At 71.4% G+C, this 115343-nt stretch carries 89 protein-coding genes and 4 pseudogenes (2 of these 93 only partly in view); 72 read left to right on the top strand and 21 right to left on the bottom strand.

All coding sequences use genetic code 11. From position 1 onward, the window contains the following. Window positions 1-2453: the 3' portion of a [protein-PII] uridylyltransferase gene (locus tag ACSYGN_RS11360; protein WP_460394487.1), read on the top strand. The gene continues 1 nt to the left of window position 1, outside the view; 2453 of the gene's 2454 nt are visible here — the last part of the coding sequence; only part of the start codon is in view: it crosses the left edge, with 2 bases visible at window positions 1-2; its stop codon occupies window positions 2451-2453. A gap of 220 nt (window positions 2454-2673) precedes the next feature. Continuing rightward, entirely contained in the window at window positions 2674-4224 is a 1551-nt protein-coding gene (gene ffh, locus ACSYGN_RS11355; RefSeq protein WP_460394485.1) for a signal recognition particle protein, read from the top strand. Between the two features lie 245 nt (window positions 4225-4469). Here ffh and ACSYGN_RS11350 read toward each other — a convergent pair whose 3' ends face one another. Beyond that, a complete protein-coding gene (locus tag ACSYGN_RS11350; RefSeq protein ID WP_460394483.1) occupies window positions 4470-5327 on the bottom strand; it encodes a methyltransferase domain-containing protein in 858 nt (285 codons plus the stop codon). A gap of 509 nt (window positions 5328-5836) precedes the next feature. On the opposite strand from ACSYGN_RS11350, the gene ACSYGN_RS11345 reads away from it, so the two are divergent. From ACSYGN_RS11345 to ACSYGN_RS11265, 17 genes and pseudogenes are all read left to right on the top strand, one after another. Beyond that, window positions 5837-6433 carry a hypothetical protein gene (locus ACSYGN_RS11345; RefSeq protein ID WP_460394481.1) on the top strand — a complete coding sequence of 199 codons (597 nt, stop codon included), beginning with the start codon at window positions 5837-5839 and terminating at the stop codon, window positions 6431-6433. Window positions 6434-6847: 414 nt separating this feature from the next. Further along, window positions 6848-7276 carry a 30S ribosomal protein S16 gene (gene rpsP / locus ACSYGN_RS11340; RefSeq protein WP_460394479.1) on the top strand — a complete coding sequence of 143 codons (429 nt, stop codon included), beginning with the start codon at window positions 6848-6850 and terminating at the stop codon, window positions 7274-7276. A gap of 2 nt (window positions 7277-7278) precedes the next feature. Further along, on the top strand, window positions 7279-7518 hold the full coding sequence (locus ACSYGN_RS11335) for an RNA-binding protein (protein ID WP_033526925.1): 240 nt from the start codon (window positions 7279-7281) through the stop codon (window positions 7516-7518). A gap of 89 nt (window positions 7519-7607) precedes the next feature. Next, the gene (gene rimM / locus ACSYGN_RS11330) at window positions 7608-8291 is read left to right on the top strand and encodes a ribosome maturation factor RimM (RefSeq protein ID WP_460394477.1); all 684 of its coding nucleotides are present in this window, start codon (window positions 7608-7610) and stop codon (window positions 8289-8291) included. Beyond that, window positions 8291-9124 carry a tRNA (guanosine(37)-N1)-methyltransferase TrmD gene (gene trmD / locus ACSYGN_RS11325; RefSeq protein WP_460394475.1) on the top strand — a complete coding sequence of 278 codons (834 nt, stop codon included), beginning with the start codon at window positions 8291-8293 and terminating at the stop codon, window positions 9122-9124. The genes rimM and trmD overlap by 1 nt, the downstream gene beginning before the upstream one ends. 137 nt (window positions 9125-9261) lie before the next feature. Beyond that, on the top strand, window positions 9262-9612 hold the full coding sequence (gene rplS, locus ACSYGN_RS11320) for a 50S ribosomal protein L19 (RefSeq protein WP_351248863.1): 351 nt from the start codon (window positions 9262-9264) through the stop codon (window positions 9610-9612). 45 nt (window positions 9613-9657) lie between these two features. Beyond that, window positions 9658-10413 (top strand): signal peptidase I, encoded by a 756-nt coding sequence (gene lepB / locus ACSYGN_RS11315; RefSeq protein WP_460394472.1) that lies wholly within the window; start codon window positions 9658-9660, stop codon window positions 10411-10413. Next, the gene (lepB, locus tag ACSYGN_RS11310) at window positions 10406-11512 is read left to right on the top strand and encodes a signal peptidase I (RefSeq protein ID WP_460394470.1); all 1107 of its coding nucleotides are present in this window, start codon (window positions 10406-10408) and stop codon (window positions 11510-11512) included. The genes lepB (ACSYGN_RS11315) and lepB (ACSYGN_RS11310) overlap by 8 nt, the downstream gene beginning before the upstream one ends. After that, entirely contained in the window at window positions 11403-12467 is a 1065-nt protein-coding gene (gene lepB, locus ACSYGN_RS11305; RefSeq protein WP_460394468.1) for a signal peptidase I, read from the top strand. The genes lepB (ACSYGN_RS11310) and lepB (ACSYGN_RS11305) overlap by 110 nt, the downstream gene beginning before the upstream one ends. A 172-nt stretch (window positions 12468-12639) precedes the next feature. Further along, a complete protein-coding gene (gene lepB / locus ACSYGN_RS11300) occupies window positions 12640-13425 on the top strand; it encodes a signal peptidase I (RefSeq protein WP_460394466.1) in 786 nt (261 codons plus the stop codon). Beyond that, window positions 13415-13943 (top strand): annotated as a pseudogene (locus ACSYGN_RS11295) (NUDIX hydrolase). The gene lepB (ACSYGN_RS11300) and the pseudogene ACSYGN_RS11295 overlap by 11 nt, the downstream one beginning before the upstream one ends. Window positions 13944-14046: 103 nt before the next feature. Beyond that, complete coding sequence (locus ACSYGN_RS11290; protein WP_008737534.1) at window positions 14047-14355, top strand: DUF2469 domain-containing protein; 309 nt, start codon at window positions 14047-14049, stop codon at window positions 14353-14355. A gap of 142 nt (window positions 14356-14497) precedes the next feature. Continuing rightward, window positions 14498-14869 (top strand): YraN family protein, encoded by a 372-nt coding sequence (locus ACSYGN_RS11285; RefSeq protein WP_460394463.1) that lies wholly within the window; start codon window positions 14498-14500, stop codon window positions 14867-14869. A 1-nt stretch (window position 14870) separates the two neighbouring features. Then, a complete protein-coding gene (locus ACSYGN_RS11280; RefSeq protein WP_460394461.1) occupies window positions 14871-16493 on the top strand; it encodes a YifB family Mg chelatase-like AAA ATPase in 1623 nt (540 codons plus the stop codon). Between the two features lie 254 nt (window positions 16494-16747). Then, on the top strand, window positions 16748-17929 hold the full coding sequence (dprA, locus tag ACSYGN_RS11275) for a DNA-processing protein DprA (protein ID WP_460394459.1): 1182 nt from the start codon (window positions 16748-16750) through the stop codon (window positions 17927-17929). Window positions 17930-18165: 236 nt separating this feature from the next. Continuing rightward, complete coding sequence (gene whiG, locus ACSYGN_RS11270) at window positions 18166-19008, top strand: RNA polymerase sigma factor WhiG (RefSeq protein WP_460394457.1); 843 nt, start codon at window positions 18166-18168, stop codon at window positions 19006-19008. 74 nt (window positions 19009-19082) lie between these two features. Then, window positions 19083-19646: a TetR/AcrR family transcriptional regulator gene (locus ACSYGN_RS11265; protein ID WP_460403382.1), complete on the top strand. Its 564-nt coding sequence runs from the start codon at window positions 19083-19085 to the stop codon at window positions 19644-19646. A gap of 76 nt (window positions 19647-19722) precedes the next feature. Here ACSYGN_RS11265 and ACSYGN_RS11260 read toward each other — a convergent pair whose 3' ends face one another. Beyond that, a complete protein-coding gene (locus ACSYGN_RS11260) occupies window positions 19723-20280 on the bottom strand; it encodes a murein hydrolase activator EnvC family protein (protein WP_460394455.1) in 558 nt (185 codons plus the stop codon). Window positions 20281-20563: 283 nt separating this feature from the next. On the opposite strand from ACSYGN_RS11260, the gene rpsB reads away from it, so the two are divergent. From rpsB to ACSYGN_RS11210, 10 genes are all read left to right on the top strand, one after another. After that, the gene (gene rpsB / locus ACSYGN_RS11255) at window positions 20564-21490 is read left to right on the top strand and encodes a 30S ribosomal protein S2 (RefSeq protein ID WP_460394453.1); all 927 of its coding nucleotides are present in this window, start codon (window positions 20564-20566) and stop codon (window positions 21488-21490) included. Between the two features lie 148 nt (window positions 21491-21638). Continuing rightward, the gene (gene tsf / locus ACSYGN_RS11250) at window positions 21639-22484 is read left to right on the top strand and encodes a translation elongation factor Ts (protein WP_460394451.1); all 846 of its coding nucleotides are present in this window, start codon (window positions 21639-21641) and stop codon (window positions 22482-22484) included. Between the two features lie 190 nt (window positions 22485-22674). Further along, the gene (gene pyrH, locus ACSYGN_RS11245; protein ID WP_460394449.1) at window positions 22675-23433 is read left to right on the top strand and encodes a UMP kinase; all 759 of its coding nucleotides are present in this window, start codon (window positions 22675-22677) and stop codon (window positions 23431-23433) included. A 142-nt stretch (window positions 23434-23575) separates the two neighbouring features. Beyond that, entirely contained in the window at window positions 23576-24133 is a 558-nt protein-coding gene (frr, locus tag ACSYGN_RS11240; protein WP_460394447.1) for a ribosome recycling factor, read from the top strand. Further along, window positions 24133-25248: a phosphatidate cytidylyltransferase gene (locus ACSYGN_RS11235; RefSeq protein ID WP_460394445.1), complete on the top strand. Its 1116-nt coding sequence runs from the start codon at window positions 24133-24135 to the stop codon at window positions 25246-25248. The genes frr and ACSYGN_RS11235 overlap by 1 nt, the downstream gene beginning before the upstream one ends. Before the next feature lie 327 nt (window positions 25249-25575). Further along, window positions 25576-26025, top strand: coding sequence for an SRPBCC family protein (locus ACSYGN_RS11230; protein ID WP_460394443.1), 450 nt, complete (start codon window positions 25576-25578; stop codon window positions 26023-26025). A gap of 147 nt (window positions 26026-26172) precedes the next feature. Continuing rightward, window positions 26173-27276 carry a dual-specificity RNA methyltransferase RlmN gene (rlmN, locus tag ACSYGN_RS11225; RefSeq protein WP_460394441.1) on the top strand — a complete coding sequence of 368 codons (1104 nt, stop codon included), beginning with the start codon at window positions 26173-26175 and terminating at the stop codon, window positions 27274-27276. A gap of 329 nt (window positions 27277-27605) precedes the next feature. Beyond that, window positions 27606-28697 carry a thiamine ABC transporter substrate-binding protein gene (locus tag ACSYGN_RS11220; protein ID WP_460394439.1) on the top strand — a complete coding sequence of 364 codons (1092 nt, stop codon included), beginning with the start codon at window positions 27606-27608 and terminating at the stop codon, window positions 28695-28697. A 74-nt stretch (window positions 28698-28771) separates the two neighbouring features. Then, the gene (locus tag ACSYGN_RS11215; RefSeq protein ID WP_460403380.1) at window positions 28772-30373 is read left to right on the top strand and encodes an ABC transporter permease; all 1602 of its coding nucleotides are present in this window, start codon (window positions 28772-28774) and stop codon (window positions 30371-30373) included. After that, window positions 30373-31395, top strand: a complete 1023-nt coding sequence (locus ACSYGN_RS11210; RefSeq protein ID WP_460394437.1) for an ABC transporter ATP-binding protein — start codon at window positions 30373-30375, stop codon at window positions 31393-31395. The genes ACSYGN_RS11215 and ACSYGN_RS11210 overlap by 1 nt, the downstream gene beginning before the upstream one ends. Before the next feature lie 92 nt (window positions 31396-31487). On the opposite strand, the gene ACSYGN_RS11205 is transcribed toward ACSYGN_RS11210, so the two are convergent. The 7 genes from ACSYGN_RS11205 to ACSYGN_RS11175 all read right to left on the bottom strand — a co-directional run bounded on the left by ACSYGN_RS11205 (window position 31488) and on the right by ACSYGN_RS11175 (window position 38446). Then, a complete protein-coding gene (locus tag ACSYGN_RS11205) occupies window positions 31488-32195 on the bottom strand; it encodes an LAETG motif-containing sortase-dependent surface protein (protein WP_460394435.1) in 708 nt (235 codons plus the stop codon). A gap of 193 nt (window positions 32196-32388) precedes the next feature. Next, window positions 32389-33519: an LOG family protein gene (locus ACSYGN_RS11200; RefSeq protein WP_460394433.1), complete on the bottom strand. Its 1131-nt coding sequence runs from the start codon at window positions 33517-33519 to the stop codon at window positions 32389-32391. Window positions 33520-33571: 52 nt separating this feature from the next. Next, window positions 33572-33979 (bottom strand): VOC family protein, encoded by a 408-nt coding sequence (locus ACSYGN_RS11195; RefSeq protein ID WP_460394431.1) that lies wholly within the window; start codon window positions 33977-33979, stop codon window positions 33572-33574. 162 nt (window positions 33980-34141) lie between these two features. Beyond that, complete coding sequence (locus tag ACSYGN_RS11190) at window positions 34142-35551, bottom strand: hypothetical protein (protein ID WP_460394429.1); 1410 nt, start codon at window positions 35549-35551, stop codon at window positions 34142-34144. Further along, on the bottom strand, window positions 35533-36273 hold the full coding sequence (locus ACSYGN_RS11185) for an ABC transporter ATP-binding protein (RefSeq protein WP_460394427.1): 741 nt from the start codon (window positions 36271-36273) through the stop codon (window positions 35533-35535). Before ACSYGN_RS11185 ends, ACSYGN_RS11190 begins: the two co-directional genes overlap by 19 nt. A 278-nt stretch (window positions 36274-36551) precedes the next feature. Further along, window positions 36552-37916, bottom strand: coding sequence for an aspartate aminotransferase family protein (locus ACSYGN_RS11180; protein ID WP_460403379.1), 1365 nt, complete (start codon window positions 37914-37916; stop codon window positions 36552-36554). Window positions 37917-37930: 14 nt separating this feature from the next. Next, window positions 37931-38446, bottom strand: a complete 516-nt coding sequence (locus tag ACSYGN_RS11175) for an Lrp/AsnC family transcriptional regulator (protein ID WP_460394425.1) — start codon at window positions 38444-38446, stop codon at window positions 37931-37933. Between the two features lie 243 nt (window positions 38447-38689). On the opposite strand from ACSYGN_RS11175, the gene ACSYGN_RS11170 reads away from it, so the two are divergent. The 8 genes from ACSYGN_RS11170 (at window position 38690) to ACSYGN_RS11135 (ending at window position 50293) form a co-directional block, all read left to right on the top strand. Then, complete coding sequence (locus ACSYGN_RS11170; RefSeq protein WP_460394423.1) at window positions 38690-40138, top strand: gamma-aminobutyraldehyde dehydrogenase; 1449 nt, start codon at window positions 38690-38692, stop codon at window positions 40136-40138. Window positions 40139-40436: 298 nt separating this feature from the next. Then, window positions 40437-41630, top strand: coding sequence for a polyamine ABC transporter substrate-binding protein (locus ACSYGN_RS11165; RefSeq protein ID WP_460394421.1), 1194 nt, complete (start codon window positions 40437-40439; stop codon window positions 41628-41630). A 268-nt stretch (window positions 41631-41898) separates the two neighbouring features. Continuing rightward, window positions 41899-44487 carry a glycosyltransferase gene (locus ACSYGN_RS11160; RefSeq protein ID WP_460394419.1) on the top strand — a complete coding sequence of 863 codons (2589 nt, stop codon included), beginning with the start codon at window positions 41899-41901 and terminating at the stop codon, window positions 44485-44487. After that, window positions 44487-46151 carry an ArnT family glycosyltransferase gene (locus tag ACSYGN_RS11155; protein WP_460394417.1) on the top strand — a complete coding sequence of 555 codons (1665 nt, stop codon included), beginning with the start codon at window positions 44487-44489 and terminating at the stop codon, window positions 46149-46151. The genes ACSYGN_RS11160 and ACSYGN_RS11155 overlap by 1 nt, the downstream gene beginning before the upstream one ends. Then, the gene (locus ACSYGN_RS11150; RefSeq protein WP_460394415.1) at window positions 46148-47539 is read left to right on the top strand and encodes an alkaline phosphatase family protein; all 1392 of its coding nucleotides are present in this window, start codon (window positions 46148-46150) and stop codon (window positions 47537-47539) included. The genes ACSYGN_RS11155 and ACSYGN_RS11150 overlap by 4 nt, the downstream gene beginning before the upstream one ends. Then, window positions 47536-47880 carry a hypothetical protein gene (locus tag ACSYGN_RS11145; RefSeq protein WP_460394413.1) on the top strand — a complete coding sequence of 115 codons (345 nt, stop codon included), beginning with the start codon at window positions 47536-47538 and terminating at the stop codon, window positions 47878-47880. Before ACSYGN_RS11150 ends, ACSYGN_RS11145 begins: the two co-directional genes overlap by 4 nt. Then, complete coding sequence (locus ACSYGN_RS11140) at window positions 47877-49187, top strand: hypothetical protein (protein ID WP_460394411.1); 1311 nt, start codon at window positions 47877-47879, stop codon at window positions 49185-49187. Before ACSYGN_RS11145 ends, ACSYGN_RS11140 begins: the two co-directional genes overlap by 4 nt. After that, window positions 49184-50293 (top strand): glycoside hydrolase family 71/99 protein, encoded by a 1110-nt coding sequence (locus ACSYGN_RS11135; protein WP_460394409.1) that lies wholly within the window; start codon window positions 49184-49186, stop codon window positions 50291-50293. Before ACSYGN_RS11140 ends, ACSYGN_RS11135 begins: the two co-directional genes overlap by 4 nt. Before the next feature lie 21 nt (window positions 50294-50314). Here ACSYGN_RS11135 and ACSYGN_RS11130 read toward each other — a convergent pair whose 3' ends face one another. The 3 genes and pseudogenes from ACSYGN_RS11130 to ACSYGN_RS11120 form a co-directional block, all read right to left on the bottom strand. Further along, window positions 50315-52087: a purple acid phosphatase family protein gene (locus ACSYGN_RS11130; protein WP_460394407.1), complete on the bottom strand. Its 1773-nt coding sequence runs from the start codon at window positions 52085-52087 to the stop codon at window positions 50315-50317. Between the two features lie 204 nt (window positions 52088-52291). Then, window positions 52292-53005: a glycerophosphodiester phosphodiesterase gene (locus ACSYGN_RS11125; RefSeq protein WP_460394405.1), complete on the bottom strand. Its 714-nt coding sequence runs from the start codon at window positions 53003-53005 to the stop codon at window positions 52292-52294. Between the two features lie 37 nt (window positions 53006-53042). Then, window positions 53043-54186, bottom strand: a pseudogene (locus ACSYGN_RS11120) (adenosine deaminase). A gap of 717 nt (window positions 54187-54903) precedes the next feature. Between ACSYGN_RS11120 and ACSYGN_RS11115 the strand changes: the two are divergent. Then, window positions 54904-55401 (top strand): DUF4190 domain-containing protein, encoded by a 498-nt coding sequence (locus ACSYGN_RS11115; RefSeq protein ID WP_460394403.1) that lies wholly within the window; start codon window positions 54904-54906, stop codon window positions 55399-55401. 269 nt (window positions 55402-55670) lie between these two features. Here the strand turns inward: ACSYGN_RS11115 and ACSYGN_RS11110 are convergent, their stop codons facing one another. Beyond that, entirely contained in the window at window positions 55671-56225 is a 555-nt protein-coding gene (locus tag ACSYGN_RS11110; protein WP_460394401.1) for an NADAR family protein, read from the bottom strand. Between the two features lie 209 nt (window positions 56226-56434). Here ACSYGN_RS11110 and ACSYGN_RS11105 point away from each other — a divergent pair, with 209 nt between their 5' ends. From ACSYGN_RS11105 to ACSYGN_RS11070, 8 genes and pseudogenes are all read left to right on the top strand, one after another. Continuing rightward, entirely contained in the window at window positions 56435-58006 is a 1572-nt protein-coding gene (locus ACSYGN_RS11105) for a gamma-aminobutyraldehyde dehydrogenase (RefSeq protein ID WP_460394399.1), read from the top strand. A 58-nt stretch (window positions 58007-58064) separates the two neighbouring features. Further along, the gene (locus ACSYGN_RS11100) at window positions 58065-59312 is read left to right on the top strand and encodes a polyamine ABC transporter substrate-binding protein (protein ID WP_460394397.1); all 1248 of its coding nucleotides are present in this window, start codon (window positions 58065-58067) and stop codon (window positions 59310-59312) included. A gap of 4 nt (window positions 59313-59316) precedes the next feature. Next, window positions 59317-60465, top strand: a complete 1149-nt coding sequence (locus ACSYGN_RS11095; RefSeq protein WP_460394395.1) for an ABC transporter ATP-binding protein — start codon at window positions 59317-59319, stop codon at window positions 60463-60465. Further along, complete coding sequence (locus tag ACSYGN_RS11090; RefSeq protein ID WP_460394393.1) at window positions 60465-61394, top strand: ABC transporter permease; 930 nt, start codon at window positions 60465-60467, stop codon at window positions 61392-61394. The genes ACSYGN_RS11095 and ACSYGN_RS11090 overlap by 1 nt, the downstream gene beginning before the upstream one ends. Continuing rightward, window positions 61395-62195, top strand: a complete 801-nt coding sequence (locus ACSYGN_RS11085) for an ABC transporter permease (protein WP_460394391.1) — start codon at window positions 61395-61397, stop codon at window positions 62193-62195. 170 nt (window positions 62196-62365) lie between these two features. Beyond that, window positions 62366-63796, top strand: coding sequence for an NAD(P)/FAD-dependent oxidoreductase (locus ACSYGN_RS11080; protein WP_460394389.1), 1431 nt, complete (start codon window positions 62366-62368; stop codon window positions 63794-63796). 235 nt (window positions 63797-64031) lie between these two features. Beyond that, window positions 64032-64481 (top strand): annotated as a pseudogene (locus ACSYGN_RS11075) (bifunctional DNA primase/polymerase); the annotation flags it as partial. Window positions 64482-64697: 216 nt separating this feature from the next. Further along, the gene (locus ACSYGN_RS11070) at window positions 64698-66515 is read left to right on the top strand and encodes a chitinase (RefSeq protein ID WP_460394387.1); all 1818 of its coding nucleotides are present in this window, start codon (window positions 64698-64700) and stop codon (window positions 66513-66515) included. A gap of 100 nt (window positions 66516-66615) precedes the next feature. Here ACSYGN_RS11070 and ACSYGN_RS11065 read toward each other — a convergent pair whose 3' ends face one another. Together ACSYGN_RS11065 and gabT are read right to left on the bottom strand one after the other, a co-directional pair. Continuing rightward, window positions 66616-67299 (bottom strand): phosphatase PAP2 family protein, encoded by a 684-nt coding sequence (locus tag ACSYGN_RS11065; RefSeq protein ID WP_460394385.1) that lies wholly within the window; start codon window positions 67297-67299, stop codon window positions 66616-66618. 543 nt (window positions 67300-67842) lie between these two features. Beyond that, on the bottom strand, window positions 67843-69177 hold the full coding sequence (gene gabT, locus ACSYGN_RS11060; protein ID WP_460394383.1) for a 4-aminobutyrate--2-oxoglutarate transaminase: 1335 nt from the start codon (window positions 69175-69177) through the stop codon (window positions 67843-67845). A 380-nt stretch (window positions 69178-69557) separates the two neighbouring features. On the opposite strand from gabT, the gene ACSYGN_RS11055 reads away from it, so the two are divergent. The 3 genes from ACSYGN_RS11055 to ACSYGN_RS11045 all read left to right on the top strand — a co-directional run bounded on the left by ACSYGN_RS11055 (window position 69558) and on the right by ACSYGN_RS11045 (window position 75918). Further along, the gene (locus ACSYGN_RS11055) at window positions 69558-72134 is read left to right on the top strand and encodes an ATP/GTP-binding protein (protein ID WP_460394381.1); all 2577 of its coding nucleotides are present in this window, start codon (window positions 69558-69560) and stop codon (window positions 72132-72134) included. Window positions 72135-72497: 363 nt separating this feature from the next. Next, entirely contained in the window at window positions 72498-74105 is a 1608-nt protein-coding gene (locus ACSYGN_RS11050; RefSeq protein ID WP_460394379.1) for a PucR family transcriptional regulator, read from the top strand. A gap of 349 nt (window positions 74106-74454) precedes the next feature. Continuing rightward, on the top strand, window positions 74455-75918 hold the full coding sequence (locus ACSYGN_RS11045; protein WP_460394377.1) for an aldehyde dehydrogenase family protein: 1464 nt from the start codon (window positions 74455-74457) through the stop codon (window positions 75916-75918). 102 nt (window positions 75919-76020) lie between these two features. Here the strand turns inward: ACSYGN_RS11045 and ACSYGN_RS11040 are convergent, their stop codons facing one another. Next, a complete protein-coding gene (locus ACSYGN_RS11040) occupies window positions 76021-78966 on the bottom strand; it encodes a glycoside hydrolase family 3 C-terminal domain-containing protein (protein WP_460394375.1) in 2946 nt (981 codons plus the stop codon). Between the two features lie 469 nt (window positions 78967-79435). On the opposite strand from ACSYGN_RS11040, the gene ACSYGN_RS11035 reads away from it, so the two are divergent. From ACSYGN_RS11035 to ACSYGN_RS11005, 7 genes are all read left to right on the top strand, one after another. Further along, the gene (locus ACSYGN_RS11035; protein ID WP_460394373.1) at window positions 79436-81130 is read left to right on the top strand and encodes an extracellular solute-binding protein; all 1695 of its coding nucleotides are present in this window, start codon (window positions 79436-79438) and stop codon (window positions 81128-81130) included. Between the two features lie 31 nt (window positions 81131-81161). Continuing rightward, window positions 81162-82208, top strand: coding sequence for an ABC transporter permease (locus ACSYGN_RS11030; protein WP_460394371.1), 1047 nt, complete (start codon window positions 81162-81164; stop codon window positions 82206-82208). Then, entirely contained in the window at window positions 82205-83164 is a 960-nt protein-coding gene (locus tag ACSYGN_RS11025; protein WP_460394369.1) for a carbohydrate ABC transporter permease, read from the top strand. Before ACSYGN_RS11030 ends, ACSYGN_RS11025 begins: the two co-directional genes overlap by 4 nt. A 543-nt stretch (window positions 83165-83707) precedes the next feature. After that, window positions 83708-85948 carry a 1,4-beta-glucanase gene (locus ACSYGN_RS11020; RefSeq protein WP_460394367.1) on the top strand — a complete coding sequence of 747 codons (2241 nt, stop codon included), beginning with the start codon at window positions 83708-83710 and terminating at the stop codon, window positions 85946-85948. Further along, entirely contained in the window at window positions 85948-87915 is a 1968-nt protein-coding gene (locus ACSYGN_RS11015; protein WP_460394365.1) for a beta-galactosidase, read from the top strand. Before ACSYGN_RS11020 ends, ACSYGN_RS11015 begins: the two co-directional genes overlap by 1 nt. Continuing rightward, complete coding sequence (locus ACSYGN_RS11010) at window positions 87912-90176, top strand: glycosyl hydrolase family 95 catalytic domain-containing protein (RefSeq protein WP_460394363.1); 2265 nt, start codon at window positions 87912-87914, stop codon at window positions 90174-90176. Before ACSYGN_RS11015 ends, ACSYGN_RS11010 begins: the two co-directional genes overlap by 4 nt. A gap of 34 nt (window positions 90177-90210) precedes the next feature. Beyond that, window positions 90211-90924, top strand: a complete 714-nt coding sequence (locus tag ACSYGN_RS11005) for a glycoside hydrolase family 12 protein (protein WP_460394361.1) — start codon at window positions 90211-90213, stop codon at window positions 90922-90924. 224 nt (window positions 90925-91148) lie between these two features. On the opposite strand, the gene ACSYGN_RS11000 is transcribed toward ACSYGN_RS11005, so the two are convergent. Continuing rightward, window positions 91149-92165 (bottom strand): LacI family DNA-binding transcriptional regulator, encoded by a 1017-nt coding sequence (locus ACSYGN_RS11000; protein ID WP_460394359.1) that lies wholly within the window; start codon window positions 92163-92165, stop codon window positions 91149-91151. A 282-nt stretch (window positions 92166-92447) separates the two neighbouring features. Here ACSYGN_RS11000 and ACSYGN_RS10995 point away from each other — a divergent pair, with 282 nt between their 5' ends. Beyond that, the gene (locus tag ACSYGN_RS10995; protein ID WP_460394357.1) at window positions 92448-93281 is read left to right on the top strand and encodes a GH12 family glycosyl hydrolase domain-containing protein; all 834 of its coding nucleotides are present in this window, start codon (window positions 92448-92450) and stop codon (window positions 93279-93281) included. A 186-nt stretch (window positions 93282-93467) separates the two neighbouring features. Next, window positions 93468-95411, top strand: a complete 1944-nt coding sequence (locus ACSYGN_RS10990) for an acyl-CoA dehydrogenase family protein (protein WP_460403377.1) — start codon at window positions 93468-93470, stop codon at window positions 95409-95411. A 2-nt stretch (window positions 95412-95413) separates the two neighbouring features. Here ACSYGN_RS10990 and ACSYGN_RS10985 read toward each other — a convergent pair whose 3' ends face one another. Next, window positions 95414-95863 carry a lamin tail domain-containing protein gene (locus tag ACSYGN_RS10985; protein ID WP_460394355.1) on the bottom strand — a complete coding sequence of 150 codons (450 nt, stop codon included), beginning with the start codon at window positions 95861-95863 and terminating at the stop codon, window positions 95414-95416. A gap of 185 nt (window positions 95864-96048) precedes the next feature. Between ACSYGN_RS10985 and dxr the strand changes: the two genes are divergently transcribed. The 6 genes from dxr to ACSYGN_RS10955 all read left to right on the top strand — a co-directional run bounded on the left by dxr (window position 96049) and on the right by ACSYGN_RS10955 (window position 103791). Continuing rightward, entirely contained in the window at window positions 96049-97317 is a 1269-nt protein-coding gene (dxr, locus tag ACSYGN_RS10980) for a 1-deoxy-D-xylulose-5-phosphate reductoisomerase (protein WP_460394353.1), read from the top strand. 8 nt (window positions 97318-97325) lie between these two features. Continuing rightward, window positions 97326-98618: a M50 family metallopeptidase gene (locus ACSYGN_RS10975; protein WP_460403375.1), complete on the top strand. Its 1293-nt coding sequence runs from the start codon at window positions 97326-97328 to the stop codon at window positions 98616-98618. A gap of 182 nt (window positions 98619-98800) precedes the next feature. Further along, window positions 98801-99958, top strand: coding sequence for a flavodoxin-dependent (E)-4-hydroxy-3-methylbut-2-enyl-diphosphate synthase (gene ispG / locus ACSYGN_RS10970; RefSeq protein WP_460394351.1), 1158 nt, complete (start codon window positions 98801-98803; stop codon window positions 99956-99958). Between the two features lie 402 nt (window positions 99959-100360). Next, the gene (locus ACSYGN_RS10965; RefSeq protein WP_460394349.1) at window positions 100361-101209 is read left to right on the top strand and encodes a GNAT family N-acetyltransferase; all 849 of its coding nucleotides are present in this window, start codon (window positions 100361-100363) and stop codon (window positions 101207-101209) included. A 100-nt stretch (window positions 101210-101309) separates the two neighbouring features. After that, window positions 101310-101840: a GNAT family N-acetyltransferase gene (locus ACSYGN_RS10960; protein ID WP_460394347.1), complete on the top strand. Its 531-nt coding sequence runs from the start codon at window positions 101310-101312 to the stop codon at window positions 101838-101840. A gap of 247 nt (window positions 101841-102087) precedes the next feature. After that, window positions 102088-103791 carry a proline--tRNA ligase gene (locus tag ACSYGN_RS10955; protein ID WP_460394345.1) on the top strand — a complete coding sequence of 568 codons (1704 nt, stop codon included), beginning with the start codon at window positions 102088-102090 and terminating at the stop codon, window positions 103789-103791. A gap of 595 nt (window positions 103792-104386) precedes the next feature. Here ACSYGN_RS10955 and ACSYGN_RS10950 read toward each other — a convergent pair. The 3 genes from ACSYGN_RS10950 to ACSYGN_RS10940 form a co-directional block, all read right to left on the bottom strand. Beyond that, window positions 104387-105286 (bottom strand): aminoglycoside phosphotransferase family protein, encoded by a 900-nt coding sequence (locus tag ACSYGN_RS10950; RefSeq protein ID WP_460394343.1) that lies wholly within the window; start codon window positions 105284-105286, stop codon window positions 104387-104389. Between the two features lie 111 nt (window positions 105287-105397). Next, window positions 105398-105886, bottom strand: a complete 489-nt coding sequence (locus ACSYGN_RS10945) for a ferritin-like domain-containing protein (RefSeq protein WP_460394341.1) — start codon at window positions 105884-105886, stop codon at window positions 105398-105400. Continuing rightward, window positions 105883-106491, bottom strand: coding sequence for a hypothetical protein (locus ACSYGN_RS10940; protein WP_460394339.1), 609 nt, complete (start codon window positions 106489-106491; stop codon window positions 105883-105885). Before ACSYGN_RS10940 ends, ACSYGN_RS10945 begins: the two co-directional genes overlap by 4 nt. Window positions 106492-106695: 204 nt before the next feature. On the opposite strand from ACSYGN_RS10940, the gene rimP reads away from it, so the two are divergent. From rimP to ACSYGN_RS10900, 8 genes and pseudogenes are all read left to right on the top strand, one after another. Beyond that, window positions 106696-107178: a ribosome maturation factor RimP gene (rimP, locus tag ACSYGN_RS10935; RefSeq protein ID WP_460394337.1), complete on the top strand. Its 483-nt coding sequence runs from the start codon at window positions 106696-106698 to the stop codon at window positions 107176-107178. 18 nt (window positions 107179-107196) lie between these two features. After that, window positions 107197-108195 (top strand): transcription termination factor NusA, encoded by a 999-nt coding sequence (gene nusA, locus ACSYGN_RS10930; protein ID WP_460394335.1) that lies wholly within the window; start codon window positions 107197-107199, stop codon window positions 108193-108195. A 127-nt stretch (window positions 108196-108322) separates the two neighbouring features. Then, the gene (locus ACSYGN_RS10925) at window positions 108323-108619 is read left to right on the top strand and encodes a YlxR family protein (protein ID WP_460394333.1); all 297 of its coding nucleotides are present in this window, start codon (window positions 108323-108325) and stop codon (window positions 108617-108619) included. A 152-nt stretch (window positions 108620-108771) separates the two neighbouring features. Continuing rightward, window positions 108772-111873 carry a translation initiation factor IF-2 gene (gene infB / locus ACSYGN_RS10920; protein ID WP_460394331.1) on the top strand — a complete coding sequence of 1034 codons (3102 nt, stop codon included), beginning with the start codon at window positions 108772-108774 and terminating at the stop codon, window positions 111871-111873. 218 nt (window positions 111874-112091) lie between these two features. Next, a complete protein-coding gene (locus ACSYGN_RS10915) occupies window positions 112092-112388 on the top strand; it encodes a DUF503 domain-containing protein (protein WP_460394329.1) in 297 nt (98 codons plus the stop codon). Window positions 112389-112564: 176 nt separating this feature from the next. Continuing rightward, window positions 112565-113011, top strand: coding sequence for a 30S ribosome-binding factor RbfA (gene rbfA / locus ACSYGN_RS10910; RefSeq protein ID WP_460394327.1), 447 nt, complete (start codon window positions 112565-112567; stop codon window positions 113009-113011). Further along, on the top strand, window positions 113008-113913 hold the full coding sequence (gene truB, locus ACSYGN_RS10905; RefSeq protein ID WP_460394325.1) for a tRNA pseudouridine(55) synthase TruB: 906 nt from the start codon (window positions 113008-113010) through the stop codon (window positions 113911-113913). The genes rbfA and truB overlap by 4 nt, the downstream gene beginning before the upstream one ends. A 438-nt stretch (window positions 113914-114351) precedes the next feature. Beyond that, window positions 114352-115343 (top strand): annotated as a pseudogene (locus ACSYGN_RS10900) (trypsin-like peptidase domain-containing protein); its annotated part runs 699 nt beyond the window's last position; the annotation flags it as partial.

Here is a 115343-nt window from a genome sequence, read left to right as displayed (position 1 = left end):
TGACGGGCACGCACGTGCACAACGAAACAGAGGATTCGGGATCCGGCGGCTACGCGGCGGCCCGGCTGCGCCTCCTCCAGGAGGGGGCGCGGACCGGGCCGCCGCGCCGCACCGCCCTCAGCGAGCTGACCGACGGCTGGCTCACCGGGCTCTTCACCACCGCCGCCCAGGGCCTCAAGGGCGTCAGCCTCGTCGCCGTCGGCGGCTACGGACGCGGCGAACTCTCCCCGCGCAGCGACCTCGACCTCCTCCTGCTGCACGACGGCGGCGACCCCAAGACCATCGCCGCCGTCGCCGACCGCCTCTGGTACCCCGTCTGGGACCTAGGCCTCGCCCTCGACCACTCCGTCCGCACCCCCGCCGAGGCCCGCAGGACCGCCGGCGACGACCTCAAGGTCCAGCTCGGCCTCCTCGACGCCCGCCACCTCGCCGGCGACCTCGGCCTCACCGCCGCACTGCGCACCGCCGTCCTCGCAGACTGGCGCAACCAGGCGCCGAAACGTCTCCCCCAGCTCCAGGAGCTGTGCGCCGAACGCGCCGCACGCCAGGGCGAACTCCAGTACCTCCTCGAACCCGACCTCAAGGAGGCCCGCGGCGGACTGCGCGACGCCACCGCCCTGCGCGCCGTCGCCGCCTCCTGGCTCGCCGACGCCCCCCGCGAAGGCCTCGACGACGCCCGCCGCCGCCTCCTCGACGTACGCGACGCCCTCCATCTGACCACCGGCCGCGCCACCGACCGCCTCGCCCTCCAGGAGCAGGACCAGGTCGCCGCCGAACTCGGCCTCCTCGACGCCGACACCCTGCTCCGCCAGGTCTACGAGGCCGCCCGCGTCATCTCCTACGCCAGCGACGTCACCTGGCGCGAAGTCGGCCGTGTCCTGCGCTCCCGCGCCGTACGGCCCCGGCTGCGCGCCATGCTCGGCGGCGGCAAACCGGTGCCCGACCGCTCCCCGCTCGCCGAGGGCGTCGTCGAACAGGACGGCGAGGTCGTGCTCGCCCGCGCCGCCCGCCCCGACCGCGACCCCGTCCTCCCGCTGCGCGCCGCGGCCGCCGCCGCCCAGGCCGGACTCCCGCTCTCCCTGCACGCCGTACGGCACCTCGCCGGCACCGTGCGCCCGCTGCCCACCCCCTGGCCCGCCGAGGCCCGCGAACAGCTCGTCACCCTGCTCGGCTCCGGCCATCCCACCGTCGAGGTCTGGGAAGCCCTGGAGGCCGAGGGACTGATCACCCGCCTGCTGCCCGACTGGGAGCGGGTCCGCTGCCGCCCCCAGCGCAACGCCGTCCACGTCTGGACCGTCGACCGCCACCTCATCGAGACCGCAGTCCGCGCCTCCGAGTTCACGCGCCGGGTCAGCCGACCCGACCTCCTCCTCGTCGCCGCGCTGCTCCACGACATCGGCAAGGGCTGGCCGGGCGACCACTCCGTGGCCGGCGAGATCATCGCCAAGGACGTCGCCACCCGCATCGGCTTCGACCGCGCCGACGTCGCCGTACTCGCCGTACTCGTACGCCACCACCTGCTGCTCGTCGAGACCGCCACCCGGCGCGACCTGGAGGACCCGGCCACCGTGCGCGCGGTCGCCGACCTCGTCGGCACCCAGAGCACCCTGGAACTGCTGCACGCCCTCACCGAGGCCGACGCCCTCGCCACCGGCCCCGCCGCCTGGTCCTCCTGGCGCGGCTCCCTCGTCGCCGAACTCGTCCGCCGGGTCTCCGCACTGCTCGCCGGCGACGCCCTCGACGAACCCGAGCCCGGCGCGCCCACCGCCGAACAGGAACGGCTCGCCGTCGAGGCCTTCCGCACCGGCGGACCCGTGCTCGCACTGCGCGCCCAGACCGAGCCGCCCACCGACGACGAGCCCACCGGCGCCCCCGAACCGCTCGGCGTGGAGCTGCTGATCGCCGTACCGGACCAGCCGGGCGTGCTGCCCTCGGTGTCCGGCGTCCTCGCCGTGCACCGGCTGACCGTCCGCACCGCCGAACTACGCGCCCTCGACATGCCCGACGGCTTCGGCGACAACGGCTCCGTGCTGCTGCTCGACTGGCGCGTCGCGGCCGAGTACGGCTCCCTGCCACAGGCCGCCCGGCTCCGCGCCGACCTGGTACGGGCCCTGGACGGCTCCCTCGACATCGCCGCCCGCCTCGCCGAACGCGACGCCGCCTACCCGCGCCGCCGGGGCGTCATCGCCCCGCCGCCCCGCGTGAAGGTCGCCCCGGCCGCCTCCCGGCACGCCACGGTGATCGAGGTCCGCGCCCAGGACGCCCCCGGCCTGCTCTTCCGCATCGGCCGCGCCCTGGAGGACGCGGGGGTGCGGGTCCGCAGCGCCCATGTCTCGACCCTGGGCGCCAACGCGGTCGATGCTTTTTACGTGACGATGCCCACGGGCTCACCCCTGCCGGTGCAGGAGGCGGAGGCGGTGGCGCGGAAGCTGGAGGAGACGTTGCGGGCGTGACCTTGGGGTCGTGTCACGCGTTTACCGGGAGTGCTCCCCGCTGGTGCGGGGGTCGTCCGGGCAGGCTTTGCGAGGCCGACATGGACGCCACGTGCTCCCCGCACGCGCGGGGGCGTGTCCCCGCCCGCTGCATACAGCTGGCGGGGACGATTTGCCTGCCGGGCCGGATACTCTGGAGGGCAGCCCCGAAACGACTCCGACCCCGAGGACCGACGCCGCCGTGTTCGATACTCTCTCCGATCGCCTCTCAGCGACTTTCAAGAACCTGCGCGGCAAAGGACGGCTGTCCGAGGCGGACATCGACGCCACGGCCCGTGAGATCCGCATCGCGCTGCTCGAAGCGGACGTGGCGCTGCCCGTCGTGCGCACCTTCATCAAGAACGTGAAGGAGAGGGCCCTCGGGAGCGAGGTCTCCAAGGCCCTCAACCCCGCGCAGCAGGTCCTCAAAATCGTCAATGACGAGTTGGTCACCATCCTCGGCGGTGAGACCCGGCGCCTGCGCTTCGCCAAGCAGCCGCCGACCGTTATTATGCTGGCCGGTCTCCAAGGTGCCGGTAAGACCACGCTCGCGGGCAAGCTGGGCCACTGGCTGAAGGAGCAGGGCCACTCCCCGCTGCTCGTCGCCGCAGACCTCCAGCGCCCCAACGCCGTCAACCAGCTCAGCGTCGTCGCCGAGCGGGCCGGTGTCGCGGTCTACGCGCCCGAGCCGGGCAACGGGGTCGGCGACCCGGTCAAGGTCGCCAAGGACTCCCTCGACTACGCGAAGTCCAAGGTCCACGACATCGTGATCGTTGACACCGCCGGCCGCCTGGGCATCGACCAGGAGATGATGCAGCAGGCGGCGGACATCCGCGATGTGACTCGACCGGACGAGATCCTTTTCGTCGTCGACGCGATGATCGGTCAGGACGCCGTCAACACGGCCGAGGCGTTCCGCGACGGCGTGGGCTTCGACGGTGTGGTGCTGTCCAAGCTCGACGGCGACGCCCGCGGTGGTGCCGCCCTGTCGATCCGGCAGATCACCGGTAAGCCGATCATGTTCGCGTCGAACGGCGAGAAGCTCGACGACTTCGACGCGTTCCACCCGGACCGGATGGCCTCCCGCATCCTCGACATGGGTGACCTGCTCACCCTGATCGAGCAGGCGGAAAAGACGTTCAGCCAGGAAGAGGCCCAGAAGATGGCCTCCAAGCTGGCGTCGAAGAAGGGCCAGGACTTCACCCTGGACGACTTCCTGGCTCAGATGGAGCAGGTCAGGAAAATGGGGTCGATCAGCAAGCTCTTGGGCATGTTGCCGGGCATGGGCCAGATCAAGGACCAGATCAACAACCTCGACGAGCGCGACGTCGACCGCACCGCCGCGATCATCAAGTCGATGACCCCGGCCGAGCGCCAGGAACCGACGATCATCAACGGCTCCCGCCGCGCCCGTATCGCCCGTGGTTCCGGTGTCGAGGTCAGCGCCGTGAAGAATCTGGTCGAACGGTTCTTCGAGGCCCGCAAGATGATGTCCCGGATGGCGCAGGGCGGCGGGATGCCGGGTATGCCGGGGATCCCGGGCATGGGCGGCGGCCCCGGCCGTTCCAAGAAGCAGCCGAAGCAGGCCAAGGGCAAGCAGCGCTCCGGCAACCCGATGAAGCGCAAGCAGCAGGAGCAGGAGGCCGCCGCCCGCCGCGCGGCAGCAGCCCAGGGCGGCAACGCGCTCGGGCTGCCGCAGCAGGGCGGCCAGGACTTCGAACTCCCGGAGGAGTTCAAGAAGTTCATGGGCTGACCAGCCCGCACACGGTTGTATGCCGGGGGCGCCCTCCATACAGGGGGCGCCCCCGTTTCGTACCGACATCCGGCAGTCGACCGCCGTCAGCCCGCGGGCAGTCGTGCCGCTGGGGCGGCACGGGTGGGCGCGGACGGCAACCCGATAGCGCCGGGCTGCGCACCAACAACGCACGACGATGCGCATGGCCGCGCGGCAGCGGTTGCGCCGGATCCCGCGTCGGGTAGCCCGCCGGAGGCTGGAGGCTACGGAACCCGGGCGATGAGATAGCGGAAGACGTTCGGCATCCACACGGTGCCGCCCCGCCGCACGAACGGCTGAAGAGCCTCCGCCAGTTCCTTGCCGACCTGTGTCTGGTCCGCCGCGGCCACGGCCCGGTCGAACAGGCCCGTGGACATCAGGCCGCGTACGGCGCTGTCCGTGTCGGCGTAGCCGAACGGGCACGCCACCCGCCCCGAGCCGTCCGGCCGCAGCCCGGCGCGCTCGGCGACCTCCTCCAGGTCGTCACGCAGGGCGGGCCGCCAGCAGCCCGTGCCGCGCGTCGCCGCCTCCGCCGGCGCGGCGGCCACCCGCAGCACATCGGAGGTGGAGCAGCGCTCCGGCGGTCCCCAGCCGACCACCACCACCGGCGTCCCGCGCTCGGCGAGCGGTGCCGCGGCCGTGAGCTGCGCCTCCAGCCGTTGGGTGTCGCCCGCGCGGCAGCCGACGGGTTCGAAGGCGGTCACCAGGGTGTACGGGGGTGTCTCGGTGTCGGCCGCGCTTCGGGCGGAGCCCTCGACGATCCGGGCGGCCACCCGCGCGCGCGGGCCGCGGGCATCGGACTGGAGGCGGGCCCGCGCGAGGGCGAGCCGTTCGGGGGAGGAATCGACTCCGGTGATCGCGGCTCCTCTGGACGCCCCCATCAGCAGGGCGAGTCCGGAACCGCAGCCGAGGCCCAGCAGCCGGGTTCCGGGGCCCACTTCGAGCCGTTCGTAGACGGCTTCGTAGAGCGGTACGAGCATTCGCTCCTGGATCTCCGACCAGTCACGCGCGCGTGCACACAGGTCCACCCGGGGCGCGGGCCCCGCGTGAGGCAGATGGTGCCGCACGAGCGTAGGTGTCATCAGTAAGCGCCCCAATCTGCCGAAGGTGCACGGGTGTTCCCGTGTCTGGACCCCGTGCTACGCGCTTGCGATCCCCCGTGGGTGTTCCCGTATGCCAGGTAACTCCCCGTCCGACCGGTCGTCCAGGGGTTGCGGAGCCCGGGATGCCGTCCGGCGGGCCAGGTGGCCAGATTTCACATGCCGGTTACCTGGGGCCGTAGCATCAGGCCATGGCGGGGGCACCCGTTCCGGATCGCCGGTGAAGGGCCGGTTCCGGGCGGTGCGGGCGTAAGCGGTAACGTCACCGTCATCACTCGGGCCCCGGCCGCGCCGATACCGCGCGCCGACGCCGCGCCGACATCGGGACTACGTCAGACTACGTACCGGCTTGGTACGAGCTGTGCGGCTTCTCCGCAGATCAGCGCACCCGCCCTCGTCGGGACGCATCAGTGGAAACTGACGGGTACGTGCAAATTATTTGGGATGGCCCGGAATCGGAACACTGAGGCACCCCGGCTCGTTGTCATTACGTGAGCACGACACAGACACCACCTGTTCTCGCCGCAGAGCTGGCAGAGGCGTGGGCCGACATTCAGCGGTACCACCCCGAGCTGCCGGATCTCGCCGCGCCAGAGTCCCTGATCGGGGAGTCGTCGTCCGCGTGCGGTCACGAACTCTCCTTCGAGCGGCTGCTCCATGAGGCAGTCCACGGCATCGCCGCCGCCCGCGGGGTGCGCGACACCTCCCGGGCCGGCCGCTACCACAACCGCCGATTCCTCGCGATCGCCGAGGAGCTGGGCCTGGACCACCCCGAGGAGCCGCATCCGAGCAGCGGCTTCTCGCTGGTCACGCTCAACGCCGAGGCCAAGCGCCGCTACCGCCCGACCATCGAGCGGTTGCAGCGCGCCCTGAAAGCCCACACGGCCGCCACAGCGGCGGACACCACCCGCACCTTCCGAGGCCCTGCCGCCCGGCACGGTTCGTCCGGCGGCGGTGTCCGTGTCAAGGCGGTCTGCGACTGCGGCCGTAACGTCCGAGTGGTCCCGTCGGTCCTGGCCCAGGCCCCGATCGTCTGCGGCGGCTGCGGCAAACCCTTCCGCATCCCCGAGGTGGCAGGCGCGGCGTAAGGCACCAAGGAGCACCGGCATCTCGTGGACGCCGGTCATCACACAACCAAAGACGCACAGGGGTGCCGACGGGCGACGGCCGTCAGTCCGCGGGCAGTCGTGCCGCACGGGGGTCCCCCCTGCTCGAAGAGCTTGGGGGAGGCACGGGTGGGCGCGGACGGCACCCCGAAAGCGCCGGGCTGCGCACCCGACGTACGTGCACCGTGGCGCCGGGTGCCGATCCAGCGCGCCCAGCCGCAGCAAACCCCCAGCCAAAGCAACCCGCAGGGTATGGCACAATGGCTAGCTGTACTCGACAGCCGCACAGGACCCCTCTCTCCTCCGGCTGACGCGTCCATCGGGCCACTCGGGTACCGCAGCCCCACGCGGCCATCCCGCTGTGCCCACCCCGTCAAACCAGGAGAACCCACTCCCGTGGCAGTCAAGATCAAGCTGAAGCGTCTGGGCAAGATCCGTTCGCCTCACTACCGCATCGTCGTCGCCGACTCCCGTACCCGCCGTGACGGCCGGGCCATCGAGGAGATCGGGCTGTACCACCCGGTGCAGAACCCGTCGCGCATCGAGGTCGACGGCGAGCGCGTGGCGTACTGGCTCTCCGTCGGCGCCCAGCCGACCGAGCCCGTGCTCGCCATCCTGAAGAAGACCGGCGACTGGCAGAAGTTCAAGGGCGAGCCCGCCCCGGCTCCGCTGCTGCTGCCGGCCGACAAGGCCGTCCGTCCGACGTTCGAGGCTCTCGGCGGCGACGACGACGGCAAGGGTGAGGCCATCACCCAGAAGAAGAAGGCCGAGAAGAAGGACGAGGCTGCCGCCGAGTCGTCTTCGTCTGAGTCGACCGAGGCCTGAGCATGCTCGAGGAGGCTCTCGAGCACCTCGTGAAGGGCATCGTCGACTACCCCGACGACGTACAGGTGGCCTCGCGCAATCTGCGCCGCGGCAGGGTGCTCGAGGTCCGGGTGCACCCCGACGACCTCGGCAAGGTGATCGGCCGTAACGGCCGTACCGCGCGCGCCCTGCGCACCGTCGTGGGTGCCATCGGCGGTCGCGGAGTCCGTGTCGACCTCGTCGACGTGGACCACGTCCGCTGAGTTTCAATACACAGCAGCACCGGCTCGGGCCGGGGAGGGCCGATCGGCCCTCCCCGGCCCGTGGTCGTGGATGAGGAGAACCGAGCACAGTGCAGTTGGTAGTCGCGCGCATCGGCCGTGCCCATGGCATCAAGGGCGAGGTCACCGTCGAGGTCCGTACCGACGAGCCGGAGCTGCGGCTCGCGCCCGGCGCCGTCCTGTCCACCGATCCCCCCTCGGCAGGGCCGCTCACCATCGAGACCGGCCGGGTGCACAGCGGCCGGCTGCTGCTGCGCTTCGAGGGCGTCGCCGACCGCACCGGCGCCGAGGCCCTGCGCAACACCCTCCTGATCGCCGAGGTCGACCCGGCGGAGCTGCCCGAGGAGGAGGACGAGTACTACGACCATCAGCTCATCGACCTCGATGTGGTGACCGAGGACGGGGCGGAGGTGGGCCGGATCACCGAGATCTCGCATCTGCCCTCCCAGGACCTCTTCATCGTCGAGCGGCCCGACGGCAGCGAGGTGATGATCCCCTTCGTCGGGGAGATCGTCACGGAGATCGACCTGGAGGAGCAGAGGGCCGTCATCGCCCCGCCCCCCGGTCTGATCGACGACCGGGCGGCCCGCGACGAAGTCGCTGATGGGCACAGCGCTTCCGCCCGGGACGAGACCGAACCGGCCGAAGACAAGACCGAACCGGCCGAAGACAAGACCGAAGGCAAGACCGACTCGGCCGGAGACAAGACCGACTCGGCCGGGGACGACACCGCTCCGGCCCGGGACGAGGCGTGATGCGGCTCGACGTCGTCACGATCTTCCCCGAGTACCTGGAGCCCCTGAACGTCTCCCTGGTCGGCAAGGCCCGCGCGCGCGGACAGCTCGACGTACGGGTGCACGACCTGCGGGCGTGGACGTACGACCGGCACAACACGGTCGACGACACGCCGTACGGCGGCGGCCCCGGCATGGTCATGAAGACGGAGCCCTGGGGCGACGCCCTGGACACCGTCCTCACCGACGGCTACGAGGACGGCGCGCACGCGCCCGCGATCATCGTGCCCACCCCGAGCGGCCGGCCCTTCACCCAGGAACTCGCCGTGGAGCTCTCCGAGCGGCCCTGGCTGATCTTCACGCCCGCACGCTACGAGGGCATCGACCGGCGTGTCATGGACGAGTACGCCACCCGGCTGCCGGTCTACGAGGTGTCCATCGGCGACTACGTCCTGGCCGGCGGCGAGGCGGCCGTCCTGGTCGTCACCGAGGCCGTGGCCCGGCTGCTGCCCGGTGTCCTCGGCAATGCCGAGTCGCACCGCGACGACTCCTTCGCGCCCGGCGCCATGGCCAGCCTCCTGGAGGGCCCCGTCTACACCAAGCCGCCGCTCTGGCGCGGCCGGGACATCCCCGAGGTGCTGCTCAGTGGCCACCACGGGAAGATCGCCCGCTGGCGCCGTGACGAGGCGCTGCGCCGCACCGCGGCCAACCGGCCCGATCTCATCGAGCGCTGCGACCCCGCCGGCTTCGACAAGAAGGACCGCGAGATGCTCTCGATCCTGGGCTGGGCTCCCGACCCGGAGGGGGCGCCCTACGGCCGATTTTGGTCCAGGCCAGAGGGCATGGAAGAATAGACCGCTGTTGTGCGCCGTCCGGCGTGCGCCCCTGCCACAGGGGGACACGACGTCCGTCCCGACCCGCGTGCAGTCTCCTTACCGAACACCTAGTTCCCGCTGATGACCTGTGGCATCGGCGAAGAAAGCAGACAGACATGTCTCACCTGCTCGACACCGTCGACTCCGCGTCGCTGCGCAGCGACATCCCGGCCTTCCGTCCGGGTGACACCGTCAACGTCCACGTGCGCGTCATCGAGGGCAACCGCTCCCGTGTGCAGCAGTTCAAGGGCGTGGTGATCCGCCGCCAGGGCTCCGGTGTCCGCGAGACCTTCACGGTCCGCAAGGTCTCGTTCTCCGTCGGCGTCGAGCGCACCTTCCCGGTGCACACCCCGATCGTCGAGAAGATCGAGCTCGTCACCCGTGGTGACGTGCGCCGCGCCAAGCTGTACTACCTGCGCGACCTGCGCGGCAAGGCGGCGAAGATCAAGGAGAAGCGCGACAACTGAGCGCGTCCAGGAGTCCTCGGCGGGGCCGGATAGCATCTGGCTCCGATGGACACCGAAGCAGAGCAGACGGAGCGCGACCGCTCCCCCCGCCCTTCCACCGCCGGGCAGACCCCGGACGGCAAGGGGCCGGAGGGGCGGTCGCGTTCCGCGTTGCTGTCGCGGCTGTGGCTGCGGCTGAGGCCCACCGGTCCGTCGGCGCGGCTCGCCGACTGGCTGCCGGGCGGCCGGATCGTCCTCACCCTCCTCGTCTGCCTGGTTTCGGTGCTGCTCCTGAACACATTCGTGGCTCAGCCTTTCCAGATTCCCAGCGGATCCATGGAGCCGGGATTGAGGATCGGAGACCGCGTTCTCGTAGATAAGTTGGCATACGGTTCCGGTGCCCGGCCGCAGCGCGGCGATGTGATCGTGTTCGACGGGACCGGCTACTTCGGGCACGCGGACTATGTGAAGCGCGTTGTAGGGGTGGGAGGCGACCATGTGGTCTGCTGCGACAAGGAGGGCAGGATCGAGGTGAACGGCCGGCCGGTGGACGAGACGGCGTTCCTCCATCCCGGGGACAGCCCGTCCGAGGTGGACTTCGACGTCGTCGTGCCCCACGGCACGGTCTTCGTCCTCGGGGATCACCGCAGCGACTCCGCCGACTCCCGCGACCATCTGGGCTCGCCGGGCGGCGGCATGATCCCGGTGAGCGCGGTGATCGGCCGCGCCGACTGGATCGTATGGCCGCCGGGCCGTGCCACTCGGCTGGAGCGGCCAGGCGCCTATGCACAAGTGCCCGCCGCGGACGGTGCCCGTGGGTAACCGGGGCAAGCCGCGCCGTCCGACGCCGCCCGCCAGTTCCTTCGGGACGGAGAGTCTGCTGCCCACCGGGGCGCGGCGTTCCTCGGCGGGGAGCGGTCCCACCGGGCGTTCGCGTGCGGAGCGGCGCAGGCTCCAGCGCAAGGTCAAGCGGAAACGCAGGCGCGGCGCGGTCCGTGAGATACCCCTGCTGGTGGGTGTCGCCGTGCTGATCGCCCTGGTGCTGAAGACGTTCCTGGTGCAGGCGTTCGTGATCCCCTCGGGGTCGATGGAGCAGACGATCCAGATCGGTGACCGTGTGCTGGTCGACAAGTTCACCCCGTGGTTCGGCTCCGAGCCCAAGCGGGGCGATGTCGTCGTCTTCCACGACGAGGCCGGCTGGCTGGACGGCGAGCCGACGACCAAGAAGAACGACCCGATCGTCGTCAAGCAGGTGAAGGAAGCACTCACCTTCATCGGTCTGCTGCCTTCCGACAACGAGAAGGATCTCATCAAGCGGGTCATCGGGGTCGGCGGCGACCACGTCAAGTGCTGTGACAGCCAGGGCCGGGTGACCGTCAACGGCGTGCCGTTGACGGAGGGCGATTATCTGTATCCGGGGAACGCGCCGTCTGCGCAGGCGTTCGACATCACCGTCCCCAAGGGGCGGCTGTGGGTGATGGGCGACCACCGCGGAAACTCCGCGGACTCCCGGTACCACCAGGACAAACCGTACAAGGGAACCATCTCCCAGGACTGGGTGGTGGGCCGTGCCATGTGGATCGGCTGGCCCGTCGGCCACTGGACGAGTCTGAACGAACCTAAAACCTTCGCAAGCGTGACGGACTCCGTGTCGGGAACGACCGCGTCCGACCAGCGGTCGCATAGGGTTGCTACGGACGTTTTGAAGGCGACGGTCCAGCTCCCGACCCCTGCGGAACTCCCGCTCGTTATGGGAGTGGTGGGCCTGCACCGTATCTGGGGCAGGCGGCGGCAGAGAGTGAGGAGTTGGCGTGGGGGATGTGGCGGTTGGCGCACGGTCGGGGCACGACGGCGAGGAGGACCGCGGGCACCCTGTGGACGCCGTCCCCGCCGCGGACGGCGTCATGACCTCCGGGAATGACGCCCGGGACACTTCCGGGACCCATGCCCGGGACACCGAGGACGGAGCTGTGACGGACGACCAGACCCCCGACGGGGGCCCCGACCGGGATTTCGGCCCGGACCAGGGGCCGGAGCGTCCGGCGAGGCGGCCCGCGCGGCCGCGGTCGTTCTGGAAGGAACTGCCCCTGCTGATCCTGATCGCGCTGGTGCTGGCGCTGCTGATCAAGACGTTTCTGGTGCAGGCGTTCTCCATCCCGTCCGACTCGATGCAGAACACGCTCCAGCAGGGCGACCGGGTGCTCGTCGACAAGCTCACCCCGTGGTTCGGCTCCAAGCCGGAGCGCGGTGAGGTGGTCGTCTTCCACGACCCGGGTGACTGGCTGAAGGGCGAGCCGACGCCCGAGCCGAACGCCGCGCAGAAGGTCCTCAGCTGGATCGGCCTGATGCCGTCCGCGGAGGAGAAGGACCTGATCAAGCGGGTCATCGGCGTCGGCGGTGACACCGTGGAGTGCAAGGGCACCGGCCCGCTGAAGGTCAACGGCCACGCGCTGAACGAGCAGTCGTACGTGTATCCGGGCAACACCCCGTGCAGCCAGGACACCGAGGGCGGCCAGTTCAAGGTGAAGGTGCCCAAGGGCTACATCTGGGTGATGGGCGACCACCGCCAGAACTCCCGCGACTCGCGCTACAACCAGACCGACAAGCACCACGGCATGGTCCCGGTGAAGGACGTCGTGGGGCGCGCCATCGTGAAGGCGTGGCCGATCACGCGCTGGGGCACCCTGCCGGTCCCGGACACCTTCGACCAGAACGGCATCGGCGACCAGTCCTCGGCCTCGGCCGCCCTGACGGTCGCCCCGGAGGGCCTGGCCCTGGCCGGGGTCGTGCCGGTGGCGCTGTGGCGGCGCCGTCGGACGTCCGGTGCGCGGGCTGAGCGGGAGACCGAGACCCCGGTCTCGTCGTCCGCGTCGTAGACCGTGAGGGACCGCGGGGCCCGGTGAGACCCTCACCGGGCCCCGCGGGCCTGTCGTCAAATTCCCGCCAGCCTCCTTCGGGCGGACGACGGGAATTTGACGACAGGCCCTCGGTTCCGGTCGCCGGAGAGGGGCTGACCGCGGTTGGTACCGACGGGTAGGGTGCGGGTCCATGGGTGGCGAGAGCACGACACAGACGGCCCCGCACGGTGGCGGCACCGGCGCGGTCCCGGCGGGCAGCCGGACCGGTGACCGGCTCTCCGGACTGGTCATCGCACTGGGGCTGGTGATGTTCCTCGGCGGCTTCGTGTGGGGGGCGGTGGTGTACCGGCCGTACACCGTGCCCACCAGTTCGATGTCGCCGACGATCGGGACCGGCGACCGGGTGCTCGCCCAGCACATCGACGGCTCCGAGGTGCGGCGCGGTGATGTGGTCGTCTTCAAGGACACCAGTTGGGTCAAGAACGCGTCGGTGGTCAAGCGGGTCGTCGCGGTCGGCGGGGACACGGTGTCCTGCTGCACCGACGGCAAGCTGACCGTCAACGGCAAGGAGATCGACGAGCCCTATCTGCCCAAGGGCAGCCTGGCCGAGATCACCGGCTTCCCGACGGTCACGGTCCCCAAGGGTCGGCTGTTCCTGCTCGGTGACGAACGCCAGGGCTCGCTGGACTCCACCGCCCATCTCACGGACGCCGCCCGGGGCACCGTCGCGCGCAGCGCCGTGACGGCACGGGTGGACGCCGTGGTGTGGCCCGCCAAGGGCATGCTCAAGCGGCCCACCGGCTTCGAGACCCTCGGAAGCCTCTCCCAGCCGGGCCCGCTGCGCATGATCGTGCTGCTGATCGTGGTGGGCGCCGTGATGATCCTCGGTGGTGCGGCGTACGGCCCCGTCGCCAAGAGGGTGGGCCGTGCCAGGGCCCGCGGTGGAGCCCGTCCGGAGGCCGCCGGTGCCCGCTGAGGTGCCGCTCCCGCGGGAGGAGCCGTACGAGGGCGGGCTGCGCAAGGTGGCCCGGGTGGTGCTGCTCGATCCCGAGGACCGCATCCTGCTGTTGCACGGCCATCAGCCCGACGATCCGGCCGACGACTGGTGGTTCACCCCAGGGCGGCGGTCTGGAGGGCGACGAGACCCGTGAGCAGGCCGCGCTGCGGGAGCTGTTCGAGGAGACCGGGATCACCGAGGTCGAGCTGGGCCCGATGCTGTGGCGGCGGATGTGCTCCTTCCCGTTCGCGGGCCGCCGCTGGGACCAGGACGAGTGGTACTACCTGGCCCGTACGACGCAGACGGCGATCGAGGCGCGGGCCCTGACCGAGCTGGAGCGGCGCAGTGTCGCAGGAGCGCGCTGGTGGACCTGCCGTGAACTGACCCGGGCGCGTGAGACGGTGTATCCGAGCAGACTCGCCGAGCTGCTGCGCACCCTGCTCGCCGAGGGCCTGCCGGCGGGCCCCATGACCCTGGATCCGGAAATCGTCCGGTAACCGCCCCGGCGGACCCCGCATAGGGTGGTGAACCGGAAATCGTCTGTGGGCGCAGGGGACTGGCGCACAATGGTGGGATCGCACGGCTGAAGGGGAACATGCCATGAGCGCCGAGGACCTCGAGAAGTACGAGACCGAGATGGAGCTCAAGCTCTACCGGGAGTACCGAGATGTCGTCGGTCTGTTCAAATATGTGATCGAGACCGAGCGGCGCTTCTATCTCACCAATGACTACGAGATGCAGGTCCACTCGGTGCAGGGCGAGGTGTTCTTCGAGGTGTCCATGGCGGACGCCTGGGTGTGGGACATGTACCGGCCGGCTCGGTTCGTGAAGCAGGTGCGCGTCCTGACGTTCAAGGACGTGAACATCGAGGAGCTGAACAAGACCGACCTGGAGCTGCCGGGCAGCTGATGCGGCGATTGACGCTGCGTCTGCTGCCGTCGGCGGTGTCACTCGTACGGGTGGCGGAGTTGTCCACAACCGGCGGGTAACACACCAAGATCCACTTCTGTCGGCCCGGTGCGGGACGGTCGGTGCCGGAGGTGGTGCCGACATGGACGCACAGCTGGCACGCAGTGCACTCGGCAGGTACGGCGAGGAGCTGGCCGCGCGGCGGCTGGCCGAGGCCGGGATGACGGTCCTGGAGCGCAACTGGCGCTGCGGCAGGACCGGAGAGATCGACATCGTCGCCCGCGACGGCGATGTCCTGGTGGTCTGCGAGGTCAAGACCCGCCGGGGCGGTGGGTACCAGCACCCGATGGCCGCGGTGACCCCGCGGAAGGCGGACCGGCTGCGCGCCCTCGCCGCGCGCTGGATCGAGGAACACGGCGGAGCCCCGCCGGGCGGCGTCCGTATCGACCTGGTCGGCGTCGTGCTGCCTTCGCGCGGCGCGCCCGTGGTCGAGCACGCGCGGGGGGTGGCCTGAGATGGGGTTCGCGCGGACCTGTGCGGTGGCGCTGGTGGGCGTCGAGGGAGTGGTGGTCGAGGTCCAGGCCGACCTGGAGCCCGGTGTCGCCGCGTTCACGCTGGTGGGGCTGCCGGACAAGAGCCTGAGCGAGAGCCGGGACCGGGTGCGGGCGGCGGTGACCAACTCGGGCGGCGAGTGGCCGCAGAAGAAGCTCACGGTGGGGCTCAGCCCGGCGTCGGTGCCGAAGGCCGGCAGCGGGTTCGACCTCGCCATCGCCTGTGCGGTGCTCGGCGCCGCGGAGCGGATCGACCCCCGGGTCCTCACCGACCTGGTGATGATCGGGGAACTCGGTCTCGACGGACGGGTGCGGCCGGTGCGGGGCATCCTGCCCGCGGTGCTGGCGGCGGCCGACGCCGGGTACGAGCAGGTCGTGGTCCCGGAGTGCGCAGCGGCGGAGGCCGCGCTGGTGCCGGGGGTGTCCGTGCTCGGCGTGCGCAGCCTGCGCCAGCTGATCGCCGTCCTGACCGACGAACCGGTGCCCGAGGAGGAGCGGTCCGACGAACAGGGCCGCCCCGATCCGCTGCTCGCCGGACTCCGGGTGCCCGGCAGCGGGGCGGACGCGGCGGCCTCCGGCGCCGCCTGGCTGGACCGGGGGCTCGACCTCGCGGACGTCGTCGGCCAGGTCACCGCCCGCACCGGTGTGGAGGTGGCCGCGGCCGGCGGGCACCATCTGTTCCTCGAAGGTCCGCCCGGCGCGGGCAAGACCATGCTCGCCGAACGGCTGCCCGCCGTACTGCCCCGGCTCACCCGCGAGGAATCCCTGGAGGTCACCGCCGTCCACTCGATCGCCGGACTGCTGCCGCCCGGCAAGCCGTTGATCGACATGCCGCCCTACTGCGCCCCGCACCACTCGGCCACCATGCAGTCCCTCGTCGGCGGCGGCAACGGTGTCGCCCGGCCCGGCGCGGTGGCCCTCGCCCACCGTGGCGTGCTCTTCCTCGACGAGGCGCCCGAGTTCCACAGCCGCACCCTGGACGCCCTTCGCCAGCCGCTGGAGTCCGGGTGCGTGGTCATCGCGCGCAGCGCGGGCGTGGTGCGGTTCCCTGCGCGGTTCCTGATGGTGCTCGCGGCCAATCCGTGCCCCTGCGGCCGCTTCTCGCAGCGCGACACGCTGTGCGAGTGCCCGCCCTCGGCGATCCGCCGCTACCAGGCCCGGCTCTCCGGGCCGCTCCTCGACCGGGTCGATCTGCGCGTCGAGGTCGACCCGGTCACCCGGGCCGAGCTCACCGCGCCCGGTGCGCGGGGCGAGTCCACCGCAACGGTCGCCGACCGGGTCCGTACGGCCAGGGAGCGGGCCGCCGCCCGGCTCGCGGACACCCCGTGGCGCACCAACAGCGAGGTGCCCGGCCGGGAGCTGCGCACCCGCTGGCACACCGTGCCGGGCGCCATGGACGAGGCCGAGCGCAGCCTGGAGCGGGGCGCGCTCACCGCGCGCGGTATCGACCGCGTCCTGCGGGTGGCCTGGACGGTCGCCGACCTAGTAGGCCGACCCCGCCCTGACGCCACCGACGTCGCCCTGGCCCTCCAGTTGCGGACCGGGGTGCCCCGGGGCGTACCGATGGCCATCGGGGCGCTGACATGACCGGGGGCGGGGACGCAGCCAGGGAAGACGGTGTGGACGTGGCCATGGGGGAAGGTGTGACCGGGGGCGCGGACCCGCGAGCGGGGACGGGGGCCCGCGGCGCGGCAGGCGGACGGGGTGCGCCGGGAGGGGGCGATACGGCGCGCGGAGACCACCCGCCGGGGACGGGCGGTGCGACGGGAACGAGGGATACGCCGAGGGCGAGGGAGGCGCCGAGGACGGGTGATGCGTCGAGGGCGAGGGAGGCACCGGGGATGGGTGATGGCTGGGGGACGCCGGGTGAGGGGGGTGGTGCGGACGCCGAGACGCTCGCGCGGGTGTTTCTCAGCCGGGTCGTCGAGCCCGGGGACGAGGTCGCCGGGCGGTGGGTGCGGGAGCGCGGGGCCGGGGAGGTGGTCCGGCGGCTGCGGGAGGGTGGGCCGCCGCTGCCCGGGGTGAGCGGCACACGGTGGGCGGGGTTGCTGGCCAGGGCCGAGCGGGCGCGCCCGGAGGACGACCTCGCCGTGGCCCGGGAGGCGGGCGTGCGGTTCGTGCCGCCCGGCGCCGCGGAGTGGCCGGGGCAGTTGGACGACCTCGGCGACGGGCGGCCGCTGGGGCTGTGGGTGCGCGGGCGGCCCAGTCTGCGGATGTGGGCGCTGCGCTCGGTCGCCGTCGTCGGTGCCCGCGCCTGCACCGAGTACGGCGCGCATGTCGCCACGGCTCTCGCCGCGGGGCTCGCCGAGCACGGGTGGGTCGTGGTGTCCGGCGGCGCGTACGGCGTCGACGGGGCCGCGCACCGGGGCGCGCTGGGCGCGGGCGGGGCGACCGTCGCGGTGCTGGCCTGCGGGATCGACCGGCCCTATCCGCGCGGTCACGCCGAGCTGATCGGCCGGATCGGGCAACAGGGCCTGGTGGTGGGGGAACTGCCGCCCGGTGATCATCCGACGCCGAGCCGGTTCGTCCTGCGCAACCGGGTGATCGCCGCGCTCACCCGGGGCACGGTCGTCGTCGAGGCCGCCTGCCGCAGCGGCTCGCTCGTCACCGCGCGGGCCGCCCGGCGGCTGGGACGGCACATGATAGGGGTACCGGGGCCGGTCACCAGCGCGCTCTCCGCCGGGGTGCACGAACTGCTGCGTGCCGAGGCGGTCCTGGTCACGGACGCGGCCGAGGTCGTCGAACTGGTCGGGGACATGGGCGAACTGGCCCCCGACCGGCGCGGCCCCGTCCTCCCGCGCGACCTGCTGGATCCGGCCGCCCGCCGTGTCCTGGACGCGCTGCCCGGCGGCCGGGAGGCGGAGACCGGCGAGATCGCGCGGGGCGCGCAGACCACGGACGACGACGCGCTCGCGCGGCTGTACGAACTCCGATCACTTGGTTACGTCGAACGACACGGCCGTGGCTGGAAGTTGACACGTGAGGCGGTGATCTCCGCACGGGCGGGCCGGGGGCCGTGCTGACCGAGCGTGTTCGCCCTGTCGGATCGACCGCTGTGGCGTGGGGTTTTTCCGGACCCGGTCTACACGGACGGCGACACAGCGTGACCGTTGTGATTCGACCGGGCACCTCGCGGAATGAATCCGCGCACGGACCCGGTGCCGGTCTTCGCACACCGCGACACTCCAGTCACGCTACGCTCACGAGGATTCCGGCAGACAACCGGCAAATATCGACACTCGACGGCACAAGGCGACGAATGCCCCAGCACACCTCCGGGTCCGACCGGGCGGCGGCCCCCCCAGCCGCCCGCGACGGTGGCAGCGTGCGGCCGCCCGCCCCCTCGACGCTCGACGAGCTGTGGCGGTCGTACAAGGCGACGGGGGACGAGCGGTTGCGGGAGCAGCTGATCCTGCACTACTCACCGCTCGTGAAATATGTGGCGGGCCGGGTGAGCGTCGGCCTGCCGCCCAACGTGGAGCAGGCCGACTTCGTGTCCTCCGGGGTGTTCGGGCTGATCGATGCGATCGAGAAGTTCGACATCGACCGGGAGATCAAGTTCGAGACGTACGCGATCACCCGGATCCGCGGCGCGATGATCGACGAACTGCGCGCCCTGGACTGGATCCCGCGCTCGGTGCGGCAGAAGGCGCGGAACGTGGAGCGGGCCTACGCCACGCTCGAGGCGCGGTTGCGGCGCACCCCGAGCGAGGCCGAGGTGGCCCGTGAGCTGGGCATCGCGGTCGACGAACTGCACGCCGTCTTCAGTCAGTTGTCGCTGGCCAACGTGGTGGCGCTGGAGGAGCTGCTGCATGTGGGCGGCGACGGGGGCGACCGGCTCAGCCTCATGGACACCCTGGAGGACACCGCCGCCGACAACCCGGTCGAGGTCGCCGAGGACCGGGAGCTGCGCCGCTTCCTGGCGCGGGCGATCAACACCCTGCCGGACCGTGAGAAGACCGTCGTCACGCTCTACTACTACGAGGGCCTCACGCTCGCCGAGATCGGCAATGTGCTGGGCGTGACGGAGAGCCGGGTCAGCCAGATCCACACCAAATCGGTGCTCCAGTTGCGAGCGAAGCTGGCAGGGTTCGGCCGGTGAACGGGCGCCACGACTCCCACCAGGGGCGGTTCGGTACGTAGAGTGTCGATGTGCCAAGGATTCGAGCGGCCTCCGTGGCCGAGCACCGGTCGATGCAACGAGCCGCCCTGCTGGACGCGGCCCGCTCCCTGCTGTCCGAGGGCGGAACGGAGGCGCTGACCTTCCCGGCCCTGGCCGAGCGGACGGGTCTCGCGCGCTCGTCCGTCTACGAGTACTTCCGTTCCCGGGCCGCGGTGGTCCAGGAACTCTGCGAGGTCGACTTCCCCGTCTGGGCCGCCGAGGTCGAGGCGGCCATGGAGTCGGCGGAGGCGCCCGAGGCCAAGGTCGAGGCGTACGTCCGCAAACAGCTGGAGCTGGTCGGCGACCGGCGGCACCGTGCCGTCGTCGCGATCTCGCAGAGCGAACTGGACGCCGCCGCCCGCGAGAAGATCCGCAACGCCCACCACGGCCTGGTCACGATGATCGTCCAGGCCCTCGCCGACCTGGGCCACGAAACCCCGCGCCTGGCGGCGATGCTCCTCCAGGGCGTCGTGGACGCCGCGGCCCGCATGGAACTCGGCGACATGGGCCCCATGGGCGCCCCGACAGCCATCAGCGACGCAGCGGTCACGATGGCCCTCCAGGGCATCCGAGCCTGACCCCGGCCGCCCCTGCGCCGGACCTCGCGCCCCCACTCCCGCCAACGCCCCCGCACCGCACCCCCACCCACCCCCCTCAAGGCACCGCCACCCCCGCCACCGGCAGCAGCCTCGACGGCCCCCTGCGCAGCAGGCTCAGTGGGTTCAGATACGTGCTCCCGCGCAGCAGGCCCCAGTGGAGGCAGGACGTGGGGCAATGGGGTGGGGTGGGCGGGGGTTCCGCGGTGCCGATCAGCTCGCCCGGTGTTACTTGGTCGCCCGCTCGGACCGAGGCCTGGACCGGTTCGAATGTGGTGCGCAGGGGTGGGGTGCCGGTGTCTGCCAGGGTCAGGGAGATCACTCCGGTTCCGGCCACCCGGCCCGCGAAGGTCACCCGGGCGGGTGCCGGGGCGCGGATCGGTGTGCCGGGGGCCGCCGAGAGGTCGATGCCGCGGTGGCCGCGGCCGTACGGGGTCGACGGGGGCTGCCAGCCGCGCAGGACCACGGGCCGGCCGGGCACCGGCCAGACGGCGGGGCGCGGCGGGGCGCCCGTACGGGGCGCGGGGGCGGCCAGGGCTGCCGTCGAGGTCAGCAGGGCAGCCGAGAGGAGCAGCAGGGCCGGGGGCGCCAGGAGAGCCGAGTGAGGCGTTCGCATGCGGGACACCGTCCCGTGCTCCCGGTGATCATGGCCGGGACCGTGGACTACTGACTGGTTGTGGACACTGCCGTCAGCCGCCGCTCCGCCGTTCCCGTACACTTCTTCTGGCGACCCGGGCGATCGGGTCGACTTCGCACGCCCCGATACGAAGTGGCCGGTCTTGGTCCGATCCTCCGTATCAGCGCCCCTCGGTCCTTTGTGGCAACGGCGCACGCGGGCGTCAGGCGCGGAATCCGTCCGGAATCCGCGGCACAACCGAGAAACCCAAGGAGATACGGCCATGGCCGTCGTCACGATGCGGGAGCTGCTGGAGAGCGGCGTCCACTTCGGTCACCAGACCCGTCGCTGGAACCCGAAGATGAAGCGCTTCATCTTCACCGAGCGCAACGGCATCTACATCATCGACCTGCTCCAGTCGCTGTCGTACATCGACCGCGCCTACGAGTTCGTCAAGGAGACCGTCGCCCACGGCGGCACGGTCATGTTCGTCGGCACCAAGAAGCAGGCGCAGGAGGCCATCGCCGAGCAGGCCACCCGCGTCGGCATGCCGTATGTCAACCAGCGCTGGCTGGGCGGCATGCTCACCAACTTCTCCACCGTCTACAAGCGTCTGCAGCGCCTCAAGGAGCTTGAGCAGATCGACTTCGAGGACGTCGCGTCCTCCGGTCTGACCAAGAAGGAGCTGCTGGTCCTCTCCCGCGAGAAGGCCAAGCTGGAGAAGACCCTCGGCGGTATCCGCGAGATGCAGAAGGTGCCCAGCGCCGTCTGGATCGTGGACACCAAGAAGGAGCACATCGCGGTCGGCGAGGCCCGGAAGCTCAACATCCCGGTCGTCGCCATCCTCGACACCAACTGCGACCCCGACGAGGTCGACTACAAGATCCCGGGCAACGACGACGCGATCCGCTCCGTCACCCTGCTCACCCGTGTGATCGCCGACGCCGTCGCCGAGGGCCTCATCGCCCGTTCCGGCGTCGCCACCGGTGAGAAGGGCGAGAAGGTCGTGGGCGAGCCGCTCGCCGCGTGGGAGCGTGACCTGCTCGAGGGCGAGAAGAAGGACGAGGCTCCGGCCGCCGAGGCCGCTGCCGAGGCCCCCGCCGCTGAGGCGCCGGCCGCTGAGGCCCCGGTCGAGGCCCCCGCTGCCGAGGCCCCCGCTGCCGAGGCTCCGGTCGCCGAGGCGCCGGCCGCCGAGGGCGAGCAGGCCTGATCCGTCAGGGGGACGGCGGGGGCGGCGACATCCAGTCCGCCCCCGCCGTTCACCCGTAGGTCAGCGGCGGGCCGTCGGCCCCGGATACGCCGGACCGCGGACACCCTGATCTTCGATCTTCCAGACCTCGAGAAAGACTCACAGACTCATGGCGAACTACACCGCCGCCGACGTCAAGAAGCTCCGCGAGCTCACCGGCGCCGGCATGATGGACTGCAAGAAGGCGCTGGACGAGGCCGACGGCAACGTCGAGAAGGCCGTCGAGGCGCTGCGCATCAAGGGCCAGAAGGGCGTCGCCAAGCGCGAGGGCCGCTCCGCCGAGAACGGCGCCGTGGTCTCCATCATCGCCGACGACAACTCCTCCGGCGTGCTGGTCGAGCTGAAGTGCGAGACGGACTTCGTCGCCAAGGGCGACAAGTTCCAGGCCGCGGCCCGCGCCATCGCCGAGCACGTCGTGAAGGCCGCCCCGGCCGACCTCGAGGCGCTGCTCGCCTCCGAGATCGAGCCCGGCAAGACCGTCCAGGCGTTCGTCGACGAGGCCAACGCCAACCTCGGCGAGAAGATCGTCCTGGACCGTTTCGCGCAGTTCACCGACGGCTTCGTCACCGCGTACATGCACCGCACGATGCCCGACCTGCCCCCGCAGATCGGTGTTCTCGTCGAGTTCGACAAGCTGACCGATGAGACTGGTGCTGTCGCCAAGGGCATTGCTCAGCACATTGCCGCCTTCGCGCCGAAGTACCTCTCCAAGGAGGACGTGCCGGCCGACGTCGTCGAGTCCGAGCGCCGGATCGCCGAGGAGACCACGCGCGCCGAGGGCAAGCCCGAGGCCGCCCTCCCCAAGATCGTCGAGGGTCGTCTCAACGGCTTCTTCAAGGACGCGACGCTGCTCGGTCAGCCGTACGCGCTCGACAACAAGAAGTCCGTCCAGAAGGTCCTGGACGAGGCCGGTGTCACCCTGAAGCGCTTCACGCGCATCAAGGTCGGCATCTGAGTCCGTACCGCGAGCGGCGCGCCGTCCCGATAGGGTCGGAGACAGTCGTCCGGGTACGCCGTCACGCGGGCGCGTGACGGACGACAGCAGATCTGACGAGGAGGCCATTGCCGAGGACGGGCAGCGAAAAGCGACCCCACCGGCAATGGCCTTCTTCGTATGTGCACGACGTAAAAGAGGCGGGATCCCCATGACCACCAAGGCCCAGAAGAGCGACGACGGCAAAGTACACGGCCGGTTTCTGCTGAAGCTGTCCGGGGAGGCATTCTCGGGCGGCGGGGGCCTGGGCGTCGATCCCGACGTGGTGCACGCCATCGCCCGCGAGATCGCCGCCGTCGTCCGGGACGGCGCACAGATCGCCGTCGTCATCGGCGGCGGCAACTTCTTCCGCGGCGCCGAGCTCCAGCAGCGCGGCATGGACCGCGCCCGTTCGGACTACATGGGCATGCTCGGCACCGTGATGAACTGCCTCGCCCTCCAGGACTTCCTGGAGAAGGAGGGCATCCAGTCCCGGGTGCAGACCGCCATCACCATGGGCCAGGTCGCCGAGCCGTACATCCCGCTGCGCGCCGTACGCCATCTGGAGAAGGGCCGTGTGGTGATCTTCGGCGCCGGTATGGGCATGCCGTACTTCTCCACCGACACCACCGCCGCCCAGCGCGCCCTGGAGATCGACGCCGAGGCCCTGCTGATGGGCAAGAACGGTGTGGACGGGGTCTACGACTCCGACCCGAAGACCAACCCGGACGCCGTCAAGTTCGACTCCCTCGGCTACGGCGAGGTCATCACCCGTGACCTCAAGGTCGCCGACGCCACCGCCATCACCCTGTGCCGCGACAACAAGCTGCCTATCCTCGTGTTCGAGCTGGTGACGGCCGGGAATATCGCACGGGCCGTCAAGGGTGAGAAGATCGGCACGCTCGTGGGTGACCAGGGCAGCCGGCACTGACCGGTCGGTCACGGGCCGCGGCCGTGGGATGGACAATGTCCTGACGGTCGGGAACCGTGCAGGAAGAAGACGCGACGCAGCCGGCCGCCGCCCCACCGAGGAACCGCAGCCGGGCCTTACTCAAGACACGCAGGAGCAAGTGGTGATCGAAGAGACCCTCCTCGAGGCCGAGGAGAAGATGGAGAAGGCCGTCGTGGTCGCCAAGGAGGACTTCGCCGCGATCCGCACCGGCCGTGCGCACCCGGCGATGTTCAACAAGATCGTGGCCGACTACTACGGTGCGCCGACGCCGATCAACCAGCTGGCCTCGTTCTCCGTGCCGGAGCCGCGCATGGCGGTCGTCACCCCGTTCGACAAGACCGCGCTGCGCAACATCGAGCAGGCGATCCGCGACTCCGACCTGGGCGTCAACCCGAGCAACGACGGCAACATCATCCGGGTGGTGTTCCCCGAGCTCACGGAGGAGCGCCGCCGCGACTACATCAAGGTCGCCAAGCACAAGGCGGAGGAGGCCCGCGTCTCCATCCGCTCCGTGCGCCGCAAGTCCAAGGACGCCATCGACAAGCTGATCAAGGACGGCGAGGTCGGCGAGGACGAGGGCCGCCGCGCTGAGAAGGAGCTCGACGACCTCACGGCGAAGTATGTCGCCCAGGTGGACGAGCTCCTCAAGCACAAGGAATCGGAACTGCTCGAAGTCTGATGAACGACTCTTCCTGGGGGGCGCCGCCACCGGCCGGGTACTGGGGGCCGTCCGCGCCAGGGCCCGCGCAGGGCCCCGTGCACGGACCGGTCCCGGGGGCCGTGCCGGCGGTCCCCGCGTACGATGCGCCTGAGGCGCAGCAGACTCGCCCCATGCCCATCGTGCCCGACGTACCCGCGTACGGCGGAGACCAGGATGCCGGCCGGGGGGCCGTTCGGACGAGCGGCCCCTTGTTCCGAGACGAGCAGAATCCGGAGCCCATGCCCGACGCCCCGCAGCCGGCGCCCGCCCCGCAGAAGAAGAGCGCGGGCCGGGACCTCGGCGCGGCCATAGGCGTCGGCGTCGGTCTCGGCGCCCTGGTCGTCGCGTCCCTGTTCGTCGTCAAGGCGGTCTTCGTCGGCGTCGTCGCCGTCGCCGTCGTGGTCGGCCTGTGGGAGCTGACCAGCAGGCTCCAGGAACGCAAGGAGATCAAGGCGCCCTTGGTGCCGCTCGCGGTCGGCGGCGCCGGGATGGTCGTCGCCGGGTACGCGGGCGGAGCGCAGGGCGCCTGGGTGACGATGGCGTTCACCGCGCTCGCGGTCCTGGTCTGGCGGATGGGACAGCCGCCGGAGGGCTATCTGAAGGATGTGACGGCGGGCGTCTTCGCGGCGTTCTACGTCCCGTTCCTCGCCACGTTCGTCGCCATGATGCTCAAGGCGGACGACGGCCCCTGGCGGGTGCTGACCTTCCTGCTGCTGACCGTCGTCAGCGACACCGGCGCCTACGCCGTCGGCTGGCGCTTCGGCCGGCACAAGCTCGCCCCGCGCATCAGCCCCGGCAAGACCCGCGAGGGTCTGCTCGGCGCCGTGGGGTTCGCCATGGTGGTGGGCGCGCTGTGCATGCAGTTCGTCGTCGACGACGGCGCCTGGTGGCAGGGCCTGCTGCTGGGGCTGGCGGTCGCCGTCAGCGCCACGCTGGGCGACCTCGGCGAGTCGATGATCAAGCGGGACCTGGGCATCAAGGACATGGGCACCCTGCTGCCGGGCCACGGCGGCATCATGGACCGGCTCGACTCGCTGCTGCCGACCGCGCCGGTGGCGTGGCTGCTGATGGTGGCGTTCGTCGGCTCGGCTTGAGACGGGTTTCGGCCTGAGGCGGGTTAGCCCGAGTCGGGCTCTGCCTGAAGGGGGTTCGGGCCGAGTCGGGCTCTGCCTGAAGCGGGCGGCCTGAAGCGGGCTCGGCCCCAGACCGGCTCGGCCCCAGACCGGCCCGGCCCCAGACCGGCCCGGCCCCAGACCGGCCCGGCCCCAGACCGGCCCGGCCCCAGACCGGCCCGGCCCGAGGTGGCGCTCTCCGCCGCGACCGCGACCGACCCTGCCCGCCCCGGGGATGGCCCAAGCGGCGGGCAAGTGGGACGATTCGGGAGTAAGCCCTCAACGGGGACCACCCGAAAGGAGGGCGCCATGTCCGCCTTCCATGACGAGTTCGACCTGGACCGCCGTCCCGAGGACGTCTGGGCCTATGTCATCGAACCCTCCCACCTGCCGGAATGGCAGGCCAGCGCGGTGTCCGCGGAACCGCTCGACGACCGCCCCTTCGGCCTCGGCTCCAAGGTCCGCGTCGTACGGCACGTAGGCCGCCGCACGATCCCGATGACCATGGAGTGCACCGAGTACGAGCCGGGCCACGCCTGGACGGTGCGCGGTATCGACGGCCCGGTCCGGGGAGTGTTCCACGGCGAGGTCGCCCCCCTCGACGACGGCCGCCGTACGCATATGACGATGGACCTCGATTTCGAGGGCCACGGCATCGGCAAGGTGCTGCTCCCGCTGCTGGTCCGCCCCCAGGCCCGCCGTGAGATGCCCCGCAACGAGCAGCTCCTCAAGGACCACCTGAGGCCCACCGCGGCCTGACGGGTGCGGTGACGCGGGTGCGGTGACGGATACCGCACGGGTACAGACAGCACGGGTACAGACAGCACGGCCGCAGCACGGGTGCCGCACGGGCCTCCGGTCGCCGGGCACAGGCCACCGGAGTCGATCTGCGACACTGATAGCACCATGCCCAAGCCCGGAGAAGTCACCCTCATCGTGCCCCGCGGTGCCCGCCCGCCGCGGCATCTCGCCGATCTCACGCCCGCCGAGCGCAAGGAGGCGGTGGCCCAGGCGGGCGAGAAGCCGTTCCGCGCCAAGCAGCTCTCGCAGCACTACTTCGCGCGGTACGCGCACGACCCCGAGGAGTGGACGGACATCCCCGCCGCCTCGCGCGGCAAGTTGCGCGAGGCGCTGTTCCCGGATCTGATGACGGTCGTCCGGCATGTCTCCACCGACCAGGGCACCACACGCAAGACGCTGTGGCGGCTGTTCGACGGCACCCTCGTCGAGTCGGTGCTGATGCGCTACCCGGACCGGGTGACCATGTGCATCAGCTCACAGGCCGGCTGCGGGATGAACTGCCCGTTCTGCGCGACCGGGCAGGCGGGCCTCGACCGCAATCTGTCCGCCGCCGAGATCGTGCACCAGATCGTCGACGGGATGCGCGCCCTGCGGGACGGCGAGGTGCCCGGAGGCCCGGCGCGGCTGAGCAACATCGTCTTCATGGGTATGGGTGAACCGCTGGTCAACTACAACCGGGTGGTGCGGGCCATCCGCGCGCTCACCGACCCCGCGCCGGACGGGCTGGGCCTCTCGCAGCGCGGGATCACCGTCTCGACGGTCGGCCTGGTGCCCGCCATCCGCCGGTTCGCCGACGAGGGCTTCAAGTGCCGGCTGGCGATCTCCCTGCACGCCCCCGACGACGAGCTGCGCGACACCCTCGTCCCGCTGAACACGCACTACTCGGTCCGTGAGGTCCTGGACGCCGGATGGGAGTACGTCGAGAAGTCCGGCCGCCGGCTGTCCATCGAGTACGCCCTGATCCGGGACATCAACGACCAGGCGTGGCGCGGTGACCGGCTCGGCCGCCTCCTCAAGGGCAGGCCCGTGCACGTCAATCTGATCCCGCTCAACCCGACGCCCGGCTCGAAGTGGACCGCGTCGCGGCCCGAGGACGAGAAGGCGTTCGTCGAGGCGATCGCGGCGCACGGGGTTCCGGTGACCGTCCGGGACACCCGCGGCCAGGAGATCGACGGAGCCTGTGGTCAGCTCGCGGCCACCGAGCGGTAGCCTCTGGCAGCCACCGAGCGGTAGCCTCTCGCGGCCACGAGCGGTAACCTCTCGCGGCACCGAGCGGTAATCTTGGGCCGTCGGCACCAGCGGGTGCCGACGTCACATCTCCATATGGCATCACATCTCCATATTCCGACAGGGGAGCGCCACAGCGCTGAGAGTGCGGCACCCGGGCCGCAGACCCTCTGAACCTCGCCCAGGTCATTCTGGGTAGGAAGTTCGGTCATCACTCGAGCTGTTGCGCCCTGCCCGGGCACCGGCGGATCTCCTCCGCGGGCGCCCGGGCAGGGCCGCGTCTCTTCCTGGTCACCCCCAGGAGGAATTCAGTGCAGTACAGAACGTGTGTCGCCGCCGCGACCGGCCTCGGCCTGGTGGCGATCGCCACGCTGTCCGCGTGCGCGTCGTCCGACACGAAGAGTTCCACGAGTTCCACGAGTTCCAAGACCGTGACCCTCGTCAGCCACGACTCATGGGCCGTGTCCAAGAGCGTGCTCAAGGACTTCGAGAAGCAGTCCGGCTACACCGTCAAGGTGCTGGAGAGCGGCGACGCCGGGCAGGCCGTCAACAAGGCGATCCTGACCAAGGACAACCCGCAGGGCGACGTCTTCTTCGGCGTCGACAACACCCTGCTCTCCCGCGCCCTCGACAACAGCCTCTTTCAGCCGTACCAGGCCAAGAACCTCGCCTCGGTCGGCGCCGCCTACCAGCTCGACCAGGCCAAGCACCGCGTCACACCGATCGACTACGGCGACATCTGCGTCAACTACGACAAGGCGTACTTCAGCAAGCACAAGCTGACCCCGCCGCAGTCCTTCGACGACCTGGCCGAGCCGCAGTACAAGAACCTCCTCGTCACCGAGAATGCCTCCACCTCCTCGCCCGGCCTCGGCTTCCTGCTCGCCACCGCCGCCCATTACGGCGACGGAGGCTGGACGGGCTACTGGAAGAAGCTCAAGGCCAACGGCGTCAAGGTGGTCGACGGCTGGGACCAGGCCTACAACCAGGAGTTCTCCGGATCCGCCGGCGGCAAGAAGGCCAAGGGCGACCGGCCGCTCGTCGTGTCGTACGCCTCCTCGCCGCCCGCCGAGGTCGTCTTCGCCGAACCGCGGCCGAAGACCGCGCCGACCGGGGTGTCGTACGGCACCTGCTTCCGGCAGATCGAGTTCGCCGGGCTGCTGAGCAACGCGAAGAACACCGAGGGCGGCAAGGCGTTCATCGACTTCCTGCTGTCCAAGGAGTTCCAGCAGGACATGCCGCTCAACATGTTCGTCTACCCGGTCGTGAGCGGGGCGGCGGTGCCCGCCGAGTTCACGCAGTACGGCCAGGCCGCCAAGGATCCCGAGACCATGACGCCCGGCAAGATCGCCGCCAACCGCGACCAGTGGGTCAAGTCGTGGACGTCACTCGTCCTGAAGTAGCTTCCCGGGCCGCCGAGGAGGGCCGTACGACGCGGCGGCCACGGGCCGGGAGCAGCGCGGCGCGGCTGGGGCTGCTGGTCCTGCCCGTCGCGTTCTTCGGCGTGTTCTTCGCCTACCCCGTCGCCGCGATCACGGCCCGCGGGCTGCACACCGGCGGGTCCTGGCACCTCGGCCGGATCCCGGAGGTCGTCACCGACCCCGGGATCCGGCACGTCCTGTGGTTCACCGTCTGGCAGGCGCTCGCGTCCACCGCGCTGACCCTGCTGATCGCGTTGCCCGCCGCCTATGTCTTCGCGCGCCTGGACTTCCCGGGCAAGCAGGTGCTGCGGGCCGTGGTCACCGTGCCGTTCGTGCTGCCCACGGTCGTCGTCGGTACGGCGTTCCTCGCGCTGGTCGGCCGCGGCGGGCTCCTCGACCAGCTCTGGGGCGTACGGCTCGACACCACCGTGTGGGCGATCCTGCTCGCGCACGTCTTCTTCAACTACGCCGTCGTCGTCCGCACGGTGGGCGGACTGTGGGCGCAACTCGACCCGCGGCAGGAGGAGGCGGCGCGGATGCTCGGCGCCTCGCCGTTCGCCGCGTGGCGGAAGGTCACCCTGCCCGCGCTGGCCCCGGCTGTGGCCGCCGCCGCGCTGATCGTCTTCCTGTTCACCTTCACCTCCTTCGGCGTCGTCCAGATCCTCGGCGGCCCCACGTTCTCGACCCTGGAGGTCGAGATCTACCGGCAGACCTCCGAGATCTTCGACCTGTCCACGGCAGCCGTCCTCACCCTCGTCCAGTTCGCGGCGGTCGGCGCGATCCTCGCCGTGCATGCCCGGACGGTACGGCGCCGGGAGAGCGCGCTGCGGCTGGTGGACGCCTCCGTCACCGCCCGCCGGCCGCGCGGCGCCGGCCAGTGGGCGCTGCTCGCCGGAGTCCTCGCCACCGTCGCCGTGCTGCTGGTGCTGCCGCTCGCCGTCCTGGTCCAGCGGTCCCTCGGCGCGCCGGACTTCGGCTACTACCGTGCCCTCACCCGTGACGACGGCGGGACCTTCCTGGTCGCGCCCATCACCGCGATCGGCACCTCGCTCCAGTACGCCCTCGCCGCCACCGGTATCGCCGTCCTCATCGGCGGCCTCGCCGCCGCGGCCCTGGCCCGGCGCGACGCCGGACGCCTGGTGCGCGGGTTCGACATGCTGCTGATGCTGCCGCTCGGCGTCTCCGCGGTCACCGTCGGCTTCGGCTTCCTGATCGCGCTCGACGAACCGCCGCTGGATCTGCGCTCCTCGTGGATCCTGGTGCCGCTCGCCCAGGCGCTGGTCGGCGTGCCCTTCGTGGTGCGGACCATGCTGCCGGTGCTGCGCGCCGTGGACACCCGGCTGCGGGAGGCGGCGGCGGTGCTCGGGGCGTCGCCGTGGCGGGTGCGGCGGGAGGTCGATCTGCCGATGGTGCGGCGGGCGCTGCTGGTCGCCGCCGGGTTCGCGTTCGCCGTGTCGCTGGGCGAGTTCGGCGCGACCGTGTTCATCGCGCGGCCCGACCGGCCGACCCTCCCGGTGGCGGTGGCCCGGCTGATCGGACGGCCCGGTGATCTCAACTACGGCCAGGCGATGGCCCTCTCGACGATTCTGATGCTGGTGTGCGCGGTGGCGCTGCTCGTCCTGGAGCGCCTGCGCACCGACCGGACGGGGGAGTTCTGATGCTGCTGAGCCTGAAGGGCGCGACGGTACGGTTCGCAGGGCGGCCGGTGCTGGACGCCGTCGACCTCGATGTCGCCGAGCACGAGGTGGTGTGCGTGCTCGGGCCCAGCGGCAGCGGCAAGTCCACGCTGCTGCGAACCGTGGCCGGGCTGCAACCCCTCGACGCCGGGCGGGTGCTGCTCGACGGGCGGGACCAGTCGGGAGTGCCCGCGCACCGGCGCGGGGTCGGGCTGATGTTCCAGGACCACCAGCTCTTCCCGCAGCGCGACGTGGGCGGCAACGTCGCGTTCGGGCTGCGGATGCACGGCGCCTCACGCGGCGGACAGGCTGAGCGGGTCGCCGAGTTGCTGGACATGGTCGGGCTGCCCGGCGCCGCCCGGCGGGCCGTGGCCGCGCTGTCCGGCGGTGAGCAGCAGCGTGTCGCCCTGGCCCGGGCCCTCGCGCCGCAGCCCCGGCTGCTGATGCTGGACGAGCCGCTGGGCCAGCTCGACCGCTCGCTGCGGGACCGGCTGGTCGTCGAACTCCGCGAGTTGTTCGGCCGGTTGGGCACCACCGTGCTGGCCGTGACGCACGACCAGAGCGAGGCGTTCGCGCTGGCCGACCGGGTCGTGGTGATGCGGGACGGGCGGATCGCCCAGTCCGGCACGCCCCTTGAGGTGTGGCAGCGCCCGGCGGACGAGTTCGTGGCCCGCTTCCTCGGCTTCGACAACGTCGTGGCGGCGACCGTCGCCGGTACGGTGGCGGTCACTCCGTGGGGCAAGGTCCCGGTGCCCGAGGACGCCCCGCAGGGCGCCCGCACCCTGCTCGTACGGCCCGCCGGGGTACGGCTCGTGGCGGTCGGCGAGGGCCTGCGCTGCACGGTGACCGCCCGCACCTTCAAGGGCACCCATGTCGCGGTCCGGCTGCGCCCCGAGGACGGCGGCCCGCCCCTGGAGGCGGCCTGCGCGCTGCGGGAGGCGCCGGAGCCCGGGGCGGCGGTCGGCGTGGAGTTCGACGCGTCCGAGGCCGTCGTACTGGACTGACCTGCTCGTGAACCGCGCCCCGTCCGTCAACGCACATGCGGCCCGCCCCCGTTGAAGGGAACGGGCCGCACGCGACCTCGGACTACGGCGTATCAGCGACCGTTGTTCGCACCGCGACGGCGCATGCCGTAGAACACGGCACCGCCGCCGACGATGACCAGGGCGGCCGCGATGCCGGCGATCAGACCGGTGTTGGAGCTCGCACCGGTCTCGGCGAGGTTGGAGTCACCGGCCGCCGGAGAGGGCGCGTTGCTCGCGGTGCCCGCGGGCGCGGTGCTCGAACTCTCGGAGGCGGACGGGGTCGGGGTGTTGGACCCGGCCGGGGTGGAGGCGGACTGCGACGGCGACGCCGAGTCCGACTGGCTGGGAGAGGGGGTCGGGGTGTCCTCGGTCGTGCAGGCCTTGGACGGGGTGGTCAGGTTCGGCTTGATGTCCTGGTCGACGACGTTGCCGGCCTTCACATGGACGCGGTAGACGGCGTTGGGCTGCCAGTCCTCTTCGAAGGTGATGGCGACACCCTCGCGCGAGCCCTTGACGTTCGTCGGCTTGCCGACCTGCTTGGCGTCGGCGCCGTTGTTCTCCAGGAACACGGTGACGACAGCGGGGGTGCCGGAGGCGTCCTTGTCGGTGACGGTGATGACACCCTTGGAGCCGTTGCACGTGGCTTCGGCGGAGAACTCACTGATGTTGCACGCGAGCGCGCTTCCGGCGGCGCTCAGCGCGAGCGCGGCCGAGCCGGCGGCGACACCGAGGATGCGCACGGAGCGTGCGGTGCGGCGGGATATGGAAGTGATGGCCACTGTGCCCTTCACGGGATGCGCAATTGCGGGGGGCTGAGGGGGCGGTGACAGCGACGCCACGGCACGCGCGGGACCTGTCCCTCGGACCCGGGCAGCACTGAGGTTCCACCACCCCCAGGTGACTCACAGGTCTATAAGGACGCCGTAAGGGGTGTCAACGTCAATGTCCGCAAAGGGTGTTGACTTTACCCTCTCATTGCCCGGCGAGACGTTTCAACGCCTCCGGAGCCTCCTCGATCCGGTCGACAAGGGCTATATGGGACTCCATCGCCCGCCCGCGGGCCAGAGCCTGCAACAACGGCCAGGCGGGAAGCCGTTCGGTCCAGTGCGCCCGGTCGACGAGCACCATCGGAGTGGGCTCGCCGCGCGACTCGTAGTAGTTCGGCGTCCCGTTGTCGAAGATCTCCTGTACGGTCCCGGCGGCGCCCGGCAGGAACACCACCCCGGCGTTGGAACGGGCCAACAGGCCGTCCTCGCGGGTGGCGTTGGCGAAGTACTTGGCGATGTGCGAGGCGAACGCGTTCGGCGGCTCATGGCCGTAGAACCAGGTCGGGATACCGACGGACGACTCGCCGTCCGGCCACCGCTTGCGCACGTCGAAGGCGGCGCCCGCCCAATCACTCACCGACGGTGCGAAGTTGGGTGCCGCCGCCAGCAGCGGGAGCGCCTCGTCGAGCGCGGAATCGTCGAACGGGGCAAGGTACGCACCGAGGTTGGCCGCCTCCATGGCGCCGGGGCCGCCTCCGGTGGCCACCGTGTAGCCGGCGCGGGCCAGTTCACGGCCGAGGTGCGCGGCAGCGCCGTACCGCGCCGTCCCGCGCGCCATCGCGTGACCGCCCATCACGCCCACCACCCGTGCCCCGACGAGGAGTTCGTCGAGCGCGTCGGAGACGGCGTCGTCGTGGACGGCACGCAGCATCGACGCGAAGACGTCGCCGTCGGCCTTCGTCCGCTGGAACCAGGCGTACGCGCGGGCGTCCGGTGTCGCCTCGTAGCCGTCCTTGCCGAGCGACTCGAACAGTTCCTCGGGGGTGTAGACGAACCCCCGGTACGGGTCGAAGGGCAGTCCGGGCACCGGCGGGAACACCAGGGCCCCGGCGGACCGCACCCGGGCGGCCGCGTCGGGGTCCATGGGGCAGCCGAGGAACACGGCGCCCTCGGTGTCCAAGGTGAGCAAGTCCGTTGTGCGGCCGGTCAGATCGACGGCCTGCACTCGGTACCGGGCGAGCGTGCCCTCGGCGGCGACGACCTCGTCGAACTCGGCGAGGGACTCTATCTCGCGGTCGTGGGCGGCGCGATGGGGTTGGGCGGGTATCGGAAGCACCCGCCCACTCTAGGTGTCCCCTCTGGGTGTCCCCTCTACGAGGACGGTCGGTTCAGCCCTGTACCGCCGCCGGGTCCATCCACATGATCTCCCAGGTGTGGCCGTCGATGTCGTCGAAGGAACGGCCGTACATGAAGCCGTGGTCCATCGCCTCCGAGGTGGCTGTGCCGCCCGCCGCGATCGCCTTGTCGACCAGCTCGTCGACCTTCTCGCGGCTCTCGGCGCTCAGACACAGCAGGACCTCGCTGGTCCGGGCGGAGTCGGCGATCTCCTTGTCCGTGAAGTCCGAGTAGCGCTGCTTGCTCAGCAGCATCGCGACGATCGTGTCGCTGATCACGACGCAGACGGAGTCGTCGGTGGTGAACTGCGGATTGATCGTGTAGCCGAGCTCGGTGAAGAACTTCTTCGACGCGTCGACGTCGTCGATGGGCAGGTTCACGAAGATCATCTGCTGGTACATGGGGCCTCCCGTGGCATCGTGCCGTTCACCGCCGTGTGGCTTCCGGTGGCTTCCGATGGCGTTCAGCGGTGTTCGGTGGTGTTCGGTGGTCTGTTCGGTGGGTAGACCCGGGGCCGCCGAAGAACTCATCGGCGGTCCGGGAATTCCCGTCGCCGGACGCGCCTACGACGTCAGCGGGAGCGCCGCGAGGGACGCCACGGCCACGGTGAGCGGCCCGAACACGGCGAGCAGCGCACCCGCGCGCAGCAGCGCCGCGCTGCGCAGCAGCGTCGCCGGGGCGCCGAGCCGCAGCAGGGCCGCCATGGTGTCCGCGCGGGCCAGCCTGGCCTCCACGGCGGCGGTCAGCAGCGTCGCGACCGTGCACCCGGTGACGAGCAGCGCGCCCAGGACGGTCAGCGGGCCGAACGCGGGGCCGCCCGGACCGTGCAGCGTGCTCATCGCGTACCCGCCCGCCGTCACCGCGCACACCACGCCCAGCGGACGGCCGATCCGGTGCGCCTCCGCCATCAGGACTCGTCCGCCGAGCAGCCGGAGGGGGCCGGGGCGCACGGCCTGGAGCAGCCGACCGGAGAGATACGTCAGCCCGGGACCGGCCAGGGCCAGCCCCAGCGCGGTCAGCAGCCAGCCGACGAGCACCCCGGCGGGGCCGCCCGCGAGCCCGCCGGGCATGGTCACCCCGCCCGGCGCGGAGGCGCGGCCCGCATAGGACTCCACGGTCAGCCCGGCGGCGGTGACGGCGATCCCCCAGGGCAGTCCACGGGGTGCTTCGTGCGGCGCCGGCTGCGGCGGCGCGGGCGTTGGCACGGCGGGGAGGGCCCCGGCCCAGGCGGGGGGTGCGGGCGCCGGGTCTGCCGCGTCCGCCGAGCCCGCCGCGCTTTCGGGCGAGGGCGAGGACGAGGACGAGGCCGACGGCGACGGCGGGGGCGGGACCGAAGTGCCGGTTCCGGCGCCGTCAACGGCCCCCTCACCGGCCCGGCCCGCGCCCTGCCCCGGCCCGCGCCGCCAGCCGAAACGCCCGTACGACGCTGCCGTACCGCCACCCGCCGGCCTCCGCCGCTTCTCCCGTGGCCGCAGGACCATCGCCACCGCCAGCGACGCCGTCACCGGTGGCAGCGCGAGGAGGGTCACCGCGCCCGGCACCGGAAGGGGCAGGCCTGCCGCGAGGAAGTCGGTGGCGGCCGTGCCGGCGAGCGGCAGGGCGGTGAGGTCGCCGCGCAGCTGGAGGAAGCAGAGCAGGGCGACCGCCGAGCCCAGCGTGCCCGCGAGGGCGGTCGTGGTCGCCGAGACGGCCATCAGCCGCCCCGGGCCCAGCCCGATCGCGGACAGTCCGGGGCGCGGCCGGGTGCCGGGGTCGGTGCGGGCCACCGCGACCGCGAGGTACACGGTGGCGGCCAGCGGCACCGCACACCAGGCGAGCCGCAGCGCCGACGCGCCGGCCGCCTGCGGATGGCCCACCGCGTGGCCGAGCACGCACAGCAGCAGGAAGGCGGTGCCCGCCGACGCCACCGCCACCAGCAGCCGGCGCAGTTGTACGGCGGGCCGCGCGCCGCGGCTCAGACGGAGAGCGAGCACGCGGCCCGGCCCTCCGTCTCGGTGACCGGTGGCAGATGCACGGTCGTCACGCACCGCCCGTCCAGCAGCGGCACCGTGCGGTCGGCGAGCGCCGCGGTCTCCGCGTCGTGGGTGGCGAGCACGACGGTGATGCCGTGCGAGCGGGCCGCCGTGGTGAGCGTGCGCAGCACATGCCCGCGGTCGGCGCGGTGCAGCGGGGCCGTCGGCTCGTCGGCGAACAGCACCGTGGGGGAGGGGGCGAGGGCCCGTGCGATGGAGACGCGCTGGCGCTCGGCCTGCCGCAGTTCGCCGGGGCGTTTGCGGGCCGTGTCACCGACGTCGAGACGGTCCAGCCACTCCTCGGCCGCCGTCCTGGCCCGGCGGCGGCTGGTGCCGCGCAGCATCAGGGGCAGAGCGGTGTTCTCCCAGACGGTCAGCTCGGGCACCAGCACCGGCGCCGGGTCGATCCAGCCGAAGCGGTCGCGGCGCAGCCGTTCCCGGGCGAGCGGGCCCATGGTGTGCACCGGCTTGCTGTTGAACCACACTTCGCCCCGCTGCACCCGCGCGAGCCCCGACAGACAGCGCAGCAGCGTTGTCTTGCCGCTGCCGCGCGGGCCGCCCAGGGCGAGGATCTCGCCCTCGCGGACACCCAGCGAGACACCGCTCAGCGCGGGCGAGCCGTCGGGGTGGGTGAAGTGCAGGGACCGTGTCCAGAGCACGTCGTTGTCCGGCGGGGCCACCATCGCGTACACCTCGGTTCAGATCAGGAATGCCGTACGAAATGCAGTGCGAAATGCCGTGCGAACGCTGTGCGAACGCCGTGTGTGGAAAGCGAAGTCCCCCTTACGGGGGAACGAAGGCAGGGCCGATCGGTCACTGGTGGGCACGCTAGGCAGGCGGCGGCGCCGCACCGGACAGCACGCGGCCCCGGGCCGCCGTTTCTCACTCGAACGGACGGCGCCGGGGCCGGAGTTGTCGCAGGATCAGCCGATCACACCGCGGGCGGTGTGTGCGGCCAGGTTCAGAGCTTCGTCCACGCCTCCGTGAGCGTCGCCCGCAGGATCTGCTCGATCTCGTCGAAGGTCCCCTGGTCGGAGATCAGCGGCGGGGCGAGCTGCACGACCGGGTCGCCGCGGTCGTCGGCACGGCAGTACAGGCCGTTCTCGAAGAGGGCCTTGGAGAGGAAGCCGTAGAGGACGCGCTCGGTCTCCTCCTCGTCGAAGGACTCCTTCGTCGCCTTGTCCTTGACGAGCTCGATGCCGTAGAAGAAGCCGTTGCCGCGGACATCGCCGACGATCGGCAGGTCGTGCAGCTTCTCGAGGGTGGACAGGAACCCGGCCTCGTTGTCGAGGACGTGCTGGTTGATGCCCTCGCGTTCGAAGAGGTCCAGGTTCGCCAGGCCCACGGCCGCGGAGACCGGGTGGCCGCCGAAGGTGTAGCCGTGCAGGAAGGTGTTGCCGCCCTGGTAGAAGGGCTCGGCGAGGCGGTCGGAGACGATGCACGCGCCGATCGGGGAGTAGCCCGAGGTCATGCCCTTGGCGCAGGTGATCATGTCCGGTATGTAGTCGAACTTGTCGCAGGCGAACATGGTGCCGAGGCGGCCGAAGGCGCAGATGACCTCGTCCGAGACGAGCAGCACGTCGTACTTGTCGCAGATCTCGCGCACCCGCCGGAAGTAGCCGGGCGGCGGCGGGAAGCAGCCGCCGGCGTTCTGCACGGGCTCCAGGAAGACCGCGGCGACGGTGTCCGGGCCCTCGAAGAGGATCTGCTGCTCGATCTGGTCGGCGGCCCAGCGGCCGAACGCCTCGGGGTCGTCGCCGTGGATCGGGGCGCGGTAGATGTTGGTGTTGGGGACCTTGTGCGCGCCCGGCACCAGCGGCTCGAAGGGCGCCTTCAGGGCCGGCAGACCGGTGATCGACAGGGCGCCCTGCGGGGTGCCGTGGTAGGCGACCGCGCGGGAGATCACCTTGTACTTGGTCGGCTTGCCGACGAGCTTGAAGTACTGCTTGGCGAGCTTCCAGGCGGTCTCGACGGCCTCGCCGCCGCCCGTGGTGAAGAAGACCTTGTTCAGATCGCCGGGCGCGTGGTGCGCGAGCCGCTCGGCCAGCTCCACGGCCTTGGGGTGGGCGTAGGACCACACCGGGAAGAACGCCAGCTCCTGGGCCTGCTTGAACGCCGTCTCGGCGAGTTCCGTGCGGCCGTGACCGGCCTGGACCACGAACAGACCCGCGAGACCGTCCAGGTAGCGCCTGCCCCGGTCGTCGTAGATGTAGGTGCCCTCGCCGCGGACGATCGTCGGCACAGGGGAGTTCTCGTACGAGGACATGCGGGTGAAGTGCATCCACAGGTGGTCGTACGCGGTTCGGCTGAGGTCCTTCGAGGGCACGGATGAGGTCACGGTTATCGGGTTCCCCACATGTAGGTCTGCTTCTTGAGCTTGAGATAGACGAAGCTCTCGGTGGAGCGCACGCCGGGCAGCGCCCTGATGCGTTTGCTGATGACGTCCAGCAGGTGGTCGTCGTCCTCGCAGACGATCTCGACCAGGACGTCGAACGAGCCCGCGGTCATCACCACGTACTCGACCTCCGGCATGGCGGTCAGCGCGTCGGCCACCGGTTCGAGCTCGCCGTCGACCCTGATCCCGACCATCGCCTGGCGGCGGAAGCCCACGGTGAGCGGGTCCGTCACGGCGACGATCTGCATCACGCCCTGGTCGAGCAGCTTCTGGACGCGCTGGCGCACGGCCGCTTCTGACAGGCCGACGGCCTTGCCGATCGCGGCGTACGGCCGGCGGCCGTCCTCCTGGAGCTGCTCGATGATGGCGAGGGAGACGGCGTCCAGATGGGGGGTGCCGTTCCTGGACTCGCGGGAGTCCCTCGGTTCTGCGCTTCGACTGGCCACGGCCTCACTGTGCACGACCTCTCGACGGTTTCGCAAGGCCGTAGCGATGAAATTCGTTGTTTACGCGGCTGAGACTTGCGGAATCCGTAGTATTGCTCCGATCGAGGGTGTTGAAAACGTGGACCTGACGATTAGGGTGGGTGTCTCAGTGACTGGACGGTCACGCTCGCCGGGACCGGTCAGACCCGCATCCACCCGCAGTGGGAATGCGTGAAGTACCCCGAGGCAACCCCGACCCAACCCGACAGGAGGCCGGCAGTGAGCACCGAGCTGCGTCGTTTGCGCAACCACATCGACGGTGAGTTCCGGGACGCCGCCGACGGACGGACCACCGAGGTGGTCAACCCCGCGACCGGCGAGGCGTACGCGACCGCTCCGCTGTCCGGACCGGCCGACGTGGACGCCGCCATGGCGGCAGCCGCGGCGGCCTTCCCGGGCTGGCGCGACACCACCCCGGCCGAGCGTCAGCGGGCCCTGCTGAAGATCGCCGACGCGTTCGAGGAGCGCGCGGAGGAACTGATCGCCGCCGAGGTGGAGAACACCGGCAAGCCGGTCGGGCTCACCCGCTCCGAGGAGATCCCGCCGATGGTGGACCAGATCCGCTTCTTCGCGGGCGCGGCGCGGATGCTGGAGGGCCGCGCGGCCGGCGAGTACATGGACGGGATGACGTCGATCGTCCGGCGTGAACCGGTCGGCGTCTGCGCGCAGGTCGCGCCGTGGAACTACCCGATGATGATGGCCGTGTGGAAGTTCGCCCCGGCGATCGCGGCGGGCAACACGGTCGTCCTGAAGCCGTCCGACACCACGCCCGCCTCCACCGTCCTGATCGCCGAGATCCTCGGCTCGATCCTGCCCAAGGGCGTCTTCAACGTCATCTGCGGCGACCGCGACACCGGCCGGCTGATGGTCGAGCACCCGACCCCGGCCATGGCCTCCATCACCGGCTCGGTGCGCGCCGGTATGTCGGTCGCCGAGTCCGCCGCCAAGGACGTCAAGCGCGTCCATCTGGAACTGGGCGGCAAGGCGCCAGTCGTCGTCTTCGACGACCTCGACAGCACGGCCATCGCCAAGGCCGTCGAGGACATCTCCGTCGCGGGCTTCTTCAACGCCGGGCAGGACTGTACGGCGGCCACCCGCGTCCTCGTCCACGAGTCCGTCCACGACGAGTTCGTGGCGGCGCTGGCGAAGGCGGCGGCCGAGACGAAGACCGGCCTCCCGGACGACGAGGACGTGCTGTACGGCCCCCTCAACAATCCGAACCAGCTCCAGCAGGTCTCCGGCTTCATCGAGCGGCTCCCTGCCCACGCCAAGGTCGAGACGGGCGGTCACCAGGTCGGCGAGAAGGGCTACTTCTACGCCCCGACCGTTGTCTCCGGCCTCCAGCAGACCGACGAGATCATCCAGCGGGAGGTCTTCGGCCCGGTCATCACCGTCCAGTCCTTCACCGACGAGGACCAGGCCGTCGAGTGGGCCAACGGCGTGGAGTACGCCCTCGCCTCGTCCGTCTGGACCAAGGACCACGGCCGCGCCATGCGCATGTCCAAGAAACTCGACTTCGGCTGCGTCTGGATCAACACCCACATCCCGCTGGTCGCGGAGATGCCGCACGGCGGCTTCAAGAGGTCCGGCTACGGCAAGGACCTGTCGGCGTACGGCTTCGAGGACTACACGCGCATCAAGCACGTGATGACGTCGCTGGAGGGCTGATCTCGGACCCGGTCCGTCATCGCCGGGCGGGCTCAGGAGACGAGCCCGCCCAGTGATCGTCGTGGGTGTCGTGAAATCAGCCCATCCGGCGTTTGAGGAGCGGGGGTACGGGGGCGGAGCCCCCGGGACGGGAAGGGCAGGGGCGGCGGGGGCGAGGAAACCACCCCCCGCACGCGTGGACTTCGCGGCACCGCGGGCGCTTCATGGCGTGACGGGTCGACACGGTGTCGCGCCCCGCCCCCCGCGCTCGACGGGCCGTCCATTGCCCGGTCCCCGGAGGGCCCGGCATCCTTCCCGGATGGCACTCCTCCCGCCCGCCCCCCGGGCCCCCTCCCGCCGTTCGCTGCTGCGCGCCCTCGGCGGCACGGCCGTGCTCGGCGCGCTCGCCGGCTGCGGGGTGCCCGCGGCCTACGTCGCCCCGGGCGACCGCGCCGGCACCGATCTGTCGGCCACCGACAAACGGCTCACCTGGGCGAACTGGCCGCTCTACATCGACACGGACGACGACGACCCGGGCCGCCGCCCCACGCTGGCGGCGTTCGAGAAACGCACCGGCGTCTCCGTCGACTACGTCGAGGAGATCAACGACAACGACGAGTTCTTCGGCAAGATCAGCCCCGCTCTGATGAACCGTCAGCAGACCGGCCGGGACCTGATCGTCGTCAGCGACTGGATGTGCGCGCGGTTCGTACGGCTCGGCTGGGTCGAGGAGATGGACCGCGCCCGCCAGCCGCATGTGACGACGAACCTCGACCCCCTGCTGCGCTCGCCCGCCTTCGACCCGGGCCGCAAGCACACCGTGCCGTGGCAGTCCGGCATCACCGGCATCGCCTACGACCACCACAGACTCGGCCGTGAGATACGGCAGGTGTCGGACCTGTGGGTCGACGACCTCAAGGGCCGGGTCAGCCTGCTCTCCGGTCTGGACGAGGCGTTCGCGCTGCTGATGCAGGGCAACGGCGTGGACGTCACCCGGTGGACGGCCCATGACTTCCACACCGTGTGCGACCAGGTGGAGAGGCAGGTCTCCCGCGGCCAGATCCGCCGCTTCACCGGCAACGACTACACCAAGGACCTGGTCAGCGGAGACGTCCTGGCCTGCCAGGCCTACTCCGGCGACGTCATCCAGCTCCAGGCCGACAACCCCGGCATCCGCTTCGTCGTCCCCGAGGAGGGCGCCGAACTCTGGGCGGACTCCCTGATGATCCCCGACCATGCCCGCCACAAGGCCAACGCCGAGGACCTGATCGACTACTACTACGAACCCGAGGTCGCCGCCGAACTGGCCGCCTGGGTCAACTACGTCTGCCCCGTCCCCGCCGCCCGCGAGGTCCTGGCGAACGCCAAGGACAAGGACACAGCCGCCCTGGCCGACAACCCCCTGATCTTCCCGGACACCACGATGCGCAGCCGCCTCGCGATCGCCCGCGACATCACCTCGACGGAACGCCTGGAGTTCACCAAGCGCTGGAACCGGATCGTGGGGCTGTAACAAGGAGTTCGGGGTCGTCCCGCTGTATGTCGTACGGAAGAAGATCAAGCGGCTGGAGGCACTTACGGCCACTGCGGGGGCCGGGGCGGCGGCTGCCGTCGCGTAGGTCTGACCGGCGGCCCCGGCGTCCTTGGCGGGTTCACCGCATATTCACCATTTGTTAGCGCATTTCTTGACCTCGCACTCGATGCGGGGGAAACTAGCTGGTACGTCGTACGTTTACGCCGTATATGTACGGCCCGCACTCCCGTCTGGAGGCGGTTGAACGATGGATCGCACCCGCACCGACCCTCCGCCCTGCCTGGATCTCAACCGGGCCGTGAGGGAGACCCCGCCCCGTCTCACCGTCGTCGTACCGACCCGCAACGAGAGGGAAGCCGTTCCCCTGCTGCTGCGGGCGCTGGGGCCCGCCTTCGCGGACCTCGGTGCGGAGTTCCTCCTGGTCGACGACAGCGACGACGACACCCCCGCAGTCGCCGCACGGTACGCGGCGGGGTGTCCGGAACCCGTGCGCCTGCTGCATCGGGCGCCCGGGGACCGGGCCGGTGGTCTGTCGGGTGCGGTGCTCGCCGGGGCGCGCCTGGCCCGCGGCAGCTGGGTGCTGGTCATGGACGCCGATCTCCAGCACCCGCCCCGGGCCGCGGCGGCGATCGCCCGGACCGCCCTCGGGCACGACGTGGACATCGTCGTCGGGACACGGCACGCCGGATCAGGCTCCAGCGGCGGGCTCGGCGGCGTGGGACGGGTCGTCGTCTCCACGGGCAGTGCGGTCCTCGCGAAGATGTTCTTCCCGCGCCGGCTGGCCGGGGTCAGCGACCCGATGAGCGGGCTGTTCGCGTTCCGCAAGGACGCCGTCGGCCTGGACCGGCTGGATCCGCTCGGCTTCAAGGTGCTGCTGGAGATCCTGGTCCGCAATCCCGCCGCGCGGGTCGCCGAGGTCGCCTACACCTTCGCGCCGCGTGCCGTGGGCCGCTCCAAGGCGTCCCTCCGCGAAGGGCTCACCTTTCTGCACCATCTGGTGCGGCTGCACCGTTCGTGCCGCCGCGGCGGCGGACAACGCGCCCGGGAATTCCGCCGGTTGCTCGCTTTCGGGTTCGTCGGGCTGACCGGGATCGGCGTCAACACCGCCGCCCTGTGGCTGCTGTTCCACGTGCTGGGCGTGCCGCCCCTGTTCAGTGCGGCGGTGGCCACCCAGGTCTCCACGGCCTGGAACTTCGCCCTCGTCGAAGGCGTCGTCTACCGGGGCGCGGGCAACGGCACCCGTCCCGGCCGAGCCGTCCGCTTCTTCACCCTCAACAACCTTCTGCTGCTCGGACGGCTCCCCGTCCTGGCCCTGCTGATCGGCTGGGGTGCCGGCGTCCTCCCCGCGAACATCCTCACCCTCGTCGGACTGTTTCTGCTGCGCTTCCTGTTCAGCGACCGCGTCATCTACGCCGCCGGCGGCGCCGGTTCCGGCGTACGACGCGACCCGGTGCGCACCCTCGTCGACCCGCAGGCCCTCGCACCCGACCCGGCGTCCACCCCGGCGTCCACGTTCCAGCCCGCGCCTGTCCCGACCTCCACGAACCTGTCCGCGCCCGCTCCGGCCGCGCCCGCTCCGGCCGCGCCCGCTCCGGCCGAGCCCGTGCACCGCCCCCGCCACGCCCACCGCCGCACCCGCTATCTGGCGTACCGTTACGACGTCGCCGGACAGGTCACCATCGGCTCCCAGATCCCGCTGCCCGAGCTGGAGTTCTTCCGCGCCCAGTGGCTGCCGCCGGACTGCGACATCGTCGTACGGGCTGCTGACATCGGCAGCCGCAGGCCGCACCACCGGGCCGCCATGACCGAACTCGCCCGCCCGGCCGACGAACGGCCCACCCGACTGCGCTACGAGGAGCAACTCGGCCGTCTCGGCGCCAACTTCAGCGTCGATCTGGGCGATGCGATCACCGTCGAGGTCAGCCCGCTGCTGGCGCGCTCGCCGCACGTCGTCTACACCAACATCGTCGAGGCGCTGCTGCGCTTCGTGCTGGTGCCGCGCGGCTGGATGCTGCTGCACTCCGCGTGCATCGACCTCGACGGCACCGGTGTGATGCTGTCCGCCCTCACCGACACCGGCAAGACCGCCACGGTCCTCAGACTGCTGCGCGAACACGGCGGCTGCTTCCTCTCCGACGACATGACCCTCGTCGACGCCGCGGGACACGCCCTGTGCTTCCCCAAGCCGCTCACCATCAGCGCCCACACCCTGCGCGCAGTCCACGCCGACGATCTCACCGGCCACGAGTGGACCCGGCTGCGGTGGCAGAGCCGGCTGCACTCCAAGGGCGGCCGCTCGTTCGCCCTGACCCTCGCCCGCCTCAACATCCCCATCATGGCCATCAACGCCGTCACCCAGATCCTGGTGCCGCCGCCCAAGTACGCCGTCGACCGGCTCGTGCCGTGCGCCATCGGCACCGCGACCGTCGTACAGGACCTGTTCGTCATAGAGCGCGGTACGCCCCGGCTCGCCGACATCCCCCACGACGAGGCGGTGGGGCGGCTGCTGGCCAACACCGAGGACGCGTACGGCTTCCCGCCTTTCCGCCAACTGGCGCCCGCCCTCAGCGTCGCCGGGTTCGACCACACCCAACTGCGGCTGAGAGAACGGGAGATCCTGTGCGGCTTCCTCACCGGCGTTCGTGTCAGGGCGCTCGCCTCCGACTGCTTCGGCTGGGCCGACGTGATCCCCCGACTGCTGGCCCGGGACGGTCTGCCGATCCAGGCCACCGGCCAGGTGGACGGCGACCGACGGCCGCACTGGGACTGGCGGTTCGACACCCCGCTCGCCCCGCCGGCCGCCGTCCGCGCGCTGCCCGCCGGAGGCGCCTCATGATGCGGCAGGCCAGAGCACTGCTCACCGGCACGGCCTGCCAGGTCCGCAGCCTGACCGCCCTCACCACAACCCGGCCCGCCCCGCAGGACGCCCACTCCCCGGACGACGCCCACGCCCCACCCCCCGGCCCCCCGGACGGCACCCCCCACCGCCGCCACCGGCTCCCCGCCCGGCTCATCCCCAAGGCCGTCGCCGCGGCCCCCCTCACCGCGATCCTCGCCCTCGCCACGCTGCTGCGCTTCTGGGACCTGAACGCCACCGGCTTCAACAGCGACGAGGCCGTCTACACCGGTACCGCCGCCTCCCTCGCCGGGGACCCCACGCTCCAGCAGTTCTTCCCGGTCTTCCGCGCCCACCCCCTGCTGCTGGCCACCCTCCTGTCCGGCGTCCTCGGCCGCGGCATCGACGACTACTCGGCCCGCGCCGTGACGGCGGCCATCGGGGTGCTGTGCGTGGCCCTCACCTACGGACTGGCCAGACGGCTCTACGGCCCCAGAGCCGCCTCGGCCGCGGCGCTGCTGCTCGCCGTCATGCCGTACCACGTCGTCGTCAGCCGCCAGGTGCTCCTCGACGGGCTGCTGACGCTGTGTGCCACCGGTGCGCTGTACTGCGTGGTCCGGTACGTCGAGAGCGAGCGGGCGGTGTGGCTGGCCGCCGCCGGGGCCGCGCTGGGCGCCACCGTCCTCGCCAAGGAGACCGGTGTGGTGTTCCTCGGCTCGCTGTACGGCTTCTTCGCGTTGACGCGCGGCGTCCCGGTGCGGCCCCGCCCTCTGCTGGGGGGCCTCGCGGCCATGCTCGCCGTGTCCCTCGCGTTCCCGCTGGCGACGGTGGTGTCGGGCCGTCACACGACCGGTCAGAACTATCTGCTCTGGCAGCTGTTCCGGCGCGCCAACCACCACGCCTGGTTCTACGCGTTCACCCTCCCCGGAGCGATCGGCTGGGGCGTGCTCGCCGCAGCGGCGGCCGGGCTGGTGTGGCTGCGGCGCGACGCGACCTGGCGTGAGCCGCTGCTGCTGTGGTGGATCGCCGTACCGCTGGTGTTCTTCACCGTCTGGCCCGTCAAGGGCTACCCCTACCTGCTGCCCCTGACCCCGCCGCTCGCCGTGCTCGGCGGACGCACCGTCGCCGCCGTCGCCCGGCTGCGCCTGCCCCGGCTCGCCCCGGCCGCCGCCCTGCTGGCCGCCCTCGGCCTCGCGGCCTCCCTTGCGGTGCCCGCCGTCCAGCGGATCGATCCCGCGCCCACCGGCACGCAGCTCGCCGGGGCGGGCGGCCTGCCCGGTGGACGGGAAGCCGGACACTGGGTGCGCGACCACGCCCCGCCGGGCGCCCGGCTTCTCGCGGGGGGCCCGTCGCTCGCCAACGTGCTCCAGTTCTACGGCCACCGCCAGGTCTCGGCGCTGTCCGTGACCGGCGGCACACGGCAGCACAACCCGGCGTACGTGCCGGTGCGCAACCCCGACCGCGCACTGCGCGACGGCCGGTTCCAGTACGTCGTATGGGACTCGTACACCGCCGCCCGCTCGCCCTTCTACGGCGACCAGGCCCGCGCACTCGCCGACAAGTACCACGGCATCGCCGTCTACACCGGCGTCGAGCGGGTCCGCTCCGGGAGCGGACATGCGGACCGCGAGACCATCGTGATCTACCGGGTGCGTGCGTCATGACAGCCCCTCACCTGCCCGCCACGAAGGCCCGGCGTCGGCTGCCGACCGCGCCGGCCGCTCTGGCCGCGCTGGCCGCTCTGGCCGCCGCCCTGCTGGTGCTGACGCTGATCCCGGCGACCGCCGCGCACGCGGCCCGGCAGCCGGAGCCCCGGCCCGTCACCCCCATCCGGCACTTCCTCTTCCTCATGCAGGGCGGCCGGACCTTCGACAACTACTTCGGCACCTACCCCGGCGCCGACGGATTCCCGCGCGGCACCTGCCAGCCCCGTTTCACGCAGGACCCCTCCCGGGGGTGCGTGGCACCGTTCGCGCTGCACGGCACCGTGCCGCCCGTGCTGTCGCCGACCCGCACGACCGTCGCCGACCAGCTGAACGGCGGCCGCATGGACGGCTTCGTCTCCGCCTACACCCGGCAGGGCCGCGACGGCGCCACCGCCATGGGCCACTACGACGGCCGCGACCTGCCCTTCAGCTGGGCGGCCGCCCGCACCGGCACCCTCTTCGACCGCTTCTTCTCCGCCACCCCCTACGGCACCGCCACCCAGCGCTCCTACTGGGTGTCCGGTGCTCCCGCACCCGGCGGCGGCGACACCGTGCCGGCCGGCGGCTACGGCAACCGGCCCACCCTCTTCGACCGGCTCCAGAAGGCGGGCGTGAGCTGGAAGTTCTACGTCGAGGGCTACCGGCCTCAGCAGAGCTGGCGCACCCCCGGAGCCACCCAGCCGGTCCGTGTCCCGCTGCTCGGCTACGCCCGTTTCACCGACGACCCCGCTCTGCGCGGCCACATCACCGGCCTCGACCAGTACTACCGGGACCTCGACAACGGCAGCCTGCCGTCCGTCGCGTACCTCGCCACCAACGGCTCCGCCGAACGCTCGGCCCGCTCCGTGCCCGCCGGTCAGAAACTCATCCGCTCCCTGGCCACCCAGCTCATGCTCAGCCGCTACTGGGACAGCTCCGCGCTGCTGTGGAGCTACGACAGCTCCGGCGGCTGGTACGACCACGTCACCCCGCCCCGCGCGGTCGACGGACCCCGCGGCCCGCGCGTCCCCGCGGTGCTGCTCAGCCCCTACGCCAGGCCCGGCCACGTCGACCACACCGTGCTCGACTCCACCAGCGCGCTGCGCTTCGTCGAGGACAACTGGCGGCTGAAGCCGCTCGCCGCACGGGACGCGGCGGCCGCGAGCCTCACCGGCGCGTTCGACTTCCGCCACGGCCCGCGCACCCCGCAGATCCTCCCGGCCGCCCCCCACCGTCACCTCGTGGGCCGGGTCGACTCACCGGCGATCTACGCCGTCTACGGCCCCGCGGCCCTCGCCGCCCTGGCCCTGGCAGCCTTCGCCGCCTTCCGGACCCGCCCCACCACCCGGGAAGGAGCAAGCCGGTGAACCTCCGCCGGTCCCGACGCCTCATCGCCCGCGCACTGCTCGCCGCGGTGCTGACGGTGCCGGTCCGGGCGGTCCTCGTGGCCGCCGCCAGGGTGTGCGGCCTTGCGGGGCGCTACCGCCGTCCGGGAAGGAGCGAGCCGGTGATCTGCCGGTCCTTCCGCTGTTCCGGTCGTCTCGGCCTCCGTCTGCCGTGGAGCGGGGTGCTGCCGGTGTCCGCCCGGGCGGTCCTCCCGGCCGTGGCCGGGCCATGCGGCCCGTGGCGCACTCGGGTCCTGCTTCGGCTCGGGGCCCACCGGCCTGCGGCCCGCAGTCCCGCCGTCCCGGAAGGAGCACCCCGGTGAACCCCCGTCAGTCCCGGCACCAACGCCGTTGCCTCGGCCACCTGCTGTCGCTCCTCGCCGTGCCGCTGGTGCTCGCCGCGTCGGTCCTGGCCCCGACCGCCGCAGCCGCGCGGCCCGCAGGGCCGGACGGTACGACCGGGGAGGCCGCTGCGGCGAGCGCCGTAACCGGGCCGCCCGCCCCCGCAGCCGTCGTGGCGGGGCAGCCCGCCGCGGCGGCTGCTGTAGCCGCGCGGCCCGCGGCGGCGGATGGCGGTTCCGGGCAGCGCCCCTCGTCGGTCTCCGCGCCCGCGTCGCCCGCGTTCTCGCACCGTGCCGCCCACCGTCAGGTCACCGTCGGCTTCCGTACCGTGCCCGCCGTGGCCGGGGTGCGGATCGCGTTCGGCGGGCGGGTGCTGGTCACCGATGCCGCGGGACACGCCAGTTACACCGGCCCTGCGACCACTGCACGGCAGACCCTCGCCCTGCTCGACACCACCGTCGACACCGGGCGGCGCCACTACCGCTTCGCCCGCTGGACCGGGCAGCGCGACCCCGACCAGGCCTACCGCCCCGTCGTGCACGGGCTCTTGCTGCGCGCCGACCACACCGTCACGGCGGCGTTCACCGTGGCCTACCCCGTGACCGCACGCTTCACCGACCAGCACGGCGCCCTCCTCGACCCCGCCCGCATCACGAAGGCCACCGTGAAGAGCTCCACCGGCCGCATCACCGACCTCCCCACCCGCGGCACCACCTGGCTCGACGGCGCCGTCCCCGTCCACCACGGCGGCCGTGTCGAGCTCATGCCCGTCACCTACTCCCTCCAGAGCCTCGTCTACGACGGTGCCCAGCTCGCCGACGCCGGGCGGCAGCGCTTCAACCCCGCCACCGGACGCACCGTCACCCTCGTCGGCCCCTTCCACGACCTGACCGTCACCGCACACGACGCCGTCTTCGGCGGTCACACCGGTCGGCGGGCCGATGTCACAGGACCGGACGGCACCGTGCGCTCCGTACGGTTCGGCCCGCACCACACCGCCGTCCTCACCCATCTGCCGCGCGGCCGCTACCGTGTGGCGGTCCGGGTGCCCGGCGGGGTGGTGGCCGAGCAGGAGTTCCAGCTGTCCCGGTCGCGGACCGTGGACACCGCCGTGATCACCCCGCTCGATCTCTCCTCGGCCGCGGTGTCCCTGCTCGTGATGGCCGGCGGTGTGCTCCTGATCCGGCGGGTGCGCACGGCACAGCGGCATCCGGGCGGGCCGGACGACCCGGCCGCTCCGGGAGCGAGGTCCGGCGACCGTGCCGGGGCCGGGGCAGGCCGGCCGTGAGGCGCGCCCTCACCCTGCTCGCCGCCGTACTGCTGTGCTGCCTGTCCGTCCTCGGCTGTGCCCCGGACCGGCCGCCGCCGGCCGCTCCCAGGGCCGCCGCCCGGCCCGCCGTGCCGCTGCTGGCGTACTACTACCCCTGGTACGACCCTGCCTCCTGGCGGCGCGGCAAGTCCGATCTGCCGCTCCTGGGCCGCTACTCCAGCGCCGACCCGCGCGTCGTACGGCAGCACATCCGGTGGGCGAAGTCCGCAGGCATCGACGGTTTCATCGTCAGCTGGAAGGACACCCCCCGCCTCGACGGCCGGCTCGACCTGCTCATCAGGACCGCCCGCGCCGAGCACTTCAAGCTCGCCATGATCTACCAGGGCCTGGACTTCTCCCGCCGCCCCCTGCCCGTGGACCGTGTCGCCGCTGACTTCCGCGCCTTCCGCGACCACTACGCCCCCGACCCGGTCTTCCTGCGACTGGGCGGCCGCCCCCTCACCCTCTTCAGCGGCACCTGGAAGTACACCCACGACCAGGTCGCCCGCATCACCGCCCCCGTACGCCCCGCGATGCTGGTGCTGGCGACGGAGAAGAACCCGGCGGGCTGCCGGCGGCTCGCCGACGTCACCGACGGCGACGCCTACTACTGGTCGTCCGCGGACCCGTACAGCACCGGTGGTGACGCCCCCGCGAAACTGCGCGCCATGGGCCGCACCGTGCATGCCGACGGGCACTACTGGATAGCGCCGTTCGCCCCCGGCTTCGACGCCCGCCTCGTCGGCGGCACCAGCACGGTGCCGCGCCGCGACGGAGCGACCCTGCGCGCCGAGTACGCGGCCGCCGTCCGCTCCTCGCCCGACGCGCTCGGTCTGATCAGCTGGAACGAGTTCAGCGAGAACTCCCAGGTCGAGCCGAGCAGGACATTCGGCACCCGCTATCTCGACGTGCTGCGCACCCTGCACGGCACCCTTCCCGCGTCCTTGTCGGCCGCGGGCGCCGATTCCAGCGACGGGTCCGCACGGCCCGGTGCGGCGCGGGCGCTGCTCGCCGCGGCCGGGGTGACGGTCCCGGCCGTGGCGGTCGCCTGCGCCGCGGCGTGGCGGCGGCGCAGGCGACCGTAGCCCTGCGGGCTGTGCCGAAGATCAGCAGACGGCCGGCATACTCGACGACGCGGTGTTCCCCGCGAGGTCACGGGCCGCCACACGGTAGAGATGACTGCCCGGGCAGGCGACCGGCCGGTCGGTGTACGTCCGGGTGCCCGGCGTCACGGTCGCCAGGTACTGGCCGTCGCGGTAGACGTCGTACGCCGCCACCGCCTTGTTGTCCGAACTGGCGTTCCAGCTCACCCGCACGGTGTTCTGGCCCTGGCGCCGTGCGCTCAGCCCGCCGGGCGCCGTGGGGGCGGTGGCGTCGGGGCCGAAGTCGTAGGTCTGCTGGTCGAAGACCGTGCCCAGCGAGTCGGTGGGCGCGACGGTGACCTGGTTGCCGTTCACCGTGATCTTCAGGAAGTGGAACACCTGGGAGTCACTGGTCGGGGCGGGCGCCGAACCGCACCGCCTGCCCGAGTTCGAGGAGTACGACCAGCTGATGCCGTAGGCGTCGGTCGAGGAGCAGCCGCGGCCCGCGAAGCCGCTCAGCCTGGCGCCGCCGCCCCCGGTGACGTAGCTGACGACACCGCCGGGCGGGGCGATGTTGCGCTGGTAGATGTGGGCATGGCCGTTGAGGACCAGGCCGACGCCGTTGTCGTGCAGCAACTGTTCCAGGGTGTCGGTGCTGCCCGGGTTGTTCTTCAGATAGTCGTCGTCCGGCTCGGTCGAGTCGTCGGAGCGCAGCGGGAAGTGGAACGCGGCGATCTTGATGCCGCCGGGATGCGCGGCCAGGTCCTGCGCCAGCCACTGGTACTCGGCGGCCGCCGGTGTCCAGTGCGCGTCGTGGTCCACCTCGTACCCGGCGCACCGCGAGCCGCAGGCGCCGCCGGTCGCGTCGCCCGTGTTGGTGTCGGACCAGGAGGCGTCGAGCATGTAGACGCGGACGTTGCCGGTGGAGAAGGCGTAGTACGTCGACGGGTAGCTCGCCGGGGTCGAGCCGTCGATGGAGGGATAGTCCTCCATGACGTACTTGCCGCCCGAGGCCGTGGCGGTCGCCGTCTCCGGCCAGGTGGTCAGGAGCGTCTGGTTGCGGCCGTGGTTGCCGTTGATCGAGAAGTACGGGATGCGCTGCCCGGGCACGGCCCAGTACTGCGGCCCGAAGACGGCGCTGATGTTGACGCCGGTCTGGTTGAGATCGCCGTAGTTGGTGGGGGTGCCGCCGGGGTAGGCCACGTCACCGGTGGTGAGCGCGAAGCGGACGCCGCTGCTCGCCAGCCGGGACAGCAGATTGGCCTGGTTGACGTTGAGGGAGCCGTCGTTGACACCGTGGTTGGTGGTGTCGCCCCAGTCGCCGAACGCGGCGAAGGTGACGGGGCTCGTGCCGCCCTCGGCCTGGAGGGTCCTGAAGTCGGGGGAGGTGTTGGTGCCGAGGAGGTCGGTCTGAGGGGTGGTGCCGGTGTAGATCCGGTAGCAGTACGGGGTGTCGGCGGCGAGCCCGGTCACCGCGACCGAGTTGGTGTACTCCCGCACGCCGTTGATGGTGGTCGGTGAGCCCAGCACGGTGGACTGCACGGTGTTCGCGGTGCAGTTGCCGAGCGGCCCGTACTTGACGATGCCCCGGCTCTGGGTGCTGGTGGCCCAGTTGACGCGGACGCCGCCGGTGGTGAGGTCGGTGAGGTAGGGCGCCCGCGTCAGCTGCGGGTCGGCGCCCGGCAGATCGGCGTGCGCCGAGCCCGGCAGGGCGGCCGCGGCCGCCATCGCGAGGAACGCGGCGGCCGAGGCGCGGGCCAGATGCCGCCTGCGGCGTCTGGCCGTGGGGGCTGTCACGGATGGTTGCATGGGGTTCCCGCCAAGGGTCGAAGTGATCGGTGCTGACAACGACCGGCTCATCGGCGCGCGCCGTACGGGGGCGCGTCGGTGAGGGGTCTTCAGCGCGCGTGCGCGCATGGGATGTCGTTACCGTCACCACGGGGCGGAAGGGGCGGCTTGCCGGGACGACCCGTCCGGGGTTCACCCGACCGGGCCTGCCGGTCAGGCTTCCCGGGGCTCCCGGGGGCCGTCGTGGGTGTCGCGCAGGGTGCACAGGACGTCGATGCGGTTCGTGGTGATCGAGTCGACGCCGAGGTCGATGAGACGGCGCATGGAGCGGCGGGTGTCCGGGGTCCACACGGACAGCAGATATCCGTCCCGGTGGACACGGGCCGCCAGCTCGCGGTCGATCAGGGTGAAGCGGTAGTTGAGCCAGCGCGGCTTCACCGCGGCCAGCAGGGCGGGCCGCGGCGGGGCGAGTGTCGTCCAGGTCAGGGCGATCTCGGCGGCCGGGTCGGCGGCCCGGACCGCCAGCATGGCGGTGGCGTCGGCGCAGTAGTACACGCGGTCCTGCGCGCCGCACGCGCGCACCGCGTCCACGATCCGCCGCGCCGCCCGCGGGTCGCGCATGCCGGGCAGGTCGACCATCACCCGGGTGCCCTCCGTCGCGGCCAGCGCCTCCGCCAGCGGGGGCACCCCGCCCTCCGTGACCCCGCGCACCTCGTCCGCGGACAGTGCGGACAACGGGCGGTCCAGCTCCCACAGCCGCGAAAGCGTCTCGTCGTGCAGCAGCACGGGTACGCCGTCCCGGGTCAGCCGTACGTCGAACTCGACCGCGTCCGCGCCCAGGTCGAGCGCGGCACGCAGCGAGTCGGTGGTGTTCTCACGGAAGCGGTAGGGGGCGCCGCGGTGGGCCACGGCGGTCACGGTCTGCATGGTCACCATTGTGCGGGCAGGGTGAAGGGGGCTGGGCTCAGGAGGCGAGCCAGGCCGTCGTGTACGCGTCGATCTCCGCGGTGATACGGGCCTTTCCGGCATCGTCGAGGAAGGAGGCGCTCACCGCGTTCCTGGCCAGGTCGGCCAGGCCGTGCTCGTCGAGGCCGAGGAGGCGGGCGGCGACGGCGTACTCGCTGTTGAGGTCGGTGCCGAACATCGGCGGGTCGTCGGAGTTGACCGTGACCAGTACCCCGGCGCGGGCGAACTCCCTGATCGGGTGCTCGTCGAGGGTGGCGACCGCGCGGGTGGCGATGTTGGAGGTGGGGCACACCTCCAGGGCGATGCCGTGCTCGGCGAGGTGGGCGAGCAGCTCGGGGTCGCGGGCGGAACTGGTGCCGTGGCCGATGCGCTCGGCGCGCAGCTCGTTGATCGCGTCCCACACCGTCTCCGGGCCGGTCGTCTCACCGGCGTGCGGCACGGACCGCAGGCCCGCGGCGATGGCCCGGTCGAAGTACGGCTTGAACTGCGGCCGGGGCACGCCGATCTCGGGCCCGCCGAGCCCGAACGACACCAGGCCCTCCGGGCGCAGCCGGTCGTCCGTGGCGAGCCGCACGGTCTCCTCGGCCGACTCCAGCCCGGCCTCGCCGGGGATGTCGAAGCACCAGCGCAGCACGGTCCCGAAGTCCGCCTCGGCGGCCTTGCGGGCGTCCTCGATGGCGTCCATGAAGGCCCGCTCGTCGATACCGCGCCGGGTCGAGGAGTACGGCGTGACGGTCAGCTCGGCGTAGCGCACCTGCTGGCGGGCCATGTCGCGGGCCACCTCGTACGTCAGCAGCCGGACGTCCTCCGGGGTGCGGATCACGTCGACGACGGACAGATACACGTCGATGAAGTGGGCGAAGTCCGTGAAGGTGAAGTAGTCGGCGAGGGCCTCGGGGTCGGTGGGCACCTTGGAGTCGGGGTGCCGGGCGGCGAGCTCCGAGACGATCCGGGGGGAGGCGGAGCCGACGTGGTGGACATGCAGCTCGGCCTTGGGCAGGCCCGCGATGAAGGGGTGCAGGTCGCGGCCGGGCGTGGGTGCCTGCTGCGCGGCGCGGTGGTCGGACACGGGTTCCTCCCCGGAACGGCGTTCCCGGCGTAGCCCGCTGGGGCGGGGGAACGCGGATGATCGGCTGATCGATGACTCGGGCATCATCGTAGGCCGGACCTGTGGGGACGTTGTGGTGGGCCTTAACATGGCGGAACGCACGCCAGAGGGAGTCCCCGCAGCCATGCCCACCGACACCCCGCCCGACCCTTCCCCCTGGACCCCGCCCACCACCCCCGAGCCTCCTGCCCCGCTCACGGGCACCTCGGCTGAGGCACCGCTTCCGCCCGCCGGTCCGGGTCCGGCTGTGCCACCCGTCGGCCCGGCCGCCCCGCAGGGCGAAGCTCCGGCCGCCTCCTTCGCGGCGCCGCCCGGCCAAGCCCCGGTGAATCCGTTCGCGCCCCCGCCCGAGGAGACCGCCGCATCGCCGTCCTTCACCGCGCCTTCGGACGGCATCCCGCCCCAGCCGAGCCCGTACGCTCCACCGTTCACGCCGGGAACGGCCCCGGTGTCTCCGTTCGCCGGTCCGAGCCCGATGCCCCCTCCCGGACCGCCGACGCCGCCGCCCGGCCAAGCCCCGGTGAATCCCTTCGCACCCCCGCCGGACGAGACCTTCGCGCCTCCCTTCTCCGCCCCGCCCCTGGCAGGCATCCCACCCCAGCCGGACCGCTTCACCCCGCCGGGAACGGCCCCCGTGCCTCCCTTCGCCGGTCCGGCCCCGATGCCCCCGGCCACGGCACCGCTCCCGTTCGCACCCCCCGGAGGACCGCCCGCACCGCAGCCCGGAGCCCCGGCTCACCCCTTCGTGCCCATGCCCGGCGGAGCCACCGCCCCACCCCCTTTCCCCCGGCCGGGCGGTCCGGGCCTGCCCTTGTACGGGCCCCCGGCCCCGTACAACCCCTTCGCCCCACCGCCCCCCGCCGTCTTCGCGCCCGCCTCCCCCCGCGACGAACCCGTCCCGCCGCCCCCCATCGCCCCCGACGGCCCGGGCCAGGTGCCCTACGGCTACCCGGGCGGCCCCGGTGGATACGGCCATCCCTACGGCAGCTGGCCCGGACTGCAGCCGCCGCCGAGCAACGGGACCGGTACCGCGGGCCTGGTGATCGGCGTGCCCGCAGCGCTCGTCTGGTGGCTGTGGCCGCTGAGCATCCTGCTGGGCGGGGTCGCGGTGACCCTCGGCGCGCTGGGCCGCCAGAAGGCGCGCTGCGGCGAAGCGTCCAACGGCACCCAGGCGCTGGTCGCCGTCGTCCTCGGCGCGGTGGGCATCGTCCTCGGCCTGGTGAGAGTCGCCTACCTGATAGCGACCTAGCGCTCCGCTGGGAGTGCCGCGATGTGCCGTCTGCCGTCTGCCGTCTGCCGTCTGCGGCGCCGTCGTGGCTGGTCGCTCCCCCAAGCTCTCAACTTCGTTCGAGCAGGGAGGTATCACCATCGCGGCGGAGCCGCATGGTGACACAGCCCCGCGCCCCTTCAGGGCGCTGCCGAACCGCAGCGGACTTCGCCCGCCCTGCTTGGTCCGACCGAACGGACCCGGGCGCCCCCCGACCCCATCCCCCGACCCCGGCCCCGCTCACCCGCCCGTCACTCCGCCAGCCGCTCCCGCGCCGCCATCAGGGCGAAGCCCAGCAGGTTCAGCCCCCTCCAGTGCTCCGGGTCCGAGGCGGACTCGTTCGACGCCGACATGCCGATGCCCCAGACGCGGTCCCTCGGGCTGGCCTCGACCAGGACCCGGTCGCCGGTGCCGAGAAGGAACTCGCGCAGATCCGCGTGAGCGGCGAACTTGTGGACGCTGCCCTCCACCACTATCTGGAAGCGCTCCCGCTTCCAGACGGCGTCGTCGAAATCGCGCACCAGGCGGCCGGCCTTCTTCGCCTCCGACGGGTGCGCCGCGGCCAGCACCTGTTTCAGTGCCTCCGGGTCCTCGAACAGCCGGGCCTTGCCCACCATCATCCAGTGCTCGGCCGTCTCATAGGTCACCCCGTCCACGGTGAACGGCGACGGCCACCACTGGCTCAGACAGCTCGCGCCGACCTGGCCGTCGGCCCGCGGGCTGTGCCCCCAGAAGTGCAGATACTTGACGCGTGTCCCGGCGCGGACTTCCCTGACCAGGGCGTCCACAGACTCGATCTTCCCCATGCATGCGAGTGTGGCAGCCGCCACTGACAGTCCGTACCTGCTTTTCGACCTCGCCTCGACACCTGGTCGACAGAATTCGTCGTGTAACCGAAAGGCAACAACGGAATCCCTTGTGGGTGTCCCATTGCTCTGTCAGGATCGGCACTCATATCGAGCTGGAGCTACGCCAGCCGCCCCCGTGTGCAGCGGGGCGACCGGAGGAGAGCGACATGCACAACCCGGGTACTGCCACCCCGGACCGATTCCCCGCACCGGCGCGTTTCGCGGACGGTGCGCAATTCATAGCGGGCCGCCCGGCCAAGGGGACGTCGGGCCGTACGCACACAGTCGTCGACCCGGCCACCGGCGAGGACGTGTACACCTACGAGCTGGCCGGAACCGACGACGTGGACGCCGCGGTCGCCGCCGCCCGCGCCGCGTTCCCGGCGTGGGCCGGGGCCACCCCGGGGGAACGCTCCGACGCGCTGCACCGCTTCGCCGCGGTGCTCGCCGACCGCGCCGAGGAGTTCGCGCGCGCGGAGTCCCTCCAGTGCGGCAAGCCGCTGAAGCTGACCCGTGAGTTCGACGTCCCGGGCACGATCGACAACACCGCCTTCTTCGCGGGCGCCGCCCGGCTCCTCCAGGGGCAGTCGGCGGGCGAGTACTCCGGCGACCACACCTCGTACGTCCGCCGTGAGCCCATCGGTGTCGTCGGCTCCATCGCGCCCTGGAACTACCCGCTCCAGATGGCCGCGTGGAAAATCCTTCCGGCGATCGCCGCGGGGAACACCATCGTCCTCAAGCCCGCCGAACTCACCCCGCTCACCTCCCTCCTGTTCGCCCGCGCGGCGACCGACGCCGGCATCCCCGACGGGGTCGTCAACATCGTCAGCGGGACGGGGCGGGAGGCCGGTGAGCATCTGGTCGGCCACCCGGACGTGGCCATGACCTCCTTCACCGGCTCCACCGCCGTGGGCAGGCGCGTCGCGGAGATCGCGACCGCCACCGTCAAACGGATCCATCTGGAGCTCGGCGGCAAGGCACCGTTCGTCGTGTTCGACGATGCGGACCTCGACGCCGCCGTCAACGGCGCGGTCGCGGGCGCCCTCATCAACACCGGCCAGGACTGCACCGCAGCCACGCGCGCGTACGTACAGCGCCCGCTCTACGAGGCGTTCGTCGAGCGGACCGCAGCGCTGATGGAGACCGTCCGGCTCGGCGACCCCTTCGCGCCCGGCACCGACCTCGGCCCGCTGATCTCGCACGCCCAGCGCGACCGCGTCGCCGCCTTCGTCGACCGGGCCCGCGGATACGCCCGCGTGGTGACCGGCGGCGAGGTCCCGCACGGAGGTCTGCAGGGAGACCCCCTGGGGCATCCGCGGGGAGATCTGAAGAACGGCGCCTACTACCGCCCCACCCTGATCGCCGACGCGCCGCAGGACAGCGAGATCGTCCAGTCCGAGATCTTCGGCCCCGTGCTCGTCGTCCTGCCCTTCGACACCGACGACGAGGGCATCCGCCTCGCCAACGACACCCCGTACGGCCTCGCGGCCTCCGCCTGGAGCCGCGACGTCTACCGGGCGAACCGCGCCACCCGCGAGATCAGGGCGGGCTGCGTCTGGGTCAACGACCACATCCCGATCATCAGCGAGATGCCCCACGGCGGCTACGGCCGGTCCGGCTTCGGCAAGGACATGTCCACGTACTCGTTCGAGGAGTACACCCAGATCAAGCACGTCATGTTCGACAACACGGCGGTGGCCGCCAAGGACTGGCACCGCACCGTTTTCGGGGACCGATAGCAGACCGGAGCCGGCCGCGCGGCCCGCGGCCGCCCCCTCCCGAAAGGGCACCACGCGCATGGAGCTGTACGAGCCCGACCGCCTGACCCCGCCCCAAGTGGCCGCCGTGCGGCGCAGCCTGAGCAACGGCAGGGCGGCACTCACCCGCCGTTCGCTGCTGCGCGCCTCGACGGGCGGAGCGCTCACGCTGGGCGGCCTCGGGGCGCTGAGCGCCTGCGGGATCCCCGCGGCGGGCAGGACCGAGGGCGGCACCTCCGCCGAGGACCGCTCGGCCAAGGAGAAGGTGGTCCACTTCTCCAACTGGACCGAGTACATCGACGTCGACGACAGCGGCAAACACCACCCCACGCTCGAAGCCTTCCGCAAGCGGACCGGTATCTCGGTCAAGTACACCGAGGACATCAACGACAACAACGAGTTCTTCGCCAAGATCAAGCCGGAGCTGACCGCGGGCCAGGACACCGGCCGGGACCTCATCGTCCTCACCGACTGGCTGGCCGCCCGCATGATCCGCCTCGGCTGGGTCCAGAAGCTGGACCCCTCCCATCTGCCGCACGCCTACGCCAACCTGGCCACGCAGTTCCGCGCCCCCGACTGGGACCCGGGCCGCGCCTACTCCTACCCCTGGCAGGGCATCTCCACCGTCATCGCCTTCAACAAGAAGGCCCTGGACGGCGTCGAGGTGAGATCGGTCTCCGACCTCCTCGACAACCCCAAGCTCAAGGGCCGCGTCGGCTTCCTGTCGGAGATGCGCGACAGCATCGGCATGACGATGCTCGACATGGGCAAGGACCCGGGCACGTTCACCGGCGACGACTTCGACGCGGTGATCGCCCGCATCCAGAAGGCCGTCGACAAGGGCCAGATCCGCCGCTTCACCGGCAACGACTACACGTCCGACCTCGCCAAGGGCGACTTCGCGGCCTGTGTCGCCTGGGGCGGCGACATCGTGCAGCTCAAGGCGGACAACCCGGACGTCGACTACATCATCCCCGAGGCCGGCTACATGACCTCGACGGACAACCTGCTCGTCCCCAACAAGGCACGCCACAAGACGAACGCCGAACGGCTCATCGACTTCTACTACGAGCCCGAACAGGCCGCCGCCCTGGCCGCCTACATCAACTATGTGAGCCCCGTCGACGGTGTGAAACCGTATCTCACGAAGATCGACAAGACCGCGGCGGACAATCCGCTGATCATCCCCGACAAGGCCACGGCCGCCCGGTCGCACTCCTTCCGCGCGCTGTCGCAGACGGAGGAGACGGCCTACGAATCGAAGTTCGCGAAGCTCACTGGGGCGTGACGAGATGACGACAGACACCAGCGGCGACGTCCGCCTCTCCAAAATCAGCAAGACCTACGGCAGCTTCACCGCCGTCCACCCCCTCGACCTGACCGTGGCCGAGGGCTCCTTCTTCGCCCTCCTCGGCGCCTCGGGCTGCGGCAAGACGACCACCCTGCGCATGATCGCGGGCCTGGAGGACCCCACCGGCGGCGCCGTGCACCTCGGCGACCAGGAGGTCACCCATCTCCCGCCGTACAAGCGGCCGGTGAACACGGTCTTCCAGTCGTACGCCCTCTTCCCGCACCTCGACATCTTCGAGAACGTCGCCTTCGGACTGCGCCGGCGCGGCATCAAGTCGGTGAAGAAGCAGGTCGAGGAGATGCTCGACCTCGTACAGCTCGGCGAGCAGGCCCGCAAGAAGCCGCACCAGCTCTCCGGCGGCCAGCAGCAGCGCGTCGCCGTGGCCCGCGCCCTGATCAACCACCCCAAGGTGCTGCTGCTCGACGAGCCCCTCGGCGCCCTCGACCTCAAGCTGCGCCGCCAGATGCAACTGGAGCTCAAACGCATCCAGACCGAGGTCGGCATCACCTTCATCCATGTCACGCACGACCAGGAGGAGGCCATGACCATGGCCGACACGGTCGCCGTGATGAACGCGGGCCGTGTCGAGCAGCTCGGCTCCCCGACCGATCTGTACGAGAACCCGCAGACAACCTTCGTCGCGAACTTCCTCGGCACCTCCAATCTCATCGAGGCCGAGATCGACACCAGGAGCGGCGACGACATCGTCCTCAAGGCGGGTGACGGCAAGCTCCTGCTGCCCGGCGCCCGTTGCAGCGCCCCGGCGACGGCCGGGGGCAAGGTGCTGGTCGGGGTGCGCCCCGAGAAGATCACCCTCACGCACGCTGACGACGCGGGCGGGATACCCGAGGGCCGCAACCGCATCACCGGGAAGATCGCCGACTCCAGTTTCATCGGCGTGTCCACGCAGTACGTCGTCGACAGCCCCGTCTGTCCCGACTTCGAGGTGTACGCCCAGAACATCGACCGCGACGCCCGACTGGTGCCCGGCGCCGAGGTCGTCCTGCACTGGAACCCGGCACACACCTTCGGCCTTGATGCGACCCAGGACATCGACGCCGGTGTCGACGTCGAGGAGGACGCCGCCTGATGGCCGCCGTCACCGAGGCGCCGCCCCTGGCGCCCGCCCCCGAGACCGCGCAGAAGCCGCCGCGCAGACGCGGCCGCTGGACGCCGTACCTGCTGCTCCTGCCCGGCATCCTTTGGCTGCTGGTCTTCTTCGCGCTGCCGATGATCTACCAGGCGTCCACCTCCGTGCAGACCGGCTCCCTGGAGCAGGGCTACAAGGTCACCTGGCACTTCGCGACGTACTGGGACGCGCTGACCGCGTACTGGCCGCAGTTCCTGCGCTCGGTGTTCTACGCCGCCGCGGCGACCGTCCTGTGTCTGCTGCTCGGCTATCCGCTGGCGTATCTGATCGCCTTCCGCGCGGGCCGCTGGCGCAATCTGATCATGATCCTGGTGATCGCGCCGTTCTTCACCAGCTTCCTGATCCGCACCCTCGCCTGGAAGACGATCCTCGCGGACAACAGCCCGATCGTGCACCTGCTGGACACCCTGCACATCCTCCAGCTCACCAACTGGCTGGGCTGGACGGCCGGCGACCGTGTCCTCGCCACCCCGCTCGCCGTGGTGACCGGACTGACCTACAACTTCCTGCCGTTCATGATCCTCCCGCTCTACACCTCCCTGGAGCGCATCGACGGACGGCTCCACGAGGCGGCCGGCGATCTGTACGCGAGGCCCTTCACCACGTTCCGGAAGGTCACCTTCCCGCTGTCGATGCCGGGCGTCGTCTCCGGCACGCTGCTGACCTTCATCCCGGCCGCCGGTGACTACGTCAACGCCGAACTGCTCGGCTCCACCGACACCCGCATGGTCGGCAATGTCATCCAGGCCCAGTTCCTGAGAGTCCTCGACTATCCGACGGCCGCCGCCCTCTCCTTCATCCTCATGGCCGCCATCCTCCTGATGGTCACGCTCTACATCCGCAGGTCCGGGACGGAGGATCTGGTCTAAATGGCTTTCCTGAACTGGCTGAAGCGCAATCTGGTCGTCATCGCGGGACTCGCCACACTCGGCTATCTCCTGCTGCCCAATGCCGTCGTCACAGTCTTCTCGTTCAACAAACCCAAGGGCCGTTTCAACTACGACTGGCAGCAGTTCTCCACCGACGCCTGGAAAGACCCCTGCGGTGTCGCCGGAATGTGCGGCTCCCTCTCCCTCAGCCTCCAGATCGCCGTGTGGGCGACCCTCGGCGCGACCGTCCTCGGCACCATGATCGCCTTCGCTCTGGTGCGCTACCGGTTCCGCGCGCGAGGCGCCGTCAACTCGCTGATCTTCCTGCCGATGGCGATGCCCGAGGTCGTCATGGCCGCCTCGCTGCTCACCCTGTTCCTCAACCTGGGTGCGCAGTTGGGCTTCTGGACCATCCTCATCGCGCACATCATGTTCTGCCTGAGCTTCGTCGTGACGGCGGTCAAGGCACGCGTGATGTCGATGGACCCGCGCCTGGAGCAGGCCGCCCAGGACCTCTACGCCGGTCCGGTGCAGACCTTCCTGAGGGTCACCCTGCCGATCGCCGCCCCCGGAATCGCCGCGGGCGCGCTGCTCGCCTTCGCGCTCTCCTTCGACGACTTCATCATCACCAATTTCAACGCGGGCTCCACGGTCACCTTCCCCATGTTCGTCTGGGGTTCGGCACAGCGCGGCACGCCCGTCCAGATCAACGTCATCGGCACCGCCATGTTCGTCGTCGCGGTGCTGCTGGTGCTGGGGTCGATGGTGGTCGGGAACAGGCGGGGCAGGCAGAAGGCGTGAATCTCACCGTCCTTGTAAGCCTTGTAAGCCTTGTAAGCCTTGTAAGCCTTGTAAGCCTTGTAAGCCTTGTAAGCCTTATGGGCCTGATGGGTCTGATGGGCCTGATGGGTCTGATGGGCCTGATGGGCCTTATGGGCCTTGTAGCGAGTTCTTCGTAGGGAGTTGACATCATGGCCCCGAGCGCCATGAGCCGTGCGGACAGCCGATGGATCCGATCTCTCTCCGACGCCCAGCCGGTCCCGTACTGGCTGGACGACCCCGGCAGACCCCGCCCCGAACCCGCCCTCACCGGCACCGAGACCTGCGACCTGCTGGTCGTGGGCGGCGGCTACAGCGGACTGTGGACCGCGCTTATCGCCAAGGAGCGCGATCCCGGGCGGGACGTGGTCCTGCTGGAGGGCCGTGAGGCGGGCTGGGCCGCCTCCGGCCGCAACGGCGGTTTCTGCGCCGCCTCCCTCACCCACGGCGTGGCCAACGGTCTCGCCCGCTGGCCCCACGAGATCCACCGCCTGGAGGAACTGGGCGCCCGCAACCTCGACGAGCTGGAGAAGACGGTCGCCCGCCACTCCCTGGACTGCGACTTCGAGCGCACCGGCGAGATCGACGTCGCCACCGAGACCTACCAGGCACAGGAACTGCGAGACTGGCACCGGGAACTGGACGAGAAGGGCCTCGCCGACGGCATCGAGTTCCTCGACACCGATGCGATGCGCGAGCAGGTGAACTCGCCGACCTTCCAGGCGGGCCTGTACGACCGCCGCGGCGTGGCCATGCTCCACCCGGCCAAGCTCGCCTGGGGCCTGAAGCAGACCTGCCTCCGCCTCGGCGTCCGCTTCTACGAGCACACCCCCGCCCTCTCCCTGCGGCCCTACGGCGCCGGCATGGCCGTACGCACGCCGTACGGCCAGGTCCGCGCGCGGCAGGTCGCACTCGGCACCAATGTCTTCCCCAACCTGGTGAAGCGCGTGCGCTCGTACACCGTCCCGGTCTACGACTACGCCCTGATGACCGAGCCGCTGACGCCCGCCCAGCTTGCGTCGATCGGCTGGCGGGGCCGCCAGGGCCTGGGCGACAGCGCCAACCAGTTCCACTACTTCCGGCTGTCCGCCGACAACCGGATCCTGTGGGGCGGCTACGACGCGATCTACCCGTACGGCGGCCGGGTGCGCCGCGAGTACGACGACCGCCCGGAGACCTACGCCAAACTGGCCGGGCACTTCTTCACCTGCTTCCCCCAGCTGGAGGGCGTCCGCTTCACCCATGCGTGGGGCGGCGCCATCGACACCTGCTCGCGCTTCTCCGCGTTCTTCGGTACCGCCCACCAGGGCAAGGTGGCGTACGCGGCGGGCTACACCGGCCTCGGTGTCGGCGCCACCCGCTTCGGCGCCGACGTCATGCTCGACCTGCTGGCGGGGGAGCGGACCGAGCGCACCGAACTGGAGATGGTGCGCACCAAGCCGCTGCCGTTCCCGCCGGAGCCGTTCGCCTGGACGGGGATCGCGCTGACCAGGTGGTCGCTGGCCCGCGCCGACGCACACGGCGGGCGGCGGAATCTGTGGCTGCGGGCGATGGACCGGCTGGGGCTGGGGTTCGACAGCTGACGTCCGCGCTCGTGCCGTCGGCCCGTGCCTGTGCCCGTACCCGCGCCAGTCATCGGGCCCGTGGGGGTGCCGGTGTCGGTACCGGATGTGGCCGGGTTCACCCGAAACAGGTTGCCGAATCCTCGTAATGCACCGCGAGAACCTCCCTCTCCTTCATGAGGCGATCCGCGTCGACGGACGGTCGGACGTGGTCGTGAGAGCCCACGAGAGACGGGGAGGTCCGGGCATGACGGGCATGACGGGGGCCAGAAGGGCAGCGGAGTGGCTGGCATCGGCCGCTCCGGATCCCGAGGCGTGCCACAGGGCGTGGGAGCGCAATCCGCACGGGTTCGCGGTGCTGCCGGCGGGCAGGGTGTGGGACGTGCTCATGCTGCCGGCGGTGCTGGGTGAGCCCACGCTGGACGTGCTCACCCGGGTCGTCGGCAGGCCCGGACCGGTGCTGGCGGACTTGGGTGCCGGACGGGTGGGGTTCCTGGTGCCGCCGGGCACCGCGGCGCGCTGGGTCGGGACCGGGATCCGTACGGTGGGCGAGGGCACCTGGATCATCGTGCCGTACCCGGGCCGTACGACCGGTGGGATGCGCTGGCTGGTCCAGCCGGACGGCTCGGGCACCCTCACCGACCCGGTGCCGCTGGAGCTGGCGATGCACGAGGCGGCGGCCGCGCGGGCGGTGGAGGAGGGGCGAGGAGGGCCGACGGGGCCGAGAGGGCCGAAGGGGTCGAGAGGGCCGAAGGGGTCGAAGGGGTCGGAGGGACCGGAGGGGGTGATGGGGCCGGAGGGGGTGACGGGCCGAGCGCCGGAAGCTGACGGGACTTGACAACCGGATTGGTCTGGACCAAGTTGTTCGCGCTCCACCCAGCATTTCCCCCACCCTCCAATCCCCCCATGTCCGGAGGAAGTTGTGGATCGCACCAGACCAGTCCTCGCCGCGCTCGCGGCCGCGCTGCTGGCCGTGCCCGGTATCACCGCGCTCTCGTCGACCGCCCGTGCGTCCGACGCGGACCTGGCGAAGAACGGCGGCTTCGAGTCCGGCCTCACGGGCTGGACCTGCACCGCCGGAAACACCGTCAGCACGCCCGTGCACAGCGGCAGTTCGGCGCTCCAGGCCACCCCGTCCGGCAGCGACAACGCGCAGTGCTCCCAGACGGTGACCGTGCAGCCGAACGCGCAGTACACGGTGTCCGGCTGGGTCCGGGGCGCGTACGTCTACCTGGGTGCGAGCGGCACCGGCACCACCGACGTCTCCACCTGGACCCCGTCGGCGGGCGACTGGCAGCAGCTGTCGACGACCTTCCGCACCGGCGCGAGCACGACCAGCGTCACGATCTACACCCACGGCTGGTACGGCACCGGCGCCTACTACGCCGACGACATCTCCCTGGTCGGCCCCGGCGCGGCCACCGGCCAGCCGCCCGCCGCCCCGACCGGCCTCACGACCGGCGCGGTCACCTCGTCCAGCGTCGCCCTGTCATGGTCGGCGGTGTCGGGCGCGACGAGCTACGTGGTGTACCGGGACGGCACCAAGGTCCAGACGGCGAGCGGCACTTCGGCGACCGTGACGGGACTGTCCGCCTCGACGGCGTACAGCTTCCAGGTCACGGCGGTCAACGACGCCGGTGAGTCGGCGAAGTCGGCGACGGTGACGGCGACGACCTCGGCGACCGGCGGCGGTGGAGGCGGTGGCGGTGGCGGTGGTACCGGCACCCTTCCCACCCACGCCCTGGTCGGCTATCTGCACGCCAGCTTCGCCAACGGCGCGGGCTACACCCGTATGGCCGACGTGCCCGACAGTTGGGACGTCATCGACCTCGCCTTCGGCGAGCCGACCTCGGCCACCTCGGGCGACATCCGCTTCAACCGGTGCCCGGCCACCGAGTGCGCGAACGTCGAGAGCGACGCCGACTTCAAGGCGGCGATCAAGGCCAAGCAGGCGGCTGGCAAGAAGGTGCTGATCTCCATCGGCGGCCAGAACGGCCAGGTCCAGCTCACCACCACGGCGGCCCGGGACGCCTTCGTCAGCTCCGTCTCGAAGATCATCGACACCTACGGTCTCGACGGCCTCGACATCGACTTCGAGGGCCACTCGCTGTCGCTGGACGCGAACGACACGGACTTCAAGAACCCGACCACCCCCGTGGTCGTCAACCTGATCTCGGCCCTGAAGACCCTGAAGGCCAAGTACGGCTCCGGCTTCGTGCTGACGATGGCCCCGGAGACCTTCTTCGTGCAGATGGGCTACCAGTACTACGGCACCGGCAAGTGGGGCGGCCAGGACCCGCGCTGCGGCGCCTACCTCCCCGTCATCTACGCCCTGCGCGACGCCCTGACCCTGCTGCACGTCCAGGACTACAACTCCGGTCCGATCATGGGCCTCGACAACCAGTACCACTCCATGGGCGGCGCCGACTTCCACATCGCCATGACCGACATGCTGCTCACCGGCTTCCCGGTCGCGGGCGACGCGAGCAAGATCTTCCCGCCGCTGCGCCCGGACCAGGTGGCGATCGGCATGCCGGCCTCGGTGAACGCGGGCAACGGCTATGTGGCCCCGACGGAGGTCACCAAGACCCTGAACTGCCTGACCAAGAAGACCGACTGCGGTTCCTACTCCACCCACGGCACCTGGTCCGCCCTGCGCGGGCTGATGACCTGGTCGGTCAACTGGGACCACTTCTCGAACTGGGAGTTCCAGAAGAACTTCGACGCGTACTTCGGCTGACGACGAGACGCCCGACAAAGCGCTCCGCTGGAAGTGCCGCGATGTGACGTCTGTCGTCTGCGGCACCGTCGTGGCTGGTCGCGCAGTTCCCCGCGCCCCTTCAGGGCGCTGCCGAACCGCGGCAGACTTCGCCCGACCTGCCAAGACGCCCGACGAGGTCGACGGCGAGGACGAAGGCGATCAGCATCACCACCCCGAGGCACCAACTGGCCACCACGTCCAGTGGCCAGTGGTAGCCGCGGCGCACCAGCCCGTACCCGACCCCCAGATCCACCGTCCCGGCCCCGGCGGCGACTGCCCGCCGGGGCCACACCTTTCTCAGCCACGGAAGGAGCACCAGGGCCGCCGCCCCGTAGGCGACGACCGCCGTAGCCGCGTGCCCGGACGGAAAGTACCCGCTCCCAGGCGGCACGGCAGCCGTCCCACCCCGCCCGACCAGCAGCTTCACCGGCACGACGATCGCCGGTACGACCGCCATGACCACCGCGGCCACCACGGGCGCCACCCACCACACCCCCACCCCGGCCCGCCGCCCCCGCACGGCGACGTACCCGAGCACCACGACGAGCACCGGCACGGCGATCTGCACGCTCCCGAGGTCGGCGAGCAGTTCGGAGAACCGGTCGGGACGCAGCAGCCCCTGGCTGACCCGCTCGTCCACGCCCACCAGCGGCCCGCGGACGACGACCTGCCAGGTGATCAGCCCGAACAGCCCCGCGAGAGCAGCGGCCATAACGAGCGCCGTCCTGCGCGCGGGTACGGGGATGCTGCCGTCCTGTGCCACAGGCGAATCCTGGGGACGGGGCATCGGGTCGACGAACATGGGGACAGCTTGTCAGCTCATGGCTCGGTGCTCCGCCGACCGTCCAGAGCAAGGTTCAGAGTAAGAAGGAGGCCGGCCGCCCCGGAACAGGGGGGGGCGTTCCAGGGCGGCCGTCCGGATCGGGGGGTCGCGCGCCCCGGGGGGTTTGGGGCGGGCGACTGTCCGATCGGTGAGGAGATTCCGGAGCGCGAGGCCCCGGTTGTGTGCGCGAGGGCACGGCCAGGTCGAAGCAGGGGATGCCCCGGCCTGAGATCGCCCACAATCCCCTGTGGGCGGGTGTATCTCTCATCTGCGTAGAACGTACGGCAGAGGGTGTGGCGAAGTCAGGCGGAATCACGTCCCGCCATGCACCCCGCACACGTTCTTCACACCCTCTGACGGTCCCTCTGCGGCCCCTTTGAACCGCCTGTGGGAGGGGTGGGGCGGGTGGTGCTGGAGAGGGATGACTGCCATGTGCCACCTGCGGGTTTGCTGTGACCGGATGGCGTCATGAGGTCTGGTGGATCACAGCGTCGTGAACGCCTGTTCCAGGATGTCCAGGCCCTCGGTCAGGAGGTCGTCGCCGATGACCAGCGGAGGGAGGAAGCGGAGGACGTTGCCGTAGGTGCCGCAGGTGAGGACCAGGAGGCCTTCCGCGTGGCAGGCCCTGGCCAGGGTGGCGGCGGCCTCCGGGTTCGGGTCCTTCGTGGTGCGGTCCTTGACCAGCTCGATCGCGATCATCGCGCCGCGGCCCCGGACGTCGCCGATCACGTCGAACTTCTCGGCCATGGCCGTGAGGCGCGGCTTCATGATCGCCTCGATGTTCTTCGCCCGCGCGTTGAGGTCGAGCTCCTTCATCGTCTCGATCGCGCCCAGCGCGCCCGCGCACGCCACCGGGTTGCCGCCGTAGGTGCCGCCCAGGCCGCCCGCGTGTGCGGCGTCCATGATCTCGGCGCGGCCGGTCACCGCCGACAGCGGGAGGCCGCCTGCGATGCCCTTCGCGGTGGTGATCAGGTCCGGGACGATGCCCTCGTCCTCGCACGCGAACCACTGGCCCGTACGGCAGAAGCCGGACTGGATCTCGTCCGCGACGAACACGATCCCGTTGTCCGACGCGAACTGCCGGATCGCCGGCAGAAAGCCCTTGGCCGGCTCGATGAAGCCGCCCTCGCCCAGCACCGGCTCGATGATGATCGCGGCCACGTTGTCCGCGCCCACCTGCTTGGTGATCTGGTCGATCGCCTGCTTCGCGGCCTCCGGGCCCGCGTTCTCCGGGCCGGTCAGCCAGCGGTAGGCGTAGGCGACCGGGACGCGGTAGACCTCGGGTGCGAAGGGGCCGAAGCCGTGCTTGTACGGCATGTTCTTCGCGGTCAGCGCCATGGTGAGGTTCGTACGGCCGTGGTAGCCGTGGTCGAAGACGACGACCGCCTGGCGCTTGGTGTAGGCGCGGGCGATCTTCACCGCGTTCTCCACCGCCTCCGCGCCCGAGTTGAACAACGCCGACTTCTTGGGGTGGTCGCCCGGGGTGAGCTCGGCCAGCGCCTCGGCCACGGCGACGTAGCTCTCGTACGGCGTGACCATGAAACAGGTGTGCGTGAAGTCCGCGAGCTGCGCGGACGCCCGTCGTACCACCGCCTCGGCGGACGCGCCGACCGAGGTCACCGCGATGCCGGAGGCGAAGTCGATGAGGCGGTTGCCGTCGACGTCCTCGATGATCCCGCCGCCCGCACGGGTGACGAAGACCGGCAGCGTCGAGCCCACGCCCTGCGCCACCGCGGCGGTGCGACGGGCCTGAAGCTCCTGCGACTTCGGGCCGGGGATGGCGGTGACGACGCGGCGCTCCTGCGGAAGAGCGGTCATGGGGGCTCCCTGATGATCTTGCGAAGCGGAGATGCGGAGATGCGGAGATGCGGAGATGCGGAGATGCGGAGTTACGGAGACACGGGGGACGCGGGGGATTCGGGGGATACGAGGATCCGGGGTCCTTCCTTTCTCGCAGGCTAGGGCGGTGGCCACCAGGCTGGGCATGCTCCATGTGGGCGTTGTCGGTGGGCTTCGTTGTCCACCGTGGACATAGGCGGCGGGTGCTTGGGACGCCGTGGCGCACCGGTCATCCACCTGCGGCGTCACCACGGCACACCGACGCCTGGCCGGGCAATCGGTGAACTCCCCTTGCCGGGGCGTTAGATTGGCTCGCTGACGCTGGTGGTGGACGGAGCGGCTGGTCAGGGGGCAACGGCATGGACGGCGACGGGACGCGGGACCCGTGGGGCAAGACGGGTGCGTCGGGCGCGCAGGGGGCACATTCCCATCCTGTGCCGCGTCCTACGCCGCCGCCCGATGAGGCCTCGGGGTATACAGCCCCGGTGAATCCCCCGGCACCTGCGGCTCCGCCTGCTCGGCCTCCTTCTCTGCCTGCTCCGCCTGTTCCGCCGACACCTCCGATGCCGCAGCAACCGCCGATGGCGCCGGTGGTGCCCACCGAGCCAGGTCCGGTGGCTCCCGGCGGGCGGCCCCCCGTCGCCGACTGGCTCGACGCCCCCCGCCCCGCCGCCGGGCCCGGCATCTGGCGGTACCGCTACCGCATGCCCCGGCCGGAGCACGGCAGGCAGCGGCTCTCCCCGGTGACCATCGTCGGCGTCATCGTCCCGCTCGTCGTGGCGCTGCTCCTGTGGTCCCTGTGGCGGCACGGCAGCATCCCCTACCAGTGGGCGCTGCTCAGGCTGTTCACCCCGGGCGACTGGTGGTGGGGCGGCACCAGCTCGCCCAAGGGCAAGGGCGTCGAGGCCGTCACCGTCGCCGACGGAGTGTTCTTCGCGATCCTCGTCGGTGTGATGGGGCGGCTGGGCAGCTGGCCCGAGATCGTCCGGCACGTGGTCACCCGGCGCGAGCAGCCCGCCCGCGCCCTGCTCGCCGCGCTGGGCGCGCTGATCACGCTCAGCTTCGTCTTCCCGGACGCCTTCGGGCTCGGCTGGAACGCCCTGCCCGTCGTCGACCCGCTGTTCTCCCTCGTCGTCCTCCTCACCGGCGGCTACGACGTCTTCACCTCCCGGTTCCTCACCGACGGGCTGTACACGCTCATCACCCTGCTCGTGCTCTGGCCCTTCGGCCGCGTCGGCGGCTGGTGGCCCCTGCTGCGCGGCCGCCTCGCCGCCCGCGACGCCGCGCGGCAGGGCGGTACCGGAGGCCGTACGGCTCCGCCCACCGCCGAGACCCCGCCCACCCAGTGGCCCGAGCTGCGCGCCGCCGCGCAGCACGCGGCCGCCGACCTCCTCGCCGCCGAGGTGCTCGCGGGCCGGATGAACGACGTCGACTGCGCCCGTGTCACCACCGCCTGGACCGGCGCCCGCCACCACGCCCGGCTCGCCCTGTTCACCGAGACCGTGCTCCGGTACGGCGCCGCCGCCTGGACCCACCCCTCCGGCGCCCGCGACCTGCCCGGCCGCGCCGCCCGGCACGATCTGCTCGCCCGCCAGGTCCGTATCGGCCAGTGGGCGCCCGCCGAGCGCACCCCGCTCGCCTACCGCGGTGTCGGCGCCGCCCTCGGCCCCGAGACGCTGGGCACCTCCCTCCTCGTCGTAGGACCGTCCGGGTCCGGCAAGACACGGCACGTCGTCGCGCCCGTCGTCGAGTCCCTCGCCCTGGAGGCGCTCACCGGGCGCTGCGCCGTCATCGCGGTGTGCGCCGCGGGCACCCCGCTCGGCGCGGACGAGGCCTACGACGTGGTGGTGCGCGTCGGCGACCCCCGTTCCGTGCACGACCTCGACCCCTACGCCGACTCCGACGACCCCGACGAGGCCGCCGCCTTCCTCGCGGAGGGCCTCGCCGGAGACCTCGACACCGTCTCCGGCCAGCGCGCCGTCACCGCGCTCGCCCAGTTGCTCGGCCCCTATCGGGCGGCCTACGGCGCCTTCCCCGCGCTGCCCGCGCTGCGCGAACTGCTCGACGGCGGCCCGGCCGCCCTCACCGCCCTGCACGACGCCCTGCACGGCGACCAGCACGCCGTGATGCGCCGCGAACTCGACGCCCGGCTGCGGCAGTCCGGCACCGCTGCCGACCCCGGCCCGGCGCTCGCCGACCGGCTCGCCCTCCTCGACCGGCCGGCCTTCGCCGACTTCTTCGGCGGGAACGGGAACGGGAGCGGGAACGGGAACGGGAGCGGGGACGGCAGTGCGGCCGCCCGGCCGTTCTCCCTGCGCGCCGTCGCCCACCATCCCCTCCGGGTCCGGATCGACCTGCCCGCCCACGGTCACGAGGAGGCCGGCCGGCTGATCACCCGGCTGGTCCTGGCCCAGTTCACCGCCGTCGCCCGGGAGAGCGGGCGCGGGCACTTCGCCTGCCTCGTCCTCGACGACGCCACCGGCGCGGTGACCACCGACTCCGTCCGCCGCATCCAGCGGCTGCGCGCCGAGAACGCGGGTGTGGTGCTGACGCTGCGCACCGTGGGCGACGTACCGGAGGCCCTGCACGGGCCGCTGTACGGCGCGGTGGGCTGCCGTATGGCGCTGTCCGGGGTGACCACCTGGGACGGCAGCCGGTTCGCGCAGGCGTGGGGCACCGAGTGGGTGGAGACCCGGGACGTGGCCCAGCACACCGTGTTCGCCGACCAGCCGATGACCCGGGCCATCCACGCCCTGCGCAAGCTCGTCACCGGCAAGGCGGTCACCACGGAGGCCGTCACCGTTCGCAAGATCGAGCGGGACCGCTGGTCCGCCTCCGAACTCGCCCACGAGGTGCCCCCCGGGCACGCGGTGCTGTCCCTCACCGACGTGACGGGCGAGCACGCCCCGCCGTCGCTGGTGGACCTGCGGGCTTGAGCCGCGGGCACGCCGACCCGGTTTTTCGCCCCCGCCGCCCCTTCCCGTTCCCGTCCCTGGGGGCTGTGCCCCCAGACCCCCCTTGTCGGCCCTGAATCAAGCCCCTCCGGCGTTTGAGGAGCGGGGGTTCGGGGGCGGAGCCCCCGGGACGGGACGGGTAGGGGCGGCGGGGGCGAAAACAGTCCCGCGAACGGCCCTCCGCGGCCCCGGTTCCGGCCGGTCCACGAAGCTGGCGAAACCCGCCCCCCGCCGAGCGCCCGCACCGTACGGTGCGGCAGAATCGGCACAGGCCGTTCGTACGCGGCGGACAAATGATCACCGGGCGGGGCCCTCGACGAGCCGCGCTCTCGAACCGAAGGTGCCATGCCGCCCACCCTCGCCTCCCTGGTCCACCACTCGGCCCTCAAACTGACCGTGCGGGCGGGCGAGGACCGCCTGGACGTGCCCGTCCGCTGGGCGCACGCCAGCGAACTCGCCGACCCCGTGCCGTACATGGAGGGCGGGGAGCTGCTGCTGATCACCGCGCTCAAGCTGGACGCGGAGAACCCGGAGGCCATGCGGCGGTATGTGAAGCGGCTGGTGGACGCCGGAGTGGTGGGGCTCGCCTTCGGCGTCGGGGTCAATTACGACGAGGTCCCCGTGGCGCTGGTCGCCGCCGCCGAGCAGGAGGGTCTGCCGCTGCTGGAGGTGCCGCGCCGTACCCCGTTCCTCGCGATCAGCAAGGCGGTCTCGGCCGCCATCGCCGCCGACCAGTACCGGGCCGTCACGGCGGGCTTCGCCGCCCAGCGCGAGCTCACCAGGCAGGCGCTGATCGCCGGGCCGGAGGGGCTGCTGGCCGCCCTCGCCGCGCAGGTCGACGGCTGGGCCGCGCTCTACGACGCCACCGGCGCCGTCGTCGCCACCGCGCCCGAGTGGGCGGGGCGCCGGGCCGCACGGCTCACCGGCGAGGTGGAACGGCTGCGGGAGCGGCCCGCGCCCGCCTCCGCGGTGGTCGGCGGCCCCGACCACGAGGACCGCGTCGAACTGCACACCCTCGGCACCGGACGCCGCCCGCGCGCCGCGCTCGCCGTCGGCACGGCCGCCGCCCTCGGCACCGCGGACCGCTACGCCGTCCACTCGGCCATCGCCCTGCTCACCCTCACCACCGAGCGGTCCCGCTCCCTGCACGCGGCGGAACAGCGCCTCGGCGCGGCCGTGCTGCGCATGCTGCTCGCCGGGGAGCCCGACCACGCCCGTGCGGTCGCAGGGGACCTGTACGGCGGGCTGCTCGACGCGCCGTTCCGGCTGATCATCGCCGAGCAGACGGCGAAGTCGCGCGGGAGCGTCGAGACCGCCCCGGAACCGGCGGACCCGCTGGGCGTGCTGGCGGAGATCCTGGAGGCGGCAGCCGCCCGCTCCGGCGAGGCGGTGCTGATCGTCCCGGAGGGCGAGCGGCTGGTGGTCCTGGCCTCGGACGGCGGCGCGTCCGCGGCCGCCTGCTCGGACCACGCCTCGGCCCTGGAGGCGGCCCGTACGGCGGAGCCGGACGACCTCACGGGCGAGGAGAGCGACCTGGTCGTGGGCCTGTCCGCGCCCGCGGGCCCCATCGCGGCGGCGGCCGCCTACAAACAGGCCGAACAGGCGCTCTCGGTGGCCCGCCGCCGGGGCCGGGTCTGTGTGGAGCACGAGCAACTGGCCGCGGGGTCGGTCCTGCCGCTCCTCGCGGACGACGCGGTGCGCGCCTTCGCGGACGGCCTGCTGCGCCCCCTGTACGAACACGACGCCACCGGCCGCGGCGACCTGGTGGCCTCCCTGCGCGCCTGGCTCTCCCGGCACGGCCAGTGGGACGCCGCAGCCGCCGACCTGGGCGTCCACCGCCACACCCTCCGCTACCGCATGCGCCGTGTGGAGGAGATCCTGGGCCGCTCCCTCGACGACCCGGACGCCCGGATGGAACTGTGGCTGGCGCTGAAGACGGCGTCGGGGGAGTAGCGAGTATCGCGCCCCCGCCGCCCCTTCCCGTTCCCGTTCCTGGGGGCTGCGCCCCCAGACCCCCAGACGGGCTGAAAATCAGCCCCTCCGGCGTTTGAGGAGCGGGGGTACGGGGGCGGAACCCCCGTGACGGGACGGGACGGGACGGGACGGGACGGGACGGGAAGGGGCGGCGGGGGCGAAAACCGTCCCGCCACGCAGCCCGCCCCGCCCCACCCGTGTTCGACAATCCGCAGCAACCCCACCCCGTAACTGCTACACCCCGGACAAACGCCGCCCAGCCATCCCGCACCTACCGTGGAGCCCGCAGATCACACGCAGCAGCAACGCGGAAGGCCAGGGCTCGGACATGGCACAGGAAGAAACGGCGAAGGCCTACGGCTTCTGGCTCGCCGGCCGGGAGGCCGCCGGTGAGGGCGGCGGCTTCGATGTGACCTCGCCGTGGGACGGGCGGCTGGTCGGACGGGTGAGCGTGCCCAGCGAGGCGCAGATCGAGGAGGCCGTGTCCGCCGCCCACGCCGCGCGGGACGCGTTCGCCGCCACCCCCGCCCACGTCCGCGCCGCCGCCCTCGACCACGTCAGCAGGCGGCTCGCCGAGCGCACCGAGGAGATCGCCCAGCTGATCTCCGCCGAGAACGGCAAGCCGGTCAAGTGGGCCCGCGGCGAGGTCGGCCGGGCTGTGTCGGTGTTCCGGTTCGCCGCCGAGGAGGCCCGGCGGTTCAACGGCGGTGAGGCGCAGCGCCTCGACACCGACGCCGGCGGCCAGGGGCGGCTCGCGCTGGTCCGGCGCTTCCCCAAGGGCGCGGTGCTCGGCATCGCGCCGTTCAACTTCCCGCTCAACCTGTGCGCCCACAAGGTCGCCCCGGCGATCGCCGCCGGTGCGCCGATCGTCCTCAAGCCCGCCCCGGCCACCCCGCTGTCCGCCCTGATCCTCGGCAAGCTGCTCGCGGAGACCGAGCTGCCCGCCGGGTCCTGGAGCATCCTCCCGGTGCCCAACGACCGTATGCCCGCACTGGTCCGGGACGAGCGGCTGCCGGTGATCTCCTTCACGGGCTCCGAGACCGTCGGCTACGCGATCATGGACTCGGTGCCGCGCAAGCACGTCACCCTGGAGCTCGGCGGCAACGGCGCTGCCGTCGTCCTCGGCGACTGGGCGAGTGACGCCGACCTCGACCGGGCCGCGACCCGCATCGCCACCTTCTCCAACTACCAGGGCGGCCAGTCCTGCATCTCCGTGCAGCGCGTGATCGCCGACGCCGCCGTCTACGACCGGCTGCTGCCGCGCATCGTCGCCGCCGTGGAGGCCCAGGTCACCGGCGACCCGTCCGACGCCGCCACCGATGTCGGCCCGCTGGTCAGCGAGGCCGCCGCACAGCGCGTGGAGTCGTGGGTGCAGGAGGCCGTGGACGCCGGGGCGGTGCTGCACACCGGCGGCAAGCGCGACGGCGCCTCCTACGCGCCCACCGTCCTCACCGACGTTCCGGCGAGCGCCACCCTCGCCTGCGAGGAGGTCTTCGGGCCCGTCCTCACGGTGCAGAAGACGGACGGCGAGGCCGCCGCGTTCGCCGCCGTCAACGACTCCAAGTACGGCCTCCAGGCAGGCGTGTTCACCCACGACCTCCAGACCGCCTTCCGCGCCCACCGCGCCCTGGAGGTCGGCGGCGTGGTCATCGGCGACGTACCGTCCTACCGTGCCGACCAGATGCCCTACGGCGGCGCCAAGCGCTCCGGCGTCGGCCGTGAAGGCGTCAGGTACGCGATGGACGACTACACCTACGAGCGGGTGCTGGTCCTGACCGGGCTCGCCCTGTAGGACGGGCCCCAGGACGCCGGAGAGACCCCGAAGGGGCCCGGTGCGGGAGGACCAACTCCCGCACCGGGCCCCTTCCTTGGTTCGCCGGCCTCTTCCGGACCCTCAACCGGAGAAGCCGACGTGCGCGAGCCGCAACGGGCCGCGCAGCCGCAGGCGTACGTCGTGCACACCGGACGCGGGGAGGTCCGCGGTGAGCGTCGTGTATGCGTACGGGCCCGAGGTGGGCGTGTCCAGGGTGAGCACGGCCGTGCGTATCGGCGCCCCGGCCGAGCCGCCGTCCAGCACCAGCTCCAGGGTGCCCTCGCCCGACACCTCCGCGCTCACCCCCGTGACGCCGTCGCCGAAGTCGCAGCAGCGGTAGAGGAGTTCGCCCCCGCTGCCGTCGGCCGCCGTCACCGCGTCCCCGGACACCTTCGCCCGGTCGACGATCGCGACGCCGGACTGCTCGTCGAAGTCGGCGGCTTTCAGGCCCCGTTCGACGACCGGGCGCGGTGCGCCGGGCTCGCCGGGCGCCGTGAGGGTCGTACGGAGGCGGACGTCCTCACTGGACGCGCCGACCAGCAGTTCGTACGGGCCGGGTTCGAGCCGCAGTCCGCCCCGGGCCACGTCCCAGAACTCCAGCTCGGACCACGGCACGTCGAAGGACACCTCGGCCCGTTCGCCCGGCGCCAGCGTGACGCGCCGGTGCGCGAGCAGTTGGCGGCGCGGGCGCGGCACCGACGGTTCCACGGCGCGGACGTAGAGCTGGGCGACCTCGTCGGCGGTCAGATCACCGGTGTTGGTGACTGTGAACGACACCTGAGCCCCGTCGGCACCGCTCCGCACCTCCAGGTCGGCGTAGCCGAAGGACGCGTACGACAGACCGTGGCCGAAGGGGAACAGGGGCGAGCCCTCGAAGTACAGATAGGTCTGGCGGCTGCCGATGATGTCGTAGTCCAGCAGGTCCGGCAGATCGGCGTCGGAGGCGTACCAGGTCTGCGGGAGGCGGCCGGCGGGGGAGACGTCACCGGCGAGCACCCGGGCCAGCGCGGTGCCCGCCGCCTGGCCGCCGTGCGCGGTCCACAGCACGGCGGGCAGCCCCGCCGTGTCGGCCGCATCGATCGCGTACGGGTACGCGGACACCAGCACCAGCACGGTCGCTGGGTTGGCGGCGCGGGCGGCGCGCAGCAGCCGCTCCTGCTGCCCGGGTAGCCGCAGGGTCGTACGGTCCTCGGTCTCGCGGCCGTTGATGTGCGGGTCGTTGCCCGCGACGACGAGCACCACGTCGGCGCCGTCGGCCGCGCGGCGCACCGCGTCCTCACCGCGCTCGACGACGACCGTCTCGAAGACCTCCGGGACGTCGGGGCCGCCGTCGGCGGCAACCTTCACGCCGTCGGCGGCGACCGAGACATGGTGACCCGTTCCCAGATGCCTCAGGAGGTGGCCGCTGCCGTGGGGTTCCAGGCGGAAGGTCTCCTGGACGACCCAGCCGCCGGGCTGGTCGGCCGAGGCGCGCACATAGCCGTCGTCGGCGACGGAGAGGTAACGGCCGTCGGGGGCACGGAGGGTGAGCACGTCCTCGCCCCAGTCGATCAGCGCCAGCTCGGTGCCGTGGGCGTCGGTGGTCAGCGGCGGCAGATCGGTGCGCCCGGTGAGATCGGCCGGGTTCAGCGCGCCCTCGGCGCCGCGCACCCTGTCGGCCGCGTCCTTCGCCTCCGGCACCCTCAGGAAGGCGCCGGAAGCCGTCCTGAGCCGGATACGGTCCACGCCCTCCGCGAACTCGACGTGCTCGGCGCCGAACCGCTCGTACAGCCCCTCCAGCGGAGTGGACCGGTGGATGAGGGTGCCGCTGTACCAGTCCAGCTTGCACTCGTCGGCGAGCAGCCCGACGACGGCGATCCGCGCGTCCGGGGCCAGCGGCAGTGTGCCGTCGTTCTGGAGCAGCACGATCGCCTGCTCGGCCGCCTCCTGTGCCAGGGCCCGGTGCTCCGGGGTGTCGAAGTCCGTGTCATCGGTGTCATCGGCGTCAACGGCGTCAACGGCGTCAACGGCGTCAACGGCGTCAGCGGAGTCAGAGGCGCCAACGGCGTGCGGATCCTGCTCCGGGTCGAACTCGCCGAGCCGGAAACGCACCGAGAGCTGCCGCCGTACCGCCGCGTCCACGTTCGCCTCGGTCAGCAGCCCCGCGTCCAGGGCCCCCTGCACCCGCGCGACGATCTTCGAGCTGTCGGAGTCGTGGTCGGTGAAGCTGTCGACACCGGCAAGGACGGCCGCCGCGGTGGCCTCCTCGTGGGTGTCGAAGTAGTGCTCGGACTGGACCAGATTGGAGGGGGCGCCCGCGTCGGAGCACACCAGCAGGTCCTCGTCGGTCCAGGTGCGCAGCTGCTCGCGCAGATACGGGGAGACGTGGTTGGGGCGGCCGTTGACCAGGTTGTAGGCCGGCATCACCCCGGCGACGGCGCCTGCGGCGACGGTGTCGCGGAAGGCGCGCAGGTCGTACTCGTGCAGCACCCGCGGACGGACCGAGGACGAGGTGACGTCGCGGCCGGTCTCGTTGTTGTGGGCCAGCCAGTGCTTGAGGACCGGCGCCGTACGCCAATAGGTCGGATGGCCGCCGCGCAGACCGCGGGTGTAGGCCGTGGCGATGGCCGAGGTGAGCCTCGGGTCCTCCGAGTAACCCTCCTCGTTGCGTCCCCACAGGGGGTGGCGCAGCAGGTTCACGGTGGGGGACCAGACGTTGAGGCCGACCCGGCTGTCGCGGGCGCGCATCGCGCGGACCTCGTTGGACACCGCCTCCCCGACCCGGCGGACCAGCTCCGGGTTCCAGGTCGCGCCGAGACCGACGGCCTGCGGGAACACGGTCGCCGGGCCCATCCAGGCGACCCCGTGCAGGGCCTCCTGGCCGGTGCGGAAGGCGGCGATGCCGAGGCGCTCGACGGCGGGCGTGAACTGGTGCAGGAACGACACCTTCTCCGCGGGCGTCAGCCTGGCCAGCAGATCGTCGACGCGCTTCGCGAACGGGAGGTGAGGATCACGGAAGGGCGGCGCGGGCGGCGTGGATGGGTTCACCTGGGGTTCCCCTTGTGATGGAGCGACGTGCTGCTTTCGAAGCGCTTCGATGCTGGGCGGACCACAGGTCGGATGTCAAGAGACCGTGTTGCAACAAAAGGGGCCACGCCCGATATTTCAAGCCGTTTGCGGGGTGGGAGGTCCGCTGAGACCTCCGAGCATTTCTTGGTTGCTGCCCTTGTGCACCTCCTGCCCTTCACTTAATCTCACAGCAACATCGAAGCGCTTCGACGATCCTTCGACCGTGGGACCTGCCGCACCCGGACGCGCAGTCCTCCGATCACCCGGGACCGCCGGACGCCTCAGCTCAGCCAGTTCCGCAACGAGTCCAGCCCGTTCCGCAACGAGTCCAGCGCGTTCCGCAACGAGTCCAGCCAGTTCCCCAACAAGCTCAGCCAGTTCCACTACGAGACACCGCAGCCGACGGCCCTCCGCCGGGTGTCCTGGTGCGCCATGAAGGGTTGACGCAATGACGCCGAATGCCGCCCCCGCCTCCTCCTCACCCAGCCGGAGAAGCTTCCTCGCCTCCACGGCGGTCGCCACCGCCGTGGTGGCGGGAGGGATGCCGCTGCTGTCCGCCTGCGGCAGTTCGGACAACGGCTCCAGCGGGGGCTCGTCCTCGGGCAAGGGCACCAACAAGCTGCTGCCGACGTACGTGGCCAGCAACGTGGTGACGCCGGACATCCCCGCCAAGAACGGTTCCGCGATCGGCTTCACCAGCAAGCTCGACCTTGCCACCCTCAAGTCGTCGGTCCCGAAGAAGCTCGGCAAGGGCGGCGAGGTCAGCATCATGTCGCCGTTCTGGGGCTCCCCGCCGAAGAACGACTGTGACTACTACAAGGCCATGAACGCCGCGATCGGCGTCGACGTGCAGTGGAAGAACCAGGACGGCAACACCTACGACCAGAAGCTCGGTGCCGTCCTCGCCTCCAGCGACGTACCGGACATGGTGGTCGTCCCCAGCTGGAACCTGGGCGGCAAGATACCCAGCGCCATCATCGGCAAGTTCGCCGACCTCGGCCCCTACCTCTCCGGCGACAAGATCAAGGACTACCCGAATCTCGCCGCCATCCCCACCGACGCCTGGCGGCGCTGCATCTTCGGCGGCAAGCTGCGCGGCCTGCCGCAGCCTTCCCCGTACGTCACCGGCATCACGCCCCTCTACCGCAGGGACATCTTCGAGAAGAAGGGCTACGAAGTCCCCCGGTCGGCCGACGAGTTCATGGCCCTCGCCAAGGAGATCACCAACGCCAAGGCCAAGCGCTGGGCCTGCCTGGACATGAAGTGGACCGCCTTCCAGGCCTTCGGCGTACTGTCCGGCAGCGAGAAGCCGCTCGGCTGGAACCTCGTCGACGGAAAGCTCGTCAACCGCATCGAGACGGACGAGTACCTCGAAGCGCTGGAGTGGACCCGTAAACTCTTCGCCGCCGGCGTCGTTCACCCCGACGCCAAGCTCGGCAAGAGCGCCGCCACCGACCCCGGCCCCAAGTTCGCGTCGGGCGAGTTCCTGATCTACGCCAACAACATCAGCCAGTGGTGGAGCCGTACCGCCGAGCAGGCCACCCAGAACCCGGACTACAAGATCTGGGGCATGGACATCTTCGGGCACGACGGCGGCGACCCGACCCTGTGGGCCGAACAGCCGGCCGGCATCTTCGCCTTCATCAACAAGAAGGCGTCCGAGTCCGTCATCCGTGACGCGCTGGCCGTCGCCAACGTCACTGCCGCGCCGTACGGCACCACGGAGTACATGCTCACCAACTACGGCGTCCAGGGCACCCACTACACCGTCAAGAATGGCGTGCCCACCAAGACCACCAAGGGCAACAACGAGGTGATCAACGCCTACGTCATGGTCGCGAGCCCCGCCGCCACCATCGCCCACCCCGACTTCCCCGAGGTCGCCAAGGCCCAGGTCGAGTGGCAGCAGCGGATGGGCGCCTTCACCAAGAAGTCCACCTTCTACGGCCAGATGATCACCGAGCCGTCCCGCTGGACCAACCTCTCCAACGACTTCGAGCAGTTGGAGGACGACATCACTCGCGGTCGCAAGAAGATCAGCGACATGCAGCAGGCCGTCTCCGACTGGAAGAGCAAGGGCGGCGACCAACTGCGCGACTGGTACAAGAAGCTGCTCGACGACAACGGCACGGCAGCGGGCTGACCAGACACAGGCGAGGGCAAGGAGAACGGCCGTGTCACACAGCACGGTGCCTCGGAGCACCACCGAGGCCGACACGACGGGTGAGACCCCGGTGGCGTCCGGCGGCGCCACCGGTACCACCCGCACCAGCGCCAGGGGGCGCTCCGCCGGGAAGCTGAGTCTGCGCCTCAGGTTCAGACGCGACCGCGTCCTGCTCCTGATGACGCTGCCGGCCGTCCTCCTCGTCCTGCTCTTCAACTATGTGCCGATCCTCGGCAACATCGTCGCCTTCGAGGACTACGACCCCTACGTCAGCGACAACGGAATCGTCGCGATGCTGCACAGCCCCTGGGTGGGGCTCGACAACTTCCAGCGGATCTTCGAGGACACCGCGTTCTGGCACGCCGTGCAGAACACCCTCGTGCTCTTCTTCCTCCAGCTGGTGCTGTACTTCCCCATCCCGATCCTGCTCGCGCTGCTCATCAACAGCGTGGTCAGGCCCCGGGTGCGGGCCGTGGCACAGGCCGTCCTGTACCTGCCGCACTTCTTCTCCTGGGTGCTCGTCATCGCCGTCTTCCAGCAGCTGTTCGGCGGCGCGGGACTGCTCTCCCAACTGCTGCGCCAGCACGGCTTCGACGGGCTGAGCGTCATGACCGACCCGGACACCTTCAAGTTCCTCGTCACGGCGCAGACAGTGTGGAAGGACTCCGGCTGGGGGATCATCGTCTTCCTCGCCGCCCTCGCCTCCGTCAGCCCCGACCTCTACGAGGCCGCCGCGATGGACGGCGCGGGCCGCTGGCGCCGGATGTGGCATGTCACGCTGCCCGCGCTGCGCCCGGTGGTCGCCCTGCTGCTGGTGCTGCGCGTCGGTGACGCCCTGACCGTCGGCTTCGAGCAGATCCTGCTCCAGCGTGACGCTGTCGGACCCGGCGCGGCGGAGGTCCTCGACACCTTCGTGTGGTGGACCGGTGTCCGCAACCAGGACTTCGGCTATGCCGCGGCGGCCGGACTCGTCAAGGGCGTGGTCGGCCTGTGCCTGGTCCTCGCCGCGAACAAGGTGGCCCATCTGATGGGCGAGCAGGGGGTGTACAAGAAGTGACCGCCGTGACCCGACAGCCCGTGCGTGAACCCGCGCGCCGTACCGAGCGACCGCGCCGCCCCTGGTCCGCCCCGCCCCGGCCGGTGTGGGAGGAGACGCCCAGCAAGGCTGGGATCGCGAGCAAGGGCCTGGTGCTCGTCCTCGCCTGCTTCGTGATCCTCTTCCCGCTGTGGATCGTGGTCGTGACCAGCCTGTCCTCCCGCAAGACCATCGACGAGGCCGGCGGTCTGGTGATGATCCCCAAGGGCATCACCATCATCGCCTACCGCGAACTGCTCAGCGGCGGCCAGGTCACCCGCGCCACCGTCATCAGCGTCCTGATCACCCTTGTCGGCACGCTGTTCTCGATGACGGTGTCCGTCCTGTGCGCCTACGGCCTCTCCCGCACCGGGTCGCTCGGGCACCGCTGGTTCCTGATGATCCTGCTCGCCACCATGTTCTTCAGCGCGGGCCTGATCCCGACCTATCTGCTGGTGCAGTCCCTCGGACTGACCGACACCTATCTCGCGCTGATCCTGCCGAGCGCCGTCAGCGTCTTCAACATCCTTGTGCTGCGCGGGTTCTTCATGGGCATATCGCCCGAACTCATCGACAGCGCCCGCATCGACGGCGCGGGTGACTTCCGCATCCTGTGGCAGATCGTCATGCCGCTGTCGCGGGCCGTGCTCGCCGTGATCACCCTGTTCTACGCGGTGGGCTACTGGAGCGCCTGGTTCAACGCGTCCCTGTACCTCAACGACCAGGACATGATGCCGCTGCAGAACGTCATGATCCAGCTCGTCCAGAAGCAGGAGGCGCCGGTGGGGCTGGGGCAGGCGATCAAGACCGGTGAGTTGTCCGGCCTGGCGGTGCAGATGGCGGTCATGGTGATGGCGTTGCTGCCGGTGGCCGTGCTCTCGCCGTTCGTCCAGAAGCACTTCAAGAAGGGCATGTTGACGGGTGCGGTGAAGGGGTGACGCCCTGAGCGGGACAGCGCGCGGCAGGTGTATCGGTCCTGATCCGGGCGCTGGGAGCCCCCCTGCCCAAAGGGCTGGGGGAGGCAACCAGTCACGCCGGGCTGCGCGTCCCGTTCTCCCCGGTCAGCTCCCACGCACAGCGCCCGGAAACCCGGACCACTTACCGTTCCTGTGGACTGAGCAGGAGTAAGCCTGCTCAGCCGCGCGCCCCGAACGGTCTTGGGCGTACTGGTCCCCGGCGTACTCGATCCCGGGGCAGCGACACGGATCCTGTCCGTGGTCCGATCCCGGGAGGCCGGTTCCCTCACGACCTGGCCATATGGGTACGGCCAGAGGCGACGGGGAGGCCCCGAACCATCACTCCGGTGGAGCGGGGGCCCCGCACGCTGGCGCCGCATCCGGCGTCCCAGATCGCACGATCACCGTAGCCAGAACGGCGCAGGCCACCGCAAGCCCCGGAACCAACCATCACACGATCGAGCTAAACCGCCCTGATGCACGTTCTCCAGCGAGCAGTTGACAACCCCCCGAACGAGGTTCGCCATGTACGCGCCCCACGTCTCCCGACGCACCGTCCTCGCCGGTACCGCCGTCGCAGCGGCCCTCACCGTCGTCCCGGCACTGAACGGCCCCGCACACGCAGCGGAGGAAACCTCTGACGCCGAAACCCCTGACGCCGGCCCCGCCTACCGCTGGCGCAATGCCGTCATCGGGGGCACGGGCTTCGTCACCGGCATCCTCTTCCACCCCGCCGCCCGAGGCCTGGCCTACGCCAGGACGGACATCGGCGGCGCCTACCGCTGGGACGACCGCACCGCCCGCTGGACCCCGCTCCTCGACCACCTCGGCTGGGACGACTGGAACCTCCTCGGCGTCGAGGCGATGGCCGTCGACCCCGCGCACCCGAACCGCATCTACCTCGCCCTCGGCACCTACGCCCAGTCCTGGGCGGGCAACGGCGCCGTCCTGCGCTCGGACGACCGCGGCGCCACGTGGACGCGCACCGACCTCACCGTGAAACTCGGCGCCAACGAGGACGGCCGGGGCGCGGGCGAACGCCTGCTCGTCGATCCGCGCGACAGCGACACCCTCTGGCTGGGCACGCGGCACGACGGTCTGCTCAAGTCCACCGACCGCGGCGCCACCTGGGCAGCCGTGGCCGGTTTCCCGGCCACGGCCGGCGCGAGCGGCCAGGGCGTCACCTTCCTCGTCGCCGCCGGCCGCACGGTCTACGCCGGCTGGGGCGATTCCGACGGCACCGCGGGCAGCCCCAACCTCTTCCGCACCGCCGACGGCACCACCTGGGAAGCCGTCCCGGGACAGCCCACCGGCACCTCCGCCAAGGTCCCGATCCGCGCCGCCCATGCCTGCCTCACCCGCGAGCTGTATGTGACGTACGCCAACGCCGCGGGCCCCAACGGCCAGTCCGACGGCAGCGTGCACAAACTGGCCACCGCCACCGGCACGTGGACCGATGTGACGCCTGTGGCACCGGGTGGCACCACCAGCGACGGCTCCGCCGACACCTTCGGCTACGGCGGTGTCGCCGTCGACGCCCGCCGTCCCGGCACCGTCGTCGTCTCCACCAACAACCGCTGGGCGGCGGTCGACACCCTGTACCGCTCCACCGACGCCGGCCGCACCTGGACGTCGCTGAAGGACTCCGCCGTCTTCGACGTGTCCGAGACTCCCTTCCTCAAGTGGGGCAATGACCAACCCAAGTTCGGCTGGTGGATCCAGGCCGTCGCCATCGACCCGTACGACTCCCGGCACCTCCTCTACGGCACCGGCGCCACCCTCTACGGCACCCGGGACCTCACCCACTGGGCCCCGCAGATCCGCGGCCTGGAGGAGACGTCCGTGGTGCAGCTGATCTCGCCCCCGGTCGGGGAGGCGCACCTGCTCAGCGGGTCGCGGGACATCGGCGTCATGTACCACGAGCGGCTCACGGCGTCTCCGTCGCGGGGCATGGCGACGAACCCCGTCTTCGGGTCGGCGACGGGACTCGCCCAGGCCGCAGCCAAGCCGTCGTACGTCGTCCGCAGCGGCTGGGGCGACCACGGCAACGGTGCCTATTCCGGCGACGGGGGCCGGACCTGGGCGCCCTTCGCGGCCCAGCCCGACATCGCCAAGAACGCACCGGGGCCGATCGCCACCAACGCCGACGGCAGCGTCCTGCTGTGGACCTTCGTGCACTGGGACGGCACGAAGTACGCGGCTCACCGCTCCACGGACAACGGTTCGACCTGGTCCGAGGTCTCCTCCTTCCCGAAGGGCGCCACGCCGGTCGCCGACCCGGCCGACCCGACGTTCTTCTACACGTACGACACGGACAAAGGAACCATATTCGCCAGCACTGACAGTGGCCGGACCTTCACCGCCCGTGCGACCGGTCTCCCCTCCGGCGACAGCCAGTTCAAGCTGGTCGCGGCCCCGGGCCGGTCCGGCGACCTCTGGCTCAGCGCCAAGTGGAACGGCCTCTACCGCTCCACCGACGGCGGTGCCACCTTCTCGAAGATCGACAGCTGCTGGGCCTCCTACACCCTCGGCTTCGGCAAGGCAGCCGAAGGCGCCGACTACCCCGCGGTCTACCAGGTCGGCGCCACCGAGGCCGTCACCGCCGTCCACCGCTCCGACGACGGCGCCAAGACCTGGGTGCGCATCAACGACGACCGGCATCAGTGGGGCTGGACCGGCGAGATCATCACCGGGGACCCACGTGTGTACGGCCGCGTCTACCTCGCCACCAACGGCCGCGGTGTCCAGTACGGGGAGCCCGTGTGATGCCACGCCTGAGCGACGCCACCCGCGGCCGCATCCTGTTCGGCGGCGACTACAACCCCGAGCAGTGGCCGGAGCAGACCTGGTACGAGGACATCCGGCTGATGAGGGATGCCCGGGTCACCTCGGTCACGCTCGGCGTCTTCTCCTGGGCGAAGCTCGAACCCCAGCCGGGGGAGCGGAACTTCGGCTGGCTGGACACCCTCATGGACCTGATGCACGACAACGGCATCGGGGTCGTGCTGGCCACCCCCACCTCCTCCCCGCCCCCCTGGATGGGCCGCCTCCACCCCGACACCCTGCCCCGTGATGCCGACGGGCGCAGGGAGTGGTGGGGCGGGCGGCAGCACTTCTCGCACTCCAGCGCCACCTACCGCCGGTACGCCGCCGCCATCACCGAGGACCTGGCCGCCCGGTACGCGGACCACCCCGCCCTCACGATGTGGCACATCAACAACGAGTACTGCACCGCCGACTACGGGGACGAGTCGGCCGCCGCGTTCCGGCGCTGGCTACGCAAGCGGTACGCCAGCCTCGACGCCCTCAACTCCGCCTGGGGGACGGCCTTCTGGGGCCAGGGCTACGACAGCTGGGACGGAGTGCTGCCGCCCCGGCACGCCCACTACCTGAACAACCCCGCCCAGATCATGGACTTCCGCCGCTTCACCTCCGACATGCTGCTGGAGTGCTACACCGCCGAACGCGACATCGTCGCCCGGCACACCCCGCACATCCCGGTCACCACCAACTTCATGCCGCTGTGGATCGGCCAGGACGGCTGGCGCTGGGCCCGGGAGGAGGACGTCGTCTCCGTCGACCTCTACCCCGATCCGCGCGACCCGCTCGGCGCCCAGCAGGGAGCCCTGGTCCAGGACCTCACCCGATCGCAGGCGCGAGGGCCCTGGATGCTCATGGAACAGGCGGCGGGCGCGGTCAACTGGCGCGGTGTCAACCACCCCAAGCCGCAGGGCCTCAACCGGCTCTGGTCGCTGCAGGCCGTGGCGCGCGGCGCCGACGCCCTCTGCTACTTCCAGTGGCGCCAGTCCCGGCAGGGCGCCGAGAAGTTCCACTCCGGGATGCTGTCGCACGCGGGGGAGGAGGGCCGTACCTTCCAGGAGGTCAAGCGCATCGGCGCCGAACTCCACGCGCTCGGACCGGAGGTGAGCAATAGCCAGGTGACCGCCGAGGTGGCGGTCCTGCACGACTGGGACGCCTGGTGGGCCGCCGCGCAGGACGGCCGGCCCTCCAGCGAGGTCGATCACGCGACCGTCCTCACCGCCTGGCACCGCGCGCTGTGGGAGGCCAACCTCACCACCGACTTCGCCCACCCCGGGCACGACCTCGCCCGCTACCGGCTCGTTCTCGCCCCCCAGCTCCATGTCCTCACCGACAGCGCCATCGACAACCTCCTCGGCTATGTCCGCGGCGGCGGCACCCTGGTGTGTGGCTTCCTCACCGGCATCGCCGACCAGGACGACCGGGTCCGGCCCGGCGGCATGGACGCCCGGCTGCGCGAGCTGTTCGGCATCCGCACCCTGCACGAGTGGTGGCCGCTGCCGCCGGGGGAGACCGTCGACTGCGACGGCTTCCGGGGCACGCTCTGGTCCGAGGAGATCGAGGCCGTGCCCGGCGCGGCGCAGGCCGTCCCCTACAAGGGCGGCGAACTCGACGGAATGCCCGCCGTACTGCGCCGCGACCGCGCCTGGTACCTCTCCACGCTCCCCGAGCCGGACGCCCTGCGCGATCTGCTGGCCCGCATTGCCGACGAGGCAGGCGTCCGGCCCGTGCTCGACGGACTGCCCGCCGGCGTCGAGGCCGTCCGCCGCGGCGAACTGCTGTTCCTGCTCAACCACGGCCGCGAGCCGGTCACCGTCCCCGTCCCCGGCACCCACCGCGACCTGCTCACCGGCATCGAGGTCACGGACCGGGCCGTGCTAGGCCGCTACGACGTGAAGGTCCTGAAGCCATGACGAACCCGCCCGACGGACCCCGGCCGCGCCACCCCGTGCACGGCACCTGGGAACCCGGTCCCGCCCTCCGCTGGGAGGACGCCTTCCTCACCGGCAACGGCCGCCACGGCGCTCTTGTGTTCGGCGATCCGAACGACGACCGGGTCGTCGTCACCCATCACACCCTGGTCCGCCCCAACGGCGCCGAACGCGGCCGCCCGCCGCAGCTCGCCGAGCAACTGCCCGCGCTCCAGGACCGGTTGCTCGCCGGAGATCTGACGGCGGCCGAGGAGTTCACCGACGGACGGCCGCTGCAGTGGGTGCAGCCCTTCCACCCCGCCTTCCACATCCGGCTGCGTCGGCCGCCCGGCCCCGCCCCGCACCACCGCCGCAGCGTCGACTTCACCACCGGCGAGGTGACCACAGCCTGCGACGGACTGCTCAGCCGCGTCTTCGTCTCGCGCGCCGACGACGTGATCGTCCAGTACCTCACCGCACCCGACCTCACCGCGCCCGCCGTCACCTCGCCCACCCTCAACCTCACCGTCTCCCTCGACCATGAACTCCCGGGCGTGCCCGCCGCACTCGGCGTGGGCCACAGCGCCGTGCGCACCGCAGAGGGCGCCCTGCTCACCCTGCGCGCCCACTACCCCGGCAGCGACCGCGCCTACACCGGTGTCACCCTGATCGCGGTGACCGGCGGCACCACCGGGCTCGGGCCCGTCGCGTACGTCCCGCCCGGCGCGCACATCGAGGGCGCCCGGGCCGTCCTGATCCTCACCCGGGTCCGGCGCCACACCGGCGAACTCGACAACGCCGAGGAGAGCCGCGCCCTGCGCGACATCCTCGACGGCCGTACCTACGACGACCTCCTCGCCCGCCACCTCGCCGAGCACCGCACCGCCTACCAGCGCGTCACTCTCGACCTCGACGCCGAGCCCGCCGAACGGGCTCTACCCGGCAGTGAGTTGCTAAGGCGCCCCGGCAGCCCGGCGCTCCTGGAACGCCTCTTCGCGGCCGGCCGCTACCATCTCCTTTCCGCCAGCGGCCTGTTCCCGCCCCGCCTCACCGGCCTGTGGACCGGCGACTGGGACACCGCCTGGTCCGGAGCCTTCACCACCAACGCCAACCTCAATCTCCAGACGGCCTCCGCCGCGGCAGCCGCCCTCCCCGAGGTCACCGAGGCCCACGCGCAGCTGGTCGACAGCCAGTTGCCGCACTGGCGCGAGAACGCCCGGGCCGTCCTCGGCGCCCGGGGTGTCGTCGCGCCCACCCACACCGACGGCGAGTCGGGGTACTCGTACCACTTCGACCGTGAGTACCCGCACCACCTGTGGACCGCGGGCGCCGACTGGCTGCTGAAGCCCCTCGTCGACCACGACGAGACCACCGGCACCCGCGACCCGCGCACCGCCGCCGCGCTCGCCGAGGTCGCCGAGTTCTACGAGGACTTCCTCACCCGCACCGACGCCGACGGCCGGCTGGTCGTCGTCCCCTCCTACTCGCCCGAGAACCGCCCTGCGAACGCCAGTTGGGGCGTCCTCAACGCGGCGATGGACCTGTCCGCCGCCCGCCACGCCCTCCACACGGCCGCGGACTACCACCCGGGCCCCGCCGCCGACCGGCTGCGCGCCCTCGCCGACCGGCTCCCGCCGCACCGGATCAACGCCGACGGCGCCCTCGCCGAATGGGCCTGGCCCGGACTGGAGGACACCTACGACCACCGCCACCTCAGCCACCTCTACGGCGTCTGGCCCCTCGACGAGATCAACCCCTACGACACCCCCGGCCTCGCCGCGGCCGCACACCGCGCCCTCGAACTGCGCGGTGCCGAGAACGACTCGGCGCACGGGTTCCTCCACCACGCCCTGATCGCCGCCCGCCTCAGAGACCCCGGACGGGTCGCTCAGGCCCTTGCCGCCGTGCTGGAAGGGGACTTCTTCCACAACTCCCTGATGAGCGCCCACTACCCCCACCGCGACGTCTACAACGCCGACGCCGCGCACACCCTGCCCGCCGTGCTGATCGAGATGCTCGTCCAGTCCACCCCGGACCGTCTGATCCTGCTGCCCGCGCTCCCCGAGGCATACCGGAGGGGCGAACTGCGCGGCATCCGCACCCGGTTCGGCGCCGACCTCGATCTCCGCTGGGCTCCCGGCGCCCTGCGCGCCGTCCTCCACCCCCGCCGTACCCACCGCGTCGAACTCCGGACTTCCTCCGGTGCGCAGCCGCTCGATCTCGTCGCCGGAGAAGACCACGTCCTCACCCTGGGGACGTGGTGACCCCCGCAATCCCCCCACCCATGGAAGGGACACCATGGCACCACTCACGCTCAGCCGTATCACCAAGGCCCTGACAGCGCCCGCACTGGCCCTCGGGGTCACCGTCGGCCTCGCCTCCGCCCCCGCCTCGGCCGCCGTCTGGAACTCCTGCGAGCAGTACGGCAACACCTCCCTCAACGGCTACACCCTCTACAACAACATCTGGGGCTCCGGCGCCGGAAGCCAGTGCATCTGGGCCAACTCCGGCACCAACTGGGGCGTCTGGGCCAACCACCCCAACACCAGCGGCATCAAGTCGTACCCCAACGCCAAGAAGGTGATCAACAAATCGATCACCTCGCTCGGTTCGCTGAACAGCAGCTACAACGTGACCGTGCCGTCGTCCGGCTCGTACAACACGTCGTACGACATCTGGGACACCTCCTACGCCTACGAGGTCATGCTCTGGGTCAACAAGACCGGAGCCGTGGGCCCGCTGGGCACCTCGCAGGGCACCGTGACCCTCGGCGGTTCCACCTGGACCGTCTACAAGGGCAACAACAACTCGAACGACGTCTTCTCGTTCGTCCGCTCCTCGAACTCGTCGTCCGGCAGCGTGAGCATCCTTCCGATCCTCAAGTGGATCAAGGACACCAAGGGCTGGTTCGGCAATGTGACCATCGGGGACGTGCAGTTCGGCTTCGAGATCACCAGTTCGTCCGGCGGCCTCGACTTCGCCACCAACAGCCTGTCCGTCAGCAGCAGTTGATCTGACACCCGCACCGATCTAGTGCCGCGACAGGCAACGTTCGCCCCGTCGCGACGCCCGGCACGCACTCTCGCCGCACCGGCCGAAAGCCCAAGTACGTCCAGTACGAGGACTTCCGGCCGGCACGCCGAGAGCACGCACCGGACGCCGCTCCTTGACGGGCAAACGTTGCCTGCCACGGCACCAGCGGCCGGTCCCGCTCCCCCGGGACCGGCCGTGGGGTGTCAGGAGGCCCCGGCGGGGGCCGGGCCCGTGCTGGACCGGGCCGTCAGCTCCGGGGCGAGCAGCACCACGTCGTCGGCGGCGCGGCCCTCCAGCTTGGCCACCAGCTGCGCCACGGCGTGCCGCCCCATCTCCTGTGCGGGGATGGCGACCGAGGTCAGCCGTACCGACGCCTGCGCGGCGACCTGGTCCGGGCAGATCGCGATCACCGACACGTCCTCCGGCACTGCCCGGCCCTGCTGGCGCAGCAGCGCGAGCAGCGGCTCCACCGCCGACTCGTTCTGCACCACGAACCCCGAGGTGCCGGGCCGCTCGTCGAAGATCCGGGCGAGCGTGACGGTCATCGCGTCGTACCCGCCCTCGCACGGCCGGTGCAGCAGCCGGATGCCCAGCTCGCCCGCGCGGGAGCGCAGTCCGTCGAGGGTGCGCTCGGCGAACCCGGTGTGCCGCTCGTAGACCGCCGGGGCCTCGCCGATGACGGCGATGTCGCGGTGCCCCAGCATCGCCAGACGCTCCACGCACAGCGCGCCCGTCGCCCGCCAGTCCAGATCGACACAGGTCAGCCCGGAGGTGTCGGCGGGCAGTCCGATCAGCACCGAGGGCTGGTCGGTGCTGCGCAGCAACGGCAGCCGCTCGTCGTCCAGTTGGACGTCCATCAGGATCATCGCGTCTGCCAGTCCGCTGCCGGTGACACGGCGCACGGCGTCCGGGCCCTCCTCGCCGGTGAGCAGCAGGACGTCGTAGCCGTGGGCGCGGGCCGTGGTGGCGACCGCGATGGCGATCTCCATCATCACCGGCACATACATGTCCGTGCGCAGCGGGATCATCAGCGCGATGATGTTCGACCGGTTGCTCGCCAGGGCGCGGGCGCCCGCGTTCGGGTGGTAGCCCAGCACCCGGATGCTCTCCTCGACCCGGTGCCGGGTGGTGGTGGAGATGGACCGCTTGCCGCTGAGGACATAGCTCACCGTGCTCGCCGAGACTCCGGCGTGCTGGGCGACCTCGGCGAGGGTGACCATCCAGCTCTCCCAGTGATGTGAAGCGCTTCGACAGTGCGCGGTGCGGATGACGGTGAGTGAGGGTGGTTTGACAGTAGCCCCAGTAGGAGTGGGTGTCCATAGGGTGTCGAAGCGCTTCGACACCCTATGGACACCCTTCTGGTCCGATGTCGCGCGGCAGAGTCCCCGGAAGGCGGCGGCAACCTTCCGGCCGGCGGCGACCACTGAACGGTCGTACACGAAGCGAACGGTCCGGGACGAACCGAACGGTCGTACCCGAACCGTCCCCCGGAAGGACCCCCGATGCAACACCGCAGACCGCGCCTGTCGAAGAAGGCGAAGGCCCTTCTCGCCTGCACCGTCGCCCTGGCCGCCGCCGCGGGCGTCACCGCGGCGCAGGCCGGCCAGACGAGCAGTGCGTCGAGCGGCGAGGCGAGCAAGAAATGCACCGCCTTCGACACCGTCACGCTCGGCAAGTACTACGTGAACAACAACCTCTGGGGCCAGGACAAGGGCACGGGCAGCCAGTGCGTCTGGGGCGCCACCGGTTCCGGCTCCACCGTCTCCTGGGGCACGAGCTACAGCTGGGCCAACAACAGCAAGGGCACCGACGCCGATGTGAAGTCGTACGGCAGCACCGTCCTCGGCTGGCACTGGGGCTGGAAGACCTCCAAGGCCGCCACCGGACTGCCGCTCAGGGTCGGTGACCGCAAGCCGGTGCGCACCAGCTGGGCGTTCGGCCTCAGCTCGAACCCCGGCACCGTCGATGTGGCGTACGACCTGTGGCTGCACGCCAAGAACGACGCGGACTGGCAGGACAAGCCCACCGACGAGATCATGATCTGGCTGAACCGCAAGGGCGGCGCGGGCCCGCTGGGCACCAAGTACGGCAGCGTCAGCCTGGACGGCGCCATGTGGGACATCTACCAGGGCGACATCGGCTGGAAGGTCTACTCCTTCGTCCGCCGCACCGACACCACCAAGGCATCGCTGAACCTGGACGACTTCACCCAGGCCCTGGTCCGCCGCAAGCTGCTGAGCAACGACAAGTACATCTCCGGCATCGAGTCCGGTATCGAGGTCTTCAAGGGCTCGGGACGCCTGGACACCACGTCGTACTCGGTCGACATCGGCTGAGCCGCCCCGAGCCGTCGCACGCGATATAGCCCGGACGGACGCGCGAGGACTGGTGGGGACGGCCCGTTTCAGGTACGAACGATCCAGTAGCACCGGTCGGTACCGATCAGTGATGATCGACACCGACCGGTGATGATCGACAAGGAACAGTCCCCCTTCATCCCTGTCCGCGTCGAGGTGAGCCTTATGTCCGCCCCCAGCACCCCGTCTTCGCAACGCCCCACCGTCACCGAACGCGAGGCCCGCCAGGTGGCGGAGGCCGCCCGGGAACAGGACTGGCGCAAGCCCAGCTTCGCCAAGGAACTGTTCCTCGGCCGCTTCCGCCTCGACCTCGTCCACCCCCACCCGCTGCCCTCCGACGAGGCGGTGCGCCGCGGGGAGGAGTTCCTGGCCCGGCTGCGCGAATTCGTCGAGACCAAGGTCGACCCCGCCCGTATCGAGCGCGAGGCCCGTATCCCCGACGAGGTGATCGCCGGCCTCAAGGACCTCGGCGCGCTCGGTATGAAGATCGACCCCAAGTACGGCGGTCTCGGCCTCACCCAGGTGTACTACAACAAGGCCCTCGCCCTGGTCGGCTCCGCCAGCCCCGCCATCGGCGTCCTGCTCTCCGCGCACCAGTCCATCGGCGTGCCCCAGCCGCTGAAGATGTTCGGCACCCAGGAGCAGAAGGACACCTTCCTGCCGCGCTGCGCCAGCACCGACATCAGCGCCTTCCTGCTCACCGAGCCCGACGTTGGCTCCGATCCCGCCCGCCTCGCCACCACCGCCGTCCCGGACGGCGACGACTACGTCCTCGACGGCGTGAAGCTGTGGACCACCAACGGCGTGGTCGCCGACCTGCTGGTGGTGATGGCCCGGGTGCCCGCGAGCGAGGGGCACAAGGGCGGCATCACCGCGTTCGTCGTGGAGACCACCACACCTGGTGTCACCGTCGAGCACCGCAACGCCTTCATGGGGCTGCGCGGCATCGAGAACGGCGTCACCCGCTTCCACCAGGTGCGGGTCCCCGCCGCCCACCGCATCGGCCCCGAGGGCGCGGGCCTCAAGATCGCGCTGACCACGCTGAACACCGGGCGCCTGTCGCTGCCCGCGTCCTGCGTCGCCGCGGGCAAGTGGTGTCTGAAGGTCGCCCGCGAATGGTCGGCGGCCCGCGAGCAGTGGGGCAAGCCGATCGCGCGGCACGAGGCGGTCGGCGCGAAGATCTCCTTCATCGCGGCCACCACCTTCGCCCTGGAGGCCGTCACCGACCTGGCCTCGCAGATGGCCGACGAGGACCGCAACGACATCCGCATCGAGGGCGCCCTCGCCAAGCTGTACGCCTCCGAGATGGGCTGGCTGATGGCCGACGAGCTGGTCCAGATCCGCGGCGGGCGCGGTTTCGAGACGGCCGAGTCGCTGGAGGCGCGCGGCGAACGTGCCGTACCGGCCGAACAGGTACTGCGCGACCTGCGCATCAACCGCATCTTCGAGGGCTCGACCGAGATCATGCACCTGCTGATCGCCCGCGAGGCCGTCGACGCGCACCTCTCGGTCGCCGGTGACCTCATCGACCCCGCCAAATCCCTCTCCGACAAGGCGCGGGCGGGCGCGGGCGCCGGGGTGTTCTACGCCAAGTGGCTGCCGAAACTGGTCGCGGGACAGGGCCAGGTCCCGCGGGCCTACGGCGAGTTCCGGCACGCCGCCGATCTGTCCACCCACCTCCGCTACATCGAGCGGCACTCCCGCAAGCTGGCCCGTGCCACCTTCTACGGCATGTCCCGCTGGCAGGGCCGGCTGGAGACCAAGCAGGTCTTCCTGGGCCGGATCGTCGACATCGGCGCCGAACTCTTCGCGATGAGCGCGGCCTGCGTACGCGCCGAACTGCTGCGCCGCCAGGGCGAGAACGGCGCCGAGGCGTACCGCCTGGCCGACGCCTTCTGCCGCCAGGCCCGGGTGCGCGTCGGGGAACTCTTCGACCGGCTGTGGACCAACACCGACGACTCCGACCGCAGGGTGGCGGCGGGCGTGATGGACGGCGCCTACACCTGGCTGGAGCAGGGCATCGTCGATCTGTCGGGCGAGGGCCCGTGGATCGCGGACGCGACCCCCGGGCCCTCGACGACGGATAACGTGCACCGGCACGCCGGGTGAACTCAGCAGTACTTGTCGCTCGGATCCCGCGTCGTCCAGGAGCAGGAGTCGACCTTGGAGCCGCTCGCCTTGGTCAGCGTGGCCGTGTCGCTGGTGTTGTTCCAGACGTACGCGCCGCGGTTCTGGTACTTGTTCGACGCGGTGTCCGAGCCCTTGCCCGTGTGCACCTTCATGTACTTCCCGGCGCCGATCTTGACGTCGCGGAAGACGTACCTGTGGTTCTGCGCGTCCTTCAGGACCCAGCCCTTCAGCGAGATCGCCGACCCGCCGGTGTTTCTGATCTGCACCCACTCGCCGTTCAGGCTGGTGTTGGAGCCGGTGTCCGAGCCGGGGCTGTCGAACCAGACGTGGTAGATGCTCACGCCCCCGGCGGCCTCGGCCGGAGTGCTGAGGAAGGTGCCGGTGAGAGCCACGGCGCCCGCGAGCGCGGGCAGGGCAGCGCGTATGCGCATGGAGATTCCCCCCTGGAAGTCGTCCGGTGACCGGTCGTCCACCGATCACGACAAAGTGTTATCACATGATCTTCACTATGCCTTCACAAGGGTGATTTCGCTCCATTCGCGGCCAAGACCTGATAAGGCGCCCGCCCGGGCGACGCGCTGTCCCCGCGCCCCTCGTTTGCGGCAAGAATGGGGGGATGAGCGACAGTCCAGCCCCCCTTGCCGATCCGCACCTCGTCTACGACCCCGTCGCGGGAGACGGTCCCAAGGACGTGGTGATCCTCGGCTCGACCGGGTCCATCGGCACCCAGGCCATCGATCTCGTGCTGCGCAACCCGGACCGCTTCCGGGTCACCGCGCTCTCCGCCGCCGGCGGCCGGGTCGGCCTCCTCGCCGAGCAGGCGCACCGGCTACGGGTGCGGACCGTCGCGGTCGCCCGCGAGGACGCCGTACCGGCGCTGCGCGAGGCGCTCGCCGCGCACTACGGCGCGGGGGAGCCGTTCCCGGAGATCCTCGCCGGGCCCGAGGCGGCCACCGAGACCGCCGCCTCCGCCTGCCACACCGTCCTCAACGGCATCACCGGCTCCATCGGCCTCGCCCCCACCCTCGCCGCCCTGGAGGCGGGCCGCACCCTCGCGCTCGCCAACAAGGAGTCGCTCATCGTGGGCGGCCCACTGGTCAAGGCGCTCGCCAAGCCCGGCCAGATCATCCCGGTCGACTCCGAGCACGCCGCCCTCTTCCAGGCGCTGGCGGCGGGCACCCGCGCGGACGTCCGCAAGCTGGTCGTGACCGCCTCCGGCGGCCCGTTCCGCGGCCGGACCAGGGAGCAGCTCGCCCATGTCACCGTCGAGGAGGCCCTGGCCCATCCCACCTGGGCCATGGGGCCGGTGATCACCATCAACTCCGCGACCCTCGTCAACAAGGGCCTGGAGGTGATCGAGGCGCATCTGCTGTACGACATTCCCTTCAGCCGGATTGAGGTGGTCGTGCATCCGCAGTCGTATGTCCACTCGATGGTTGAGTTCACGGACGGATCCACGCTCGCCCAGGCGACGCCCCCCGACATGCGCGGGCCGATCGCCATCGGTCTCGGCTGGCCCGAACGCGTCCCGGACGCGGCGCCCGCCTTCGACTGGACCAAGGCGTCGACCTGGGAGTTCTACCCGCTCGACAACGAGGCGTTCCCCGCGGTCGGCCTCGCCCGGCAGGTGGGCGAGCTCGGCGGCACCGCGCCCGCCGTGTTCAACGCCGCCAACGAGGAGTGCGTGGAGGCGTTCCGTACAGGTGCGCTGCCGTTCAACGGCATCATCGAGACGGTGACCCGGGTGGTGGAGGAACACGGACGGCCCAGTGCGGGAACTTCCCTCACCGTCGCGGACGTCCTCGATGCGGAGACCTGGGCGCGGGCCCGGGCCCGTGAAGTGACGGCGCAGACGACTTCGGCGACCGCGGAGGCGCGTGCATGACAGCTTTGATGATGATCCTCGGCATACTCGTCTTCGCCTTCGGCTTGCTGATCTCGATCGCGTGGCACGAGCTCGGCCACCTGTCGACGGCCAAGCTCTTCGGCATCCGTGTGCCGCAGTACATGGTCGGCTTCGGCCCGACCGTGTGGTCGCGCAAGAAGGGCGAGACGGAGTACGGCTTCAAGGCCGTCCCCATGGGTGGCTACATCCGCATGATCGGCATGTTCCCGCCCGGCGACGACGGCCGGATCGCCGCCCGCTCCACCTCACCGTGGCGCGGCATGATCGAGGACGCCCGCTCGGCCTCCTTCGAGGAACTGGAGCCGGGCGACGAGACCCGCCTGTTCTACACACGCGCCCCGTGGAAGCGGGTCATCGTGATGTTCGCGGGCCCCTTCATGAACCTGGTCATGGCCGTGGCGCTGTTCCTGACGGTCCTGATGGGCTTCGGCATCGCCCAGCAGACCACCAGCGTCAGCTCGGTCTCCCAGTGCGTCATCGCCCAGAGCGAGAACCGGAACACCTGCAAGTCCACCGACAAGCCCTCCCCGGCCGCCGCCGCGGGCCTCAAGGCGGGCGACAAGATCGTCTCCTTCGACGGGGTGAAGACCGACAACTGGAACAAGCTCTCGGACCTCATCCGCGCCACCCCCGGCAAGCAGGTGCCGATCGTCGTCGAGCGCAAGGGCGAGCAGCTCACCCTGCACGCGAAGATCGCCACCAACAAGGTCCAGCAGAAGGACTCCAGCGGCCAGATCGTCCAGGGCCACTACGTCACCGCCGGCTTCCTCGGCTTCAGCGCCGCCACCGGTGTCGTACGGCAGGACTTCGGCGAGTCGGTGACCTGGATGAGCGACCGGGTCGGTGAGGCCGTCGACTCGATCGCCGCCCTGCCCGGCAAGATCCCCGCCCTGTGGGACGCCGCGTTCAACGGCGCCCCCCGCCAGGCCGACTCCCCGGTGGGCGTGGTCGGCGCGGCCCGCGTCGGCGGTGAGATCGTCACCCTCAATGTCCCGGCCAGCCAGCAGCTCGCGATGTTCGTGATGCTGGTCGCGGGCTTCAACCTGTCCCTGTTCCTCTTCAACATGCTCCCCCTGCTCCCCCTGGACGGCGGCCATATCGCCGGCGCCCTCTGGGAGTCCCTGCGGCGCAACCTCGCCCGCGTCCTGCGCCGCCCCGACCCGGGCCCGTTCGACGTGGCGAAGCTGATGCCGGTGGCCTATGTGGTGGCCGGGATCTTCGTCTGCTTCACCTTGCTCGTCCTGGTGGCGGACGTCGTCAACCCCGTCAAAATCACGTAGTCACCGGTTGTTCACGGCAGCCCGGGCCCCTTCGTCCCGGGCTGCCGTCTTCTGAGTGGATCCGCTGGTGCGAGCCGCCGGTGTGATGTGCCCGGTGCTCCGCCGGTGCCGTAATCTCGAAGCCTGGAGCCCGCCGTTACACGGGACCGGACCTTGATCCACGACTTGGGGTTGCACAGCAGATGACTGCGATTTCTCTCGGCATGCCGTCCGTTCCGACCACCCTCGCAGAGCGCCGGAAGAGCCGACAGATCCAGGTCGGGTCCGTGCCGGTCGGCGGAGACGCGCCGGTGTCGGTGCAGTCGATGACCACCACCCGCACCTCCGACATCGGCTCCACCCTTCAGCAGATCGCCGAACTGACCGCGTCGGGCTGCCAGATCGTGCGGGTCGCCTGCCCCACCCAGGACGACGCGGACGCGCTTGCGGCGATCGCGTCCAAGTCGCAGATCCCGGTGATCGCGGACATCCACTTCCAGCCGAAGTACGTGTTCGCCGCGATCGAGGCGGGGTGCGCGGCGGTGCGGGTGAACCCGGGCAACATCAAGAAGTTCGACGACCAGGTCCGGGAGATCGCGAAGGCGGCGAAGGACCACGGCACGCCGATCCGGATCGGGGTGAACGCGGGCTCGCTGGACCGTCGGCTGCTGCAGAAGTACGGCAAGGCCACCCCGGAGGCGCTGGTGGAGTCGGCGCTGTGGGAGGCGTCGCTGTTCGAGGAGCACGACTTCCGGGACATCAAGATCTCGGTGAAGCACAACGACCCGGTCGTGATGATCGAGGCCTACCGGCAGCTGGCGGCGCAGTGCGAGTACCCGCTGCATCTGGGGGTGACGGAGGCGGGTCCGGCGTTCCAGGGCACGGTGAAGTCCGCGGTCGCCTTCGGTGCGCTGCTGTCGCGGGGGATCGGTGACACCATCCGCGTCTCGCTGTCGGCGCCGCCGGTGGAGGAGGTCAAGGTCGGCAACCAGATCCTGGAGTCGCTGGGTCTTCGGCCCCGTCGGCTGGAGATCGTGTCGTGTCCGTCGTGCGGGCGGGCGCAGGTGGATGTGTACAAGCTGGCGGAGGAGGTCACGGCGGGGCTGACCGGCATGGAGGTGCCGCTGCGGGTGGCCGTGATGGGCTGTGTGGTCAACGGTCCCGGCGAGGCGCGGGAGGCCGACCTGGGTGTGGCCTCCGGCAACGGCAAGGGGCAGATCTTCGTCAAGGGCGAGGTCATCAAGACCGTCCCGGAGTCGAAGATCGTCGAGACCCTGATCGAGGAGGCCATGAAGCTCGCCGAGCAGATGGAGGCCGAGGGCGCCGCCTCCGGCGAGCCCGAGGTCACCGTCGCCGGCTGAACCGCTGAACCGCTGCACCGTCGCCGGCTGAACCGCTGCACCGTCGCCGGCTGAACCGCTGCACCGTCGCCGGCTGAACCGCTGCACCGCTGCACCGCTGGACCGCTCGGATCTCCGACCCGGGGTGTGCCCGCCCGGCCGCGTGGACCTTTCCCCGCGGCCCCGGCCATGGCCGCCCCGGGCGATCCCCACCGGGGGACCTTTCCCCGGCAGCCCGGGTCATGACCGCCCCGGGCGTCCCTCACCGGGGGGCCTCCCCCCTCCGCGGTCCTGGTCACGGCCGCCCCGGGCGACCCGCACCGTCCCGGCCGTCACAGGCCGTGGCCGCATGGTGCGGCGCCCCGGACCGTCGGCGGGTACAGTGCGGAGATCAGCAGCCGCCCAGGGTGAGGCCCCGCACACGTGTTGACGCAGACCACCTCCCGCGTGCTCGAACCGAGCGATCTTGACGCCGCGCTCGCTGTCCTCGACCGTGAGCCGGTCATGAACGCCTTCGTCGCGGCCCGGATCCAGGTCGCCGGGCTCGACCCCTGGCGGCTCGGCGGCGAGATGTGGGGCTGGTACGAGGACGGCATGCTCACCTCCCTGTGCTACGCGGGCGCCAACCTCGTCCCGATCTGCGCCACCCCGCGCGCCGTACGTGCCTTCGCCGACCGCGCCCGCCGGGCCGGTCGCCGCTGCTCCTCCATCGTCGGCCCGTCCGCACCCACCGCCCAACTGTGGCGGCTGCTCGAACCGCACTGGGGCCCGGCCCGCGAGGTCCGCGCCCACCAGCCGCTCATGACCGCCGACCATCTGCCCGGCGGCATCACTCCGGATCCCTACGTCCGACGCATCCGCAAGGACGAGATGGAGACGATCATGCCGGCGTGCGTGGCCATGTTCACCGAGGAGGTCGGCATCTCCCCGCTGGCCGGGGACGGCGGCCTCCTCTATCAGGCCCGGGTCGCCGAACTCGTCGGCTCCGGCCGCTCGTTCGCCCGCCTCGACGAGCACGGCAAGGTCGTCTTCAAGGCTGAGATCGGCGCGGCCACCCCGCTGGCCTGCCAGATCCAGGGCGTGTGGGTGGCCCCCGAGTACCGCGGCCAGGGCTACGCCGCCCCCGGCATGGCCGCCGTCCTGCGCTATGCCCTCGCCGATGTCTCGCCCGTCGTCAGCCTCTACGTCAACGACTACAACACGGCGGCCCGGCGGACCTATCTCCGGGTCGGCTTCCAGGAGGTCGGCGAGTTCATGAGCGTCCTGTTCTGAGCCTCGCTCTCCGACCCCCGTTCCCCGCAGCCCCGCCCGCCGTATAGCACAGCGCACCCGCCCGCCGCACACCGCCGAGACCCGCCTGTAGGCTCCGGCCATGGACCCCGTTATCGGCCCCCTCGACCTGTCCGCCCACGTGGATGAGGCACTGGCCGTGCAGGCAGTCGCCTTCGGGCTGGGCGCCGACGAAGTGGCCGTACGACGGCAGATCGTCCTGCGTCACATGACCTCGCCGGGTGCGCGCGCGCTCGGCGCCACCGTCGGGGACACCCTCGTCGGATTCGTCTACGGCATGCCCAACGACCGTATGCACTGGTGGTCCACCGTCGTCGAACCGTATCTGCGCGCCCGTGGCACCGACGGATGGCTCGACGACTCCTTCGTGATCACCGAGCTGCACGTCCATCCGCTCCACCAGAACCGGGGCATCGGCCGCGCCCTGATCACGGCGATCACCGACAGCGCCGTGCAGCCCCGCTCGATCCTCTCCGCGATCGACATCGAGAGCCCGGCCCGCGGCCTGTACCGCTCCCTCGGCTACCAGGACCTGGCCCGCCAGGTTCTCTTCCCCAGCGCCCCGAAGCCGTACGCCGTGATGGGCGCGCCCCTGCCGCTGCTGCGGTGCTAAGAGCTCCGAACAAAATGGGCGCCCGGCTCGCGGCGTCTGGCACGCACGCTCGCCGCGTTGCCGGAAGGCCCTAGTAGCTCCGCTACGAGAACCTTCCGGCGCCTTGCGATCGCACGCACCAGACGCCGCGAGCTGATCGGACTCCCATTTTGTTCGGAGCTCTAAGGCGCGAAACGGATTTCCGGCCGCGGTGGCCACCGGGCTAACCTCCAAGGCACAACCCTTCCGCGGCAGGAGTACGAGAACCATGGCGAACGCACAGGTCCAGCGCATGTCCCAGTTGATGGCCAAGACGTTGCGCGACGACCCGGCCGACGCCGAGGTCCTCAGCCACAAGCTGCTCGTCCGGGCGGGTTATGTGCGCCGCACCGCCGCCGGCATCTGGAGTTGGCTGCCGCTGGGCAAGAAGGTGCTCGCCAACGTGGAGCGGATCGTCCGCGAGGAGATGGACGCGATGGGCGGCCAGGAGGTGCTGCTGCCCGCGCTGCTGCCGAGGGAGCCCTACGAGGCGACCGGCCGTTGGGACGAGTACGGGCAGGAACTGTTCCGCCTCAAGGACCGCAGGGGCGGCGACTACCTCCTCGGCCCCACCCACGAGGAGATCTTCACCCTGCTGGTGAAGGACCAGGCGTCCTCCTACAAGGACCTGCCGGTGATCCTCTACCAGATCCAGACCAAGTTCCGCGACGAGGCCCGCCCCCGCGCCGGCATCCTGCGCGGCCGTGAGTTCCTGATGAAGGACTCGTACTCCTTCGACCTCTCCGACGAGGGCCTCTCCGAGTCCTACGCCCTGCACCGCGAGGCGTACCGGCGGATCTTCGAGCGGCTCGGCCTCGACTACCGCATCTGCGCCGCGACGGCGGGTGCCATGGGCGGCTCCAAGTCCGAGGAGTTCCTCGCCCCGGCCCAGGCCGGCGAGGACACCTTCGCCGACTGCCCGAACTGCGACTTCGCGGCGAACACCGAGGCGATGACGTACGAGTTGAAGCCGGTCGACGGCTCCGCCGTGCCCGCGCTCGAGGAGATCCCCACCCCGGACACCCCGACCATCGAGACCCTCGCCGCGCACCTCGGCGTCCCGGCGTCCGCCACGCTGAAGAACCTGCTGGTCAAGGTAGACGGCGAGATCGTCGCCGTGGGCGTACCGGGCGACCGCGAGGTCGACATGGACAAGGTCGAGGCGCACTTCGCCCCGGCCGTCGTCGAGCTGGTCGTCGCCGAGGACTTCGCGGGCCGCGACGACCTGGTGCGCGGCTATGTAGGCCCGCAGGGCCTGGCCAAGGTCAAGTACCTCGCCGACCCGCGGGTGGCGCCCGGCACCGCCTGGATCACCGGTGCCAACAAGCCCGACCTGCACGCCAAGAACGTAGTCGCGGGCCGGGACTTCGAGGTCGACGAGTACGTCGACGTGGTGGTCGTCCAGGACGGCGACCCCTGCCCGAAGTGCGGCACCGGCATCGAGCTGGACCGCGCCATCGAGATCGGCCACATCTTCCAGCTGGGCCGCAAGTACGCCGACGCCCTCAAGCTCGACGTCCTCGGCCAGAACGGCAAGCCGGTCCGCGTCACGATGGGCTCCTACGGCATCGGCGTCTCCCGCGCCGTCGCCGCCCTCGCCGAACAGACCGCGGACGAGCAGGGCCTGTGCTGGCCCCAGGAGGTCGCCCCGGCCGACGTCCATGTGGTGGCGGCGGGCAAGGCGCTCCAGACCGAGCTGGCCCTGGAGGTCTCCGCCAAGCTGGCCGAGGCCGGCCTGCGCGTCCTGGTCGACGACCGCGCGGGCGTCTCCCCGGGCGTGAAGTTCACGGACTCCGAACTCATCGGCGTCCCCCAGATCCTGGTCGCCGGCCGCCGCGCGGCAGAGGGCGTCCTGGAACTGAAGGACCGCAAGACGGGCGAACGCGAGGAACTGACAGTGGCAGAGGCCATCACCCGCCTGACCCACCCGTAACCGACCCCGGGCCCCCCGCCCCCCCCCGCGGCTTGACGGATGCCCCGGGCCCCCGCCAAGCCGCGGTCGGTCGCCCCCGCCGAGCCGCGGTCGGTCGCCTCCGCCCAGCCGCGGTCGGTCGCCTCCGCCGAGCTGCGGTCGGTCGCCGCCGCCCAGCCGCGGGCAGTCGCCTCCGCCGAGCTGCGGTCGGTCGCCGCCGCCCAGCCGCGGGCAGTCGCCTCCGCCGAGCTGCGGTCGGTCGCCGCCGCCCAGCCGCGGGCAGTCGCCTCCGCCGAGCTGCGGTCGGTCGCCGCCGCCCAGCCGCGGGCAGTCGCCTCCGCCCAGCCGCGGTCGGTCGCCTTCGCCAAGCCGCGCGCACCGTGCGGCCCCGCCAACCGCGGGCAGTCGTGCCGCTGGGGCGGCACGGGTGGGCGCGGGCGGCACCCCGCCGGCGCCGGGCTGCGCAACCCCGGCCCCCGCCCCTACCCCGGCACGGGAACAGCACCGGGCTGTGCGACGCCCCCGGCCCGAGCCACGCACCGGGCTGCGGGTTACGCCCCGCCCGGCAGGGAACCGGCGCTCACCGGGCCCGACCCGGGGCCGGGGGCCGCCCCCGTCACAGCCAGCTCGCGAACTCCAGCAGAAGCTCACTGTCCCGAGGCCGCCCCACCCTGCGAGCCCGCACGCCTGATTCCACCGCCCGGAACAGCGTCCAGCCACGCAGACGCGCCTGGTCGACCTCCAGGGACTCCGCGAGCCGACGGATACGGCGGCGGGTGGTGACGGAGCCGGAGGACGTGGCGATCAGGTCCTCCACCCGGTCCCGTACCAGCCGCGCCAGATCGAAGGCGCACTCGCCGACCACCGGGTCCGGACCCACCGCCAGCCAGGGCATCCGGTCCCCGGCCAGCACCTTGCTCTGCCGGAACGTGCCGTGCAGCAGCCGGTGTTCGGGCGGGGCGACCAGCAACTCGGCACGGGCCGCGAGGGCCTCCTCGACGAGCGGCGCCACCTCGGGGTCGGCCTCCGCACTCGCCCGCATCGCCGCCGCCTGCCGTCCCGTGCGGTCGGCGACGGTCTCGAAGTCGTGGTCCGAGGGCGGCTCCACCCACAGCCGGCGCAGGGTGTCCGCCGCTTCCAGCAGGGCCCGCCGCTCGGGCAGCGACCGCACCGACACATCGGGGTGCAGGCGCTCAAGGAGCAGCACCCCCTCTGTGCCGGAGGGTTCCAGCAGACGTACGGCGCCCAGCCCGCCCCAGTGCGCCAGCGCCGCCCGCTCGCTCTCCGGGCGGGACCGGCGCGGGATCAGCTTCAGCACCGCCGGGGTACCGTCCGGCCGCCGCACCAGCACCACCAGGCTGCTGCGCCCGCCGGGCACCTGGATCCGCTCGACGGTCAACTCGCGTAGCGCGACGGCCTGACGGGCCGTCTCCGGCAGCTTCTCCAGCCAGTCGTCACCCTGCGGTGCCGTCTCGCCGAGCGCCCGCACCAGACGCGGGGGCGGTTCGAAAGCCATGCGCGAGTCGTTTCCTTCCTGTTCTCTTCGGCACGTGGGCACGTGGGCCGGTCGGCCTGTGGGCGTGATGCGGCTGCGTGAGCCGGTCGTGCCGTGGGCCACCCGTGGCTGTCACGCCGTCGGCGAGGCCGATGCGCTCGGCGAGGCCTGCGTGGTCGGCGCGGCCCGTTCGGCGAGACCAGGGAAGGCTACGCTCTCGCCGCTCCACCGCACCGCACGTACCGCCGCCTCCCGCAGCGCACCGGCCGCGTCGCGGCGCCGTGCGCCCTCGGTGGCCCGCACCAGGTCCGAGTAGACCGCGGCCACCCGTTCTTCCAGCTCGGCGGCCAGCCGTACCGCGGCGGCCGAGTCCGGCACCGGGAACGGCAGGGAGTACGCGGCGTCCGCGGCCACCGGTCGTCCGCCCAGGTCGCGTACTTCGCGCCCCAGCGCATCCCGGCGGGCCCGGTGCGCGTCGTACGCCGCATGTGCCTCGGAGCGCCGTTGCTCACTGATCCGGCCGCCGACCACACCGTAGCCGTAGACGACGGCGTGCTCGGCCGCCAGCGCCGCCTGGACCGCCGTGAGCCGCCGCGCCTTCGCCGTGTCCGTCCCGCTCATCGGCCGCCCTCCGTCAGCAGGAACACATGCACCGCTCCGGCCGCCGCCACAGAGGCGAGCAGCCGGGCCAGTTCACCGGGCACCTCCGTCAGAGCGTCCGTGCGCCGTGCCGAGAGCTCCTTCTCGGCGGCGGTCAGCCCGGAAAGCGCGTCCTTGGCGCTCTCCGGCGGAGCACTCCCGCTGCCGCCCGTGCTCTCCGGCGCGGTGCTCGCACTGTCGGCCGTGCCCGTCGGCGCGCTGCTCGCGCCGACGGCACTCGCGGAGGGCGACACCGTCGCCGTGGCCTTCGCGGCGTCGCCGCCGAACGCCGTCACCTGCCGGGCCACCTCCGCCCGCAGCGGCCGCAGCCGCGCCGCCAGTTGCGGATGGGCGGCGATGACGGCGTCGTAGCGCCCCAGCAGCCCCAGGCTGTCGCGTGCCGCACGCGCGCGCGTGCGGTCGGCCACCGAGGGGCTGCCCGCGCTCCCGGAATCGGCGTCCGCGGGCCGCCGGGAGCAGCCCGAGACGCCCACGGCGCCCACGGCGGCGAGGGAGCCCGCGGCGGATGCGAGCAGGGTTCTTCTGCGCGGCCCTGGGGAGGTGCGCGACGGAAGGGGGAGGGACACGGGGACGTCCTCGGGGCAGCTCGTACGGCAAACAGAGGGGAGGGGCGTACACGCCCGTGATCACGGTACCCGCGCGCGTGCCCCGCACCGGCCACCGGCAGCGCCCGTACACAGGTGGACGGCAACACCCCCCGGGCTCCGATACCCTTTGACCAGACACGCGACCCATCCCACAACAGCACACGCGGCCGAGGAGTCACCCGGATGAGCACCACCCAGAGCGAGAGGCTGCGGGAACTACTGGAACCGCTCGTCACCTCCCAGGGCCTCGATCTCGAAGAGATCACCGTGGACTCCGTCGGGCGCATGCGCAGCCTGCGTGTCGTCGTCGACTCCGAGACCGGTCCCGATCTGGACCTGATCGCCGATGTGAGCCGTCTGCTCTCGGCGAAGCTCGACGAGACGGATGTGATGGGTGACAGCGAGTACGAGCTGGAGGTCGGCACCCCGGGCGCCGAACGCCCGCTGACGGAGCACCACCACTACGTGCGCGCCGAGGGCCGCCTCGCCGAGTTCCGTCTGAAGGACGGCGGCGAACTGGTCGCCAGGATCCTGGAGGCCGACGACGAGGGCCTCGATCTCGAGGTGCCCGGCGTCAAGGGCCGTAAGCCGACCGCGCGCAGACTCGCCTTCGCGGACATCGCCAGGGCGCGCGTGCAGGTCGAGTTCAACCGCAAGGACAAGTGAGGAAGAGGAGGCGTAGCCGTGGACATCGACATGAGTGCCCTGCGGGGCTTGGTTCGGGAGAAGGAGATCTCCTTCGACCTGCTGGTCGAGGCGATCGAGTCGGCCCTCCTCATCGCCTACCACCGCACCGAGGGAAGCCGCCGTCACGCGCGCGTGGAGCTCAACCGGTCGACCGGGCATGTGACCGTGTGGGCGAAGGAGGACCCGGAGGACCTGGAGGAGGGCCAGGAGTCGCGCGAGTTCGACGACACGCCGTCCGGCTTCGGCCGTATCGCCGCGACCACCGCCAAGCAGGTGATCCTCCAGCGGCTGCGCGACGCTGAGGACGACGCGACGCTCGGCGAGTACGCGGGCCGCGAGGGCGACATCGTCACCGGCGTGGTGCAGCAGGGCCGCGACCCCAAGAACGTGCTGGTCGACATCGGCAAGATCGAGGCCATCCTGCCGGTGCAGGAGCAGGTCCCCGGCGAGACGTACCCGCACGGGCTGCGGCTGCGCTCGTACGTGGTGCGGGTGGCGAAGGGCGTACGCGGCCCCTCGGTCACGCTCTCGCGCACCCACCCGAACCTGGTGAAGAAGCTGTTCGCGCTGGAGGTGCCGGAGATCGCCGACGGGTCCGTCGAGATCGCCGCCATCGCCCGCGAGGCCGGCCACCGCACCAAGATCGCCGTACGGTCCACCCGCTCGGGCCTGAACGCCAAGGGGGCCTGCATCGGCCCGATGGGCGGCCGGGTGCGCAATGTGATGGGCGAGCTGAACGGCGAGAAGATCGACATCGTCGACTGGTCGGACGACCCGGCCGAGATGGTGGCGAACGCGCTCTCGCCCGCCAGGGTCTCCAAGGTGGAGGTCGTCGACCTCGCCGCCCGCTCCGCGCGGGTGACGGTGCCGGACTACCAGCTCTCGCTGGCGATCGGCAAGGAGGGCCAGAACGCCCGCCTCGCCGCCCGGCTGACCGGCTGGCGCATCGACATCCGCCCGGACACCGAGCAGGCCGGGGAGCAGACCGGGGAATAGGCCGGACAGCGGGGCCGGGGAGTAGATCTCGGCCTGCGGGGGTCCGGATCCCGTCAGTTATAACGCGGCAAAGTATTCGAGACCTTACCCAAAAGGGTGAGGTCGCCGCGGGGAGGTAGACTTAAGAGTGTCTGGCCGGACGGCGACCGGAGTATGCCCTGAACGCACCTGTGTGGGGTGCCGGGAGCGGGCGGCCAAGACGGAGCTGCTGCGCATCGTGATGAGCGGGGACGAGTGTGTCCCCGATCCTCGCGGTACGCTGCCCGGCCGGGGTGCCTATGTGCACCCCGCCCTGGTCTGTCTCGACCAGGCGATACGCCGCCGGGCGTTCACACGGGCGTTGCGCGCCCCGGGGACGCTCGACACAAAGGCGTTGCGCCGGCACGTCGAGCAGATGACAGTTGCCGAACAGGCGACACGGTAAGTAACACAGCGCCGTACGGAAGCCCCCGTGCGGCCTGGTACCTCGCGAGTCGAAAGCAGGTCGAGATTGCGATGAGCACTCGATGAGTACGCGATGAGTACGCCCATGAACTAGCGACGGTCCGGCCGCAACCCGGACCTCAAAGGAGCGAAGTGGCTAAGGTCCGGGTCTACGAACTCGCCAAGGAGTTCGGTGTGGAGAGCAAGGTCGTGATGGCCAAGCTCCAGGAACTCGGTGAATTCGTCCGTTCGGCGTCCTCGACGATCGAGGCGCCCGTAGTACGCAAGCTGACTGACGCCTTCCAGGCGGGCAGCGGCAACGGCAGGTCCGCCGGCCGTCCCGCGCCCAGGAAGGCCGCCCCCAGGCCCGCCGCGCCCTCTCCGGCGCAGGCGGCACGTCCGGCTGCTCCCAAGCCGGCCGCCCCCAGGCCTCCGGTGGCCCCGCAGCCCGCGGCCCCCGCGGCTCCGGCCCCCGTCACCCCGGCTCCCGCGGCCTCCGCGCCGCGCCCGGTGCCGGGTCCCAAGCCCGCCCCGCGTCCGGCCCCGGCCGCCCCGGAGTTCACCGCTCCGCCGGCCCCGGCGGCGCAGGCACCGTCCGCACCCTCGGGCCCCTCGGGTCCGCGCCCCGGTGCGCGTCCCGGCCCCAAGCCCGGTGGTCGTCCGGGCGGTTCCGGCCAGGGTCAGTCGGGTCGTCCCGAGCGTTCCGACCGTCCGGACCAGCGCGGCCAGCGCCCCGGTGGTCAGGGTGCCCGTCCGGGTGCCCGTCCGGCCGGTCCGCGTCCGGGCAACAACCCCTTCACCTCCGGCGGCAACGCCGGTATGGCGCGTCCCCAGGCGCCCCGTCCGCAGGGGCAGCGCCCCGGCGGCCCCGGTGCGCCCGGCGGCGGTCCCCGTCCGCAGGCGCCCGGCGCCCAGGGCGGCGGTCCGCGTCCCCAGGCGCCCGGCGGTTCCCGTCCCTCGCCGGCGGGCATGCCCCGTCCGCAGGGCGGTCCGCGTCCCGGCGGCGGTCCCGCGGGTCCGCGTCCGAACCCCGGCATGATGCCGCAGCGTCCCGCTGCCGGTCCGCGTCCCGGCCCCGGCGGTGGCCGCGGTCCGGGCGGTGCGGGCCGTCCCGGCGGTGGCGGCGGTGCCGGTCGTCCCGGTGGCGGCGGCTTCGCCGGTCGTCCCGGTGGCGGCGGCGGTGCCGGTCGTCCCGGTGGCGGCGGCGGCTTCGCCGGTCGTCCCGGCGGCGGTGGCCCCGGCGCCGGTGGTGGCGGCGGCTTCGGCGGTGGCGGCGCGGGCCGTCCCGGCTTCGGCGGCCGTCCCGGCGGTCCCGGTGGCCGTGGTGGCACGCAGGGCGCCTTCGGTCGTCCCGGCGGTCCGGCCCGGCGTGGCCGCAAGTCGAAGCGGCAGCGTCGCCAGGAGTACGAGGCCATGCAGGCCCCGAGCGTCGGCGGCGTGATGCTGCCGCGCGGCAACGGTGAGGCCATCCGTCTCTCCCGTGGCGCGTCGCTCACCGACTTCGCGGAGAAGATCAACGCCAACCCGGCGTCGCTCGTCGCGGTCATGATGAACCTCGGCGAGATGGTCACCGCGACCCAGTCCGTCTCCGACGAGACCCTGCACCTCCTCGCCGAGGAGATGAACTACAAGGTCCAGATCGTCAGCCCCGAGGAGGAGGACCGCGAGCTGCTCGAGTCCTTCGACATCGAGTTCGGCGAGGACGAGGGCGGCGAGGACGACCTGGTCGTCCGCCCGCCGGTGGTGACCGTCATGGGTCACGTCGACCACGGCAAGACCCGCCTGCTCGACGCCATCCGCAAGACGAACGTCATCGCGGGCGAGGCCGGCGGCATCACCCAGCACATCGGTGCCTACCAGGTCGCGATCGACGTCAACGACGAAGAGCGCAAGATCACCTTCATCGACACCCCGGGTCACGAGGCGTTCACCGCCATGCGTGCCCGCGGTGCGAAGTCGACCGACATCGCGATCCTGGTCGTCGCGGCCAACGACGGCGTCATGCCGCAGACGGTCGAGGCGCTCAACCACGCCAAGGCGGCCGACGTGCCGATCGTGGTCGCGGTCAACAAGATCGATGTCGAGGGCGCCGACCCGACCAAGGTCCGCGGCCAGCTGACCGAGTACGGGCTGGTGGCCGAGGAGTACGGCGGCGACACGATGTTCGTCGACATCTCCGCCAAGCAGGGTCTGTACATCGACTCGCTGCTGGAGGCCGTGATCCTCACGGCCGACGCCTCGCTCGACCTGCGGGCCAACCCGGAGCAGGACGCGCAGGGCATCTCGATCGAGTCCCGTCTCGACCGCGGCCGCGGTGCCGTGGCGACGGTCCTCGTCCAGCGAGGCACGCTGCGGGTCGGCGACACCATGGTCGTGGGCGACGCCTACGGCCGGGTCCGCGCCATGCTCGACGACAGCGGCAACAACGTCGCCGAAGCGGGCCCGTCGACGCCGGTCCAGGTCCTCGGCCTGACCAACGTCCCGGGCGCGGGCGACAACTTCCTCGTGGTCGAGGAGGACCGTACGGCCCGCCAGATCGCGGAGAAGCGCGCCGCCCGCGAGCGCAACGCCGCGTTCGCCAAGCGCACGCGCCGTGTGTCGCTGGAGGACCTGGACAAGGTGCTGAAGGCCGGCGAGGTCCAGCAGCTGAACCTGATCATCAAGGGTGACGCTTCCGGTTCCGTCGAGGCCCTCGAGTCCTCCCTGCTCCAGCTGGACGTCGGCGAAGAGGTCGACATCCGCGTCCTGCACCGCGGTGTCGGTGCGGTCACGGAGTCGGACATCGACCTGGCGATGGGCTCCGACGCCATCGTGATCGGCTTCAACGTCCGCGCGGCCGGCCGTGCCGCGCAGATGGCCGAGCGCGAGGGTGTGGACGTCCGCTACTACTCGGTCATCTACCAGGCGATCGAGGAGATCGAGGCGGCCCTCAAGGGCATGCTCAAGCCGGAGTTCGAAGAGGTCGAGCTCGGTACGGCGGAGATCCGCGAGGTCTTCAAGTCGTCCAAGCTGGGCAACATCGCGGGTGTGCTCATCCGCTCCGGCGAGGTCAGGCGCAACACCAAGGCGCGCCTCATCCGCGACGGCAAGGTGGTCGCGGAGAACCTCAACATCGAGGGTCTGCGTCGCTTCAAGGACGACGTCACCGAGATCCGCGAAGGCTACGAGGGTGGTATCAACCTCGGAAACTTCAACGACATCAAGGTCGACGACGTCATCGCGACGTACGAGATGCGCGAGAAGCCGCGCGTCTAGGCGCCGGGCTTCCGGCACGGTCGCTCCGGTCCGGGGCCGGTCGGCGGAGAGCAAATTTCCGTCGATCGGCCCCGGCCGTTCGTTGTACGGTTCTGATGTTCCTGCCGATCGCCCGGTCGTGCGGTCGGCCGATCACCTGATCGGTCCGCTCGCACGACCACCCGGCGGTCGCTCGGCGGACTCATCGATCCCGTACCGGCGGGTCATCCGGACCATCCATGTATGTGGGGACTCTGTCCTTCGATCTCCTGCTCGGCGACGTCCGGTCGCTGAAGGAGAAGCGCTCCCTAGTCCGACCGATCGTGGCCGAGCTCCAGCGGAAGTTCGCGGTGAGCGCGGCGGAGGTCGATCACATGGACCTCCATCGCAGGGCCGTCATCGGCCTGGCGATGGTCTCCGGCGATGCCGGGCATCTGACCGAGGTGCTCGACCGGTGCGAGCGGCTGGTCGCCGGGCGCCCCGAAGTGGAACTGCTGTCCGTGCGGCGGCGCCTCCACGGGGAACACGACGACTGACGCCGGGGATCGCAGCAGGCGCACGGAACGCGCCGTACGCGACACAAGCCGACCGCGAAGCAAGTCGACCGCGAAGCAAGTCGGCCGCGACGCAAGCCGATTGCGACGCAAGCCGATTGCGACGCAAACAGAAACATGCAGAACAAGGCAGAACAAGAAAGAACGGGAGACGACCAGTGGCCGACAACGCGCGGGCCAAGAGGCTGGCGGACCTCATCCGAGAGGTGGTGGCCCAGAAGCTGCAGCGTGGGATCAAGGACCCGCGGCTCGGCTCGCACGTCACCATCACGGACACCCGGGTCACCGGGGACCTCCGGGAGGCGACCGTCTTCTACACCGTGTACGGCGACGAAGAGGAGCGCAAGGCCGCGGCGGCCGGGCTGGAGAGCGCCAAGGGCGTGCTCCGCAGCGCCGTCGGCGCGGCGGCCGGTGTGAAGTTCACACCGACGCTCACCTTTGTGGCCGACGCCCTGCCCGATACCGCCCGGACCATCGAGGACCTCCTCGACAAGGCACGCGCCTCCGACGAGAAGGTGCGCGAGGTCTCGGCGGGCGCCAGCTACGCGGGCGAAGCGGACCCGTACCGGAAGCCCGGTGACGACGAGGACGACGCCGCCGAATGATCCAGAAGCCCACCCCGCCCGACGGCCTGGTCATCGTGGACAAGCCGTCGGGCTTCACCTCGCACGACGTGGTCGCCAAGATGCGCGGCATCGCCCGCACCCGCCGTATCGGGCACGCCGGCACCCTCGACCCGATGGCGACCGGTGTCCTCGTCCTCGGTGTCGAGAAGGCCACCAAGCTGCTCGGACACCTGGCGCTCACCGAGAAGGAGTACCTGGGTACCGTCCGCCTCGGCCAGACCACCGTCACCGACGACGCCGAGGGTGAGATCACGTCGTCCGCCGACGCCTCCGGGATCACCCGCGAGGCCGTCGACGCCGGGATCGCCAAGCTGACCGGCGACATCATGCAGGTGCCGTCCAAGGTCAGCGCCATCAAGATCGACGGCGTGCGGTCGTACAAACGGGCCCGCGAGGGCGAGGACTTCGAGATCCCCGCCCGGCCCGTCACCATCTCCTCCTTCACCGTCTACGACGTCCGGCCCGCCGAAGCCGAGGACGGCACCCCCGTGCTCGACCTCGTCGTCTCCGTGGTCTGCTCGTCCGGCACCTACATCCGCGCGCTCGCCCGCGACCTGGGCGCCGATCTGGGCGTCGGCGGCCATCTCACCGCCCTGCGCCGCACCCGCGTGGGCCCGTACAAACTGGATGCGGCCCGCACCCTCGACCAGCTCCAGCAGGAGCTGGCGATCATGCCGATCGCCGAGGCCGCCGCCGCCGCGTTCCCCCGCTGGGACGTGGACACCCGACGCGCCCGGCTGCTCTCCAACGGCGTACGGCTGGAGATGCCCGAGGAGTACGCGGGCGCCGGTACCGTCGCCGTCTTCGGCCCGGAGGGCACCTTCCTGGCGCTCGTGGAGGAGCAGAAGGGGAAGGCCAAGAGCCTGGCCGTGTTCGGCTGACCCGGGGCTCCCCCCGGGCCTTGCCCGGGGCCCTGTCTGGCCTGCGGAGGGCTGCTGGGGGCTGCTGGGGGCTGCTGGGGCTGTGGGGGTGGGGGCCGCTGAGGCTGCGGGGGCTGTTGAGGTCCTCTGCTGGGGTCCTCCGCCGGGCTCCGCTGGGGTCCGCCGAGGTCTGCTGGGCCTGCCCGTGGAGCGGCGGACACGGGGTTTCGCCGTCCGCCGCTCCACGGTCCCCCCTCGGTTCCCCCACCCCTAGGGTGTATCCAACCGCCCGCACCTATTCACCCGAGTGGCCAGGCGCTCGGAGTGAACGGGGGGAGCAGAGGGGGGCGCGTTCAGTGCGCGAACTGCCCCGCCGATCTTTGGGCGCCTAACGTCGAGGTCACGAGGTGCGTGGTCACGGATGCGCGGTGAAGCGTGGAGCACGGCGGGAGGTTCGCCATGGGGGGACGGGGGCTGCGGGACGGCGTGCCGGGGGAGCGGAACCGTGCGGACCAGCCGAACCGTTTGGGCCGCGCGCTGGTCCTGATCCGTGACACGGCGGGTCGGCAGCGCGGCACAGGATTCGTCGCCGATCACCACGGCACCGTCGTCACCAGCCACGAAGCCGTAGACGGCCCGGCCAGGCTGGTGCTGGAGACGGCGACAGGCCGCACCTTCGAGGTCGACACCGCCGGCGCGGTGACCCCCCTGCCCGCCCTGGCCCTCGCCCTGATCCGCACCGACGGCCTCGACGCCGACCCCCTTCCGGTGACGGTCCGGCCGCGCGTCGAGCCGGGTACCTATGTCCGCCTCGCCGCCTGCGGCTGGCGCGAGGCGCGGGTGCTCGGGGTGACACCGGTGACGTACACGACGGCCGGGGGGCGACGCCATCACCTCGGCGACGCGCTGGAACTGGCGATCGGCACGACCGGCCGCGACGCCCTGCGCCCCGGCGCCGGAGCGGCGGGCGGCCCGGTCCTCGACGCGGAGACGGGCGCGGTCCTCGGTGTCCTCGGCACGTCCCTGCGCCCCGGCGGCGACCGGGGGACGGGGCTGGCGGTACGGCTGCTGGCTCCCGGGGCGGTCAGCGGCGCTGTGGGCGCGCCTCGGGCTGGGGCGGACGACGCCCCGCTCGCAGCCCCGCTCTTCGCCCTGCTCGCCCGCAATGCGGTCACCGTTGCGTCGTACGGCGCCGATCTCAATCTTGCCGGGGTGTGGGAGACCTCCGGTGTGTCAGGGCCGTCTGCCGGGCACCTCGCCGATTGGCTCCGGACCGCGCGGCTCGATCCGTACGAGGCGCGGGCGTCCTGCTCTCCGGCAGCCTCGGTCCCGTCAGTCCCGTGGCTCAGGCCCTGCTGCACCTCGCCGACAGACACGGCGCCGTGTTCCTGAGCGGGTGGCTGGCGGTGGTGCTCCGGGGGTGGGAGGCGGACCCCGGTTCCTGGTGGGCG

It is taken from the genome of Streptomyces sp. YIM S03343 (genome assembly GCF_054729195.1).
Note: the sequence above shows the minus strand (reverse complement) of the source record. Positions and strands in the feature narration are given on the sequence as shown.

Coding starts and splice junctions, on each gene's coding strand:
- ACSYGN_RS11350 (WP_460394483.1), bottom strand. CDS start 5,327: ATGACACCTACGCTCGTGCGGCACCATCTGCCTCACGCGGGGCCCGCG.
- ACSYGN_RS11335 (WP_033526925.1), top strand. CDS start 7,279: ATGCTCGAGGAGGCTCTCGAGCACCTCGTGAAGGGCATCGTCGACTAC.
- trmD (WP_460394475.1), top strand. CDS start 8,291: ATGCGGCTCGACGTCGTCACGATCTTCCCCGAGTACCTGGAGCCCCTG.
- rplS (WP_351248863.1), top strand. CDS start 9,262: ATGTCTCACCTGCTCGACACCGTCGACTCCGCGTCGCTGCGCAGCGAC.
- lepB (WP_460394472.1), top strand. CDS start 9,658: ATGGACACCGAAGCAGAGCAGACGGAGCGCGACCGCTCCCCCCGCCCT.
- lepB (WP_460394466.1), top strand. CDS start 12,640: ATGGGTGGCGAGAGCACGACACAGACGGCCCCGCACGGTGGCGGCACC.
- ACSYGN_RS11290 (WP_008737534.1), top strand. CDS start 14,047: ATGAGCGCCGAGGACCTCGAGAAGTACGAGACCGAGATGGAGCTCAAG.
- ACSYGN_RS11285 (WP_460394463.1), top strand. CDS start 14,498: ATGGACGCACAGCTGGCACGCAGTGCACTCGGCAGGTACGGCGAGGAG.
- ACSYGN_RS11280 (WP_460394461.1), top strand. CDS start 14,871: ATGGGGTTCGCGCGGACCTGTGCGGTGGCGCTGGTGGGCGTCGAGGGA.
- dprA (WP_460394459.1), top strand. CDS start 16,748: ATGGGTGATGGCTGGGGGACGCCGGGTGAGGGGGGTGGTGCGGACGCC.
- whiG (WP_460394457.1), top strand. CDS start 18,166: ATGCCCCAGCACACCTCCGGGTCCGACCGGGCGGCGGCCCCCCCAGCC.
- ACSYGN_RS11260 (WP_460394455.1), bottom strand. CDS start 20,280: ATGCGAACGCCTCACTCGGCTCTCCTGGCGCCCCCGGCCCTGCTGCTC.
- rpsB (WP_460394453.1), top strand. CDS start 20,564: ATGGCCGTCGTCACGATGCGGGAGCTGCTGGAGAGCGGCGTCCACTTC.
- tsf (WP_460394451.1), top strand. CDS start 21,639: ATGGCGAACTACACCGCCGCCGACGTCAAGAAGCTCCGCGAGCTCACC.
- pyrH (WP_460394449.1), top strand. CDS start 22,675: ATGACCACCAAGGCCCAGAAGAGCGACGACGGCAAAGTACACGGCCGG.
- ACSYGN_RS11235 (WP_460394445.1), top strand. CDS start 24,133: ATGAACGACTCTTCCTGGGGGGCGCCGCCACCGGCCGGGTACTGGGGG.
- ACSYGN_RS11230 (WP_460394443.1), top strand. CDS start 25,576: ATGTCCGCCTTCCATGACGAGTTCGACCTGGACCGCCGTCCCGAGGAC.
- rlmN (WP_460394441.1), top strand. CDS start 26,173: ATGCCCAAGCCCGGAGAAGTCACCCTCATCGTGCCCCGCGGTGCCCGC.
- ACSYGN_RS11210 (WP_460394437.1), top strand. CDS start 30,373: ATGCTGCTGAGCCTGAAGGGCGCGACGGTACGGTTCGCAGGGCGGCCG.
- ACSYGN_RS11195 (WP_460394431.1), bottom strand. CDS start 33,979: ATGTACCAGCAGATGATCTTCGTGAACCTGCCCATCGACGACGTCGAC.
- ACSYGN_RS11185 (WP_460394427.1), bottom strand. CDS start 36,273: ATGGTGGCCCCGCCGGACAACGACGTGCTCTGGACACGGTCCCTGCAC.
- ACSYGN_RS11165 (WP_460394421.1), top strand. CDS start 40,437: ATGGCACTCCTCCCGCCCGCCCCCCGGGCCCCCTCCCGCCGTTCGCTG.
- ACSYGN_RS11160 (WP_460394419.1), top strand. CDS start 41,899: ATGGATCGCACCCGCACCGACCCTCCGCCCTGCCTGGATCTCAACCGG.
- ACSYGN_RS11155 (WP_460394417.1), top strand. CDS start 44,487: ATGCGGCAGGCCAGAGCACTGCTCACCGGCACGGCCTGCCAGGTCCGC.
- ACSYGN_RS11150 (WP_460394415.1), top strand. CDS start 46,148: ATGACAGCCCCTCACCTGCCCGCCACGAAGGCCCGGCGTCGGCTGCCG.
- ACSYGN_RS11125 (WP_460394405.1), bottom strand. CDS start 53,005: ATGCAGACCGTGACCGCCGTGGCCCACCGCGGCGCCCCCTACCGCTTC.
- ACSYGN_RS11115 (WP_460394403.1), top strand. CDS start 54,904: ATGCCCGGCGGAGCCACCGCCCCACCCCCTTTCCCCCGGCCGGGCGGT.
- ACSYGN_RS11110 (WP_460394401.1), bottom strand. CDS start 56,225: ATGGGGAAGATCGAGTCTGTGGACGCCCTGGTCAGGGAAGTCCGCGCC.
- ACSYGN_RS11105 (WP_460394399.1), top strand. CDS start 56,435: ATGCACAACCCGGGTACTGCCACCCCGGACCGATTCCCCGCACCGGCG.
- ACSYGN_RS11100 (WP_460394397.1), top strand. CDS start 58,065: ATGGAGCTGTACGAGCCCGACCGCCTGACCCCGCCCCAAGTGGCCGCC.
- ACSYGN_RS11095 (WP_460394395.1), top strand. CDS start 59,317: ATGACGACAGACACCAGCGGCGACGTCCGCCTCTCCAAAATCAGCAAG.
- ACSYGN_RS11090 (WP_460394393.1), top strand. CDS start 60,465: ATGGCCGCCGTCACCGAGGCGCCGCCCCTGGCGCCCGCCCCCGAGACC.
- ACSYGN_RS11085 (WP_460394391.1), top strand. CDS start 61,395: ATGGCTTTCCTGAACTGGCTGAAGCGCAATCTGGTCGTCATCGCGGGA.
- ACSYGN_RS11080 (WP_460394389.1), top strand. CDS start 62,366: ATGGCCCCGAGCGCCATGAGCCGTGCGGACAGCCGATGGATCCGATCT.
- gabT (WP_460394383.1), bottom strand. CDS start 69,177: ATGACCGCTCTTCCGCAGGAGCGCCGCGTCGTCACCGCCATCCCCGGC.
- ACSYGN_RS11055 (WP_460394381.1), top strand. CDS start 69,558: ATGGACGGCGACGGGACGCGGGACCCGTGGGGCAAGACGGGTGCGTCG.
- ACSYGN_RS11050 (WP_460394379.1), top strand. CDS start 72,498: ATGCCGCCCACCCTCGCCTCCCTGGTCCACCACTCGGCCCTCAAACTG.
- ACSYGN_RS11045 (WP_460394377.1), top strand. CDS start 74,455: ATGGCACAGGAAGAAACGGCGAAGGCCTACGGCTTCTGGCTCGCCGGC.
- ACSYGN_RS11035 (WP_460394373.1), top strand. CDS start 79,436: ATGACGCCGAATGCCGCCCCCGCCTCCTCCTCACCCAGCCGGAGAAGC.
- ACSYGN_RS11020 (WP_460394367.1), top strand. CDS start 83,708: ATGTACGCGCCCCACGTCTCCCGACGCACCGTCCTCGCCGGTACCGCC.
- ACSYGN_RS11015 (WP_460394365.1), top strand. CDS start 85,948: ATGCCACGCCTGAGCGACGCCACCCGCGGCCGCATCCTGTTCGGCGGC.
- ACSYGN_RS11010 (WP_460394363.1), top strand. CDS start 87,912: ATGACGAACCCGCCCGACGGACCCCGGCCGCGCCACCCCGTGCACGGC.
- ACSYGN_RS11005 (WP_460394361.1), top strand. CDS start 90,211: ATGGCACCACTCACGCTCAGCCGTATCACCAAGGCCCTGACAGCGCCC.
- ACSYGN_RS11000 (WP_460394359.1), bottom strand. CDS start 92,165: ATGGTCACCCTCGCCGAGGTCGCCCAGCACGCCGGAGTCTCGGCGAGC.
- ACSYGN_RS10995 (WP_460394357.1), top strand. CDS start 92,448: ATGCAACACCGCAGACCGCGCCTGTCGAAGAAGGCGAAGGCCCTTCTC.
- ACSYGN_RS10990 (WP_460403377.1), top strand. CDS start 93,468: ATGTCCGCCCCCAGCACCCCGTCTTCGCAACGCCCCACCGTCACCGAA.
- ACSYGN_RS10985 (WP_460394355.1), bottom strand. CDS start 95,863: ATGCGCATACGCGCTGCCCTGCCCGCGCTCGCGGGCGCCGTGGCTCTC.
- dxr (WP_460394353.1), top strand. CDS start 96,049: ATGAGCGACAGTCCAGCCCCCCTTGCCGATCCGCACCTCGTCTACGAC.
- ACSYGN_RS10975 (WP_460403375.1), top strand. CDS start 97,326: ATGATGATCCTCGGCATACTCGTCTTCGCCTTCGGCTTGCTGATCTCG.
- ispG (WP_460394351.1), top strand. CDS start 98,801: ATGACTGCGATTTCTCTCGGCATGCCGTCCGTTCCGACCACCCTCGCA.
- ACSYGN_RS10960 (WP_460394347.1), top strand. CDS start 101,310: ATGGACCCCGTTATCGGCCCCCTCGACCTGTCCGCCCACGTGGATGAG.
- ACSYGN_RS10955 (WP_460394345.1), top strand. CDS start 102,088: ATGGCGAACGCACAGGTCCAGCGCATGTCCCAGTTGATGGCCAAGACG.
- ACSYGN_RS10950 (WP_460394343.1), bottom strand. CDS start 105,286: ATGGCTTTCGAACCGCCCCCGCGTCTGGTGCGGGCGCTCGGCGAGACG.
- ACSYGN_RS10945 (WP_460394341.1), bottom strand. CDS start 105,886: ATGAGCGGGACGGACACGGCGAAGGCGCGGCGGCTCACGGCGGTCCAG.
- rimP (WP_460394337.1), top strand. CDS start 106,696: ATGAGCACCACCCAGAGCGAGAGGCTGCGGGAACTACTGGAACCGCTC.
- ACSYGN_RS10915 (WP_460394329.1), top strand. CDS start 112,092: ATGTATGTGGGGACTCTGTCCTTCGATCTCCTGCTCGGCGACGTCCGG.
- truB (WP_460394325.1), top strand. CDS start 113,008: ATGATCCAGAAGCCCACCCCGCCCGACGGCCTGGTCATCGTGGACAAG.